At 70.0% G+C, this 112567-nt stretch carries 111 protein-coding genes, 1 pseudogene and 1 riboswitch (2 of these 113 cut by a window edge); of the genes and pseudogenes, 51 read left to right on the forward strand and 61 right to left on the reverse strand.

All coding sequences use genetic code 11. From position 1 onward, the window contains the following. Both dnaN and dnaA read right to left on the reverse strand, forming a co-directional pair. On the reverse strand, positions 1-770 hold the 5' portion of the coding sequence (gene dnaN / locus ACGFY5_RS37085; RefSeq protein WP_392728004.1) for a DNA polymerase III subunit beta. Its footprint begins 370 nt before the window's first position; the window shows 770 of its 1140 coding nt (coding positions 1-770); the start codon lies at positions 768-770; the stop codon falls past the left edge of the window. 700 nt (positions 771-1470) lie between these two features. Further along, the gene (dnaA, locus tag ACGFY5_RS37090) at positions 1471-3516 is read right to left on the reverse strand and encodes a chromosomal replication initiator protein DnaA (RefSeq protein WP_392729058.1); all 2046 of its coding nucleotides are present in this window, start codon (positions 3514-3516) and stop codon (positions 1471-1473) included. A gap of 537 nt (positions 3517-4053) precedes the next feature. Here dnaA and rpmH point away from each other — a divergent pair. The 9 genes and pseudogenes from rpmH (at position 4054) to ACGFY5_RS37135 (ending at position 10878) form a co-directional block, all read left to right on the forward strand. Further along, complete coding sequence (gene rpmH, locus ACGFY5_RS37095; protein ID WP_035859730.1) at positions 4054-4191, forward strand: 50S ribosomal protein L34; 138 nt, start codon at positions 4054-4056, stop codon at positions 4189-4191. A gap of 17 nt (positions 4192-4208) precedes the next feature. Continuing rightward, on the forward strand, positions 4209-4601 hold the full coding sequence (rnpA, locus tag ACGFY5_RS37100) for a ribonuclease P protein component (protein ID WP_392728007.1): 393 nt from the start codon (positions 4209-4211) through the stop codon (positions 4599-4601). 101 nt (positions 4602-4702) lie between these two features. After that, positions 4703-4972, forward strand: coding sequence for a membrane protein insertion efficiency factor YidD (gene yidD, locus ACGFY5_RS37105; RefSeq protein WP_392729060.1), 270 nt, complete (start codon positions 4703-4705; stop codon positions 4970-4972). Beyond that, positions 4969-5976: pseudogene (yidC, locus tag ACGFY5_RS37110) on the forward strand (membrane protein insertase YidC); the annotation flags it as partial. The gene yidD and the pseudogene yidC, both read left to right, overlap by 4 nt. 172 nt (positions 5977-6148) lie before the next feature. Further along, positions 6149-6670 (forward strand): protein jag, encoded by a 522-nt coding sequence (locus tag ACGFY5_RS37115; RefSeq protein ID WP_392728010.1) that lies wholly within the window; start codon positions 6149-6151, stop codon positions 6668-6670. After that, positions 6667-7458: a 16S rRNA (guanine(527)-N(7))-methyltransferase RsmG gene (rsmG, locus tag ACGFY5_RS37120; protein WP_392728013.1), complete on the forward strand. Its 792-nt coding sequence runs from the start codon at positions 6667-6669 to the stop codon at positions 7456-7458. The genes ACGFY5_RS37115 and rsmG overlap by 4 nt, the downstream gene beginning before the upstream one ends. Positions 7459-7679: 221 nt before the next feature. Continuing rightward, positions 7680-9065, forward strand: coding sequence for a ParA family protein (locus ACGFY5_RS37125; RefSeq protein WP_392728015.1), 1386 nt, complete (start codon positions 7680-7682; stop codon positions 9063-9065). Continuing rightward, positions 9062-10063, forward strand: a complete 1002-nt coding sequence (locus ACGFY5_RS37130; protein WP_392728018.1) for a ParB/RepB/Spo0J family partition protein — start codon at positions 9062-9064, stop codon at positions 10061-10063. Before ACGFY5_RS37125 ends, ACGFY5_RS37130 begins: the two co-directional genes overlap by 4 nt. Before the next feature lie 122 nt (positions 10064-10185). Next, positions 10186-10878: a GNAT family N-acetyltransferase gene (locus tag ACGFY5_RS37135; protein ID WP_392728020.1), complete on the forward strand. Its 693-nt coding sequence runs from the start codon at positions 10186-10188 to the stop codon at positions 10876-10878. Between the two features lie 168 nt (positions 10879-11046). Here ACGFY5_RS37135 and ACGFY5_RS37140 read toward each other — a convergent pair whose 3' ends face one another. After that, on the reverse strand, positions 11047-11988 hold the full coding sequence (locus ACGFY5_RS37140; RefSeq protein ID WP_392728023.1) for a D-alanine--D-alanine ligase: 942 nt from the start codon (positions 11986-11988) through the stop codon (positions 11047-11049). After that, complete coding sequence (locus tag ACGFY5_RS37145) at positions 11985-13298, reverse strand: PLP-dependent aminotransferase family protein (protein ID WP_392728026.1); 1314 nt, start codon at positions 13296-13298, stop codon at positions 11985-11987. Before ACGFY5_RS37145 ends, ACGFY5_RS37140 begins: the two co-directional genes overlap by 4 nt. A gap of 196 nt (positions 13299-13494) precedes the next feature. Here ACGFY5_RS37145 and ACGFY5_RS37150 point away from each other — a divergent pair, with 196 nt between their 5' ends. Further along, a complete protein-coding gene (locus ACGFY5_RS37150; protein ID WP_392728029.1) occupies positions 13495-14124 on the forward strand; it encodes a GNAT family N-acetyltransferase in 630 nt (209 codons plus the stop codon). On the opposite strand, the gene ACGFY5_RS37155 is transcribed toward ACGFY5_RS37150, so the two are convergent. From ACGFY5_RS37155 to ACGFY5_RS37195, 9 genes are all read right to left on the reverse strand, one after another. After that, positions 14117-15271: an N-acetylmuramoyl-L-alanine amidase gene (locus tag ACGFY5_RS37155; RefSeq protein WP_392728032.1), complete on the reverse strand. Its 1155-nt coding sequence runs from the start codon at positions 15269-15271 to the stop codon at positions 14117-14119. The genes ACGFY5_RS37150 and ACGFY5_RS37155 overlap by 8 nt on opposite strands. 292 nt (positions 15272-15563) lie before the next feature. Next, entirely contained in the window at positions 15564-15890 is a 327-nt protein-coding gene (trxA, locus tag ACGFY5_RS37160; RefSeq protein WP_392728035.1) for a thioredoxin, read from the reverse strand. A 28-nt stretch (positions 15891-15918) separates the two neighbouring features. Next, positions 15919-16857 carry a thioredoxin-disulfide reductase gene (gene trxB / locus ACGFY5_RS37165; protein WP_392728037.1) on the reverse strand — a complete coding sequence of 313 codons (939 nt, stop codon included), beginning with the start codon at positions 16855-16857 and terminating at the stop codon, positions 15919-15921. Positions 16858-16943: 86 nt separating this feature from the next. Beyond that, positions 16944-17816 carry a hypothetical protein gene (locus ACGFY5_RS37170; RefSeq protein ID WP_392728039.1) on the reverse strand — a complete coding sequence of 291 codons (873 nt, stop codon included), beginning with the start codon at positions 17814-17816 and terminating at the stop codon, positions 16944-16946. After that, positions 17813-18400 (reverse strand): RNA polymerase sigma factor SigM, encoded by a 588-nt coding sequence (gene sigM, locus ACGFY5_RS37175; RefSeq protein WP_392728042.1) that lies wholly within the window; start codon positions 18398-18400, stop codon positions 17813-17815. Before sigM ends, ACGFY5_RS37170 begins: the two co-directional genes overlap by 4 nt. Beyond that, positions 18400-19815, reverse strand: a complete 1416-nt coding sequence (locus ACGFY5_RS37180; protein WP_392728045.1) for a protein kinase family protein — start codon at positions 19813-19815, stop codon at positions 18400-18402. Before ACGFY5_RS37180 ends, sigM begins: the two co-directional genes overlap by 1 nt. Before the next feature lie 300 nt (positions 19816-20115). After that, complete coding sequence (locus ACGFY5_RS37185) at positions 20116-20859, reverse strand: C40 family peptidase (RefSeq protein ID WP_392728047.1); 744 nt, start codon at positions 20857-20859, stop codon at positions 20116-20118. 81 nt (positions 20860-20940) lie between these two features. Further along, positions 20941-21132, reverse strand: a riboswitch (cyclic di-AMP (ydaO/yuaA leader). A 361-nt stretch (positions 21133-21493) separates the two neighbouring features. Beyond that, positions 21494-23389 carry a murein biosynthesis integral membrane protein MurJ gene (gene murJ, locus ACGFY5_RS37190; RefSeq protein WP_392728050.1) on the reverse strand — a complete coding sequence of 632 codons (1896 nt, stop codon included), beginning with the start codon at positions 23387-23389 and terminating at the stop codon, positions 21494-21496. Next, positions 23386-24006, reverse strand: coding sequence for an NUDIX hydrolase (locus ACGFY5_RS37195; RefSeq protein WP_392728053.1), 621 nt, complete (start codon positions 24004-24006; stop codon positions 23386-23388). The genes murJ and ACGFY5_RS37195 overlap by 4 nt, the downstream gene beginning before the upstream one ends. A gap of 65 nt (positions 24007-24071) precedes the next feature. Here ACGFY5_RS37195 and ACGFY5_RS37200 point away from each other — a divergent pair, with 65 nt between their 5' ends. Continuing rightward, positions 24072-25532 carry a CCA tRNA nucleotidyltransferase gene (locus ACGFY5_RS37200; protein ID WP_392728055.1) on the forward strand — a complete coding sequence of 487 codons (1461 nt, stop codon included), beginning with the start codon at positions 24072-24074 and terminating at the stop codon, positions 25530-25532. Here the strand turns inward: ACGFY5_RS37200 and ACGFY5_RS37205 are convergent. Next, complete coding sequence (locus ACGFY5_RS37205; RefSeq protein ID WP_392728058.1) at positions 25445-26800, reverse strand: MFS transporter; 1356 nt, start codon at positions 26798-26800, stop codon at positions 25445-25447. The two genes, ACGFY5_RS37200 and ACGFY5_RS37205, sit on opposite strands and share 88 nt — an antisense overlap. Positions 26801-26873: 73 nt before the next feature. Here ACGFY5_RS37205 and ACGFY5_RS37210 point away from each other — a divergent pair, with 73 nt between their 5' ends. Both ACGFY5_RS37210 and ACGFY5_RS37215 read left to right on the forward strand, forming a co-directional pair. Continuing rightward, on the forward strand, positions 26874-27359 hold the full coding sequence (locus tag ACGFY5_RS37210) for an NUDIX hydrolase (RefSeq protein WP_392728061.1): 486 nt from the start codon (positions 26874-26876) through the stop codon (positions 27357-27359). Further along, on the forward strand, positions 27326-27895 hold the full coding sequence (locus ACGFY5_RS37215) for a GNAT family N-acetyltransferase (RefSeq protein WP_392728063.1): 570 nt from the start codon (positions 27326-27328) through the stop codon (positions 27893-27895). The genes ACGFY5_RS37210 and ACGFY5_RS37215 overlap by 34 nt, the downstream gene beginning before the upstream one ends. 61 nt (positions 27896-27956) lie before the next feature. On the opposite strand, the gene ACGFY5_RS37220 is transcribed toward ACGFY5_RS37215, so the two are convergent. Then, a complete protein-coding gene (locus ACGFY5_RS37220) occupies positions 27957-29030 on the reverse strand; it encodes an inositol-3-phosphate synthase (protein WP_392728066.1) in 1074 nt (357 codons plus the stop codon). A gap of 58 nt (positions 29031-29088) precedes the next feature. Next, a complete protein-coding gene (locus tag ACGFY5_RS37225) occupies positions 29089-29688 on the reverse strand; it encodes a PadR family transcriptional regulator (RefSeq protein WP_392728069.1) in 600 nt (199 codons plus the stop codon). A gap of 158 nt (positions 29689-29846) precedes the next feature. Between ACGFY5_RS37225 and ACGFY5_RS37230 the strand changes: the two genes are divergently transcribed. The 3 genes from ACGFY5_RS37230 (at position 29847) to ACGFY5_RS37240 (ending at position 34683) form a co-directional block, all read left to right on the forward strand. After that, positions 29847-30251, forward strand: coding sequence for a DUF5318 family protein (locus ACGFY5_RS37230; protein WP_392728072.1), 405 nt, complete (start codon positions 29847-29849; stop codon positions 30249-30251). A gap of 276 nt (positions 30252-30527) precedes the next feature. Beyond that, positions 30528-33110 carry a transglycosylase domain-containing protein gene (locus ACGFY5_RS37235; RefSeq protein WP_392728074.1) on the forward strand — a complete coding sequence of 861 codons (2583 nt, stop codon included), beginning with the start codon at positions 30528-30530 and terminating at the stop codon, positions 33108-33110. Between the two features lie 82 nt (positions 33111-33192). After that, positions 33193-34683: a glycosyltransferase family 87 protein gene (locus ACGFY5_RS37240; protein WP_392728076.1), complete on the forward strand. Its 1491-nt coding sequence runs from the start codon at positions 33193-33195 to the stop codon at positions 34681-34683. On the opposite strand, the gene ACGFY5_RS37245 is transcribed toward ACGFY5_RS37240, so the two are convergent. Together ACGFY5_RS37245 and ACGFY5_RS37250 are read right to left on the reverse strand one after the other, a co-directional pair. Next, positions 34639-36366: a hypothetical protein gene (locus ACGFY5_RS37245; protein WP_392728078.1), complete on the reverse strand. Its 1728-nt coding sequence runs from the start codon at positions 36364-36366 to the stop codon at positions 34639-34641. The genes ACGFY5_RS37240 and ACGFY5_RS37245 overlap by 45 nt on opposite strands. Continuing rightward, positions 36363-37157 carry a deoxyribonuclease IV gene (locus ACGFY5_RS37250; RefSeq protein WP_392728081.1) on the reverse strand — a complete coding sequence of 265 codons (795 nt, stop codon included), beginning with the start codon at positions 37155-37157 and terminating at the stop codon, positions 36363-36365. The genes ACGFY5_RS37245 and ACGFY5_RS37250 overlap by 4 nt, the downstream gene beginning before the upstream one ends. Positions 37158-37285: 128 nt before the next feature. Between ACGFY5_RS37250 and ACGFY5_RS37255 the strand changes: the two genes are divergently transcribed. From ACGFY5_RS37255 to dnaB, 8 genes are all read left to right on the forward strand, one after another. Beyond that, positions 37286-38170: a hypothetical protein gene (locus ACGFY5_RS37255; RefSeq protein ID WP_392728083.1), complete on the forward strand. Its 885-nt coding sequence runs from the start codon at positions 37286-37288 to the stop codon at positions 38168-38170. Positions 38171-38302: 132 nt separating this feature from the next. Beyond that, positions 38303-38593 carry a 30S ribosomal protein S6 gene (gene rpsF / locus ACGFY5_RS37260; protein WP_035859660.1) on the forward strand — a complete coding sequence of 97 codons (291 nt, stop codon included), beginning with the start codon at positions 38303-38305 and terminating at the stop codon, positions 38591-38593. 79 nt (positions 38594-38672) lie between these two features. Further along, the gene (locus tag ACGFY5_RS37265; RefSeq protein WP_392728086.1) at positions 38673-39206 is read left to right on the forward strand and encodes a single-stranded DNA-binding protein; all 534 of its coding nucleotides are present in this window, start codon (positions 38673-38675) and stop codon (positions 39204-39206) included. A gap of 61 nt (positions 39207-39267) precedes the next feature. After that, complete coding sequence (gene rpsR, locus ACGFY5_RS37270) at positions 39268-39504, forward strand: 30S ribosomal protein S18 (protein WP_035859653.1); 237 nt, start codon at positions 39268-39270, stop codon at positions 39502-39504. 15 nt (positions 39505-39519) lie between these two features. Continuing rightward, positions 39520-39969 carry a 50S ribosomal protein L9 gene (rplI, locus tag ACGFY5_RS37275; protein ID WP_392728089.1) on the forward strand — a complete coding sequence of 150 codons (450 nt, stop codon included), beginning with the start codon at positions 39520-39522 and terminating at the stop codon, positions 39967-39969. Positions 39970-40030: 61 nt separating this feature from the next. Beyond that, entirely contained in the window at positions 40031-40837 is an 807-nt protein-coding gene (locus ACGFY5_RS37280) for a CPBP family intramembrane glutamic endopeptidase (RefSeq protein ID WP_392728091.1), read from the forward strand. Between the two features lie 58 nt (positions 40838-40895). Further along, positions 40896-41621, forward strand: a complete 726-nt coding sequence (locus ACGFY5_RS37285) for an AAA family ATPase (protein ID WP_392728093.1) — start codon at positions 40896-40898, stop codon at positions 41619-41621. Between the two features lie 350 nt (positions 41622-41971). Then, a complete protein-coding gene (dnaB, locus tag ACGFY5_RS37290) occupies positions 41972-43348 on the forward strand; it encodes a replicative DNA helicase (protein WP_392728095.1) in 1377 nt (458 codons plus the stop codon). On the opposite strand, the gene ACGFY5_RS37295 is transcribed toward dnaB, so the two are convergent. Both ACGFY5_RS37295 and ACGFY5_RS37300 read right to left on the reverse strand, forming a co-directional pair. Beyond that, positions 43345-43704 carry a hypothetical protein gene (locus tag ACGFY5_RS37295; protein ID WP_392728097.1) on the reverse strand — a complete coding sequence of 120 codons (360 nt, stop codon included), beginning with the start codon at positions 43702-43704 and terminating at the stop codon, positions 43345-43347. The genes dnaB and ACGFY5_RS37295 overlap by 4 nt on opposite strands. A gap of 4 nt (positions 43705-43708) precedes the next feature. Then, a complete protein-coding gene (locus tag ACGFY5_RS37300) occupies positions 43709-44278 on the reverse strand; it encodes a VOC family protein (RefSeq protein WP_392728100.1) in 570 nt (189 codons plus the stop codon). Here ACGFY5_RS37300 and ACGFY5_RS37305 point away from each other — a divergent pair. Then, positions 44240-44881, forward strand: a complete 642-nt coding sequence (locus ACGFY5_RS37305) for a helix-turn-helix domain-containing protein (RefSeq protein WP_392729063.1) — start codon at positions 44240-44242, stop codon at positions 44879-44881. The two genes, ACGFY5_RS37300 and ACGFY5_RS37305, sit on opposite strands and share 39 nt — an antisense overlap. Before the next feature lie 45 nt (positions 44882-44926). Here ACGFY5_RS37305 and ACGFY5_RS37310 read toward each other — a convergent pair whose 3' ends face one another. Further along, complete coding sequence (locus ACGFY5_RS37310; RefSeq protein WP_392728103.1) at positions 44927-45559, reverse strand: DUF4383 domain-containing protein; 633 nt, start codon at positions 45557-45559, stop codon at positions 44927-44929. A gap of 285 nt (positions 45560-45844) precedes the next feature. Here ACGFY5_RS37310 and ACGFY5_RS37315 point away from each other — a divergent pair, with 285 nt between their 5' ends. Next, positions 45845-47893 (forward strand): hypothetical protein, encoded by a 2049-nt coding sequence (locus ACGFY5_RS37315; RefSeq protein WP_392728105.1) that lies wholly within the window; start codon positions 45845-45847, stop codon positions 47891-47893. Here the strand turns inward: ACGFY5_RS37315 and ACGFY5_RS37320 are convergent. Continuing rightward, complete coding sequence (locus ACGFY5_RS37320; RefSeq protein ID WP_392728108.1) at positions 47890-48783, reverse strand: putative PEP-binding protein; 894 nt, start codon at positions 48781-48783, stop codon at positions 47890-47892. The two genes, ACGFY5_RS37315 and ACGFY5_RS37320, sit on opposite strands and share 4 nt — an antisense overlap. A 66-nt stretch (positions 48784-48849) precedes the next feature. Here ACGFY5_RS37320 and moaC point away from each other — a divergent pair, with 66 nt between their 5' ends. The 5 genes from moaC to galE are packed head-to-tail and all read left to right on the forward strand — an operon-like array spanning position 48850 to position 52527. After that, positions 48850-49329, forward strand: coding sequence for a cyclic pyranopterin monophosphate synthase MoaC (gene moaC, locus ACGFY5_RS37325; RefSeq protein WP_392728110.1), 480 nt, complete (start codon positions 48850-48852; stop codon positions 49327-49329). Beyond that, complete coding sequence (locus ACGFY5_RS37330; protein ID WP_392728113.1) at positions 49326-49814, forward strand: molybdenum cofactor biosynthesis protein B; 489 nt, start codon at positions 49326-49328, stop codon at positions 49812-49814. The genes moaC and ACGFY5_RS37330 overlap by 4 nt, the downstream gene beginning before the upstream one ends. Beyond that, positions 49811-50983, forward strand: coding sequence for a molybdopterin molybdotransferase MoeA (locus ACGFY5_RS37335; protein ID WP_392728116.1), 1173 nt, complete (start codon positions 49811-49813; stop codon positions 50981-50983). The genes ACGFY5_RS37330 and ACGFY5_RS37335 overlap by 4 nt, the downstream gene beginning before the upstream one ends. 24 nt (positions 50984-51007) lie before the next feature. Further along, the gene (locus tag ACGFY5_RS37340) at positions 51008-51457 is read left to right on the forward strand and encodes a molybdenum cofactor biosynthesis protein MoaE (RefSeq protein WP_392728119.1); all 450 of its coding nucleotides are present in this window, start codon (positions 51008-51010) and stop codon (positions 51455-51457) included. 53 nt (positions 51458-51510) lie between these two features. After that, positions 51511-52527, forward strand: coding sequence for a UDP-glucose 4-epimerase GalE (gene galE, locus ACGFY5_RS37345; RefSeq protein ID WP_392728122.1), 1017 nt, complete (start codon positions 51511-51513; stop codon positions 52525-52527). A gap of 16 nt (positions 52528-52543) precedes the next feature. Here galE and ACGFY5_RS37350 read toward each other — a convergent pair whose 3' ends face one another. From ACGFY5_RS37350 to moaA, 6 genes are all read right to left on the reverse strand, one after another. Further along, positions 52544-53089 carry an anti-sigma factor gene (locus ACGFY5_RS37350; RefSeq protein WP_392728124.1) on the reverse strand — a complete coding sequence of 182 codons (546 nt, stop codon included), beginning with the start codon at positions 53087-53089 and terminating at the stop codon, positions 52544-52546. A 66-nt stretch (positions 53090-53155) separates the two neighbouring features. After that, positions 53156-54349: an AAA family ATPase gene (locus ACGFY5_RS37355; protein ID WP_392728126.1), complete on the reverse strand. Its 1194-nt coding sequence runs from the start codon at positions 54347-54349 to the stop codon at positions 53156-53158. A gap of 45 nt (positions 54350-54394) precedes the next feature. Continuing rightward, positions 54395-54688: a hypothetical protein gene (locus ACGFY5_RS37360; RefSeq protein ID WP_392728128.1), complete on the reverse strand. Its 294-nt coding sequence runs from the start codon at positions 54686-54688 to the stop codon at positions 54395-54397. Positions 54689-54902: 214 nt separating this feature from the next. Continuing rightward, complete coding sequence (locus ACGFY5_RS37365) at positions 54903-56123, reverse strand: metallophosphoesterase (RefSeq protein ID WP_392728131.1); 1221 nt, start codon at positions 56121-56123, stop codon at positions 54903-54905. A gap of 116 nt (positions 56124-56239) precedes the next feature. Next, on the reverse strand, positions 56240-56482 hold the full coding sequence (locus tag ACGFY5_RS37370; protein WP_392728133.1) for a MoaD/ThiS family protein: 243 nt from the start codon (positions 56480-56482) through the stop codon (positions 56240-56242). Beyond that, positions 56483-57550, reverse strand: coding sequence for a GTP 3',8-cyclase MoaA (gene moaA / locus ACGFY5_RS37375; protein WP_392728135.1), 1068 nt, complete (start codon positions 57548-57550; stop codon positions 56483-56485). A gap of 114 nt (positions 57551-57664) precedes the next feature. Between moaA and ACGFY5_RS37380 the strand changes: the two genes are divergently transcribed. Continuing rightward, a complete protein-coding gene (locus tag ACGFY5_RS37380) occupies positions 57665-59146 on the forward strand; it encodes a glycosyltransferase family 39 protein (protein ID WP_392728137.1) in 1482 nt (493 codons plus the stop codon). A 5-nt stretch (positions 59147-59151) separates the two neighbouring features. Here ACGFY5_RS37380 and ACGFY5_RS37385 read toward each other — a convergent pair whose 3' ends face one another. Both ACGFY5_RS37385 and ACGFY5_RS37390 read right to left on the reverse strand, forming a co-directional pair. After that, a complete protein-coding gene (locus ACGFY5_RS37385; protein ID WP_392728139.1) occupies positions 59152-59991 on the reverse strand; it encodes a patatin-like phospholipase family protein in 840 nt (279 codons plus the stop codon). A 78-nt stretch (positions 59992-60069) separates the two neighbouring features. Continuing rightward, entirely contained in the window at positions 60070-61155 is a 1086-nt protein-coding gene (locus tag ACGFY5_RS37390) for a DNA glycosylase AlkZ-like family protein (protein ID WP_392728141.1), read from the reverse strand. Positions 61156-61223: 68 nt separating this feature from the next. On the opposite strand from ACGFY5_RS37390, the gene ACGFY5_RS37395 reads away from it, so the two are divergent. The 4 genes from ACGFY5_RS37395 (at position 61224) to ACGFY5_RS37410 (ending at position 65615) form a co-directional block, all read left to right on the forward strand. Continuing rightward, positions 61224-61820: a phosphoribosyltransferase family protein gene (locus ACGFY5_RS37395; protein WP_392728143.1), complete on the forward strand. Its 597-nt coding sequence runs from the start codon at positions 61224-61226 to the stop codon at positions 61818-61820. Positions 61821-62022: 202 nt separating this feature from the next. Then, on the forward strand, positions 62023-63144 hold the full coding sequence (locus ACGFY5_RS37400) for a PP2C family protein-serine/threonine phosphatase (protein ID WP_392728146.1): 1122 nt from the start codon (positions 62023-62025) through the stop codon (positions 63142-63144). A gap of 232 nt (positions 63145-63376) precedes the next feature. Next, positions 63377-65206 carry an acyl-CoA dehydrogenase gene (locus ACGFY5_RS37405; RefSeq protein WP_392728149.1) on the forward strand — a complete coding sequence of 610 codons (1830 nt, stop codon included), beginning with the start codon at positions 63377-63379 and terminating at the stop codon, positions 65204-65206. Positions 65207-65381: 175 nt separating this feature from the next. After that, complete coding sequence (locus tag ACGFY5_RS37410; RefSeq protein WP_392728152.1) at positions 65382-65615, forward strand: DUF6458 family protein; 234 nt, start codon at positions 65382-65384, stop codon at positions 65613-65615. 44 nt (positions 65616-65659) lie between these two features. Here ACGFY5_RS37410 and ACGFY5_RS37415 read toward each other — a convergent pair whose 3' ends face one another. From ACGFY5_RS37415 to ACGFY5_RS37450, 8 genes are all read right to left on the reverse strand, one after another. Continuing rightward, positions 65660-67501, reverse strand: coding sequence for an NHL domain-containing thioredoxin family protein (locus ACGFY5_RS37415; RefSeq protein WP_392728155.1), 1842 nt, complete (start codon positions 67499-67501; stop codon positions 65660-65662). Positions 67502-67516: 15 nt separating this feature from the next. Further along, complete coding sequence (locus ACGFY5_RS37420; RefSeq protein WP_392728157.1) at positions 67517-67972, reverse strand: hypothetical protein; 456 nt, start codon at positions 67970-67972, stop codon at positions 67517-67519. Between the two features lie 1308 nt (positions 67973-69280). Beyond that, positions 69281-70960, reverse strand: a complete 1680-nt coding sequence (locus ACGFY5_RS37425; protein WP_392728159.1) for a 2-oxo acid dehydrogenase subunit E2 — start codon at positions 70958-70960, stop codon at positions 69281-69283. A 9-nt stretch (positions 70961-70969) separates the two neighbouring features. Continuing rightward, the gene (locus ACGFY5_RS37430) at positions 70970-71953 is read right to left on the reverse strand and encodes an alpha-ketoacid dehydrogenase subunit beta (RefSeq protein WP_392728162.1); all 984 of its coding nucleotides are present in this window, start codon (positions 71951-71953) and stop codon (positions 70970-70972) included. Further along, positions 71950-73131 carry a pyruvate dehydrogenase (acetyl-transferring) E1 component subunit alpha gene (gene pdhA / locus ACGFY5_RS37435; protein ID WP_392728165.1) on the reverse strand — a complete coding sequence of 394 codons (1182 nt, stop codon included), beginning with the start codon at positions 73129-73131 and terminating at the stop codon, positions 71950-71952. Before pdhA ends, ACGFY5_RS37430 begins: the two co-directional genes overlap by 4 nt. 1289 nt (positions 73132-74420) lie before the next feature. Next, positions 74421-74840, reverse strand: a complete 420-nt coding sequence (locus tag ACGFY5_RS37440) for a hypothetical protein (protein ID WP_392728168.1) — start codon at positions 74838-74840, stop codon at positions 74421-74423. Positions 74841-74920: 80 nt separating this feature from the next. Beyond that, complete coding sequence (locus tag ACGFY5_RS37445; RefSeq protein WP_392728171.1) at positions 74921-75556, reverse strand: DsbA family oxidoreductase; 636 nt, start codon at positions 75554-75556, stop codon at positions 74921-74923. Between the two features lie 5 nt (positions 75557-75561). After that, positions 75562-76401, reverse strand: coding sequence for a phosphoribosylaminoimidazolesuccinocarboxamide synthase (locus ACGFY5_RS37450; protein WP_392729066.1), 840 nt, complete (start codon positions 76399-76401; stop codon positions 75562-75564). A 60-nt stretch (positions 76402-76461) separates the two neighbouring features. Here ACGFY5_RS37450 and ACGFY5_RS37455 point away from each other — a divergent pair, with 60 nt between their 5' ends. Both ACGFY5_RS37455 and ACGFY5_RS37460 read left to right on the forward strand, forming a co-directional pair. After that, entirely contained in the window at positions 76462-77310 is an 849-nt protein-coding gene (locus tag ACGFY5_RS37455; protein WP_392728174.1) for a class I SAM-dependent methyltransferase, read from the forward strand. Continuing rightward, positions 77294-77842 (forward strand): TetR/AcrR family transcriptional regulator, encoded by a 549-nt coding sequence (locus ACGFY5_RS37460; RefSeq protein WP_392728177.1) that lies wholly within the window; start codon positions 77294-77296, stop codon positions 77840-77842. Before ACGFY5_RS37455 ends, ACGFY5_RS37460 begins: the two co-directional genes overlap by 17 nt. A 493-nt stretch (positions 77843-78335) precedes the next feature. Here ACGFY5_RS37460 and ACGFY5_RS37465 read toward each other — a convergent pair whose 3' ends face one another. From ACGFY5_RS37465 to ACGFY5_RS37480, 4 genes are all read right to left on the reverse strand, one after another. After that, positions 78336-81689, reverse strand: coding sequence for a hypothetical protein (locus tag ACGFY5_RS37465; protein ID WP_392728180.1), 3354 nt, complete (start codon positions 81687-81689; stop codon positions 78336-78338). Beyond that, the gene (locus ACGFY5_RS37470; protein WP_392728182.1) at positions 81689-83707 is read right to left on the reverse strand and encodes an ABC transporter; all 2019 of its coding nucleotides are present in this window, start codon (positions 83705-83707) and stop codon (positions 81689-81691) included. The genes ACGFY5_RS37465 and ACGFY5_RS37470 overlap by 1 nt, the downstream gene beginning before the upstream one ends. Before the next feature lie 122 nt (positions 83708-83829). Continuing rightward, positions 83830-84768 carry a hypothetical protein gene (locus ACGFY5_RS37475; protein WP_392728185.1) on the reverse strand — a complete coding sequence of 313 codons (939 nt, stop codon included), beginning with the start codon at positions 84766-84768 and terminating at the stop codon, positions 83830-83832. A gap of 100 nt (positions 84769-84868) precedes the next feature. Then, entirely contained in the window at positions 84869-86332 is a 1464-nt protein-coding gene (locus tag ACGFY5_RS37480; protein WP_392728187.1) for a hypothetical protein, read from the reverse strand. A 198-nt stretch (positions 86333-86530) separates the two neighbouring features. Between ACGFY5_RS37480 and ACGFY5_RS37485 the strand changes: the two genes are divergently transcribed. Then, positions 86531-87001, forward strand: a complete 471-nt coding sequence (locus ACGFY5_RS37485) for a hypothetical protein (protein WP_392728190.1) — start codon at positions 86531-86533, stop codon at positions 86999-87001. Here ACGFY5_RS37485 and ACGFY5_RS37490 read toward each other — a convergent pair. From ACGFY5_RS37490 to ACGFY5_RS37500, 3 genes are read right to left on the reverse strand one after another with little or no spacing between them, the layout of a single operon-like run. Continuing rightward, positions 86998-87294 carry an MTH1187 family thiamine-binding protein gene (locus tag ACGFY5_RS37490; RefSeq protein WP_392728192.1) on the reverse strand — a complete coding sequence of 99 codons (297 nt, stop codon included), beginning with the start codon at positions 87292-87294 and terminating at the stop codon, positions 86998-87000. The genes ACGFY5_RS37485 and ACGFY5_RS37490 overlap by 4 nt on opposite strands. Positions 87295-87297: 3 nt before the next feature. Beyond that, positions 87298-87555, reverse strand: coding sequence for a DUF6457 domain-containing protein (locus ACGFY5_RS37495; protein WP_392728195.1), 258 nt, complete (start codon positions 87553-87555; stop codon positions 87298-87300). After that, positions 87552-88115 (reverse strand): molybdenum cofactor guanylyltransferase, encoded by a 564-nt coding sequence (locus ACGFY5_RS37500; RefSeq protein ID WP_392729068.1) that lies wholly within the window; start codon positions 88113-88115, stop codon positions 87552-87554. The genes ACGFY5_RS37495 and ACGFY5_RS37500 overlap by 4 nt, the downstream gene beginning before the upstream one ends. Before the next feature lie 62 nt (positions 88116-88177). Here ACGFY5_RS37500 and fdhD point away from each other — a divergent pair, with 62 nt between their 5' ends. Continuing rightward, a complete protein-coding gene (fdhD, locus tag ACGFY5_RS37505) occupies positions 88178-89002 on the forward strand; it encodes a formate dehydrogenase accessory sulfurtransferase FdhD (RefSeq protein WP_392728197.1) in 825 nt (274 codons plus the stop codon). A 39-nt stretch (positions 89003-89041) separates the two neighbouring features. Here fdhD and ACGFY5_RS37510 read toward each other — a convergent pair whose 3' ends face one another. Both ACGFY5_RS37510 and ACGFY5_RS37515 read right to left on the reverse strand, forming a co-directional pair. Further along, on the reverse strand, positions 89042-89551 hold the full coding sequence (locus ACGFY5_RS37510) for a hypothetical protein (RefSeq protein WP_392728200.1): 510 nt from the start codon (positions 89549-89551) through the stop codon (positions 89042-89044). Between the two features lie 44 nt (positions 89552-89595). Beyond that, on the reverse strand, positions 89596-90612 hold the full coding sequence (locus tag ACGFY5_RS37515) for a P1 family peptidase (RefSeq protein ID WP_392728202.1): 1017 nt from the start codon (positions 90610-90612) through the stop codon (positions 89596-89598). Between the two features lie 17 nt (positions 90613-90629). Here ACGFY5_RS37515 and ACGFY5_RS37520 point away from each other — a divergent pair, with 17 nt between their 5' ends. Further along, the gene (locus ACGFY5_RS37520) at positions 90630-91499 is read left to right on the forward strand and encodes a fructosamine kinase family protein (protein WP_392728205.1); all 870 of its coding nucleotides are present in this window, start codon (positions 90630-90632) and stop codon (positions 91497-91499) included. Between the two features lie 50 nt (positions 91500-91549). On the opposite strand, the gene ACGFY5_RS37525 is transcribed toward ACGFY5_RS37520, so the two are convergent. Both ACGFY5_RS37525 and ACGFY5_RS37530 read right to left on the reverse strand, forming a co-directional pair. Continuing rightward, a complete protein-coding gene (locus ACGFY5_RS37525; protein ID WP_392728207.1) occupies positions 91550-92209 on the reverse strand; it encodes a response regulator in 660 nt (219 codons plus the stop codon). Then, entirely contained in the window at positions 92202-93380 is a 1179-nt protein-coding gene (locus tag ACGFY5_RS37530; protein WP_392728209.1) for a sensor histidine kinase, read from the reverse strand. The genes ACGFY5_RS37525 and ACGFY5_RS37530 overlap by 8 nt, the downstream gene beginning before the upstream one ends. Positions 93381-93503: 123 nt before the next feature. Between ACGFY5_RS37530 and ACGFY5_RS37535 the strand changes: the two genes are divergently transcribed. Then, positions 93504-94025 carry a hypothetical protein gene (locus ACGFY5_RS37535; protein WP_392728211.1) on the forward strand — a complete coding sequence of 174 codons (522 nt, stop codon included), beginning with the start codon at positions 93504-93506 and terminating at the stop codon, positions 94023-94025. On the opposite strand, the gene ACGFY5_RS37540 is transcribed toward ACGFY5_RS37535, so the two are convergent. The 3 genes from ACGFY5_RS37540 to ACGFY5_RS37550 are packed head-to-tail and all read right to left on the reverse strand — an operon-like array spanning position 93996 to position 96004. Further along, entirely contained in the window at positions 93996-94391 is a 396-nt protein-coding gene (locus ACGFY5_RS37540) for a DUF3037 domain-containing protein (protein WP_392728213.1), read from the reverse strand. The two genes, ACGFY5_RS37535 and ACGFY5_RS37540, sit on opposite strands and share 30 nt — an antisense overlap. Next, a complete protein-coding gene (locus tag ACGFY5_RS37545) occupies positions 94388-95236 on the reverse strand; it encodes a HipA family kinase (protein ID WP_392728216.1) in 849 nt (282 codons plus the stop codon). The genes ACGFY5_RS37540 and ACGFY5_RS37545 overlap by 4 nt, the downstream gene beginning before the upstream one ends. 24 nt (positions 95237-95260) lie before the next feature. Continuing rightward, a complete protein-coding gene (locus tag ACGFY5_RS37550) occupies positions 95261-96004 on the reverse strand; it encodes a metallophosphoesterase (RefSeq protein ID WP_392728218.1) in 744 nt (247 codons plus the stop codon). A 113-nt stretch (positions 96005-96117) separates the two neighbouring features. Between ACGFY5_RS37550 and ACGFY5_RS37555 the strand changes: the two genes are divergently transcribed. Next, entirely contained in the window at positions 96118-96786 is a 669-nt protein-coding gene (locus ACGFY5_RS37555; RefSeq protein ID WP_392728220.1) for a hemerythrin domain-containing protein, read from the forward strand. A gap of 87 nt (positions 96787-96873) precedes the next feature. Here the strand turns inward: ACGFY5_RS37555 and ACGFY5_RS37560 are convergent, their stop codons facing one another. The 5 genes from ACGFY5_RS37560 to ACGFY5_RS37580 form a co-directional block, all read right to left on the reverse strand. After that, on the reverse strand, positions 96874-100293 hold the full coding sequence (locus ACGFY5_RS37560) for a BTAD domain-containing putative transcriptional regulator (RefSeq protein ID WP_392728223.1): 3420 nt from the start codon (positions 100291-100293) through the stop codon (positions 96874-96876). Positions 100294-100361: 68 nt separating this feature from the next. Further along, entirely contained in the window at positions 100362-100634 is a 273-nt protein-coding gene (locus ACGFY5_RS37565; protein ID WP_392728226.1) for a DUF6510 family protein, read from the reverse strand. A gap of 13 nt (positions 100635-100647) precedes the next feature. Continuing rightward, complete coding sequence (locus tag ACGFY5_RS37570) at positions 100648-101700, reverse strand: AbrB family transcriptional regulator (protein WP_392728228.1); 1053 nt, start codon at positions 101698-101700, stop codon at positions 100648-100650. A gap of 232 nt (positions 101701-101932) precedes the next feature. After that, complete coding sequence (locus ACGFY5_RS37575) at positions 101933-102592, reverse strand: VOC family protein (RefSeq protein WP_392728231.1); 660 nt, start codon at positions 102590-102592, stop codon at positions 101933-101935. Positions 102593-102780: 188 nt separating this feature from the next. Next, positions 102781-103188, reverse strand: coding sequence for a protein phosphatase (locus tag ACGFY5_RS37580; protein WP_392728233.1), 408 nt, complete (start codon positions 103186-103188; stop codon positions 102781-102783). A gap of 25 nt (positions 103189-103213) precedes the next feature. Between ACGFY5_RS37580 and ACGFY5_RS37585 the strand changes: the two genes are divergently transcribed. Beyond that, a complete protein-coding gene (locus tag ACGFY5_RS37585; protein WP_392728236.1) occupies positions 103214-104107 on the forward strand; it encodes a nucleotidyltransferase domain-containing protein in 894 nt (297 codons plus the stop codon). Here the strand turns inward: ACGFY5_RS37585 and ACGFY5_RS37590 are convergent. Then, on the reverse strand, positions 104080-104481 hold the full coding sequence (locus ACGFY5_RS37590) for a VOC family protein (RefSeq protein ID WP_392729069.1): 402 nt from the start codon (positions 104479-104481) through the stop codon (positions 104080-104082). The two genes, ACGFY5_RS37585 and ACGFY5_RS37590, sit on opposite strands and share 28 nt — an antisense overlap. An 86-nt stretch (positions 104482-104567) precedes the next feature. Here ACGFY5_RS37590 and ACGFY5_RS37595 point away from each other — a divergent pair, with 86 nt between their 5' ends. Then, positions 104568-105512 (forward strand): helix-turn-helix transcriptional regulator, encoded by a 945-nt coding sequence (locus ACGFY5_RS37595; protein ID WP_392728239.1) that lies wholly within the window; start codon positions 104568-104570, stop codon positions 105510-105512. Here ACGFY5_RS37595 and ACGFY5_RS37600 read toward each other — a convergent pair. Together ACGFY5_RS37600 and ACGFY5_RS37605 are read right to left on the reverse strand one after the other, a co-directional pair. Next, a complete protein-coding gene (locus tag ACGFY5_RS37600; protein ID WP_392728242.1) occupies positions 105497-105928 on the reverse strand; it encodes an SRPBCC family protein in 432 nt (143 codons plus the stop codon). The genes ACGFY5_RS37595 and ACGFY5_RS37600 overlap by 16 nt on opposite strands. Before the next feature lie 12 nt (positions 105929-105940). Continuing rightward, entirely contained in the window at positions 105941-107398 is a 1458-nt protein-coding gene (locus tag ACGFY5_RS37605) for a PLP-dependent aminotransferase family protein (RefSeq protein ID WP_392728245.1), read from the reverse strand. A 51-nt stretch (positions 107399-107449) separates the two neighbouring features. Here ACGFY5_RS37605 and ACGFY5_RS37610 point away from each other — a divergent pair, with 51 nt between their 5' ends. Both ACGFY5_RS37610 and ACGFY5_RS37615 read left to right on the forward strand, forming a co-directional pair. Next, entirely contained in the window at positions 107450-108670 is a 1221-nt protein-coding gene (locus ACGFY5_RS37610; protein WP_392728248.1) for a Tm-1-like ATP-binding domain-containing protein, read from the forward strand. Next, positions 108667-109491, forward strand: coding sequence for a phosphoenolpyruvate hydrolase family protein (locus ACGFY5_RS37615; RefSeq protein WP_392728250.1), 825 nt, complete (start codon positions 108667-108669; stop codon positions 109489-109491). Before ACGFY5_RS37610 ends, ACGFY5_RS37615 begins: the two co-directional genes overlap by 4 nt. Here ACGFY5_RS37615 and ACGFY5_RS37620 read toward each other — a convergent pair. Continuing rightward, positions 109481-110314 carry an SDR family NAD(P)-dependent oxidoreductase gene (locus ACGFY5_RS37620; protein ID WP_392728252.1) on the reverse strand — a complete coding sequence of 278 codons (834 nt, stop codon included), beginning with the start codon at positions 110312-110314 and terminating at the stop codon, positions 109481-109483. The genes ACGFY5_RS37615 and ACGFY5_RS37620 overlap by 11 nt on opposite strands. A 73-nt stretch (positions 110315-110387) precedes the next feature. On the opposite strand from ACGFY5_RS37620, the gene ACGFY5_RS37625 reads away from it, so the two are divergent. The 4 genes from ACGFY5_RS37625 to ACGFY5_RS37640 all read left to right on the forward strand — a co-directional run. Beyond that, on the forward strand, positions 110388-110966 hold the full coding sequence (locus ACGFY5_RS37625) for a TetR/AcrR family transcriptional regulator (protein WP_392728255.1): 579 nt from the start codon (positions 110388-110390) through the stop codon (positions 110964-110966). 89 nt (positions 110967-111055) lie between these two features. After that, a complete protein-coding gene (locus tag ACGFY5_RS37630; protein WP_392728258.1) occupies positions 111056-111400 on the forward strand; it encodes a PadR family transcriptional regulator in 345 nt (114 codons plus the stop codon). Beyond that, the gene (locus ACGFY5_RS37635) at positions 111397-112419 is read left to right on the forward strand and encodes a hypothetical protein (RefSeq protein ID WP_392728261.1); all 1023 of its coding nucleotides are present in this window, start codon (positions 111397-111399) and stop codon (positions 112417-112419) included. Before ACGFY5_RS37630 ends, ACGFY5_RS37635 begins: the two co-directional genes overlap by 4 nt. A gap of 124 nt (positions 112420-112543) precedes the next feature. After that, positions 112544-112567, forward strand: the beginning of a protein-coding gene (locus tag ACGFY5_RS37640; protein WP_392728263.1) for a pyridoxamine 5'-phosphate oxidase. It continues 513 nt past the right edge of the window; 24 of the gene's 537 nt are visible here — the first part of the coding sequence; its start codon is at positions 112544-112546; its stop codon lies beyond the right edge, outside the window.

The raw sequence follows: 112567 nt of genomic DNA on the forward strand, positions 1-112567 counted from the left end.
ATCGCGTGGCTGTCGGGGAAGAGCGAGCGGACCGGCGGGAACTGGCCGTCGAGCAGGCGCGTGGTGGTGCGCCGCCCGGCTCCGGAGAATCCGATCAGGCCTTCGCCGGTAGCGCCCTGGCTCAGCGCGAGCGTGACCTCGTTGCCCGAGGACATCGCGCGGGCCGTGTCGGACAGCGTACGGGCCGGAACGAGCGCGTGCTGACTGACATCGGGAGCGCCGGGACGCCACGTCAGCTCGCGCACCGCCAGGCGGTAGCGGTCGGTGGCCAACAGGGTCAGCCGGTCGCCCTCGAGCTCGAGGCGCACGCCGGTGAGGACCGGCAGCGTGTCGTCCTTGCCCGCCGCGACGACGACCTGGGCGACAGCGGTGGCGAACTCGTTCGCCTCGACCGCACCGGCGACCGTCGGCATCTCGGGCAGCGTCGGGTAGTCCTCGACCGGCATCGTCGGAAGCGTGAAGCGAGCGGTGCCGCAGACGATCTCAGCGCGCGCCTCGTCGGCGTCGAGCTCGACCGGGTGGTTGGGGAGCGCCCGGGTGATCTCGGCGAGCAGGCGCCCGGAGACGAGGACGCGGCCGGGGGTATCGGTCTGCACGTCGACACCCATCTGGCTGGAGACCTCGTAGTCGAAGCCGGACACAGTGAGTCGGTCGTTGTCGGTGTCCAGCAGGACACCTGCCAGTACCGGCACCGGCGGACGTGCCGGCAGGCTCTTCGCCGTCCACGCGACAGCGTCGGCAAGCGCCTCGCGCTCGACCCGGAACTTCATTCCTTGCCTCCATCACTGCGGGCCTTTGTGCCTCCGACGTCGATGGTGGCAGCACCGTCGATGTGATGCCGTCCGTCGCCGCACTGGGGAGCCGACCGTACCCCGTAGGTACGACGAAACGGTGCGCCGGGCGCGAGCCGAGCGTTCCGAACCCCTCTTCTTCGGTGCGATCGTCCGAGGCTCGACCAACTCGGTTCAGAAGCGCTTTCCACACATTCCCCAGCACCGAAGAGCACTTGAGATCTCTCTAGATATACGTCTAGTAGTCGTAGTAGGGGTTGTGGGAACCGTGGAAAACCCTCGTTTACGCAGCGTGCGGCCCAATAGAACGTGTGGATGGCCGGTGGGAACTTTGGGGATGAAGCGAGGGGCGTTGTGGACGGGAAAAAGTTGTCCCCCGTTACCCACAGAGAACCCACACCTATGCGCACAGGTTTCCCACAATCCAAAGCCCTTTCCACAGAGTTATCCCCAGGCTGTGCATGAGTGCTGGTGAAACGGTGGACAGTCCTGGGGGTAGTGCGGTGGATGGGCGGTGGGATGAGCGTGCCAGCCAGCGGGTTCACTCGTACCCATCTGTTGATGAACATGTCCACACCATGTGGACACAGCTTGTTTAGGACGTGTGGACAGTGTTCGGGGGTCCGGACGCCAAGAAGCCCGCGCCGACCGTGTCGGCGCGGGCTTCGGACCCTCGGAACTACTGCTGCTGGGCGCGCTGCTTGATGCGGTTGGTGAGCTCCGCGATCTGGTTGTAGAGCGAACGACGCTCGGCCATCATCTGCCGGATCTTGCGGTCGGCGTGCATGACGGTCGTGTGGTCGCGGCCGCCGAAGGCCTGACCGATGCGGGGCAGCGAGAGGTCCGTGAGCTCCCGACAGAGGTACATCGCGACCTGGCGGGCGTTCACCAGCACCCGTGAGCGCGACGAGCCGCAGAGGTCGTCCATCGAGACGCTGAAGTACTCCGCGGTGGCGGCCATGATCGTCGCCGCGGTGATCTCCGGGCCGCCGCCCTCCGGGATGAGGTCCTTCAGGACGATCTCCGCCAGCCCGAGATCCACCGGCTGCCGGTTGAGGCTGGCGAACGCGGTGACGCGGATCAGAGCGCCCTCGAGCTCACGGATGTTCGACTGGATCTTGCTGGCGATGAACTCCAGCACCTCCGGCGGAGCGGCAAGGCGCTCCATCGCCGCTTTCTTCCGGAGGATCGCGATCCGCGTCTCGAGGTCGGGCGGCTGGATGTCGGTGAGCAGACCCCAGGTGAATCGGGTGCGCAGCCGCTCCTCCAGCGTCGACAGCTCCTTCGGCGACCGGTCGGAGCTGATGACGATCTGCTTGTTGGCGTTGTGGAGCGTGTTGAACGTGTGGAAGAACTCTTCCTGCGTCCGCTCCCGGCTCTCCAAGAACTGGATGTCGTCGACGAGCAGGATGTCGACGTCGCGGTAGCGGCGCTGGAACGCCTGGGTCTTGTCGTCCCGGAGCGAGTTGATGAAGTCGTTCGTGAACTCTTCGGTGGAGACGTAGCGCACGGCGCGGGCGTTGCCGAGCGACTGGGCGTAGTGCCCGATCGCGTGCAGCAGGTGCGTCTTGCCGAGCCCCGAGCCGCCGTACACGAACAGCGGGTTGTAGGCCTTTGCCGGCGCCTCGGCGACCGCGACCGCGGCGGCATGCGCGAAGCGGTTCGACGAGCCGATGACGAACGTGTCGAACGTGTACTTCGGGTTCAGCCGCGCCGGCTCGGTGGGGCGAGGCGTCTCGCCACGCCGGATGGTGCGGTTCGTCGGCTCGCCGGGGACCGGAGCGTCCGTTCCGAACGGCGGCGTGTGGTGCCGGCCCCGGTTGTCGAAGTTCTGGGGGTAGTTGCTGCCGTCGTAGGGCTCGAAGCCGCCGGGCCGGGCTCCGCCGTACGGACCCGGGGTGCGGTAGGACGGCTGCTCCGGAAATGCCGGCGGCGCGTAGCCCGGAATGCCCGCGGTGCCGACGACGCTCGCGCTCCCGGTGGTTCCGGTGCCCATCGGCGGGGCCTGGGCTTCGGCCTCCGTAGCGCTCGCCGCGTGCCGTCCGCGGCCACGCTCCGGCGTGCCCAGCGGCTCGGCGGGCTCCGCCGAACCCACCGGCGGCGCCTCGGCCTTCGGGCTCTCGTCGGGACGACCGGGCTGATCGGGCAGGTACGGGTCGGGCCGCGGGTCGTCGGCGCGCTCGTGTTCCTCGGGACGGGGCCGGTAGCGCTCGGTCGCGCTGCCGTACGTCGTCGGCGCGGGCGAGACCGGCACCGGCGACGGGGCGCTCTCGCCGTACGGGCGGAACGACTGCTGACGGTAGCCGCCGGCGGCCTGCGTCGGGAACTCGAGCTCGGGCCGGCCGCCGCCGTACTCCCCACCCCGGTCGGACTCGTACCGGCCGGCCGGGTAGCTGTCGGAGCGGTAGTTGTCGACCGGCGGGAGATCCAGGACGTGGAGTTCCATCGTCTGCTGCTCGACCGGGACCCGCACGGTGACGGCCACGTTGACCGTCCGGCCGAGCTGTCTCGAGATCGCGTCGGTAATCACACCGCGTAGCCGACTTTCGAAGGCGTCCTTCGCGAACTGGTTCGGCGCGGCCAGCAACGCGGTGTCTTCGACCAGCGCCAACGGCCGAGTGAGCCGAAGCCAGGCCCGCTGCTGGGGACTGAGGTCCTGGTCGGCCAGGCTTTCCGTGGCCGCAGACCAGATGCCTTCGAGATCAACGCTCTCGTCGGTCACCATTCCCCCTGGTAGATAGCGTCGCTCTCGGGCGACCGATGCACTGTCCACACCGGTTTCCACACCCTGTGTATAGTGCTCGGGCCCTGATCTGAACCGGACATTTCGTGCCCCGGCTTCGACGGCGTGTCGGGCGGCTGCCCGCCCGACGGACCTACCAGGCCGAACGCCCCCGGTTGCGCTCACGGAAATCCGACGAGATCAACCAGGACCGGCAAACGGGCAGGCTAACAGCGTCCTTGAGCACCCAACAAGGCGTTGTCCACAGGCTGAGGCGGCCTGTTGTCCCGTCCGAGCCCGTGGCCTGCGGGCATGCCTGATGTGCCAGGTTGATATCGGGACGGAAGAGCGATTCACACGTCGGCGCGGCACGGTACAGATCAGCTACCGAGAGTGACGAACCAGCTGCTCGGACTCCCGCATTTGCTGGCCCTGTGATGGCTCACGTACGCTGGAAGCATCTATGGCTATGCCTGTGACTCTGGGACGTAGCCGAGCCGACCGCAGTTCGACCTGTTAGTACGCATCGGAGACCGCGACGTGAGCAAGCGCACCTACCAGCCGAACAACCGCCGCCGCGCGAAGACCCACGGCTTCCGGCTGCGCATGCGCACGCGTGCGGGGCGGGCCATCATCGCCGCACGGCGCCTCAAGGGGCGCGCGCGCCTCTCCGCCTGATCCGGCGGGGGCGCGGCGTGCTGCCGGCGCACGCGCGGCTACGGCGGCGTGAAGACTTCACCAGGGTGCTGCGCTCGGGCAGTCGCGCGGGACGCAGCACGCTCGTGGTCCACGCGACGTTGGGCCGCCCGGTCGACGCCGCGCACGCCGGTACCAATTCTGACGAGACCGGCTCGACGGAGAACTCCGTCCGAGCCGGTTTCGTTGTCTCCAAGGCAGTGGGCAATGCCGTCACGCGACACCGGGTCGCGCGGCAGCTGCGCCACCTGGTCCGTGACCGGCTCCCGCAGCTACCCGCGGGTAGCACGGTGGTGGTCCGGGCTCTGCCCGCCGCGGCCGACCAATCTTCCGAGACGCTGGGCCACGACCTCGACAGCGCGTTCCGACGCATCCTGAAGGCTCGACGATGAGCGTTGCTCCGCACCGCGACCGGGACGTCTCCGCGGAGACGGTCCCGGAGACCGGTGTGTCGAGCACCCAGCCGAGCCGGATGTCCCGGGTACTGCTGGCGGTGCTGATCGCACCGATCCAGTTCTACCGCCGGTGGATCAGCCCGGCACTCCCGCCTCGCTGTCGTTTCCACCCCAGCTGCAGTGCCTACGCGCTGGAGGCGCTGCGGACCCACGGTCCGGTAGCGGGGATCCTGTTGGCAGGTTGGCGCATCATGCGTTGCCACCCGTTCCACCCCGGTGGGTACGACCCCGTCCCCACGGCGCGGCCCCGCTGGGCTCAGCGCCTCCGTCGTGCTCGCAACCGCCGTCCGTCTGGAGCTTCTCGGTGAACTTGAACTGGATCTACACGGGTATCTCGTGGATCCTGCTGCGCTGGCACGACCTGTGGGGCGGCCTGCTCAACATGCCGTCCGGCCCCGCGTGGGTGCTGTCCATCGTCTTCCTCGTGCTGACCGTCCGGGTCGTGCTCTTCCCGGTCTTCGTCAAGCAGATCAAGTCGCAGCGGGCCATGCAGACGCTGCAGCCGCAGATGAAGGAACTGCGCGAGAAGTACAAGAACGACCAGCAGAAGCTCCAGCAGGAAATGATGGAGCTCTACAAGCGGGAGAAGGCCAACCCGCTGATGGGCTGCCTTCCGATCTTCCTGCAAATCCCGGTCTTCATCGGTCTGTTTCACGTCCTGCGCCTGATCAATCCGAACTCGGACTCGGCCTTCAAGGCGATGACCACCGAGTACGGCTGGACCGCCGACCAGTTCAACAGCGCGTCCGAGGCGCGGATCTTCGGTGCCCCGATCGCCGCGGCGTTCCGCTCGACGACCGACCAGCTCGCGCAGCTCGACGCCAGCCGACTGGCCGTCACGCTGGTCGCCGGCATCCTGATCATCACGATGGTCGCGACGACCTACATCACCCAGCGCCAGATGATTGCGCGCAACGGTGTTGCGGCCGACCCGACGCAGGCGATGGTGCAGAAGCTGATGCTGTACGGCATCCCGGCTTCGCTGCTGATCTCCGGTGCGATCTTCCCGATCGGCGTCGTCGTCTACTGGGTGACGCAGAACTTCTTCTCGATGGGCCAGCAGTTCTGGGTGCTCAGCAAGATGCCGATCCCCAAGCCCGGCGACCCGAAGGTCGACCCGGAGAAGGCCGCTGCGATGGCGCCGAAGCCGGGCGTCAAGCCGGTCAATCCGAAGAAGGGCGGCCGTCCTGCGACCGCGCGGCAGTCGTCCACCGGCAGCTCGCTGAAGTTCGATACCGCCAAGGCGCGTGCCGATCGGGCAGCTGCCGACAAGGCCAAGGCAGAGGTGCCCGACACCAACAGCGATGGTTCCGACGGTGCCGAGACGCCACCGCCCGCGCGTCGGCCAACGCCACCGCGTGGCAGTGGCGGCCGACGTCCGCAGGACAACCGGAACCGGAAGCGGAAGGGCGGCCGGCGCTGAGCCGGCCTCCTACGGATCATTCGCGCCGCGTCGCGGCGGCGCGGCAAGCCAGGGAGCAACAATGACGGAGACCCGTCCCACCACGGCGCCGGCGGCCACGGACACTGTGGACGAAGACACCGATCTGCTGGTACGTGAGGGCGACATCGCCGGTGACTACATCGAGCGGCTGCTCGACATCCTCGACTTCGATGGCGACATCGACATGGACGTCGAGGGCGACCGTGCCGTGGTCGCGGTGATCGGTGAGGAGCTCGACGCGCTGATCGGTCCGCGCGGCACCACGCTGGACGCGCTCCAGGAGCTGACCCGGCTGGCGGTCGTGCAGCAGACCGGCGTCCGCAGTCGGCTGATGCTCGACGTGGGTGGTTACCGCGCCAAGCGTCGACAGGAGCTCGTCGCCATCGCGAAGAACGCGGTGGAGCAGGCCCGGTCGCTCGGCGAGCCGGTGAAGCTGAGCCCGATGAACCCGTTCGAGCGCAAGGTCGTGCACGACGCGATCAGTGCGATCGAGAACGTGCGGAGCGAGTCCGAGGGCGAAGAGCCGGAGCGTCGCGTGGTCGTCCATCTGCAGAGCGCATGACCGAGCGCGACAACTTCGCAGCGAGCCCCGCCGGTCCGCCGGCGGGGCTCGCTGCTGTTGCGGCCTCGGTGTTCGGTGACCGGCTCCCGGTCGCGGTCCGCTATGCGGAACTGCTCGCGACGGCGGGCGTCGAGCGTGGCCTGATCGGCCCTCGCGAGGCACCACGGCTGTGGGAGCGGCACCTGCTCAACTGCGCCGTCGTCGAAGAACTCTTTCCGACCGACGCCACGGTCGTGGACGTCGGGAGTGGCGCGGGGCTGCCCGGCCTCGTGCTGGGAGTCATGCGTCCGGATCTGCGGATCACGTTGCTGGAGCCCCTCGCCCGCCGGGTCGCGTTCCTGGAGGAGGCCGTCGACGCGCTCGGACTGTCGTCGATGACCGTGCGGCGCGGCCGGGCCGAAGAGGTCGTGGGGCAGGTGTCCGGGTCGATCGTGACCGCACGGGCCGTCGCGCCCCTGGACCGGCTCGCCGCATGGTGTCTGCCGCTCTGCGAGCCCGAAGGGCGCATGCTCGCACTGAAAGGTTCGTCTGCGGCGGAGGAGATCACCGAACACGCCGCAGCGGTAGCGAGGGTCGGAGGGGTCTCCCCTCGTATCGTCGAGTGCGGAGGCGGCGTCGTCGACCCCCCGACGACCGTGGTCGAGATTCTCCGTGGTGGTGCAGTAGCCACCGGCCCCCGGCGTTCCGGTACTCGAAGTGCCGGGAACGGCAGTGATCCGTCCCGTCGGCAGAGGCCTGGATCGGCCACTGCGAGCCGCCGTGGACGGAGAGGACGACACGGGCCATGACCGACAGCGCATCTCGGAAACCCACTGCCGTGGGATGGCCGGGCTCGAAGCCGGCCGACGAATTCGCGGTGATCAAGTTTCCGGGACGCGGTGATTCGGACCTGGGATGGCCCGACTTCACGGCTCACGAAGAGACTGCACTCCCTCCACCCGCTAGACGCTCCGACAAAACCCCTCTGCGGTTGGTGCGCCCCGAGGGGCTCACGGTGGAGAACGGGCACTTGGAGATCGTCACGGCGCCTTCCCTCGACGATCTGCTCGGCGTGACCGCCGCTGACCGCCGCGCAAGCGATCCGACGGCCGGAATCGGCAACTCTTTGCGTGATCTCATCGACAGAGTTGTCGGTCGGGCAGAGGTTGAACGCCCCGGGACGGTACCGTCGGAGAGTGCCGGCGGGACCCTCGCCGAAGTCCCCTTCTTCGAGCGGGGTGCAGTCTTCGAGCGCGGCGCAGCGATCGCAGCGTCGCCGGACACCACTGGCCCCTCGGCGCCAGCTTCCCCCGAGTCCGGTTTTGAACAGGTCCAGGAGATCGACGTGAGCGACCCCGCTCAGTCCGCCCCCCATAGCCTCACGAGCGGAGCGGATGAGAGCCAGCGACGGATCCGCGCCGTGTTGGACGACGCCACCGCCGTTCCACGTGAAACGGCCCCCGATCCCTTCGATGTTTCACGTGAAACAGATCCTCTCTCGATGGACGCCCGCGTCTTGCCGGGCGATGTTTCACGTGAAACTGACGACGATGATCTACCGATCGCGATCGAAGCCCGACGCGCGGTCCAGGTTCTGAATCCGGGTCACAACACGCTTCCCCGCCCGCTCGGCGGCCGACGCGTCATGTGCGTGGCCAATCAGAAGGGCGGGGTCGGCAAGACCACGACCACTGTCAATCTCGCGGTCGCGCTCGCCCTCCACGGCAACCGCGTGATGGTGATCGACCTCGACCCGCAGGGCAACGCGTCCACCGGGCTGAACGTCGACCACCGGGCCGGTGTGCCGAGCACCTACGACGTCCTCGTCGACGGAATCCCGCTCGCCGAGGCGACGGTGGCCGTCGACGGCGTGCCGAACCTCTACTGCGTCCCGGCGACGATCGACCTCGCCGGGGCCGAGATCGAACTCGTCTCGGTCGTCGCGCGCGAGAACCGGCTCCGCCGGGCCATCGACGCGTTCCCGGCAGACATCGACTACATCTTCATCGACTGCCCGCCCTCGCTGGGCCTGCTGACGGTTAACGCACTCGTCGCTGCCCGAGAGGTGCTGATCCCGATCCAGTGCGAGTACTACGCGCTCGAGGGTCTCGGTCAGCTACTCCGCAACGTCGAGTTGGTGAAGGCGCACCTGAACAACGACGTGCAGATCACCACGATCCTGCTGACGATGTACGACGGCCGCACCAAGCTGGCCGACCAGGTCGCCACGGAGGTCCGGGGCCACTTCGGCGACACCGTGCTGGAGGCGGTCATCCCCCGCAGCGTTCGCGTCTCGGAGGCGCCTGGATTCGGGCAGTCGGTGATCACCTACGATCCTGGTTCGCGCGGTTCGACGAGTTATCTTCAGGCTGCTCGGGAGATCGCGGAGCGCGGCGCTAGGGGAGGACACCTGTGAAGAACCGACGCGGACTGGGGCGAGGCCTCGGTGCGCTGATCCCGGCGGGGCCGTTGCCGGGTGAGGAGGAGGACGGTGCGCCCGTCGCCACCCAGCGGATGCCGTTCGCCACCGGCGCCACAGCGGTCTCCGCGGTACCGGACAGCGACGACGAGGCGTCCGGTCTGGCGCCGGTGCCTGGTGCGCGGTTCCGGGAGGTGCCGGTCGACGCGATCGCGCCGAACCCCAAGCAGCCGCGTAAGGGCGAATTCGACGAAGAGGCGATGGAGGAACTGAAGACCTCCATCACCGAGGTCGGGGTTCTCCAGCCCGTCGTGGTCCGGGAGAAGGCGCCCGGAAGCTACGAGCTCATCATGGGCGAGCGTCGCTGGCGCGCGTCGAAGGCGATCGGTCGGGAAACGATCCCGGCCATCATCCGGGACACCAGCGACGAGCACCTCCTGCGGGACGCCCTGCTGGAGAACATCCACCGGTCCGACCTCAATCCGCTCGAGGAGGCGGCCGCGTACCAGCAGCTGCTCGCGGAATTCGGCGTCACGCAGGAGGAGCTCAGCAAGCGCATCGGGCGTAGTCGGCCGCAGATCTCCAACACGATCCGTCTGCTGAACCTCCCCGCCGCGGTGCAGCGGCGGGTGGCCGCCGGGGTGCTCAGCGCGGGCCACGCGCGGGCGCTACTGTCCCTCGACGACAACGACGCCCAGGACCGGCTCGCGACGCGCATCGTCGCCGAAGGGCTCTCGGTGCGGGCCACCGAGGAGATCGTCGCGCTCGGCGGCGACCCCGAGCCCCCGCAGCGGGACGCGCCGGCCCGCCGGACGCGCATGCGGTCCCCCGGTCTGGAAGACCTCGCGGGCCGGCTCTCCGACCGGTTCGACACCCGGGTGAAGGTGGACCTCGGTAAGCGCAAGGGGCGCATCACTATCGAGTTCGCGACGATCGACGACCTGGAGCGCATCGCCGACGCGATGGGCGTGAAGTCCGAGGGCCAGCCCGAGTAACCCCACGTCCCCCGAATGCAGAGCGGCCCCACGGAACCCCGTGGGGCCGCGTTCTTGTCCAGAGTTCCCGCGGTGCACGCCACACCTAATGGGGTGGGCGGCGAGGGAACGCGTCCGGCAGGATGAAGGCATTCGAGCCTGGAGAGATCGTGCAACAACCTCGTGTCGTGGTGAACCCGCCGCTGACCGACGAACTCCGTGAGCACCTCGTCGACATGTGGGTGCGGGTCACCAATGAAGGTGGGTCGGTCGGGTTCGTTCCGCCGGTGACGGCGGCAATTATTCGGCCGACTGCCGACCGTTCCTTCGATCGGGTGCGTCAGGGGACCGACGTCTTGGTCTGTCTGACCGCACCGACGAATCCCGAAAAAATACGTGGATCACTCCGAAAAAATGGCCTTCTGGAATCGCCGGAGAAGGCCGAACACGGGTTGGTCGGTACTCGGGGTACCGATTCCGACAATCGCGCGTCTATGGGCCTCTCAGGGGCGCTAACGGGCGAGCGGGTTGTGGCGTGGTTGCTGCTCGCCGAAAGTGAGAGCCTTCTGCGTCGGCACTGGCGGACGGTGTACCGGGTGCAGGTCGATCCGGCGTTTCAGGGCGACGGGTTGGGCACGAAGCTGATGGCGTCGGCCGCCGACCATGCCCGGGACGAGCTCGGGCTCGAGGCGCTCACTTTGATGACGCGCAGCGGCACCGGGGCCGAGCGTTTCTACAAGCGTTGCGGCTACCGCGAAGTCGGCCGCATCCCCGGCGCCATCCGGATCGGCCCTCACGACAACCGCGACGAAGTCCACTTCTGGCTCGACCTTTAGTGGGCGGCCCGGTCAGAACGACGCTGCCGAGCGGGCGGCAGGACTTGAGTATTACCTATACGCGGCGTCCTGCCGCCCGATCGGCAGCGTCGCCCTGACCGGGCTCCAGGTTTCGAGCCAAAGCAAAATGCCTCCCCGCGCTTTGCGCGGGGAGGCATTTGCGCAAGCTCAGCGTTTGATGGATTGCTCTACTAGGTCGGCCAGGACGTCGCCGAAGTCCAGGCCGGCGGCCTGGACGGCGATCGGGAGGAGGCTGGTTTCGGTCATGCCCGGGGACACGTTGACCTCCAGGACCTGGATGCCCCCCGCCTCGTCGACCAGCAGGTCGACACGCGAGAGATCACGGAGCTCGAGCGCGTCGTGCGCCGCGACCGCGGTCTCGGCGACCCGCTCGGCGATCTCCGGGTCGAGCCGGGCCGGTGCGTGCCAGGTGGTCGTCCCAGCGGTGTACCGCGCCGTGTAGTCGTACACGCCGTCCGCCGGCACGATCTCCACCGCCGGCAGCGCCGTCGGCCCGTCCGGCGTCTCGATGACGCTCACCGCGATGTCGGCCCCGCTGGCGAATCGCTCGATCAGCGCGGTGTCGCAGTAGCCGAAGCACCCCACCATCGCACTGGGAAGCTCCTCGACCGTGCGCACGGCCTGCGCCCCGAGACCGGATCCACCCTCGGCGGGTTTGACCATCAGCGGCATCCCGAGCCGCTCGACGATCCGGTCGAGCAACGTCTGAGCGCCCAGCTCCCGAAATGTTTCGTGGGGCAGCGCAATCCACTCCGGCGTCGGCAGCCCGACCTTCTGCAGGGTCGCCTTCGCGGCCGCCTTGTCCCACGCGACGCGGGACGGGTCGGCACCGGCCCCCACGTACGGGATGCCGAGCAGGTCCAGGACTCCCCGCAAGGAGCCATCCTCCCCGCTCGCCCCGTGCAGCGCGATGAACACCGCGTCCGGCCGCTCGGTCTCCAGCGCGGTCAGCAGACCGGCGTCGACGTCACGAAGGGTGGCGTCGACGCCGCTGCGACGCAGTGCGTCGGCCACCCGGCGACCCGAGCGCAACGACACCTCGCGCTCGTACGACAGGCCGCCGGCCAGGACGAGGACGTGCCTACTCATGCGAGCTCCGGTCCGGGTGCGAACGAGGTACGGGACAGCGGGCCACCGTGGGGCCCGCGTCGCCGAGCGGTGGGGGTGTTGAAGACCTGACGCAGCTCGGTCTCCTCGTCGATCACCGTCGCCAACCGCCGGATGCCTTCCCGGATGCGGTCGGGCGCGGCGGACGAGAAGCAGAGCCGCATGTTCTGGCGCCCGTTGCCGTCGGCGTAGAAGCCGATTCCCGGCACGTAGGCGACCTTGTGCGTCAGCGCGCGGGGCTGCATGGCCTTGGTGTCGAGCTCGTCGCCGACGGTGGCCCAGACGAAGAATCCGCCTCGCGGATGCGTCCAGGTCACCCCGGCCGGCATGTGGGTGGACAGCGCGTCGAGCATGACGTCGCGCCGCTCCCGGTAGATCTCCCGGAACACCTTCAGCTGTTCCCGCCAGGGGTACTTACCGAGGTACTCCGACGCGATCATCTGCGTCAGCATCGCGGGGCTGAGCACCTGCGACTCGTTGACGAGGACGAGCTTCTCGCGAACCGCGGGCGGCGCGAGCACCCAGCCGGTGCGCAGACCGGCGCCGAACATCTTCGAGCACGACCCCAGGTAGATCACCCGGTCCGACGAGCGGGCACGCAGCGCCTGGCCCGGCCCGTCCTCGAAGCCCAGCAGCCCGTACGGGTTGTCCTCGATGATCAGCAGGTCGTACCGCTCGGCGAGCTCCACGATCGCGTCCCGGCGCGGCTCGGTGAGCGTCACGCCCGTGGGGTTCTGGAAGTTCGGCACCGTGTAGAGGAACTTGACCTTCCGCCCCTCGGCCGCCAGGCGACGAAGAGCAGCGTCCAGCTCGGACGGGATCAGACCCTCGCTGTCCATCGGGACGTGCACGACCTCGGCCTCCGCCGCGGCGAACGTACCGAGCGCGCCGACGTAGGACGGGCCCTCGGCCAGCACCACGTCGCCGGGATCGAGGAACAGGTGCGCGATCAGATCGAGGCCTTGCTGGGAGCCGACCGTGATGACGACGTCCTCGGCGGAGCCGATCACACCCTCCACGGCCATGACCTCGCACACCAGTTCACGCAGGCGCAGATCACCCTGGCCGGTGCCGTACTGCAGAGCTTCCGCGCCGCGGTCACGGATGAGCGCGGCGGTCATGTCGGCGATCTCGTCGAGCGGAAGTGCGGAGACGAACGGCGACCCACCTGCCAGCGAAACGATCTCCGGCCGGCTTGCCATCGCGAACAGTGCGCGGACCTCGGAAACGGTCATGCCACGCATGCGTTGCGCATAGCGATCGGTGTAGTCGTCCAGTGTCGTGCCGCTCATGTATTCGCCTTCCGCGATGGCCGTCGTACTGCATTGTCCGGCGGAAACGGGCCTCATCACCAAGCCAATTAGCGTCCCGGTGGCTCGAACCACGATACCGACCGGCGCGTCGAACCCTTTCGCGGCGCGAGATGCGCCCTTACCATGGTCATTCGGGTAGAAATCAGCAGCCCCTTGCTTGGAGGTCGATCCGCTGATGTCCCGTCGGCTGGTCAGCCTCACGCTCGACACCCTGGAAGATTTGCCCTCCCGGTGCCGATCGTGCGTGTTCTGGGAGCTCGATCCGGTCAGCCAGGACCGTGCGATCGAGTGCGGCGATCCCGCGCTGGAGAAGGAAGCCTGGATTTCCTCGACGCTGCTCGAGTGGGGCTCCTGCGGGAAGCTCGTGTACGTCGACGGGGTGCCGGCCGGCTACGTGCTGTTCGCGCCGCCCGCCTACGTGCCGCGGTCGGTCGCGTTCCCCACCAGCCCCGTCAGTCCCGACGCGGCGTTGCTCATGACGGCCTACATCGTGCCTGAGTTCGTCGGAGGCGGCCTGGGACGCATGCTCGTGCAGGGCGTGGCCAAAGACCTCACCAAACGCGGTGTGAAGGCGATCGAGGCGTTCGCGGACGCCCGGTGGGATCAGCCGCAGTGCATGGTGCCCGCGGACTACCTGCTCGCGGTGGGCTTCAAGACCGTCCGCCCGCACCCGCGGTGGCCGCGGCTGCGCCTCGATCTGCGGACGGCCCTCTCCTGGAAGTCCGACGTCGAATACGCGCTGGAGAAGCTGTTGGGCTCGATGAGCCCCTCACTGGCCCTGGGCCCGGCACACCGGTCTAGCTGAACTGCATCGCGTGCAGGGCCGTCAGGTCCAGCGAGCCGGTCTTCACGTCCGCCTCGGTGGGCAGGAAAACCCGCTGCACGGCGATCAGGATCGCCTCCGCGACGGTGTCGCGGAACGACGGGTCGATCAGCCGGGGGCGGTCCATCGGGGAGCTCAGGTAACCCAGCTCGACCTGGACGGCCGGCATCCGGGTGAGCCGCAGCATCTCCCACGTCTTCGCGTGCGTGTGGCAGTCGAGCATGCCGGTGCGGGCGACGATCTCCCGCTGCACCAGCCCGGCCAACCGCTCCCCCACCGTCGAGCTGACGCCCGATCCGGTGCCGAAGTGGTAGGTCGCGACGCCGTTCGCGAGCGGGTTCGGGTTGCTGTCGACGTGGAGGCTGATCAGCAGGTCGGCGTCGACGGTGTTCGCCAGCGCGGCGCGCTCGGAGGCGGTGCGCTCGTGGTCGCGGCCCCGGGTGAGGTCGGCGCGGACGCCGATCGCGGAGAACCGGCCCTCGAGGCGGCTGGCGAGGTCGTAGACGAGGTGCGACTCGGTCCAGGTGAGCATGCCGTCCTGGGCGGTGACACCGACGTCGGCGCCGCCGTGCCCCGGGTCGATGACGACGCGCTTGCCGGAGAGCGCAGGACCGGCGTGGTAGAGCATCGCGGACTCACGCAGCAGCTGCGGGCGCCCACCGACGACCTTGCGGCCGAGCTGACGCAGTGCGCGCATCGTGAGCGGCCCGACCGTGCCGTCGGCGGCGAGGCCGACCTCGCGCTGGAATGCCCGCAGCGCGGTCTCGGTGCGCTGACCGAAGATGCCGTCCGCGCGGCCGTTGTCGTAGCCCATCTCGAGCAACCGCTCCTGCAGCTCCCGGACGTCGTCGCCGAGCATCGGCTCGCTGACCGAGCGGTTCAGAACGCGGTCGCCCAAGCGCCAGCGCGCCGCCACGAGCGCGCGCCAGCTCTCCGGGCCGACGATGCCGTCGACCACCAAGCCGCGCGACTGCTGGAACTCACGCAGCGCGAGCTCGCACATGGCGTCGAAGACGACGTCCTCGGCGGGCTCGGTAACGGCGGTATCAGCGATCAACCCCAGGGTCACCAGCGTCGACTTGACCTCGGCAGCTGCAGGTCCGACAGTGCCACGCTTGATGAACTGCATGGGGTGAGCTCGCTCCTTCCATCCGCGGCCCTCGGTCGGGGGAACCGAGGGGGAAACCGGCCGGAAGATCTCCGGACCGGTATTGGGGCCGCGATCATCGACCGTAACGCGTCGCGGCCACGACAGCGCACCGTAGCGTTCTCTGGCGCGTCGCGTGTCGGGTTTGTGCCCCTTGATCGAAGCTCCGCACGACGAGAGCGAACCGTCTCATAGACAAGGCCCGGTGCGCGAATTCGCTAAACATCAAGGGAGCCCCGAGCCATCGGCCCGGGGCTCCACGCAGCGCATTTACTTAGAGCGCGCTCTCGATCATCTTCATGATCTGACCCTTCGGCTGAGCACCGAGGATCGAGTTGACCGGCTCGCCACCCTTGAAAACGGTGATCGTCGGGATCGACATCACACCGTAGTCGCGCGCGGTGTTCGGGTTCTCGTCGATGTTGAGCTTGACGATCTGGATCTTGTCGCCGAGCTCACCGGCGATCTCGTCCAGCACGGGCGCAACCTTGCGGCACGGCCCGCACCATTCCGCCCAGAAGTCGACGACGACCGGCTTGTCGCTCTGCAGGACGTCGTCGGTCCAGCTGGCGTCGGTGACGGCCTTGGTGTTGGCGCCCATGATGTCTCCTTACTCGGGGCGAAACTGATTACTCGGTGAGAGCGGCGACGTAGTGCTCGGCGTCGAGAGCCGCCACACAGCCCGTGCCGGCCGCGGTGATGGCCTGGCGGTAGGTGTGGTCGACGAGGTCGCCACAGGCGAACACACCGGGCACGTTGGTGCGGCTGCTCGGAGCCTCCACCTTCACGTAACCTTCGGCGTCCATCGCGACCTCGTCCTTGAACAGCGCGCTGCGCGGGTCGTGGCCGATCGCGATGAAGACACCCTCGGCGTCGAGCACCGACTCCTCACCGGTGACCGTGTCCTTGAGGCGGACGCCGACCACCTTGCCGCCCTCGCCGAGGATCTCGGTGGGGACGTTGTTGAGGCGGAAGTCGATCTTCTCGTTCGCCTTCGCCCGGTCGACCATGATCTGGCTGGCGCGGAACTCGTCACGCCGGTGCACGATCGTCACGGTGTCGCCGAAGCGGGTCAGGAAGGTGGCCTCCTCCATCGCGGAGTCGCCACCACCGATGACGGCGATCTTCTTGTTGCGGAAGAAGAACCCGTCACAGGTCGCACACGACGACACGCCATGGCCGAGCAGGTCGTTCTCGCCGGGAACACCGAGGCGACGCCAGGCCGAGCCGGTCGCGAGGATCACCGCGCGCGCCTTGTACTCGCGGTCGCCCACCTTGACGATCTTCACCGGACCGGAGAGGTCGACCTCGGTGACGTCGTCGGTCACCAGCTCCGCGCCGAAGGCCTCGGCCTGCTTGCGCATGTTGTCCATCAGATCCGGGCCGTCGATCCCGCCGGGGAAGCCGGGGAAGTTCTCCACCTCGGTGGTCGTCATCAACGCGCCACCGGACTGGACGCCCTCGAACACGAGCGGCTTGAGCGAAGCCCGGGCCGTGTAGACGGCTGCGGTGTAGCCCGCCGGACCGGACCCGATGATGATCACGTTCCGGATCTCTTCGCTACCCACGTCTTCCTCCAGGGCTATCTCCGCTGACAGTCACGCAAACGCCATGGTAGGTGCCGACATTCCCGCGGTGGTGAGGGTGCCCGAGGTCACCCTTCGCGGTTCACGCTGACGCGTGCGCGCTCGTCGGAGTTGCCGCCCGCTCCGCAGTTGGCTCCCGCGGCGACGACGTCGAGGCGGTCGGGGTCGGGCTCCGGCGCGACCACCACGATCGCGGGCGTCCCGTCCAGCGTGGCGTAGTCGACAGCCAGCGGCGCCCCGGCGACGCCGAGCGCGGTGAGGCAGTTCTGGAGCTCGGCCGGGATCGTGAGGCGCCGCAGGGCCGTCGGCACCGCGGCGACCTGGCGGTCGGCCGGCACCGAGGGGGCTCCGCTCGCAGCCGGTACCGGTGTACCGAGCAGCGCGCGGGCCTGCCGACCGAGCTCTGCGGTGGAGTAGATGACGCCGGAGACCCGTGTGCTCGGCGGAGCGGCCGGCGCGCTGAGCACCTCGCTCTCGGACTCCTTCGCCGAGGACGCCGCCGAATCGTCGCCGTTGTCGCCGCTCGAGGTGGCCAACTGGCCGACGCCGATGCAGAGCGCCCCGACCACCGCTGCGGCGGCGACCCATCCCCCGGCGACCCGCCAGCGACGCGCAGCACGATCCCTGGCGGCCTTCTCGACCCGCAGCCGGCTGAGCTCGTCCGGCTCCGGCGCCTTCCAGGACGTCGCAGGTTCTTCCTCCGCCGGGTCGGTGGCCACCAGAGCCCGGTCCAGCCGCGCCGCGACATGTACAGGCATCGGCACATCCGGGAGGGCCGCCAGATCGGCGGAGATGCCCGGCAGCACGGCGGTGAGCTGACGGTAGGCGTCGGACCACTCCTGATCGGTGGCGATCCGCGCGGCCACGGCCTCGCCGTCGGGCGTGCCGTCGAGGAGGCCTTCGGCGTAGTCCGCGAGCTGATCGAGTTCAGACGGTGTCACCGGGTACCTCCTTCCGTCGATTCGACGTCATTCCGGGCATCGGGGTTCCGAAGATGGCCGAGCATTACGGCCAGACGGGCCCTCCCCCGCGCACATCGGCTCTTCACCGTGCCTACCGCGACGTCGAGCATCTCTGCCACGTCCGCGACGGGATGCCCCTGGATGTCGACCAGAATCAGTGCGACGCGTTGCTCCACCGGGAGCTCGGCCAGCGCCGCCTGGACGTCCAGGGCGGTCTCCCGGGCCGCGATCGGGTCGCTGGGCGCCGCGGGAGCGCGACCGTCGTCCTCCGGCAGCGGCACCGTGGGCCGCGCCTGTCGGCGGCGAATCCGGTCGAGGCACGAGTTGACGACGATGCGGTGGAGCCAGGTGGTGACGGCCGCGTCACCGCGGTAGGACGCCGCCGAGCGGTACGCCGACAGCAGTGCGTCCTGCAGGGCGTCGGCGGCGTCCTCGCTGTTGCCGATCGTCCGGAGTGACACCGCCCACAGCCGGTCGCGGTGCCGGCGGACCAGCTCGGCGAACGCGTCGGGATCACCGCCGACGTGCGCCCGCAGGAGCGCACGGTCGTCAACCGGCTCCATCAGCCCTTGACGGTGATCTCGGAGATCGCGACCTGGTACTTCCCGTCCGAGTTCGTGCCGGTGTCGGTGATCCAGACGACGAGGAACGGCGTGCTGACCGCCTTGTCGAGCTTGATCGTCGTGCTCGCGGCCGAGGCCGTCTGCGACGGGCTGATCACCTTGTACGGACCGATGTCACTCGGCTGCGACGACGGCTGCTCGGTGCCGGCGCGCAGCTCGAACGTCGCTCCCGGGTGGTCGAACGCGATCGTGACGCTGGAGACGCTCTTCTCACCGCCGAGGTCGAGGATCAGACCGAGACCCGGTTTGAACTGGCCGAGCTTCGGGCTCTTGTACTGATCGGTCTTCCAGGCGGTGCCGGGGCTACCGTCGACCGCGTTGTCGACGTTCTTGTCCTCCGCGAAGTCGCCGCCGGGGCCGTCGATGAACGTCGCCCGGACCACCTTCACCGGTCCCCCGCCACCCTGCTGGGCCGACGCGGACGCGCTGGGCTTCCCAGACGGGCTCGCGTCGCCGCCGCCGCCGAAGTTGGGCAGGCCCAGCGCGGCGACACCGATGATGACGCCGAGAACGACGAGCACGCCGACGACGAGCACGCCGAGTCGCGTCCACCGCGGACCGCTGGTGGCCGGTTCGGGTGCGAGCACGGCCAGCGCGCTCAGCGCCGGATCCGCGACGTCGTAGCGACGCAGTTCGCTCGCCAGATCGGCGGCGGTGGGCGGCGGGACGGCCGGATCGAGCAGATCCATCGTCAGCGCGTCGAGGTAACCGGGGATGCCGGCCCTGATCTGCCTCGGGGAGCACATCCGCCCGTCGACGCGGGTTGCGTCGGGCAGGCCGGTGCGGTGCGGCGGCAGGACGTCTGGCCACTGGCCGGTGAGCCCGGCATAGAGCAGGCCACCCAGCGCGCGGATGTCGCCCGGCTGCTGACCGGGACCGCCCAGGTGCAGATCGACGAGGGTGACCTCGTCGTCGTTACCGATCAGGACGGTGGACGGCGTGAGGTTGCCGTGCGCGTGGCCGGTGGCGTGGATGCCCGCGAGTGCGTCCGCGGTGCTGCGCACCAGACCGGCGGCACGAGCGGGATGCAGAGGCCCGTTGGCGAGCGTGTCGTACAGCGTCTGTCCGTGCACCCACTCGCGGACGACGTAGGCGCGTGGCCCCTCGTCGACCGCGTCGTAGACGCCGATCACCGACGGATGGACGATGCGTCCGGCCGCGACCGCTTCGGCGATCATCTGCTCGGCGGCGGGCCCACCCGGGACCCGGAGCTCGATCGAGACCGTCCGGTTGAGCAGATTGTCCGTACCCCGCCAGAGCGCGTGCCCGCTGGCCGCATCGGCGTACAGCGCCTCTTCGAGCCGGTACCGGCCCGCCAGCACTTCACCCTGAACGGGCGCGCCGACCTGTGTCACAACCCGCCCTCCCGCAGTATCTACCGCTCCGCCCCTCAGGGTAGGCCGTGCGGCGGCTACTGGGGACAGGTCCATCCTGCCTGTTCCGGCGCGTCGGACGCCACCGGAAGCTTGGCAGTGAATGGTTCCGCGTCACAAAGTATCGCGGCGACGCACATCCTCCACCCGCGCGGCCCACGCTCGTCGAGTGAGTGTCGCGGCAGTTCACAGCAGTTTTTGTGGGACGGATGAGCGCCGGATGAGAAATAGTGAGGAAAGCCCGCGCCGGAGCGCGGGCTTTCCCTACTTGATGCTTGCGGATCAAACCAGGCGGCGAACCACGTAGGTGTTGCTCCAGATCTTCCGCTTCGCCACGGGCTGACCCGCGGTCGAGGCGTCCCACATGTAGTTCCCGCCGGCGTAGATCCCGGCGTGGGAGTAGTAGCTGCCGCTACCGAACAGGATCAGGTCGCCCGGCTTCTTGGCGCCCTTGCCGACCGACTTGCCGTAGCGCGCCTGCTGGGTCGCGCTGTGCGGCAGCGACTTGCCGAACTGCTTGTAGACGTACCGGGTCAGGCCCGAGCAGTCGAAGGAGTTCGGACCGGCCGCACCGAAGACGTACGGCTTGCCCGCCTGCCGGGCCGCGGCCTGGACGACCGCGTTCCCGTTGGACTTGGCGACGACGTGGTGGTTGGGCGACAGCGTCTTCTGCGTCCCGTTGACGAAGAGCAGCGCACGCCAGTTGGAGCTGCCGCCGATCGTCACCGTCCACTCGATCTGACCGGACGGGCGTGCCTTCTTCGTGCTGACGGTCCGCCAGCCCTGGCTGGACTGGTACTGCAGCGAGATGGACTTGTAGGCGGCTGGTGCGCCGTTCACCGTGGCGATCGCGTGGAGCGTGGTCTTCGCTCCGCTGGTGACGGATGTGGCGCCCGAGAGTTTCGCGGCGGCCGGCACGGCGGCTGCTGCCGGAGAGGCAGTGACGCCGACCAGTCCTACGCCGAGCGCGCCGGCAACGACACCGGCAATCGCGGTGGTTCGTAGCGTCGCTTTACGCGCACTCATCCCGCTTTGTGCAGTGAACGCGGAACGATCGTACTGTTTTGCGGGCAGGGCACGCCGATGGGAATGCACCGTATGCAAGGAAAGTCCTTCCGTGCACGCCTGCGGAGTTAGCTGTCGGGTTCGGGCGGGAAGGTGTAGTGCCCGGTCGCGCTCTGCGCGTCTTCACCCCAAGGGATCGCGCCGGAATTTTTTTCCGGCGACCCCACGTGCGTGTGGGTCCCCCGCTCCTGTCCATTCAGTTGGCTACTCGTCGGGACACCGCGGTTTCGTGGACAGGGCTCGGCGTGCGAATCCTGCGGTGTGCGCGGCTTGGCTGCCGCATCAGTTGCCGCGAAGAACTGAACCTGCGCCTCGTGGGAGTTGCCAGTGCTTTGCGACGTGCGTCACAGTCAATTTGCAAATTTAGTACTACTTCACACCGATTTCACGCACCGCGCGGGACAAGTGCGGCGCGTCGCGGGACAGTGACATAGAGGTGTGGAGCGTGTTGCGGGTTGGAAAAGTGAACCCGACTAATCGGTTGACTCGTCACTTGGCGTAGTGGCGGTTCTTCACGGTGAAACGACCGTACCTGCGGCGTGGGCTTCGTCACGTTAGACATTGAGGAATGTGGATAACCGTGCGTGTTTGAAACTCAGCGGCCGGGCAGGCGACGCTTGACGGTGTTCGCGACCTCGACCACCTCGGGGACGCGCAACCGGAGCGCCGCCACGGCGTAGACGCCGATGAGCACCAGACCGCCGACGGCGAGCGAGACGAGCGCGCCGAGCTTTCCGATGCCCAGCGCCGCCTGGAGGCCGTATGCGACGCCCCAGGCGACGAATCCAGCGATCGCCGCGGCGATTCCTAGCCGGGTGATCGTCCGGACCGAGGCGGCCGTGTCGAGGCTTCCCAGCCGACGCTTGAGGAAGTGGCCGGACACCAGCACCGCGACGATGTAGGACACGGTGTTGCCGCACTGCAGGCCGACGACGACCCAGTCGTTGTCCGCCCAGAAGAAGACGCCGAGGTCGAAGACGATCTTCGCGACGACGACCGGCAGGTTGATCAGCGCCGGCGTCTTTGTGTCGCGCAGCGCGTAGAACGCGAAGATCTGCATCTGGCTGATCGCGAACGGCACCAGGCCGATCGCGGCCGCCATCGTGGCGTAGCCGGTGGAGATCGCCTGCTCGTGAGTGAACTCACCCCACTGGAAGACCGTGACGGTGAGCGGGATGCCCAACACCAGGTATGCGGCCGTTGCCGGCACCAGCACCACCGACGAAAGCCGGGTGCCCAGCGAGAGGTTGCGGGTGACCTCGGGGAAATTGCGGTCGGCCGCGGCCGCGCTCATCCGGGGCAGCAGCGCGGTGAGGATGCTCACCGCGACGATGCCGTGGACCATCATGAACATCAGGAACGCGTTGTTGTGGATCAGCGGGCCGGGTCCGCCGCGGTCGCCGGCGTAGTTCGCGATCTTGATCACCGGCAGCAGGCCGAGCTGGCTGACGCCGACGTAGACGAACATCCACGCGCCCAGCCGTCCGGCCTCCCCCAGCCCCGCACCACGCAGGTCGAACCGCCACTTCCAGCGGAAGCCCACCTTGCGCAGCGCCGGCCACAGCGCGAACGACTGGAGCACGATGCCGAGCGTCGTTCCGATGCCGAGCACCGCGACCTGGGCGCCGGTGATCGTCTGGGGGGTGAGCGTCGCCGGGCCGGGGAGAAGGAAGAACACCGCGGCGGTGACGATCACCGTCACGTTGTTGAGGATCGGGGCCCACGCCGGAGCGGCGAACTGGTTCCGCGTGTTCAGGACGGCGCCCAGCAGCGCGGACAGGCCGTAGAAGAAGATCTCCGGCAGGAGGAGATAGGCCAGCGTCGTCGTGAGCTGCCGACTGGCCGACGTCGAGTTCGAGTTCGCGAAGAACGCGGTCAGCAGGGGAGCGGCGGCCAGCGCGACCACGGTTGCGGCGGCCAGCAGCAGCGCGGCCGCGGTGAGCAGCCGGTGGGTGAACGCTTCGCCGCCGTCGGCGTCGCGTTTGCGTGCGGTGACGAGCAGGGGGACGACGACGCTCGTCAGGATGCCGCCGAGCAGGAACTCGTACAGCATGTTCGGGAGCGTGTTCGAGACCTGGTAGGCGTTGCCGACCAGGCCGCCGCCGATCGCGGCCCCGATGACCGCGGTGCGCAGGAAGCCCGTGGCGCGCGACACCAGGCTGAACAGCGCCATGACGCCACTCGACCGAGCGACACTCTGCGGCGCTCCGGTTGAGTTCGGCGGGATCGGCGGCGTCAGTGGCACCGTGGGCTCGGTGGCGCCGGCGGGCAGCGGCCCGCCGGGCTGCGTGACCGTCGACTCGGCGATCGTCGGGAGGACCGCCGTTGGTTCGTCGCCGGGCGTCTGGGTGGGGAGCACGACTGTCGAGTCGGGGTCGTAGAGGTTCGAGCGCGGTCGACGCAGGTCGAAGTCGGCCGACTCCGGCCCGGTCCCAACCGTTCGCGGTCGCTGGCGACCCGGATCGCGGTCGGCCGGCTCCGATTCCCTCACGCCGGTCGCTCGAGCAGGTCGGGCACCCGGGCGATGAGCTTCCGCTCGTCCGGGTAAGCCAGCCTTTCCGGGATCTCGCGCAGCGGGACCCATGCCACCTCGGTCACCTCCACGTCGGCGTCGGAGAGCACTCCGGCCACCGCATCCAGGAGGAAATGATGCACGGTCTTGTGGATGCGACGGCCCTCGAACACGAACCAGTAGTCGACCGTACCGAGTGCCGCCAGTACGTCTCCGACGATGCCCGTCTCTTCGGCGACTTCACGGGCGGCGGTCTGCTCGAGCGTCTCGCCGGCCTCGACGTGCCCCTTGGGCAGCGACCAGAGCAGACGGCCCCGGCGGTCGAGCTTTCCGATCAGCGCACCCTCCAGGTGGGTGCCGTCACCTTGGACGACGAGACCACCTGCGGAGACCTCTTCGACCCGTCGCAGCCGCCCGGGACCCCCGGGCCGACGCGGGGAGCTTCGGCGGGCCATGAGGCGACGATAGCGCTCGTGCCGGGTAAACGCCGTGAGGCCGTCCAGGGACCGGCTCGTGACCAGCACCGCCGTCGCACGGGCCCCGCGCAGATGTGGTAAAGCGGTCTGCGCTCCGTAAAGAGATTGGCGTCGCGTCACCGACGGCCCCTAATAGATAAGGTTCAGCGCGAACCCCCGAACCTTCTTCCGATACTGGTCTTACTGTGTCTCCTATTGCACCTACTTCCCTGACCGCCGCTCAGAAGAGCGCCGTCGCCGAACTGCTCCGGGTCTCCCCGGTAGCCGACGACCTCGGTCGTCGCTTCCAGGCGGCGGGCCACGAGCTCTACCTCGTCGGCGGTTCGGTCCGGGACGCTCTGCTCGGCAGGCTCGGGGACGACCTCGACTTCTGCACCGACGCCCGCCCCGACCGGGTGCTCGAACTACTCGCCGGCTGGGCCGAAGCCACGTGGACCACGGGGATCGAGTTCGGCACCGTCGGCGCCGCGCGGCACGGTCTCCGGCTGGAGATCACCACCTATCGCGCCGAGGCCTACGACCGGCAGAGCCGGAACCCGGTCGTGCGGTACGGCGAGTCGCTCGCCGACGACCTGGTGCGGCGTGACTTCTCGGTCAACGCGATGGCCGTCGGCCTGCCGGACCACCGGTTCGTCGACCTGCACGGTGGTCTCGACGACCTGGCCGCCGGGCTCATCCGTACCCCTGGCGCTCCCGAGGACTCGTTCGCCGACGATCCGCTGCGCATGCTGCGTGCGGCTCGCTTCGCGTCGCAATTGAAGTTCGCAGTTGCTCCTGAGGTAGTGACGGCGATGACCGCGATGGCGGACCAGATCACCCGCATCACCGCGGAGCGGGTGCGGGACGAGCTGACCAAGCTGATCCTCGGAGCGGACCCGGTCACGGGCCTGCGGCTGCTGGTCGACACCGGCCTGGCCGCGCACGTGCTGCCCGAGCTGCCGAACATGCGCATGGAGATCGACGAGCACGCCCAGCACAAGGACGTCTACGAGCACACGCTCACCGTGCTGCAGCAGGCGATCGACCTGGAGCCGGACGGGCCGGACTTCGTGCTGCGGATGGCCGCGCTCCTGCACGACATCGGCAAGCCGGCCACCCGGGAGATCCAGTCGGAGGGCGGGGTCAGCTTCCACCACCACGAGGTGGTCGGGGCGAAGATGACGCGTCGCCGGATGAAGGCGCTGCGCTTCGCGAAGGACGTCACCGAGCAGGTCGCGACGCTGGTCTTCCTGCACCTGCGGTTCCACGGGTACGGGCGGGGCGAGTGGACCGACTCGGCCGTGCGCCGGTACGTCACCGACGCCGGTGACCTGCTGCCGCGGCTGCACCGCCTGGTCCGGTCCGACTGCACCACCAGGAACAAGCGGCGGGCCGCGGCGCTGGCCCGCTCCTACGACACGCTCGAGGAGCGCATCGAGCGGTTGGCGGCCGAGGAGGACCTGGCGCGGATCCGTCCCGACCTGGACGGCAACGCGATCATGGAGCTGCTCGACATTGCACCGGGTCCGCTCGTCGGCAAGGCGTGGAAGCACCTCAAGGAGGTGCGCCTCGACCGGGGTCAGCTCTCCCGCGAGGACGCCGAGGCCGAGCTCTTCCGCTGGGCCGCCGAGAACGGCGTTTCCACGGAGACCCGGAACCAGCCATAGCGGGTGGTCCAGCGGGCCACCCACATGGCCAGCAGCAGGTGCCCGACGGCCACGCCGAGGAACACCGGCCACGACCGGCCGGAGTCCGGCAGCCCGAACGCGCCGATCAACAGCCCACTGACGACGCAGACGTTGAAGAGCATGTCGTAGAGCGCGAAGACCCGGCCGCGGAACTCGTCTTCGACCTCGGACTGCACGCCGGCGTCGACGAGGATCTTGATGCCCTGGCCGGCCAGCCCGGTGACGACAGCGATCGCTACGACGGCGGGCGTCCGCGGCACCGCCACAATGACCGGCCAAGCCACCGCGGCGACGACGAGCAGCGCGACCATCCAGGTACGCCGCGAGACGCGCCGGACCGCACCGGGCGTCACCACCGCGGCCAGGAACGCGCCGAAGCCGGTCGCGAGCACGACCTGTCCGAGGCCGGTGTCGCCGTCGAGAAACGGGCCGGTGCTCTCGAGCGTGTTCCGGTAGAGCAGGAGCAGCGCCATCGTCGTGATGCCGAACGCCACTCGACCCAGGCCGACGGTGAGCAGGCCGTACCCGGCGGCCCGGCGCTCGCCGAGGTGCCGTGCCCCGGCGACCATCCCGGCGACGACCGACCCGATCGTGTCCAGCCGCGCGGTCGGGTCGTCGCGGTCCGGTCCCAGCGCGCGGTGGGGGAACCGGCCGGCGAGCACGCCGGAGAGTAGATAGGTGGCGGCGGCCACCAGGACGATCACCGCGTAGCCGATGTCACCGGAGTCGACCAGGCGGCGCAGGAGCACCGCGACGCCGACACCGATCGTCAGCACGACCGTGCCGGCGGTGGGCGTGAGCGCGTTCGCGGTGACCAGTTCACGGTCGTGGGCGACGTGGGGGAGGCCCGCCGACAGCCCGCCCAGAATGAACCGGTTGACCGCCACCGCGAGGAGCGCCAGCAGCAGGAACGGCCAGGTGCGGCCGCCAGCCCACAGCACACCCGCGACGCCGACCAGGACGCCGGCGCGGACCACGTTGGCCCACAGCAGCACGTTCCGCCGGGGGTACCGGTCGAGCAGGATGCCGGTGAACGGGCCCAGCGCGGAGTAGGGGAGTAGCAGCACCGCGAAGCCGAGCGCGATCGCGACGGGGTCGGTCTGCCGGTCGGGATTGAAGAGCACCGAGCCGGCCAGAGCCGCCTGGAACACGCCGTCGCCGAACTGTCCGGCGAGCCGGACGCCGAACAACCGTCGGAAGTCCTGCCGTCGCAGCAACCCTGCGAGTTCGCGCCACGCGCCATTCACGGCGCCCAGGGTACGGGCGTCTCTCGTGGAACTACCATGAACGGCACTGCTCCAAGGAGGCTTAGTGGCCGGTGTGTCACCCATTGCCCCGACCCGCACCACAGCTGGTGCCGCGGTCCTTGTTCTCCGTTCCGACCGACTACTGATGATCAGGCAGGAGCGTCGGACCGGGGTCCGCTGGGAAGTCCCCGGCGGCGGTCAGGAGGCAGGCGAGACGCTCGAGGCCGCGGCCGTGCGCGAGGCCCGCGAAGAAGCCGGCGTCGAGGTGGCGGTGGATCGGCTGATCAGTACCTATGCTTCCTACCGGCTGCACACGGGCACTGTCGTCCTCGGTGCCTTCTACCTGGGCACGCTCGTGAACCCGGACGTGGAGCCGGTGCCGCAGCTGGACGACGGGATCGTCGAGGTGAGGTGGATGGATCCCCGGTCGCTCGGCGAGGGCGAACTCGGCCCGCTCACCGAGCGGGTGCTCGACCGGTGGTGGCCGGTTCGGCACCAGGCGGATGCTCCGTTCCACGTGGAACTATGGCGAAGCCGCAGCGGTTACCTGCCGGACTGAGCGCGACCTACGCGCAGGTCACGGGCTCGCTGCCGGAGCGGACGGCGGCGAACCTGTATAGCGTCGTCGTCGGGGTGGTGGCCGCGGGCGGCGCGATCGGGTGGCCCGCCGTGCCGAGCCGCTTCGAGTTCGACGAATGGCTCACCGACGTCGTCGACGCCGTACGGGTGGGGGACGCGATCGGCGTGCTGGCCGGCGGAGCAGGTGGCTCCGTGCTCGGCTTCGGCTACTGGCGCCGTTACGCGCGGCCGACGCTGCGGGTGAACGCCGACATCGAGAAGGTGTTCGTCGCGCCGGGAGCCCGCGGTGCCGGGATCGGGCGGGGGTTGACCAGCCTGCTGACGGAGTCCGCCCGCCGGGCCGGGATCGAGACGCTGACCCTCGACGTCCGTGGTGACAACACCGGGGCGATCCGGCTCTACGAGCGGCTCGGCTTCACCGAGTACGGCCGGCGCCGGGGTTTCGTCGCGTTCGGGATGTTCCGATACGACCAGGTACTGATGTCTCTGAACACGGCCCGCCCAGAACAACGCTGACGGCTCCACGTCAGAACGGATCGAGCCCGCGCGCCCTTCGGCGCGCGGGCTCGATCGACAACTACAGGTCGCCCTTGATGAACGCTTCGACGGCGGCGTGCGCCTCGTCGTCGGAGTACTGCTCCGGCGGCGACTTCATCAGGTACGACGACACCGAGTTGATCGGGCCACCGATGCCGCGGTCCTTGGCGATCTTCGCCGCGCGGACGGCGTCGATGATGACGCCGGCCGAGTTCGGGGAGTCCCAGACCTCGAGCTTGTACTCCAGGTTCAGCGGAACGTCACCGAAGGCCTTGCCCTCGAGGCGGACGTAGGCCCACTTGCGGTCGTCGAGCCACGGCACGTAGTCGGACGGGCCGATGTGAACGTCGGCCTTCTCCATCTCGTGCGGGATCTGCGAGGTGACCGACTGGGTCTTGGAGATCTTCTTCGACTGGAGGCGCTTGCGCTCCAGCATGTTCATGAAGTCCATGTTGCCGCCGAAGTTGAGCTGGTACGTGCGCAGCAGCTCGACGCCGCGGTCCTCGAACAGCTTCGCCATCACGCGGTGGGTGATGGTGGCGCCGACCTGCGACTTGATGTCGTCGCCGACGATCGGCACGCCAGCGTCGGTGAACTTCTGCGCCCACTCCGGGTCGGAGGCGATGAACACCGGCAGCGCGTTGACGAACGCGACCTTGGCGTCGATCGCGGCCTGGGCGTAGAAGCGGTCGGCGTCCTCGGAGCCCACCGGCAGGTACGAGACCAGGACGTCGACCTTCGCGTCCTTCAGCGCCTGGACGACGTCGACCGGCTCGTCGTCGGACTCGGTGACCATCTCCTGGTAGTACTCGCCGAGGCCGTCGTAGGTGTGCCCACGCTGCACGGTGATGCCGGTCGGCGGCACGTCCGTGATCTTGATCGTGTTGTTCTCGCTGGCCACGATGGCCTCCGAGAGGTCACGTCCGACCTTCTTGGCGTCCACGTCGAACGCGGCCACGAACTCGACGTCGCGGACGTGGTAGTCGCCGAACTGGACGTGCATGAGCCCGGGCACCCGCGTCGTGGGGTCAGCGTCACGGTAGTAGTGAACGCCCTGGACGAGCGACGCGGCACAGTTGCCGACGCCGACGATGGCGACACGTACGGAGCCCATAGGGGCCTCCCTCTCTGTGTTTCAACTCACGGTGCAATGTTTTTCGGAGCTGGAGTGCTCACAGCTCCTCGTTAGGACTCGCCGCAGGGCGTTCCAAGCCGGCGCGTGGCGAGCGACCGGCCTGCTCTTTGGCGATCAGTTCGTTGATCCAGCGGACCTCGCGGTCAGCTGATTCCAAGCCATGGCGCTGCAGCTCCAGCGTGTAGGCGTCCAAGCGCTCGCCTGCCCTGGCGAGCATTTGGGACAAGCCGTCCCGACGTTCCTCCACCCGCCGCCGGCGTCCCTCGAGGATCCGGAGCCGGGTAGCCGCATCCGTGCGGCTGAAGAACGCGAAGTGGACGCCGAAGCCCTCGTCGTCGTAGGTCTCGGGGCCGGAGCCGGCGAGCAGAGCGGCGAACCGCTCTTTGCCCTCGGCGGTGAGTTTGTAGACGACTCTTCCCCGCCGGCCGGTGAGCGGCGGAGCGGTGACCACGTCGTCGGGGTCAGGTTCGACCTCGGTGATCCATCCCCCCGCTTGGAGCCGCCGGAGGGTCGGATAGAGCGACCCGTAGGAGATCGCCGCACGAAACGCCCCGAGCAGGGTCGTCAGCCGCTTGCGCAGCTCGTACCCGTGCATCGGGCTCTCGTGCAGGAGCCCCAAGACCGCGAACTCGAGCACCGCCGGGCCTCCTTTCGTCCACCAGGCGTTGGCTCGCACCGATGTATCGAGACGATACATCCAATCGATGCCTCGACGCACCGGGACACGGGGGAATTCCCTATCTGTGCTCTCGTCGACAGGCTGTGCTCGTTCGGTCACGGCGTACGCTTTCGCCTGTGCGGACCCAGAGACAGGTCGTCGACTACACGTTGAAGCGCCGTGCGCTGATACGTGACGTCCGCGCGGGCCGGGTGGGCACGATGGACGTCTGCGACGCGTCTCCGTACCTGATCAGGGCGTCGAAGTTCTTCGGCGACGCCACGGAGACGCCCTGTCCCATCTGCCGGCGCGAGCCCGTGTGGCAGGTCAACTACATCTACGGCGACGAGTTGCGCACGTCGGCGGGGCAGGCGCGTCCGCGCGCGGAGCTGGCGCTGCTCGCGATGGACTACCGGGCGTTCGACGTCTACGTGGTCGAGGTGTGCCGCGGCTGCGGCTGGAACCACTTGGTGGAGAAGTACACATTGGGGCGTGACGGCCTCGGCGATGACGCCGAAGAGCGACGCAGCGCGGCGGACTGATCACCCGTACGGCTCGAATTGCGGTCCCGGTTTCCGGTCGGTTGCCGGGGCGCGGTCTACTGACCAGTGATCAGCCGGCTGCAGTCTGTCGTTTGGATTAAAGCTGGTTAAGGATGTGACCGGGTTGGCCCGTGGTGCCCATGCCATAGGGGAGACTCGGTCAGCGAAAGCCCGTTTACGGCAAGGCGTGGGAAATGGTGATTGCTCTGTGAGCGGCATGTCACACGAGCGTGCGGCTGTTTTGATCGCTTGGTGCTTCCGGGGCATGGTGGACGCATGAGTTACGGCCAGACTCCCGAGGGTGGTGACAGTAACCCCGGAGCGCGCGAGCGCTCGAGCGGCACTGTCTACGGCGGCTCGGCATCCACCGGAGCAGCCAAAGTCGGCGGTGGCACCGTCTACGGCGGTTCGTCCGGCGGCACCACGTACGGCTCGAGCTCCGCTTCCGGCGGTACGACGTACGGCTCGAGTGCGGCGTCCGGAAATTCGTCGTCCGGCAGTTCGTCCGGCACCACGTACGGATCGCCCGCTGCCGGTCGCAGCGGTACCACCTATGGTTCGAGCGGCGGCACGACGTACGGATCCGGCGGCACCACCTACGGGTCGGGTGCGTCCGGCACGACGTACGGCAGCACCGCCGTCGGCGATCGCCCGGCAGGTGTCGGACCTCGTAGCCGCGCGGCAGCGCTCGAAGATGACCAATTGCTCCCAGAGTTCGGTGGCATGCCGCCGAACGACCCAAAGGTCAGAAAACCGGGGCGCCGCAAGAAGATCTTGATCGGCGTCGGTATCGGTACCGCCGTCTGCATGCTCCTCGGCATGGTCGGTGGAGGCGTTGCCTACGCGAGCACCGACCTGCCGCCGATCCCGAAGGTGAGCGGCACGACGCAGATCAAGTACAGCGACAACTCCACGTTCGCGACGTTCTCCGCGGAGAACCGCGTCGAGGTGCCGCTGAACAAGGTGCCGAAGCACGTCCAGCAGGCCGTCACGTCCGTCGAGGACCCGGATTTCGACACCAACAAGGGTGTCTCGTTCCGCGGTACCGCGCGCGCGGTCTGGGGTCTGGTCAAGGGTGACGACGGCGCCGGTGGTGGCTCCACGATCACCCAGCAGTACATCCGCAACGTGTTCAACATGACCAAGGAGCGGAGCTACACCCGCAAGGTCAAGGAGATCATCCTCGCCAGGAAGCTCTCCGACAGCGTGCCCAAGGAGGACATCCTCAAGGGCTACCTGAACACGATCTACTTCGGCCGTGGTGCGTCGGGCATCCAGCAGGCGTCGCAGGCGTACTTCGGCAAGGACGTCGACAAGCTCACCGTCGAAGAGGGCGCTGTCATCGCCGCGGTGATCAAGGACCCGACGAACTTCGACCCGGCCAACAAGCTCGAGAGCGCCAAGGGTCGGTGGGGTTACGTCCTCGACCAGATGGTCGCCAAGGGCTACATCGACCAGGCCGCACGGTCGGCGATGACGTATCCGAAGTACCTGGAAAAGCCGAAGCGCGCCGGTCAGTGGCGGGACGGTTCGACGGGAATCCTCGGCCAGAAGATCGAATCCGAGCTCAAGCAGATCGGCTTCAACGAGGAAGACATCAACACCGGTGGCCTGACCGTCTTCACGACGATCAGCAAGCCGGCGCAGGCCGCCGCGGCGAAGGCGTCGCAGGAAGCGCTCGACGGCCAGGACAAGGACATGGCCACGGCCACGGTCTCGATCGACCCGAAGTCCGGTGCGGTCCGCGCCTACTACGGCGGTGACCGCGGCTACGGCAACCTGGACCTCGCCTCGGCGGCGGCGCCGCACCCGGCCGGTTCGTCGTTCAAGCCCTACGTGCTGGCCAAGGGCGTCGAGGACGGGTACAGCATCGACTCGCTGTGGGACGGCACGTCCGGGCAGAAGTTCGAGGACCGTGCCGAACCGCTGACGAACTCGGGCAACGACAACAGCTGCGGCAAGCAGTGCTCGCTGACCAGCGCGACGGTCAAGTCGCTCAACACGGTCTACTGGGCCCTCACGCTCGAGGTCGGCGCGAAGAACGTCGCCAAGCTGGCCGAGAAGGCCGGCATCAAGACGCTCGACCGCAAGCCGATCGACGACATCATCAACGACGGCAAGCTCAACTCGGGTCTCGGTATCGGTCAGTTCTCGGTGTCGGTGCTCGACCAGGCGGCCGGGTACGCGACGTTCGCGAGCTACGGCACGTACCACCAGCCGTACTTCATCACGAAGGTCCTCGACGCCGACGGCAAGACCGTTCTCTGGGACCACGCGAACAACGTCGCCCAGCCGGTGCAGGCGTTCGACAAGTCCGTCGGTCGGGATGTCTCCTACGTGATGCAGCAGGTCTACGACTCCGCGACGAAGAACAAGATCGGACGCGACGCGGCGATCAAGACCGGCACGCAGCAGTACCAGAACACGGAGGACAACGCGCACGCCTGGATGTGCGGCTACACGCCGAACATGGCCACCGCGGTGTGGGTGGGTAGCGGTACCGACAAGGACATCCGGTTGAAGGACCGGAAACGCGGCGGCATCGTCTACGGCTCGGGTATCCCCGGCATCATCTGGAGCGACTACATGAAGTCGGCTCTCAAGAAGACAGAGGTCGAGGAGTTCCAGTCGGCGCTGCACGAGGGTGACAAGGCCGGCAACGCGCCGGAGGAGGAGCCGGACCCGACGCCGAGCGACACACCGGATCCGAACGACCCCGACGGCACGAACCCGGACGCCCCCTGGTACGACGGCGGCGAATCGCCGAGTCCCTCGGACGGCACCAACGGTGACGGCCAGCAGGGCGACAACGGCGACGGCCAGAATCAAGACGGTGGCGGGTTCTTCAACAACAACTAGCACCGCGTGAAACGAGAGCGCCCCGTCCGACACCCGTCGGGCGGGGCGCTTCCGTGTTTGCGTCGTACGGCAGGATCGTGGCGTGAGCGAGCGAACCGACGTCGACATCGTGCTCCCGAGCCACAACGATCGAGTCGTGGCCGGCCTGTCCCGGGCGGTGGGCGGCCCGCTGGGCAGGCACGCGACCCTGCGTCGGCGGTTCTGGACTCCGCTGCAGGTGATCCTGCTGCTGACCACGCTGGTGTTCGCGTTCAACTGGGTGCAGAAGTCTCCCTGCCGGGACGGCGCCTGGGAGAACTACGACCAGTACCGCAACGCCTGCTACACCGACGTCCTCGCGCTCTACTACGCCGAGGAGCTCAACAAGGGCTACATCCCCTACCTCGACCACGACGTCGAGTACCCGGTGCTCACGGGCATCATGATGGGCGTCATCGGGCTGCCGGTCCACGCGCTGATCTCCAGCGGGGCCGTCGACTCCCTGACGCCGGGCAACGTCAACGAGGGCACGGTCTTCTACGACCTGACGGCCCTGGCGCTGGCCGGCTTCGGGCTCGTCACGGCGTGGGCGGTGGTGCGTTCCCGGGAACGACGGCCCTGGGACGGCGCGATCGTCGCGCTGGCACCCGCCGTCTTCGTCACCGCGACCGTCAACTGGGACTACCTCGCGATCGCGCTGACGGCGCTGGCGATCCTGGCCTGGTCACGAAAACGGCCCGGCTGGGCAGGCATCCTGTTCGGCTTGGCGACGGCTGCGAAGTTCTACCCGCTGCTGATCCTCGGGCCGCTGGTACTGCTCTGCTTCCGGCGACGCACGGCGGAGGCGCGCTTCTCGGCGCTGGTCACCGTCAGCAGCGGCGTTTTCACCTGGCTGGTGATCAACGTGCCGTTCGCGATCATGGCGCCGTCGGGCTGGTCGAAGTTCTTCTCGCTGTCGTCGGAGCGGCCGATCGACTGGGGCACGTTCTGGTACATCGGCACTCACATCCCGGTCGGCCGCGACGCCGAGGGCAAGCCGGAGCTCGGGCTGCCCCCGTTCGTCTGGCTCGGTGAGCACATCCCGGCGTTGAACACGGTGGCGTGGGTGACGTTCACGCTGTGCTGCATCGGCATCGCCGCGCTGGTGCTGTTCGCCCGGCGGCGCCCGCGGCTCGGCCAGGTGGCGTTCCTGGTCGTTGCCGCGTTCCTGCTGACGAACAAGGTGTGGTCGCAGCAGTTCGTGCTCTGGCTGATCCCGCTGGCGGTGCTGGCCCGGCCGAAGTGGCGGGCGATCCTGCTCTGGCAGGCCGCCGAGCTCGCCTACTTCTTCAGCTTCTACCAGATCCTGATCCGGGTCTCCGGCGGCAAGACCACAGTGCTGCCGGAGGCGGCGTTCACGCTGGCCAGCATCGGCCGGTGGGTGAGCGTCGCCGTGCTGTGCGGACTGGTGGTCCGCGAGATCCTGCGTCCGGAGTTGGACGTCGTGCGGCGCGACGGTGTCGACGATCCGGAGGGCGGGGTGCTCGACGAGACGGCATCCCCGCCCGAATCACCGGAGGTCGAACGACACCCCGTCGCCGCGGTCGGTACGTAGGACGTCGAGCCCGCTGACGTCGTCGGTCAGCGCGTGCTCGTACGGCGTGCCGACCGCGCTGAGATCACCCCCGCGGAGAACGACCACTGTGTTGATGCCGAGGCGCCGGAAGTAGGCGATGCTGCGCTCGGTGGGGAACTCCTCCGCGGCGGCCCGGATCGTCTCCTGGGACTTCGGCGTGAAACCGGAGCCACCGTTGACGATCTTCGGGAACCCGTCGGTGGACCAGAGCATCACCCACTGGTCGCGGGCGTCGCTGGGGAGCACCAGCGCCGGCCCGGCGACGTGCGTGAACGCCTGCGGCTGGGTGGGCACTGTGGGGTGCGGTGTGGTGTTGAGGCCCTCGACGCCCACCAGCACGGCCGGAACGAGCGCGAGCGCGACGACGAACCGCGGCCAGGTTCCGTCCCGTGCGAAGCGGTTGCCGAACGCGGTGATCGCACCGGCCGCGAGCAGCGCGAGCAGCAGCGTGGTCCAGACGACCAGGCGGCCGGGGGTGCGGATCGCGTCCCAGCCCGGCAGGTAGCGGTAGAGCAGCAGGTAGCCGAGCTCGCCGGTGCCGAGGAACGTCGTGCCCATGCCGAGGACGACGCTGACGACGGTGGCGACCCACAGCAGGACGCGCTGACGCACGGTCCAGGTGCTGATGAACAGGCCGACCGTTGCCACGGCGGCGAGGAAGATGCCCGGAAGCATCGTCATCTCCGGCGCCCAGAGCAGTGTCTCGCGGGCGCGCGCCGACGACTCGCCCCACAGCCAGGACGTCTCCGGTGCGGTGAGGAAGCCGCGGAACGGCGGCGAGAACAGCCCGAGGTCGGCCTCGGTGCGCCGGGCATACGGGTGGGCCTCGACGACCCGCAGGTACGGCCGGGCCATCAGGCCTGTGATCGCCAGAAAAGCGAGCATGCCGACGCCGTCCGCGATCAGCAGTTTCTTCGGCAGGGTCGGCCGCTTGGCGATCAGCCAGCCGATCGCCGAGACCACGCAGATGCCGCCGAGCACGTAGCCGAACGGCAGGCCGACACCGAAGCCGATTGTGATCTGCCAGCAGGCCAGACCCCAGCCGACTGCGGCCCAGCCGGGCCGTACCTCGTCCTTCTGGAAGCCGCGGGTGAACGAGTAACCGTGTCCCTTGGCCAGCGCGGCCAGCGCCAGCGCGATGCCGCCGGTGGAGAGCACGTGCAGGTGCCCGGCCTGACCGAGCCGCCACGGGGCGTACCCGACGGCGAGGCCGGCCAGCACGGCGCCGGGCCAGGCGGAGCCGAGCCTCTTCGCGAGCGCGTAGCCGCCCACCGAGGCGAGGTAGAACGCCAGGACGTAGGCGATGTTGTAGCGGACGAGCGCGGCGGTGGGGCCTTCGCCGACGAATCCGAGGGGTGCGTAACCGAGCAGGCTGTCGGTGAACGCGAACGAGTCGGGCTCCGGGAAGAGCACGTTGGCCTGCCAGAGCGCACCGGGCTGGGTGAGCAGGGCGTGGCCGCCCCAGGCGATCTCCCAGGCGATGAGCAGCGGGTCGAACGTGTCCTGGGGGACGGTGGTGGCCGGGTGCTTCAGCGTCGGCCACGTGAGGATCACCGCGACGAGCGCGAGCCCGACGCCGACGAGCGTGAACTCGCTGGTGGTGATTCGGCGTAGCCGATCGTTGCGCGGCCGATCCGGGGCTTCTGGCGCCGCCACGCTCACTTGGCCAGCCGCTCCTTGAGACCGAGCTTGTCTCGAAGCAGGCGGATATCGGCGGTCTGGCCGTCGTCGCCGCCGGGCGTCTCGCAGATCGCCGGTGCGCCGGCTGCCTTCACGGTGGCGACGATCAGGTCGGCGTCGATCTGGCCGCTGCCGAGGTTCTCGTGCCGGTCCCGGCCGGAGTCGAACGGGTCCTTCGAGTCGTTCACGTGCACCAGGTCGATGCGACCGGTGATCGCCTTCACCCGGTCGACGATGTTCAGCAGGTCTTCGCCGCCGGCGTGCGCGTGGCACGTGTCGAGGCAGAAGCCGGGCTCGTACTCACCGATCGCGTCCCACAGCATCGCCAGCCGATCGAACCGGCGGGCCATCGCGTTGTCGCCACCGGCGGTGTTCTCGACCAGGATCGGCAGCGGGAAGCCGCCGGACTCCGCGGCCTGGGCGAACGCCTTGCGCCAGTTCTCGAACCCGACCTCGGCGTCGTCACCCGTGCCGACGTGGCCGCCGTGGACGATCAGGCCCTTCGCGCCGACGTTCGCGGCGGCCTCGGCGTGCTGGCCCAGGATCTTCCGCGACGGGATCCGGATGCGGTTGTTCGTACTGGCCAGGTTGATGACGTACGGCGCGTGGACGTAGATGTCGACCTCGCTGGCCCGTAGCGCCTCGACGTCGTCCCGCGGAACCGGTTTCTTCCAGCCTTGCGGATCACCGAGGAAGAACTGGACCACGTCGGCGCCGCGCACGGAGGCGGCGGCCAGCGGGTCGGCCGGGTCGACATGGGCACCGATTCGCATGGCGCGAGCCTAGTGGGCGCGGGCGACAGTTCCGGGGCGTGCCCGGAGGACGGGCGTCACCGTTGGGCCGGGTTCTCGTTGATCTCGAACAGAGCAATCACGGCCGGAAGACGGGCGCGGGAGGGCCGGTGCCGAGAAGGGTCTTACTCGTCTTTGCGTTCCTGCTTTGGTTGCTGCCGACGCCGGTGCGCGCGGTCGAGGCGACGATGACGTTCACCGGCGCGCTCGACGTCCTCGGACTGCTCAGCTCGATCTCGGTGCAGCCGGCCGCGGTGACGGTTCCAGCCGGGGGCGAAGTGGCCTTCGTCAACGCCACGACCGCGATGCTGACCGTGAGCGTCGGAGGCACGTCCACCCGCGTGGAGCCGGGCGGCTCGGCGTCGATGCGATTTCCGGGCGGGAACCGGGTCGAGACGTTCGCCGCGTCCGCGACGTCGGTGAAGCTGCCGGTGGTGGGAGCGCTGACGTCCTCGGTGGGGCGGGTGACGGTACGGCCGGCGTTCTCGGTGCGGGCCGCACCTGCGGAGTCGGCGACGCCCCCTTCTGCCGCGCCACGGCCGTCGAGCGGGGCTCCCGGCGCCCCCGGGGCGTCGACGTCGACATCGACGTCTGAAACACCGGAACCCGGGGACGCCGAGCCATTGGAGCCTTCGACGGAGGAGTCGCCGGAATCGTCACGGATGGCGGCGACAGCTGGAACCTCGGAGTCGCCGGACGATTCCGCCGCCTCCGACGACGAAACACCGAACGGCGGCCACGCGGCCCCCGCGCCCCACCGGGCCGACCCGAAGGCCGGCCCCGAGGCCGACGTCGAGCCCGTGCTCCCCCCGTTCCCGGGCTTCTCGAGCACCCACGACCAGCTCGGTCTCGTGTTCCTGCTCGGCGCCGTGGTGCTGACCGGGCTGGGAACCGTGCTCTTCCGCACCGTCCTCGCGTTCCGGCCGGTCGTGGAAGTCGGAGCGCACTCCCAGGCGGCGCGAAAAGCGCGAAAAGCGCGACGCCGTCGGAGCTGATCCACAGGGGGTCTCGTGGGGTCGGTAGCACTCCGTGAGCGCTGGTAAGGTGGACGGGATTGCATGACGCGATCGACCCTCCTGTCACGGACCGACCGTGACCGCCTGAGTCCAAAGGAGGTGGGTTCTACCTTGCGTCATTACGAAGTCATGGTGATCCTCGACCCTGATCTTGAGGAACGCACCGTTCAGCCCTCGCTCGACACCTTCCTCAACGTGATCCGCACTGCTGGCGGAAGCGTCGAGAAGGTCGACGTGTGGGGCCGACGTCGCCTCTCGTACGAGATCAACAAGAAGGTCGAAGGCATCTACGCCATCGTCGACCTGAACTCGGAGCCTCCGGCCGTCGCGGAGCTCGACCGTCAGCTCAACCTCAACGAGTCCGTTCTGCGGACGAAGGTCATCCGCCCCGACCAGCGCTGACGCGCTGAGATCAACCGAATTTCGTCGTACCCCTCGTGCATGGTGTTCGACGAAACCCGGTTGAGGAGGATCGCACCCCATGGCAGGCGAAACCGTCATCACCCTGGTCGGCAACCTGGTTGACGACCCCGAGCTGCGCTTCACCCCGAGTGGCGCGGCTGTAGCGAAGTTCCGGATCGCGTCGACGCCGCGGACCTACGACCGGCAGAGCGGGGAGTGGAAGGACGGCGAGAGCCTCTTCCTCACCTGCAACGTCTGGCGTCAGGCGGCGGAGAACGTGGCCGAGTCGCTGCAGCGCGGCATGCGCGTCATCATCCAGGGCCGGCTCCGGCAGCGGTCCTACGAGACGCGCGAGGGCGAAAAGCGCACCGTTTTCGAGGTCGAGGTCGACGAGGTCGGCCCGTCGCTGCGTAGCGCGACCGCGCGGGTCAACAAGACGACCCGCGGTAGCGGTGGCAACGGCGGGAGCAGCGGCGGCGGCTACGGCTCGTCCGGCTCCGGCGGCGGCGGTAACTCCGGCGGTGGGGCGCCCGCAGACGACCCGTGGGCCGTGGCCACCCCGGCCGGCGGGGGAGGCGGCGGCGGCGCGTTCGCCGACGAGCCCCCCTTCTAGAGCCGCGTCGGCCACAGCCGCGTAGAGCCACTGATAGCCAGAGCAGAGTAAAGGAAGACCCATGGCCAAGCCGCCCGTGCGGAAGCCCAAGAAGAAGATCAACCCGCTCGACAAAGACAAGATCACCTACATCGACTACAAGGACACGGCGCTGCTGCGGAAGTTCATTTCCGACCGCGGCAAGATCCGTGCCCGTCGAGTGACCGGCGTCTCGAGCCAGCAGCAGCGGCAGATCGCGCGCGCGATCAAGAACGCCCGCGAGATGGCGCTGCTGCCCTACACCAGCACCGCGCGCTGAGAGAGGCGAGGATAAATGAAGATCATCCTCACCTCCGAGGTCAGCGGCCTCGGTTCACCCGGCGACATCGTCGAGGTGAAGGACGGCTACGGCCGTAACTTCCTGCTGCCGCAGGGCAAGGCCATCGCGGCCACCCGCGGCCAGGAGAAGCAGGTCGCGCAGATCAAGCGTGCGCGCGACGCTCGTCAGGTGCGCGACCTCGGTCACGCGCAGGAGATCAAGGCCGAGGTCGAGAAGCTGAAGGTTCAGCTCTCGACCCGCGCCGGCGAGGGTGGCCGGCTGTTCGGCTCGGTCACCACTGCCGACGTCGTCGCCGCCGTGGTCCGGGCCGGTGGCCCGGAGCTCGACAAGCGTCGCCTCGAGCTGCCCGGTCACATCAAGACGACCGGGTCGCACAAGGTCGCGGTGCGCCTGCACCCCGACGTGTCGGCGAACATCTCCCTCGACGTGGTCGCGGAGAAGTAAGTCCCGCTCGTTCCGATGGCCGGTCCGCTCCGCGGGCCGGCCATCGGCGTAACCTGCGACGGTGAGCGTGCGCACCATCTTCGCGCCCGCTCGGCCGGCGGAGCCGATAGTGGTCACCGACCCCGCCGAGCGGCGCGCACTCGGGTTCGAAGTGTTCCTGGTCTTCGCCCTGACGCTGGGGCTCTCCGGCGTCCGCAGCCTGCTGTCGCTACTCGATTCGCTCCTCCAACCCGAGCCGCTCTCCGAGCAGACCGTCGCGCTCAACGTCTCCCGCGCCGCGGCCGACCTGGTCGACCTCGCCTACCAGTTGGTGTCCGCGGGGCAGCTGGGCGTCTGGGGTGGCCTCGGCCTGTACCTGCTGTGGCGGTCGGGGATCAGCCTGCGGACGATCGGGCTCGACCGCGACCGCATCCGCGGCGACCTGGCGGGCGGTGCCGGGCTCGCGGCGCTCATCGGGCTCCCCGGGCTCGCGTTCTACCTCGTCACCCGGGCGATCGGGATCAACCTCACAGTGGTGCCGGCGGCGCTGGACGACGTCTGGTGGCGGGCGCCGGTGCTGATCGTCGCGGCCTTCGCGAACGCCTGGGCGGAGGAGGTCCTCGTCGTCGGGTACTTCATCACCCGGCTGCGCCAGCTCGGTCTCGGCGAGAACGCCTCACTGCTGTCCGCCGCGGTCCTGCGCGGCTCGTACCACCTCTATCAGGGCTTCGGCGGCTTCCTCGGCAACCTGATCATGGGACTGGTCTACGGGCGCTTCTGGCAGCGCACCAACCGGCTCTGGCCATTGGTGCTCGGGCACTGGCTGATCGACGTCGTCGCGTTCGTCGGCTACACGCTCCTCAAGGACCACCTCTCGTGGCTCCCGTGACTGTCCGGGTAGCGACTCGCCTCAGCTAATTCTTGCCTGGCCGTGCGCACACTGAAGTATGAAGGTCGGGACCGCCGTTCTTTCATCCGCTCTGTTCTTCGCCCCTTCGACCCCCACGCCCGACCTGAACACGCTGCCGGAACCACTGCCGGCCGCCACCCGGGTCCCGCGTCGCGGCGCCGCGCCCCGCGGCGGTCCGGCGCGCCTCGACCCGGCTGAACCCGATCCCGGCGACACCCCGCGGCTGGAGCTGCCGTACCGGGCGTTCGTCGTCGTCGGTGGGGTGCCGGGGGCGGGCAAGAGCACGCTGCTGCACCGGCTGCGCGTGACGTCGCCGCGGGGCGTCTTCAGCGTCCGCGACCCGGAGGACATCCGGACGCGCTGGGAGCGGCTGCTCGGCGGTCGGCGCGGTTACCGGATCTGGCGTCCGCTGGTCTACCTCGAGCACTACGTCCGCCTGCTGCTCGCGTTAGCCGGCCGCAAGACGATCGTGCTGCACGACACCGCGACCCGCGGCTGGGCCCGCCGCCTGCTGGGCGTCCTCGCGCGCCTCTCACGGCGCCCGGCGATCCTGCTCTGGCTGAACGTCTCGTTGGCCGAGTCGCTCGACGGGCAGCGGATCCGCGGCCGGAAAGTGCCCGAGCGGACGCTGCGCAAGCACTGGCGGCGGTGGTCGCGCCTTCGGCCGATCGCCGAGGGCGAGCCGGGCTTCGGGGCCGTCCACACGATCACGCGCGACATCGCGCGCCGAATCGTGCTCGAACCGGCGGTCCGCCGCCGCTGAACCCGTGCTGTGGATAGAACGTGTACGCAGCGATGTGAAGCCCTACGCGCTGTAACCAAGAGCGACATCGATGGGACGACTAATTGCCGTCCACACCCGGTGGACCACCTTTGCGCTGGTCAACCCACCCCGAAACGGTGTTCAGCGAGCGTAGTTCACACCTTCCTGCACAGCTACCACACAGAGTTACCCCCTGTCTTCCACAGGTTTATCCACAGGGCTGTGCACAGGCCAGTTTGTCCACCCCATCCCCGGCTCCATATGGTCGTACCACCGAACTGTCGGACCCATCCGGTACGACTGAGGTGAACTGCTCCGAGGTGGGGCGCCGAAGGCCGGGAGGGACGCACGTGGCCGTCACCGACGAGGTCAAGGCATACTCCGCGCCGAGCGAGTTCGACCGCACGCCCCCACAGGATCTCGCCGCGGAACAGAGCGTCCTGGGCGGCATGCTCCTCTCGAAGGACGCGATCGCCGACGTCGTCGAGATCCTGCGGTCCAACGACTTCTACAAGCCCGCGCACGCGCTGGTCTTCGACACCGTCCTCGACCTGTACGGCCGTGGCGAGCCCGCCGACCCGGTCACGGTCGTGGCCGCGCTGGCCGACCGCGCGGAACTGGCCCGCGTCGGCGGCGCGCCCTACGTCCACACGCTGATCCAGCAGGTGCCGACGGCGGCGAACGCGGCGTACTACGCCCGCATCGTCGCCGAGCGCGCGATCCTCCGGCGCCTGGTCGAGGCGGGCACCCGCATCGTGCAACTGGGCTACGGGTCGGCTGCCGGCGCCGGGCGCGAGGTGGACGACGTCGTCGACATGGCGCAGCAGGCCATCTACGACGTCACGGAGAAGCGCACCAGCGACGACTACACGGTGCTGGAAGAGCTGCTCCAGCCGACGATGGACGAGATCGAAGCGATCGGTGCCACCGGCGGCATCATGAGCGGCGTCCCAACGGGGTTCGCCGACTTCGACCGGCTGACCAACGGCCTGCACCCGGGCCAGCTGATCATCGTCGCGGCCCGTCCCGGTCTCGGTAAGAGCACGTTCGGCCTCGACGTCGCGCGCTCGGCGTCAATCCGCAACCGGCTCACCGCGGCGGTCTTCAGCCTGGAGATGTCGAAGATCGAGATCACCATGCGTCTGCTCTCGGCCGAGGCCCGGGTGCCGCTGCACCACCTGCGCTCCGGCCAGCTCTCCGAGGACGACTGGACGAAGCTGGCCCGGCGCATCGGTGAGGTCAGCGAAGCGCCGCTGTTCATCGACGACTCGCCGAACATGACGATGATGGAGATCCGGGCTAAGGCGCGGCGGCTCAAGCAGCGCCACGACCTGCGGCTCATCGTCATCGACTACCTGCAGCTGATGACCGGCAACAAGAAGGTCGAGTCGCGCCAGCAGGAGGTCGCGGAACTGTCCCGTGGCCTCAAGCTGCTGGCGAAGGAACTCGAGGTGCCGGTGATCGCGGCATCCCAGCTCAACCGTGGCCCCGAGCAGCGCACCGACAAGCGTCCGCAGCTGTCCGACCTGCGTGAATCAGGGTCGATCGAGCAGGACGCCGACATGGTGCTCCTGCTGCACCGCGAGGACTACTACGAAAAGGAGTCGCCGCGTGCGGGTGAAGCCGACTTCATCCTGGCCAAGCACCGTAACGGCCCGACGGACACGGTGACGGTAGCCTTCCAAGGTCACTTCAGTCGATTTGTCGACATGAGTACCGGCGTCTAAGCGCCGTTCACGAACGCCGCCACCAGCTGGATCTCCGCCAGGCTCGCACCGTTCCGCCAGGCCGACGCGGCGCGGGCCACCTCGTCCAGGTCCGGTGTCCCGCCCCGCAGGCGCCGCCCGTCCACCGATCGCCCGTCGACGTTGAACACGCGCTCGACCGGCGCCGTGCGGATCCACAGCGGCCGACCGTCGGGCGCGGCGCTGGGAACGACCACCCACTCGAGCAGCACCATCGGATCGGCCGACTGCAACTCGCCCAGGTCGAGCCCCAGATCAGCGGCGACCTGCCCCAGCGCGACCGCGAGGCTGCCGGCCGCCGCTACATCCGGATAGAGCTCAGCGAACGAAGATTCCACCGGCTCATTCTGACGGCGGGGCGAAGGTGATGGTTCCGTCCGGTGAGAACGTCAGGCCCGGGTTGTGAGCGACCTCCCAGCGGAAGCCGTCCGGGTCGGCGAAGTAGCCGGAGACACCACCCCAGTCCCGACGGGTGGCCGGAACGAGGATTGAGCCTCCCGCTGCGGTGGCACGATCGAGTACGGCGGTCACTTCCTCGTCGGAGTCGACGTTGTGCGCCAGCGTGATCGGCAGCGCGTCGCCACCGCGGTGGAATTCACCGACCTCGGCCGCCATCGCCTCGCGATCCCACAGCGAGAGGAGGAAGCCGTGACCGACCTGGAGGAAGATCACTTCACCGGGCACGTCGAGGTGCGGCTTCCAGCCGAGGCCGTCGACGAAGAACCGGCGGCTGGCGTCCAGATCGCGGACGCCGAGCGTGAGCACGTTCAGCTTCTGTTCCATGACGACCACTCTGCCGCTGCGCCGCCGTCCGGTCTTGAACGAACCGGCCACGGTTCGTACCGGGAGTTCGACGTACCGGGGCTCGAACACCTGGTCCGGTGCGCGTGGGAGCAGGAGAGCACCGGCCACGTCCAGCGGGTCCTCCCGGACAACTGTGCGGACATCCTCGTGACGGCGGACGGCCGGGCCGTTCTGGTCGGGCCGCCCACACAGGTCGAACTGCCCCGGCTGGCCACCGGCGTCCGGATCCACGGCCTCCGGATCGAGCCCTACGCGATCCGGACGGTCTTCGGCCTCGACGCCGACGAGTTGACCGACCGAACGCTCCCGCTGGAAGCAGTCCTCGGTGACGGTGTCGCCCGGCGAGTGGCCGAAGCGGTCTGGGAGGGCACGGACCTCCCGTGGCAGGACGTCCGACCGGACGAGCCGACCGTCGGCATCGTGCGAGCCCTGACTGGACCCGGTGCCCCGTCCGTGGACGCGGTCGCCGACCGCGCCGGCTATTCACCCCGGCATCTCCGCCGTCTCGTGCGTACCGAGACCGGCCTGAGCCCGAAGACGCTGCAGCGGGTCGCCCGGCTGCACGAGTTCCTCGGCCGGGCCGAGTTCGCCCCGGTCGGAGCCGCCGCGGTCGCCGCCGGGTACGCCGATCAGCCGCACGCCACCCGCGAGATCCGCGCGCTGACCGGCCTGACACCGCGCCAACTCATCGCCGAGCGCGCCGAGACATGAAGAAGCCCCGCTCCTCCGTCGGGAAGCGGGGCTTCTGAACGGGCGCTACTGCTGCTTGGGTGCTCCACCGAGGATCGGCCCACCGGAGAGCACCGGCGCGGGCGCACTCTTTTCGGTCGGCGCAGCGATCTGCGCCATGTTGCGCGGGTCGCTGCCCCGGTCGCCGTCGGTGGCTCCGCCGAGCAGCGCCTCCATCTCCAGGTCTTCGCCTTCCTGGACCTCCGGAGGCAGTCCGTGGCGCTCGCGCCAGTAGGGGTTGTCCGGCGGAAGCGCTCCGCTCACCCGGCCGTACATACCGAACGTGATCAGTGCGGTGCCGACCACGAACGAGAAGATGACGTTGCTCATCCGGAACGCGAGGAAGTTCAGGTCGGTCCGCATGATCGTCAGGTTCACCAGGCCGCTCAGGATGAACGCCCACCCGAAGACCGTGTTGGCCCAGGAAGCGGTGTTGCCCCCGACCGCAGCGCAGCCGAGCAGGCACACCCCGACGACGACGGAGATCAGCGACAGCGCTCCGTTCGACGACAGGCCGGCGATCTCCTTCCCCTCCGTGGAGAAGAAGTCCAGCTTGTCGACGAAGCCGAGGACGCCGAACGTCAGCAGTGCCGTGCCGGTGAGGCCACCGCCGTAGCGGTACACCTTCCCCAGCTTGTGGTTCTTCGGAAGCCCGGACATCCCTCACTCCTGCCGTGAAGAAGCACTGTGACCCGTCAAAGGGAGCTTTTCCCGCCCTGAACAGGTCAAACGTGAGGGTGTTGACACGACCTTGTCACGGTCTCGTGCAGGCATGCTGTACGACTGCGGTAGATAAACCTTAATTGCGCCTAATGGTTGCCAGACTTACGGCAATGTTTAACAGATACCTCTCCCGCAACGCCGGTACAAACGCTACCGTGAAGCGCTCGCTAGACACGCTCAGCGAGCGTGAAGTACAGGGTCGAGGCAACCCGAAGAGGTTCCATGACAGACACCGCTCCGGTCGAGCCCGCGCTGATCGCCTGTCCGGCGTGCGACGGTCTCGGTTTCAGGATCGCTCCGTGCGCATGTCGGCACAACGGCACCGAGTTCCTGGTGAGCGGCCGTCTCCTCCTCTCCGACTCCGACCCGTACCCGGACTGTGAGATCTGCCGGGGCTCCGGCGAGACCACCGTCATGTGCTTCCCGTGTCGTCAGGGTGGGTCGCTGCTGGCCCAGGGCGTGGTGACCGTCGTCAACGCGGTGACCGGCCAGACCGGCTCCGTCCAGGTCGTGCCCGGCGCGTTCGAGCCGGTGCCGTGGGAGGCCCGTCCGGGCCGCTGGATCATCGACCTGTCGGCGATCGTGAGCGAGCTGGCCGCGCGCGTCGGCGTCGACACGCTCTACGACATGCTCGACCGGCCGCTCTCGACGCACGACCTTGCCACGCCGATCTACCTCCCCGACACGTGGTCGCCCGCGTCGCCGGAGGACGAGAAGGCCGCCGCGGAGCAGGCAGCGATCGCCGAGTGGGCCGGGCGCCGCCGCTGGCACCTCTACGTCGGCTACCCGGCGGGTGTCCGCACCGAGACCGATCCCGAGCAGCGGCTGGTGGAGCTGCGCCGGGCGGCCGACGCGGGCCGGCTCGACCTCGTCGTGCGCTTCCTGGACGGGTTCTGGTCGGTCGCCTTCGAGGTCCCCAACGCGCATCCGCGGCAGGGCCAGGCCTGGTACCCGGGCACGGCCACGCTGGTCGAGTCCTTACTCGCGCACACCCCGTCCGACCTGGTCGAGCAGAGCAAGGGCGCGACGACCGCCTCCGGTCACTGGGTGGTGGCCTCGCCGCCGCCGGCCGGTGACGGCACGTCGGCCTGGACGGTGGAGGACCTCGTCGCTGCCGTCTCGATCACGGCCGGTGGCGCGGCCGGTGGCAGCGCCACCTGGCGCGACGGTCGTTGGCAGCTTTCCGCGCTGAAGGTCGTGGAGGAGCGCGAGTTACTCGCCGCGCAGCAGACCGGCCAGGTCCGGTCGACCGTCGAGCGCGTGGTCGGCCGCGTGGACGACCTGAAGACCCCGCCATGGCTGGGGCCGTCGATTCCCACGCAGCGCTGCGCGCGCTGCGTGTCGGGCGTCGCGTGGCGCGAATGCTCCTGTACCTATCTGGACGACGTGGCGACGCCGGACTGCCCGCGCTGCGCCGGCGTCGGGCGGGCGCCGGACCCCTACTGCTCCGGCTGCGACGACACGCGCCTGGTCCACCTCGGCGCGGTCGTGACGCTGATCGGACCGGACGGGCGCGGCCAGACCACGAACCTGCGGATCGGCAAGACGCCGGACGTCGAGTTCTTCGTCAACGATCAGGGCGTGCGGTGCGCGCGGGTGCCGCGGGAACTCACAGCGGTCGCGTGGGCCGAGGCGTTCGGCGTCGACGTGGATTGGCTGTGCAGCCATGGGATCCGGTCGATCGGCGCGCTGGCGCGCGACGGCGTCCTGGCGACGGACCTCACCGATCCGCGCGAGGCCGTGGCCGAGTACCTGGCGCGGCTGACCGCCGGTCGGCCCGGTGGGCGCCTGGTCTACTTCGTCCGCCCGCCGGGGGACGTCCCGATCGAGTCGTTGCTGCGGCCGGTGCTGGGCGTCGATGCGCGGGCGGAGTTCGCGATCGCCGTCGATCCGCGTGGGCGCCTGCGTTGGGGCCTTGCGGTGACACATCGGGGTGCACAGAGCCGGTATGCGCCGCCGGAGATCGACCTGACGCTCGGCGACGCGGTGGGGCGCGTCCTCGCGGCGTTACCCCAGCGCCTCGGCGGTATCGAGCACGACGTCGCCCGCACCGAGCCGCTCAGCCCCGCACAGCAGGGGCGCGCCGTACAGATCGAGACCGGGATCCAGACGCTGCTGCAAGAGGTCGCGCAGCGCTACGGCCGCGTGCTCGCCGCGGTCACCCGCGACGGCTGGACGCTGCACGCCTGGACCCAGCGCCGCTGGCAACGAATCGGCACCGGTACCAGCCTCCGCGAGCTGGTCACCCAGTCGAGGACCACGGGCCTCTAACGGTCCACGGCCGCGACGACGCGGCGTTTGGCGTCGGCGGCGGAGTTTGCGCGGGTGGCCAGTTCGGCGTAGCGCAGGCAGTCGCTGAACTTGTGCTGGGCCAGCGCGGCACGCACCGGTTCGAGCCGGTCGACCGGCAGCACCAGGCTGGTGATGCCCAGACCGATCAGGACACACGCCAGCAGCGGGTCCGCGGCGGCGGCACCGCGGGCGCTGATCTCCTTGCCCGCCAACGATCCCGACGCCCCGACCAGCTCGGCGAGGCGGAGGCCGGCAGGCTGCCACGGGTCGTACCAGTGGCCGCTCCCGGCGGACGGGTCCGCGGCCACCGCGTAACGCGTCAGGCTGTCGAGGTCGATCGTCGCGAACGACGCCGTGCGCAGGATCGTGCCCGCGAGCAGTGCGGCCGCCGGCAGGTCGACGAGCACACCGGCCGTGGCGACACTGCCGTAGCGCGCCTCCTCCAGGAACCAGGCCGCCTCGTCCGGTTCGCTGACCATCGACGTGACGACCCCGACGTCGACTGCGTGCGCACCGGTCTCCCGGATGGCGCCGGCGATGGCGTCGAGTTGAGAAGACAGGACGTCCGGACGGGCCTGCAGCGCGCGCACGCCGCGAATCCCGAACGCACCCTGGCGTTCGCCGGGATCGAGGGCTTCGACCGTCACCCGGGCACCGGGAAAGGCCTGCAGCACGTGCCGGTAGCCGGCCTGCTGACCGTCGGTCGGCAGCGGCGAGCCGTCGGGCCGGACGGCGAACCGACTTCGCAGCAACCCGACGCCTTCAGCGCCGGCCGCGACCGCGGACTCGGCCTCGGCGGGATCGACGAGCTCGGCGAGCAGGGTGACCGGCTGACCATCGGCCAGCCTCCCGCGGAGGGGTGCACTCACGACTGGACACTATCGAACCAGGCCGATGACCGATGTGGCCCGGGACGGACAGTAAGCTCTCCAGGCATGCCGGAGCTCAGTCACGTCGATGCGGCGGGGTCGGCTCGAATGGTCGACGTCTCCGCCAAGTCGGAGTCCGTCCGAACCGCCGTGGCCACCGGCCTGTTGCGGACGACAGCCGAGGTCATCGGCCTGCTGCGCCGCGACGGACTGCCGAAGGGCGACGCGCTGGCTGTCGCCCGCGTCGCCGGGATCATGGGCGCTAAGCGCACACCCGACCTGGTGCCGCTGTGCCATCCGATCGCGTTGCACGGTGTGACCGTCGACTTCGAGATCCGTGACACCGAAATCGCGATCACGGTGACCACCCGCACGGCCGACCGCACCGGCGTCGAAATGGAAGCGTTGACCGCGGTGGCCGCCGCCGGCCTGACGTTGATCGACATGGTCAAGGCCGTCGACCCCGCGGCGTCGCTGGACGCCGTGCGCTGCGAGGCCAAGGACGGCGGCAAAACCGGCTCCTGGCGTCGGCCGGTCGACCGGTGAGCCGCACCGCGCGGGTGATCGTCGCGTCCAACCGGGCGTCGGCCGGTGTCTACGAGGACACCAGCGGTCCGTTGCTGGCCGACGGTCTGCGGGCACTCGGGTTCGAGGTCGGCGATCCCGTCGTCGTTCCCGACGGAGATCCGGTGGGCGACGCTCTGCGCGCGGCCGTGGCGGACGGCGTCGACGCCGTACTGACCAGCGGCGGCACCGGCATCAACCCGACGGACCGCACGCCGGACGTCACCGCGGCGGTGCTGGACTACCAGATCCCGGGCATCGCCGAAGCGATCCGCGCCTACGGGGTGCCGCGGATCCCGGCAGCCATGCTCTCGCGCGGCATCGCCGGCGTCGCGGGTCGGACGCTGATCGTCAACCTTCCCGGCTCCCGCGGTGGTGCCAAAGACGGGTTGGCCGTACTCGGTCCGGTGCTGTCACACGCGATCGATCAGCTAAACGGTGGAGACCACCCCGGAGGGCACGCGTGACCCACCCGATCAGTTGGGACGACGCCAGGGCGGCCGTCCACTCGGCCGCTACCCCGCTTCCGGGTCGGCCGGTGCCGCTCGCCGAAGCGGACGGCGCCGTCCTGGCCACCCCGCTGGTGACGCTCACCGCGCTGCCCGCGTTCGACACGTCCAGCGTGGACGGTTACGCGGTCGCCGGGCCGGCGCCGTGGCGGCTGGTCGGCCAGGTGCTGGCCGGCGACGCCAGCGAGATCACCGTGGTGTCGGGCACCGCGGTGGAGATCGCCACCGGCGCCATGGTGCCGGTCGGCACCGAGCACGTCATCCGCCTGGAGAGTTCCGAGGTCGAGAACGGCTCCTGGGTCACCGCGCCGCTGCCCGACAAGCAGGAGTGGCGTCCGACCGGCGAGGAGGCGGCGGCCGGTGAGGTGCTGCTGCCGCCGGGCGTCCGGGTGACGCCGGGCGTGCTGGCGCTCGCGGCCGCGTGCGGCCACGACGTGCTCGCGGTCCGCCGCCGGCCCCGGGTCGCGGTCGTCGTGTTCGGGGACGAGCTGCTCGACAGCGGTCCGCCCGGAGCCGGCCGGGTACGCGACGCCCTCGGGCCGTCGCTGCCGGCCTGGATGCGCCGGCTCGGTGCCGAGGTCGTGTCGGTGACGCGTGCCGCGGACACGCTGGAGGCGCACGAGAACGGAGTGCGTGCCGCCGCCGCCCAGGCCGACGTCGTCGTCACGACCGGCGGCACCATGCACGGACCGGTCGACCACCTGCACCCCACGCTGGCGACGCTGGGCGCGTCCTACGTCGTCGACACGGTGGCGGTGCGTCCCGGATTCCCGATGCTCACGGCGCGGTTGCCGGGACCGGGCGCCGGATGGCTGGTCGGGCTGCCCGGCAACCCGCAGTCGGCGGTGATCGGACTGGTGACGCTCGCCGCGCCGCTCATCGCCGGGTTGGCCGGAGCGCCGTTGCCGCCGCTGGCCTCCGTGGTCGTCGCGAACGACGTCCCGGGGCGGGGCACGTTCACGCACCTGGCGTTGGCGCGCCTGACGCCGGAGGGCGCGGTCACGCTGCCGCACGCCGGGTCCGCGATGCTCCGCGGGGTCGCCGGAGCGGACGGTTTCGTCATCGTCCGTCCGGACACCACTGCACCGAGTGGCACCCGCGCGGACTTCGTTCCCATGCCCAGTTGAAGATCCGGTGGTTGGATGGGCGGTATGAGCAGCGAGACCATCCGTAGGGCCGGACACCGCGTCGTCGTGGCCCAGGTCACTGAATCACCTATTTCGGTCGCCGAGCACGAGCAGGCCGTCGCGGATCTGGCTGCCGGTGCGGTGGTGGGCTTCGCCGGTGTGGTGCGCGATCACGACCACGGCCGGTCGGTGGCCGAACTGGAGTACACCGGCCACCCGTCCGCGGGCGAGGTGATCGAGCAGATCGCCGCCGAATTCGCCGAGCGCGACGGTGTGGAGGCGATCGCTGTCAGTCACCGCATCGGCCCGCTGCGCCTGGGCGACACCGCCCTGGCCTGCGCGGTCAGCACCGCTCACCGTGCAGAGGCGTTCGCGCTCTGCGCCGAGCTGGTGGATGCCGTCAAGGCGCGGATTCCGATCTGGAAGCGCCAGGTGTTCGATGACGGATCCGACGAATGGGTTGCCTGTCCGTAGTCGTTCCGAACGCACCAGCGGGCGGTGTAGTCGCTAGCCGATACGATCCCCGTGTGAAGGTCTTGATCACCGGCGGTGCCGGCTTCATCGGGAGCACGATCGGTTCGGCCTGCCTCGACGGCGGGATCCAGCCGGTTGTTCTCGACAGCCTGGTCACCGGAAGGCGCGAGTTCGCCGAAGGCCGCCCGTTCTACGAGGGCGACATCGCCGACGGCGCGCTGATCGACCAGATCTTCGCCGACCACCCCGACATCGAGGCGGTGGTCCACTGCGCCGCGCTGATCGTCGTGCCCGACTCGATGGCCGACCCGCTGCGGTACTACCGCGAGAACGTCGCGAAGTCGATCGAGCTGATCGGCCACCTGCAGCGCAACGGGTGCGAACGCCTGATCTTCAGCTCGTCGGCGTCGATGTACGGCACCGAGGACGACTTCTCGGTCGACGAGAACTCCGTCATCGACCCGCAGAGCCCGTACGCCACCACCAAGGTGATGGTGGAGAACGTCCTGCACGACGTGGCCAAGGCCAGTTCGCTGCGGACGCTCTCGCTGCGCTACTTCAACCCGATCGGCGCCGACCCGCAGCTGCGCACCGGCCTGCAGGTGGCCCGGCCCTCACACGCGCTCGGCAAGCTCGTCCAGTCCTACGAAGACCGGGTGACGTTCAACATCACCGGCATCGACTGGCCCACGCGTGACGGTACGGGCATCCGTGACTATGTGCACGTGTGGGATCTGGCGCGCGCGCACGTCGAGGGCCTGCGCCGCTTCGACGCCATCGTGAACGACTACCGCGTCGTCTGCCTGGGCAGCGGCACCGGCACCACCGTTCGTGAGCTGGTCACCGCATTCGAAGCCGTGATCGGCGAGCCGCTGCCGCACCAGGACGCACCCGCCCGCCCCGGTGACGTCGTGGGCGCCTACGCCCGCAACGGCCTCGCCCGCCAGATCCTGGGGTGGGAACCGAAGTTCGGCGTCGAGGACGGCATCCGCGACTCCCTCGAATGGGCGAAGATCCGCCCACAGCGGCTAGGGCGTGTATCAAAGCCCAGCGCGGCTACGTCGGCCTGAGACTTTGATACACGCCCTAGTTCAGCCGTAGGGCGACGACGATGTCGCCGGTGGGCTGACCCGAGCCGCCTTCGGGCTCGACGGTGAACGAGATCGCGTCGCCGTCCGCCAGGTCCAGCACCAGCGCGGTGCCCTCCCGGGCGTCCGCGGCCAGTACCCGCATCGACCGGGGCTGCTCGTTGCGTACGCGCCAGATCTGGTAGGTCTGCTTGGGGTCGATGTCGGGCAGGTCCGAGTACGTCACCATCGCCGCGTGGTGCTCCGCGGAGAACACCGTCGAGACCCGGGCTCCGTCCTCGGTGGTGGTGGACCGGCTGACCGCGTCGTCGGCGGTGAGCACCGTCTCGATGCGCTGCAGGCGCTCCTGCTCGGCGACGATCAGACTGCGCTGATCGCGGTCGCGCTGCTCTTCGACCTCGAGCGTCAGAGCGGCGGCGCCGATCACCAGTCCGCACGCCACCGCGAACGTCGTCAGGCGGCGGCTCCACGGGCGCGGCGGCCGGTCGGTGACGGGCGGAGAGACCTCGTCGAGGTCCTCGTCATCCGTGAGCTCACCGGTCATCAACGCGCTCCCAAGCGGTCAGGTTTCCCCGCCCACTCTGCCCGGTCCCCGCCACTTTTACGAAAGTCAGGCCGGCTGGGTGCGGAGGTACCGGGCGAAATGTGGCACCGTGAACGCGACGGTGCCCCGCTCGGCGGAGTAGATCAGTCCCTTCTTGATCAGACTGTCGCGAGCGGGGGAGAGGCTGGAGGGTTTCCGGCCCAATGAGACCGCTATTTCCGACGTCGAGACGGCTTCGCTCGCGTCGCCTTCGAGGGACGCCATCGCGCGCATGTACTCGCGTTCCGCCGGGGTCGCCCGCTCGTAGCGGGAGCCGAAGAATCCGACGGCGAGCTCCGCTTCCGCTTCCGGCGCGGCCACTTTGACGTCGGCCGCGGTGATCGGGGACCGGGGTGCCACGTCCCAGGTCACCTTGCCGTAGGCCTGGACGAAGTAGGGGTAACCGTCCGCGGCCTCGTACAGCGCGGCCAACGCGTCGGCGTCGAACGTGGCCTCTTCGCGTTGCGCCGGCGCGAGCAGCGCGAGGTCGGCCGCGGAACGTTCGAGCCGGTCGATGCGGACGTACCGGAACAGCCGCTCGGAGTAGGACTTGCTGGCCGACAGCAGTGCCGGCAGGTGCGGCAGGCCGGCCCCGACGACGATCAGCGGGGCACCGGTCTGGGACAGCTCGTGGCAGGCGGCGCAGAGCGCGGAGATGTCCTCGGGGCCCAGGTCCTGCATCTCGTCGATGAACACCGCGATGCCGGTGCCGACCGCGCTGGCCAGGTCGGCGGCGTCCGAGAGCAGCTCGACGAGGTCGATCTCGATGTCACCGGAGTCGGCCCGGCCGCTGATCGCGGGCCCGTCGATGCCAGGCTGCCAGCGGTCGCGGATCTTGCCGCCGGTCGGGTTGGAGCGCAGGGCGAACGCTTTCAGCGTGCCGAGGAAGTCGTCGATCTTGTCGAGGGCACGGTGCTGGGACGACAGTTCGCGAACCGCCATGTGCAGCGCTCCGGAGAGCGGGCGGCGCAGCGGCTGATCGGGGCGGGCCTCGATCTTGCCGGTGCCCCACTGGCGTCCGATGGCCTGGGAGCGCAGCGCGTTGAGCAGGACGGTCTTGCCGACCCCGCGCAGGCCGGTGAGGATCATCGACCGCTCGGGACGCCCGCGGGCGACCCGCTCGAGGACGACGTCGAACTGATCGAGCTCGCGGTCGCGGCCGGCCAGTTCGGGCGGCCGCTGCCCGGCGCCGGGGGCATACGGATTACGCACCGGGTCCATACGATCGGACCGTATCGGGCTTTCTAGCGTAAGCGGTAGATCTCGCTAGAGGTTTGTCGACGTGTCGGGCTCGACGTTCGCGCGGAACCAGCGGTCCGAGGCCGGCGCAGCGCCGTTCGCGTCGCGCTTGACCTGGATGATGCTGTTCCGGTGGACGTCGTCCAGAGCCGCTCCGGGCTGTCGCTTCGGGAGCGGCGGCTGCCGGTCGAGCGGGATGCGGTCGGGCGCGGCGAGCGAGCGACGGTCAGCAGCGCCGGTGACGCGAACCGGCGTGACCGGGTGTCGCGTGGCACTGGGGCGCGCCTGGGTCTTGCGGGGACGAGGAACAGCATGAGTCATGAATCAGTGCCCTCTCGCAATAGGAGCTGCCCCGGTCACGCGAGGAAACACCCAAGGGTTCAGTGATAGATGGTGTTGTTTTATGTCATCGAGTCAAGTGCCCGCTCGGACATCGTTTGAGGTGAATGGTAGACCCCCGCCCGGAGGTCAACGTGACCGCATCGAGGCGTTTCTACGGCTTTCTTCGTCAATTCCTAGAATCACTTAGAGAGAGTCAGAGCGACCGCAGCTCGATCAGGCTGATCTCCGGCGGCGCGCCCACGCGCACCGGCGGTCCCCAGTAGCCGACGCCCCGGCTGACGTAGATCTGGCTGTCACCGTCGGTGGCGTGCCCGGCGACGACCGGCTGCTGCAGGCGGACGCCATACGTGAACGGCCACATCTGGCCGCCGTGGGTGTGGCCCGACAGTTGCAGGTCGACGCCGCGGTCGACCGCCTCGGGCCACTGCACCGGCTGGTGGGCGAGCAGGACGACCGGCCGGTCGCGGTCACGGCCGTCGAGGGCCCTGGACAGGTTCGCGCCGTGCCCGGGTACACCGGAGTTGGCCGCGGTGACGTCGTCGACGCCGGCCAGGTCGAGCCCGGAGCCGCCGGGGATCTCGATCCGACGGTTGCGGAGCACCTGCACACCGATCGTCGGGAGGTACTCGACCCACTCCTCGGCGCCCGAGTAGTACTCGTGGTTGCCGGTGACGAAGTACGTGCCGTGGGTCGAGTGGAGCGCGCTCAGCGCCTGGGCGTCCTCACCGAGCTCGTCGACGGTGCCGTCGACCAGGTCGCCGACGATCGCGACCGCGTCGACGTCGAGCTCGTTGACGCGGTTCACGACCCGCTCGACGAACGGGCGGTGCAGCGTCGCGGAGATGTGGATGTCGGTGAGCAGGGCGACGCGGAAGCCGCTCAGGGACGGGTCGAGACGCGGGAGCGTGATCGGGACGCGCTTCACGCGGACGTTGCGGGCCTCGGTGGTGCCGTACCCGACGGTGCCGAGCGCGCCGACGCCCGCCGTGACCGCGAGCGCCCGGGCCAGGAACACCCGCCGGTTGTGGCCCCAGTTCTCGGCCTGAGCGGCCTGGTCCTCACTCGGAGGGCCGCCCACGGGCACCTTCTCGCGCGCGCGGGCCCGACGGGTGATCAGGATGCGCCCGATCAGACGCACCGGCTCCAGCACCAGCAGGAGCAGCAGCAGGTAGAACATCACCGCGATCCAGAGCGGACCGCCCCAGCTCACGACCGTGGCCAACGGGCCCGGCAGCGACTCCGGCGATCCACGCAGACCGAACATCGCGAACGCGACGATCAGCACGGTGACGCCGAACCCGATCCACCGGGCGCGTTTCGAGGCGAACGGGCTCGCGACCAGCCGCCACCACAGGTAGCCGTGGATCCCGCCGATGACCGCAACAGCCATCACCACGACGACGACGATCTGCATGCGCCCGCTCCTGTAGGTGTCTCTAGCGCTCTCTACTTTCAGCGCTAGAAATGCCTAGCGAGCATCAGAAAGCGTTGCAGAGCCTAGGGGCCACAGCCTGATGAGATGCTGAGGGGCTACCCGCCCGCGAAGGGCGGCAGTACGTCGACGGTACCGCCGGCCGGCAGCGGGACGGTCTCTTCCTTCGCCGCCACTCCGTTGACGAGGAACGAGCAGGCCGTGAGCACCCGCTCCAGCCGCTCGCCGTGCGTCGCCACGAGCTGGGTGCGCAGCTCGCCGAGCGTGCCCGCGTCGGCGGGTTCCTCCTCGATACCGGCCGCGGCACGCGCCCCGGCGAAGTACCGCACAGTGACGTTCACTCAGCCTCCAATGGCTGACATGGGACGATCCGGCTGCAGGAACGACGGGTCGTCGATTCCGTGCCCTGCCAGCTTGCCCCACATCGCGATCCGCCACAGGTCCGCGATCTCCGCATCGGTGGCCCCGGCGCGCAGCGCGCCACGCAGATCGGTCTCGCCGGTCGCGAACAGGCAGTTGCGCACCTGCCCGTCGGCGGTCAGCCGAGTACGGTCGCAGGCACCGCAGAACGGCCTGGTGACCGACCCGATCACGCCGATGCGTGCCGGACCGCCGTCGACCAGCCACGTCTCGGCCGGTGCCGCTCCGCGGTGGGCCGGGTCCGGCGTCAGCGTCCAGCGCGCCTGCAGCGCGGCCAGGATCTCTTCCGCGGTGACCATCGACGTGCGCTCCCAGGAGTGCTGGGCGTCCAGCGGCATCTGCTCGATGAACCGCAGCTCGTGGCCGTGCTGCAGCGCGAACTCGGCCAGCGCCGTCGCCTCGTGCTCGTTGACGCCACGGAGCAGCACGCTGTTGATCTTCACCGGCGTCAGCCCGGCGTCGCTCGCGGCTTTCAGACCGTCCAGCGTGTCGGCCAGCCGGTCGCGGTGGGCGATCCGGCGGAACGTCTCCCGGTCGAGCGTGTCGAGCGAGATGTTCACCCGGTCGAGTCCGGCAGCGGCCAGCGCGGGGGCCTGGCGGGCCAGCCCGATGCCGTTCGTCGTCAGCATCGTCTCCGGCCGGGGCCGCAGCGCGGTGGTGGCGTGCAGGATGTCGACCAGCCCGCGACGCAGGAGCGGCTCACCGCCGGTGAAGCGCACCTCGGTCACCCCGAGCCGCTCCACCGCGATCGTGATCAGCCGGATCACCTCGTCGTCGCTGAGCAGCCGGTCGGACGGCAGCCAGGGCAGCCCTTCCGGTGGCATGCAGTAGCTGCACCGGAGGTTGCACTTGTCGATGAGCGAGACGCGGAGATCGGTGGCGGTACGACCGAACCGGTCGACCAGCCCGCGCTCGGCGACGGGTCGATCGGCCGCCGTGCCCGGGCGCTGGGCCGGCACGGCAGGCAGTCCGAGCGGAACCACAGCCATGTTCCCGAGCGTAACCGCAGTAACGCGAGGTTGCCTTCGTCAATCCACGGCTGAATCGCGTCACTGTCTGCGAATCCGATGTACCGGCCTGCGCGCGCGCACCATCCTGAGGTCATGGCGCAGGTCACTGCTCAGCCCGAGACCGATCGACTGCCTCGACTCGACGAACTCGACCGACTCGTCTGGGTGATCGCCGGTGCGGTCACCGTCGTCCTGCTGGCATTTGCCGGCCGCTACGGCTACCACCGCGACGAGCTGTACTTCCTGCTCTGCGCTCATCACCTCGACTGGGGCTTCGTCGACCAGCCGCCGCTGACGCCGGCGATCGCGTGGCTGACCGACACGATCGCGCCCGGCAACCTGACGGTGTTCCGGACGCCGTCCGCGCTGCTCGCCGGGCTGTGCGTCGTACTCACCGCGCTGATCGCGCGTGAAGTGGGCGGCGGGCGGGCCGCGCAACTGCTCGCCGCCGTGCTGGCCGCGACGTCCGGCGGACTGCTCGCGACCGGCCACCTGCTCAGCACCACGACGATCGACTTCGCGATCTGGATGACGATCCTCTGGCTGACCGTCCGTGTGCTGCGTACCGGCGACACCCGCTGGGTCCTGCTGATCGGGGCGGTCGCGGGCGTCGGGCTGCTGAACAAGTACCTGGTCGGCTTGCTGGCCGTCGGGTTGATCGGCGGCATTCTCATCGCCGGGCCGCGCCGGCTGTTACGCGACCGGTGGGTGCTCGCCGGAGCCGGGCTCGCGGTGCTGATCGTCGCGCCCAACCTCGCCTGGCAGATCGCGAACGGATTCCCGCAGCTCGACGTCGCGAGTGAGATCGCGTCCGGCGACAGCTCGTACGCCGGTCGTTCGGTCGCGCTGGCTCTGCAGCCGGTGATCATCTCGCTGGTCGCGACCGCCGTGTGGGTCACCGCGCTGGTCGTGCTGTTCCGCCGCGCCGAGTGGCGTCCGTACCGCGCGCTGGCGTGGGCCTGGCTGGTGATCTTCGCCGCGATGGTGATCGGCGGCGGCAAGGGTTACTACGACGCCCCGATACTGCTGGCACTGACCGGCGTCGGCGCTGTTCCGGTCGCGGGGTGGCTCAGCCGTGGTCGGGTGGTGCTGCGCCGGGTGCTGCTCACGTTCGCTGTGGTGTTCTGCGCTGTGGGCGACGCCGTGCTGATGGTGCCGATCCTGCCGGCATCGTCGGCCAACGCCGTGATCCCGATCAACTACGACGCCGGGGAGACGATCGGGTGGCCGGCGCTCGTGGCCTCGATCGAGCGGGTGACACCGCCCGGAGCGGTGGTGCTGGCGAGCAATTACGGCGAGGCGGGGGCTGTGTCGCGGTACGGCAGCGTGCCGGTGTACTCGGGGCACATGAGCGTCGCCGACTTCGGTCGGCCGCCCGAGTCGGTCGACACCGTCGTCGCGGTGGGGTTCGAGGATCCCGCTTACCTGCGGCGGTTCTTCGGTTCGGTCGAGCGGGCGGGGTCGGTGGATGTCGGGGTCGACGTCGACAACGACGAGAACGACGCCCCGATCTGGCTCTGCCGGAACCCTCGAGAGCCCTGGTCCACCCTCTGGCCGAAATTACGCCGAATCTGACGCGGTCAGGCGTCGGACCAGACGGAGTGGATGGCCATCGCGGCGTCGACGGCCTGGGCGCGGCCGGCGCGAGCCGAGGGAGGTCGGCGGGTCGGGTCGAGCACGTTGCGGCCGAAGGCTGCCCTGGCCGCCTCGTTCGGTGTCACCACGGCGACGCGCGCCGAGTCGCCGAGGCGGGCGACCTGCCTCGACACCCCCGGCATCGGTCCGCCGCCCTTGGGTAGCGGCGCCAGCACCACGATGCGATCGCACCCGGACGCGAGGTCGACGTTCGCGGTCGACCGGACGCCGCCGTCGATGTACTGCCGGCCGTTCACGGTCACCGGCGGCCAGACCCCCGGCACCGCACAGCTCGCCGACACGGCGTCCACCAGCGGAACGCCGCTGTGCCGGTCGAACGGCGCGAGCTCACCGGTGACCGCGTCCACGGCGGTCAGGACGAGACGCCGATCCGGCCAGTCGTGCACCGGGAGGCGTGAGGCGATCACCTCGCGGCGCTCTTCCTCCGGCACGGTGCGGGTGCGCCGCGCGAGCGCCCCGACGCGTGCCCGGAACCGCTCCGGGCTCCGGCTGGTCACCGCTGCGAATCCCCAGCGCAGCAGTGTGGTCGTGCCCATCCGGGCCGGAATCTCGCTGCCGCTGGGCTCGAGCTGGTTCTGATAGAGGTCCTCGATGTCGGCACCGGTCGCGACGACCGTTCCGACCACCGAGCCGGCCGAGGTGCCGATGATCAGATCTGCCGTGGTCAGGTCGACTCCGGCGTCGAGCAGTCCGGCCAGCAGCCCGATTTCCCAAGCTATGCCGGTGACTCCGCCCCCGCCGAGTACTAATGCACTCCCCGTCATTCTGTGAATTCTGGTCACATCCGCCGCCCAATGGGCGCAGATTGCCGCTCCCGCGCCTCGCGGGTCGGCGCCCGCGGTCTACGCGATGCGCACTTCTGCCGCGCCTCGCGCGGAGGCGACGCGCTCCACCTCCGCCGCTAGCGCGGTGCGCACGGGCGGCGGTAGAGGGCGGAACGCCTCCAGCGTGATCGTGAGGCGCTTGCCCGCGAGCTTCGGGCGCCAGGCGCCGGCGATCTCGCCGTCGACGAGGATCGCGCCGGGATTGCCGATCGGCCGCCAGAGCGCCTTCTGCTCCGTTTTCTCCGGCACGAGCAGGTTCCGGTTCCGCGTCTGCAGGTACGGGTCACTCGGCGGCAGCAGCCGCACGGGGTCGGGCGGCGAAGGCTTCCGCAGCGCCGCCTCGGCCTCGGCCGGGATCCAGAACCCGGCCTTCCCGTCCACCCGCACCTCGACCAGATCCCCGGGCCACGACGAGGCCACCGCCGACTTGCCGGCGGCGAAGTAAGCCGCCACCTCCGCCTGTGTACCCGGCCCCTGCAGCCGCAGATAAGCCCGTGCCGCCCCACCCAGCCCTTCCGCTCCAGCGGGTGGCACCCAGCCTTCGATGGGGGAGAGGACCAGCGGGGTGGTGCCGGGTTCGACGCGGACACCGGCGGCCAGACCGGCGATGCGCATCAACTGGTCACTCAGGTGGTCGACCTTGCACCCGGGGCAGTAGAAGGCCAGTTCCGGGAGCCGCGCGGTCAGCGCCGTGCTCACCGCACCCTTGCCCAGCGGCGCCGTGACGATCTCGTGCAACGCCGATACGGTCGCCCGCACGGCGTCCAGGTCCTCCCCGGGGATGCGCGCCGACGACGCACCGACCCGCGCCTTCGCGTCCGCCTCGTCACGCGGGAACAGCGCACCGGCCAACCCCGGCAGATCCGCGACGCGATGCACGAACGGCGCCCCGCGCGCCCCCCACACGGTCACCAGCGCATCGTCGTCCTCGAGAGAAGGCAGCCGGGCCGCGAACGCCACCCGGGCCGAACCCGGCGGCGAATCGGCCACTCCGAGATCCAGCACGGCGAGTCGACCGATCTCCGCCTCGGACCGGTCGAGCTGCTGCGCCCCCACCCGGTAGGCGAGAACCTGGTGCCGCTCGACGTCGATCGCTGCTCCCATACCGCCCAGGTTCCCCCATCCGTGCGCGTGGCGTTGACGCGCTTCGAGCGGATACCTACGGTGTCCCCGTGTCGAGTGCCCCGCTCTCGGTCGACCCCTCGGAGAGCCCTGTTACGCCCACCGATCCTGACCTGCGCGTACGCCTCCTCGAGACCTTCCGCTGGATCGACCCCGGCGAATGGAGCGACCACCTGCTCACCGACCGGTCGGGCTGGTGGCGCGACCCGGTGATCCTCGACCGGCTCGGTCCGGCGCTCGCCGCGCTCTCATCCTCGCTGCCGACCGTGGTCGTGGCGCCGGCCACCAGCGGATTCCTGCTGGGGCCGCTGGTCGCCCGGTCGATCGGCGTCGGGTTCGTCGAGGCCTACCGCGACCTGAGCGGCGCCGAGCTCGCCGACGACCTGATCACCCGCACCGGCGGTCCGGGCCACGACGGCCGCCCGGTGGTGCTCGGCGTCCGCGCCCGGCACCTCGGTCAGGACGACACGGTCTTGGTCGTCGACGATTGGGTCGAGACCGGTGCGCAGCTCTCGGCGCTCGCCGAGATCGTGGTGGCGGCCGGCGCGCTGTATCTCGGCGCGGCGGTCATCGTGGACGGTGCGCAGCCGGACGTCCGCGATCGGCTGCGGATCCGCGGTCTGGTCCGCGAGAGCGAGCTGCCCTAACTGCACCGAGCTGTCTACCTCACCGAGCCGCCTACCAATAAAGCCACCAAACGGACAGCTCCGCCTCGGACGAACGGGCGAGACCGTTGAGCACATGGCCCGTTCTCGTCGTGGCGACGCGTCGGGCGGCAACCGAACGGGCATCCTATGGAAGGTCCGTGCGCAGACGCGCCACGCTGTGCTGTCAGGGGTGGGCCCGTCGATGCCAACGAACCCGCACCTCGGGGATCCGGTGGTGTCACCACGCACCGGAATCGTCGGCGCATGCCTGTTGGCGCTCGCCATCGCCGCGTTCGACGTCGCCATGCCGGGTTTGCAGTTCGTGGGTCTGCTGGTCGCGCCGCCGTTCCTGGCGGCCGCGCTGGCGTCCTACCGGGCCACGTTCGCTGTTGGAGCGCTCTGTTTCGCGCTGGGTGCGGCACTGGGCATGTTGGACGGCGAGGCGTTCGCGCCGCAGCAGGTCCTGCGCCTGGCCGCGATCCTCGTGTTCACCGCGCTGGCGGCGTGGCTGTCCATGCTCGGCGACCGCACGTCCAAACGGGTGGCGACGCTCAGCAAGCTGGCCGCGGTGGCCCAGCAGGCCGTCCTGCGGCCGATCGGGCCGAGGATCGGGACGATGTCGGTCGCGGTGCGGTACGTGTCGGCGAACGCCGAAGCAGACATCGGCGGTGACCTCTACGAGGCGATGAGCACGCCGTACGGCACCCGCGTGCTGATCGGGGACGTTCGGGGCAAGGGCCTAGAGGCGGTTCGCCTCGCGAGCACCGTGCTGGGGTCCTATCGGCACGTCGCCCACGAGCGGGTCGATCTGCGAGCGATCGTCGCCGACCTGGACCGGGCCGTGGCGCGGTCGGTCGGCTACGAGGACTTCGTCACGGCGTGCCTGGTGGAGGAGCGCGGCGGCACGCTGACCGTGCTCAACTGCGGGCACCCGGCGCCGCTGCTGCTGCGGCGTGGCACCGTGATCCCGCTGGAGCCGCCGTCGCCGGCGCCGCCACTGGGGTTCCTGCCGGTGGTTCGGCCGCGGGTCGAGCGATTGGAGCCCGGGGACCGGCTGCTGCTGTTCACCGACGGCCTGGCCGAGGCCCGGCAGAACGGCGAGTTCTTCCCGATCCGGGAACGCGCCTGGCGCATCGCCGGGCACGGCACCGTCGAGGACGGTCTGACGTCGTTGGTCAACGCGCTGCGCGGATGGGTGCACGGCGTCCTCGACGACGACATCGCGCTGATCCTGCTCGAGTACACCGGCGCCGAGCGCAAGCCCGAGACCTCGAACGCGGCGGCCCGGCCCGCCTGGGACTGGGACCCCATTTCCGGGGATTAGTTGCTGCGGCGGTGCGCTTGGCGTCGTCGCCTAAAAAGCATTTTTCGGACGCCGATGAGTCGGCGACCCTCACCTCTCGCACTTTCGTTGACGGCTCACAGATGTGAGCCCGCTCATACTCATGCGCGCGAGCGTACTGACCGGTAACATTGGATTTGTTACTGGCCGGTATACCGATGGGTAAAGCGGGCTCGTCACGGTGGCGGGCCAGTCTTTCCGGGGAGGACCCGCGATGAGCCACTACAAAGCCAACTTGCGCGATCTCGAGTTCAACCTTTTCGAGGTCTTCGGCGCGGGCGATCGCCTGGGCAACGGTCCGTTCGAGGCCATCGACGAGGAGACCGCGCGCGCGTTCCTCGCCCAGATGGTCGAGCTCGCGGAGGGGCCGCTGTCGGAGTCCTTCGCCGACGCCGACCGCAACCCGCCGGTGTTCGACCCGGCGACGAACTCGGTGACGATGCCCGAGTCGTTCAAGAAGTCGTACCGGGCGCTGCAGGACTCCGAGGCCTGGCAGCTCGACGTGCTGCCGGAGATCGGCGGTATCCGCAGCCCGCGTCAGCTGGTGTGGGCGGTCTCCGAACTCGTCCTCGGCGCCAACCCGGCCCTGCACATGTACGCCAGCGGCTACGCGTTCGCCGGGGTGTTCTACAAGCTCGGCACCGAGCAGCAGAAGGCCTGGGCCAAGCTGTTCGTCGAGAAGCACTGGGGCTCCACGATGGTGCTCACCGAGCCGGACGCCGGTTCGGACGTCGGTGCCGGCCGCACCAGGGCGATTCCGCAGGCCGACGGCACGTGGCACCTCGAGGGCGTCAAGCGCTTCATCACCTCGGCCGAGCACGACATGGCCGAGAACATCGTCCACTACGTGCTGGCTCGCCCGGTCGGCGTCGAGGGCGCCGGCGGCCCCGGCACCAAGGGCCTGAGCTTGTTCATGGTGCCCAAATACCTGTTCGACGACGAAGGCAACCTGGGCGAGCGCAACGGCGCCTACGTGACGAACGTCGAGAAGAAGATGGGCCTGAAGGTCTCCACGACCTGCGAGCTGACGTTCGGCGACAAGCACCCGGCCGTGGGTTACCTGGTCGGTGACGTGCACGACGGTATCCGGCAGATGTTCAACATCATCGAGGCCGCCCGGATGATGGTTGGCACGAAGGCGATCGCGACGCTGTCCACCGGCTACCTCAACGCGCTGGACTACGCGAAGAACCGCGTGCAGGGCGCCGACCTGACCCGGCAGACGGACAAGACCGCGCCGCGGGTCACGATCATCCACCACCCCGACGTCCGGCGGAGCCTGCTGCGGCAGAAGTCCTACGCGGAGGGTCTGCGCGCGCTGGTGCACTACACCGCGTCGGTGCAGGACCGGGTGATCGTCGCTACCGACGCCGACGAGCGGGAGGCGGCCGAGCGACTCAACGACCTGCTGCTGCCGATGGTGAAGGGCGGTGGTTCGGAGCGGTCGTACGAGCTGCTCGGCGCCGAGTCCCTGCAGACGTTCGGCGGGTCGGGCTTCCTGCAGGACTACCCGATCGAGCAGTACATCCGGGACTCCAAGATCGACACCCTCTACGAGGGCACCACCGCGATCCAAGGCCAGGACTTCTTCTTCCGGAAGATCGTCAAGGACGGCGGCAAGGCGCTGGGTGCGCTGGCCGGCGAGATCGCGGCGTTCATCGAGTCGGAGAGCGGCAACGGCCGGCTGAAGAACGAGCGTGCACTGCTCAAGACCGCTCTGGACGACGTGCAGGCGATGGTCGGGTGGAGCGTCACGCAGCTGATGTCGATGGCCGAGGACCCGACGACCGTCTACAAGGTCGGTCTCAACACGAGTCGGGTGCTGCTGTCGACGACCGACCTGGTCGTGGGGTGGCTGCTGCTGCGCCAGGCCGAGGTGGCCATCCGGGCACTGGACGCCGGATCCACCGACGACTTCTACGTGGGCAAGATCGGTGCGGCTCGTTTCTTCGCCGCGCAGGTGCTGCCGGAGCTGTCGGCGCGGCGCGCGGTGCTCGAAGGAACCACGCTGGACGCGATGGAGCTTCCGGAGAGCGCTTTTTGACACGTGGCGGGCCGTCGTCGTTTCGGCATCACGCCGTACCCTGGGTGGAGTAGCGTCGGGCCCGTTCACACGGGTGTGTGATTCGCGTGTCGGGTGGACCTCTGCCGGGTACGAGGCCCGTGGCGACGCAACCGGGGTGCCACCGGCACCTGGCGAACACGACCGGGAGGTCGACATGGGTATCGGCGCGGGGCTCTTCCTCATCGCCCTCGGCGCAATATTTGCCTTTGCCATCACGGTCGACCTGCAGGGGATCAACCTTCAGGCGGTCGGTTGGATCCTGATGTTCGTCGGCGTCGTGGGCATCCTGATCAGTGTCTTCTACTGGGGTCCGCGCAAGCGGGCCACCACGGCGAACCGGGAGCGGATCTACACCGACGATCCGACTCAGCCGCCGCCTCCGCTGTAACTGCTTTTCCTGGGCCCCGACCGCATGCGGTCGGGGCCCTTTCGTTATGCGTTGACGCCGCGCAGCATCAGGACCAGTTCGGACGGTGCTCCCGGCACCAGGCGGATCGGGATGCCCCAGTCCTGGCGGCTCAGGTGGCACGCCGGATTCGGACCCTCCACATCGCAGCTCGCCGCGTGGGCGATCACCTGGAGCACGCCGTCGCCCTCCTCGGTGGGCTCGGCCTCGTCTTCTTCCTTCGTGAGGACGATGGTCCGCTGCAGCTCGGTGGTGACACCTTCGCCGGTGATCAGCAGCGCCGACGGGTTCGCGGAAATCTCCAGGCGGGTCGACGGGCCGTAGCGGTCGTCGAGCTTCTGGCCCGCGGGTGGCTCGAACACGATCTCGACGGTGATCTGGCCCGGGCTCAGCTCCACCGGCGGGCGCTTGGTGCGGTGTCGCTGCTGGGTGATTTCCTGAGCGGCGCCGGGTGGCACCGGCCGGGTTATCCGGTGGGCCGCGGATTCGACGACCACGAGCGTGCCGTCGGCTACTACGGCCCCGGACGGTTCGGGCACGTTGGTAGCCAGCGTGGTCACCTCATCGGTCGCCGGGTCGTAGCGTCGGATCGCGTTGTTGTAGGTGTCGCACACCGCGATCGAGCCGTCCGGCAGCACTGCGACGCCGAGCGGGTGCTGGAAGAGCGCGTCCTCGGCCGTGCCGTCCATCGCGCCGAAGTCGAACAGACCCTTGCCGACGGCGGTGTGGACCTCGCCGTTCTCGATCCACCGCAGCGCGGAGCTCTCGGAGTCGGCGATCCAGAGCTTGGACTTGTCGGCGGCCAGGCCGGAGGGCTGGGCGAACCAGGCCTGGTCCTTGGGGCCGTCTTTCAGGGACTCCACTGTCGTACCGGCGTAGACCGCGAGGTGGTTCTTCGCCGGGTCGTAGGACCAGAGCTGGTGGGTGCCGGCCATCGCGATGACGATGTGATCCTCGTACCAGGCGAGGTCCCACGGGGAGGAGAGCTTGGCCTCCAGTGGGTCGTCCGGCACGTCGACGGGATCGCCGGGTGCTCCCCGCCAGACCTCGCCGGTTCCCGCGAGCGTCGTGACGGTGCCGGTGTCGAGCTCGAGTGCCCGCAGCTTGTGGTTCACGGTGTCGGCGATGACGACGTCGTAGCCCAGGGTGTTGTCCGCCGGGAGGACGCAGATGCCCTGGGGTTCGGAGAACTGCGGGTTCGTGCCGTCCCGGGAGCCGCGGGTGCCGTCGCCGAAGCGGCGCAGGACGGTCTCACCGTCGGCCGCGAGTTCGACGATCGAGTGGTGTGCGGAGTCGCTGACCAGGAAGTTGCCGCTCGGGAGGAGCGCGATCTTGCCGGGGAAGCGGAGCTCGGTGTCTTCCCGTTCGTCGCGTTCGGGGAGGGTGCCATCGGTGCTCAGCGTGCCCTTGGCGGTGTGCTGCTCGATCAGCTCGGTGATCAGGCGGCGGAGCCCCTCGGCGTGGCCTTCGCCCGACATGCTTGCGACCAGATAGCCCTCGGGGTCGATGACGGCCAGCGTCGGCCACGCGCGGGCAGCGTACTGCTGCCAGGTGAGCAGCTCGGGGTCGTCGAGGACGGCGTGCGGAACGTCGTAGCGCTCGATGGCGGCCTTGAGCGCTTCGGGATCGCGTTCGTGCTCGAACTTGGGGGAGTGGACGCCGACCACGACCAGCTTGTCGCCGAACTCCTCTTCCAAGGGGCGGAGCTCGTCGATCACGTGCAGGCAGTTGATGCAGCAGAACGTCCAGAAGTCGAGCAGGACGACGCGGCCGCGCAAGTCGGCCAGGGAGAGGTCGCGGCCGGCGGTGTTCAGCCAGCCGCGGCCCTGGAGCTGCGGGGCCCGAACGCGAAATTTTTGTGCGGTCACGGCCCCTAGTGTGCGCTAGTCCTCTTTGCGCAGGCAGAGGACGTACTCGTCCTTGAAGTTGACGAAGGCGTCGGTGGTGTCGGGCGGGCAGGAGCCGTCCTCGACGGTCGTCGTGTCGTTGGCGCGGTCGATGATCTTGTAGGAGCCGTCGGTGCCGCAGTCGACAGGGATCGCGCGGTCCTTGTCGCCCGAGGCTTCGCGCTTAATGCACTTGCCGGTGGAGTAGTCGCTGCTGACGAAGGCGCTGGCGCCCCAGAGCGCGCCGCCGACGCAGAGGAACAGCACGACCACGGCGCCGACGACGGCCGCGATGATCGGACCGCGCTGGTACCAGGGCTTCTTGGGTCCGGCCGGGGCGGCGGGGCCGGGCACGGGCGGGGCACCCGGCGGACGCGCGCCGGGAGGAGCGGCGTACTGCTGCGGCGGCGGGCCGTAGGCGGTGCTCGGGGGTGGCGTGCCGGGAGGGGCCATGGGCGCCCATCCAGGCTGGCCCCCGTAGACCGTGCCGCTGGTCTGCTGATGCGTGCCGGGTTGCTGGTGTGTTCCCGGCTGCTGGTGGGTTCCCGGCGTCGGCTGCGGCGGCGCCGACGTGGGGCGGCCCCCTGCAGGCGGCGCTGACGTCGGGCGAGCGGCCGCTGGCGGCGCTGACGTCGGTCGTGGGCTCGCCGGCGGCGCGGAAGTCGGGTGGACCGCGGGTGGCGCGGATGTGGGGCGCGCTCCCGCGGGCGGCGCCGACGTCGGGTGGGCTGCCGGCGGCGCTGATGTGGGGCGCGTTGCGGCTGGCGGTGCGGAAGTCGGGTGGGCCGCGGGGGGCGCGGAGGTTGGGGTTTCGGGGGCTGGGACGTCGGAGGTGGCGGGTGGCGGGGCCGGGTGTGGGGCGGCTGGCGTGCCGCTGGGCTGGGCGTCCGAGGCAGAGGTGGGCGGCCCGGCCGATGGCGGCGCGGTCGGGGACGCGGGGGAAGGCGTCGATAGCTGCACGGTCTCCCGCCCCGCAGGGGGCGGGATCACCTGGGTCGCCTCGGAGTCGTCCGGGACCGAAGCGGCGGGCGCCGCCTTCGGCGGAATGATCTGCGTCGCCTCCGGATCATCCGGCTCAGGCGCACGAGCGGCGGGCGTCGGAGCGCCGGACGGCGGCTCGGGCGCGTCCGAACCCCCAGCTCCGGGCACCGACGGCACCTTCGGATCCGGGGACTGCGGCTCAGGCGGGCGAGTGCCCTCGGTCATCGCGACGACTCCTCCACCGGTACGGATACGGTCCGAGATTTGGGACGCTATCGGGTCAACCGGTGACAGGGTACGAACAAGGCAACTCCTATTACACGTCGGCGTCAAAAACGCCGAAACCCGGTGCCCCCGAGGGGCACCGGGCTCAGGGTCGTGGCGTACTCCCACGACCGGTCGAGACTCGCGTCGGCGGGGTCAAGGCCCGCCGCGCCGGCTTAGCTCTGCCGGCTCGCGATCTCGAGGATCTCGTCGCGCATCGTGCCGTCCGGCACCCGTGCCAGAACCCTCTCCAGGGCTCGAGCACGACGGTGCGCAGTGCGTCGCTCACGGAGCCTCTGGGCAAACGTGGACACGGTCACTACCTTCTTTCCTTCGTCGTATTGAGCTCTACGCCTTCAATAATGCGGCAGTAAGCTCGAATATTCCATTGAAATTACGGTGAGACGCCCCACCCTGGCGACGATCACATCGGCCACGAAGCCAACATCTGAACGTTTGTGGCGCACACGACAACGGCCTCCTCCGCCGAAGCGGAAGAGGCCGTTGCCGGACGGGTCAGGACCAGGCGAGCGCGGTTCCCTCGGGGTCATCGAGGAACCGGCCGACGTCGGCGAGGAACTTCGACCCTCCCTCACCGTCGACGATCCGGTGATCGAACGACAGCGCGAGCTGACAGATCGACCGCGGCTTCACGACACCCTTGTGCACCCACGGGCGCTCGGCGATCTGCCCGACGCAGAGGATCGCCGCCTCGCCCGGGTTGAGGATCGGTGTTCCGGCGTCCACGCCGAAGACCCCGACGTTCGTGATCGTGATGGTGCCGCCGGTGAGGTCGGCGGGCGGTGTGCGCCCGGCTTTGGCGACGCTCACCAGTGCGTCGAGTGCGGCTGCGAGCTCGGGGAGCGGGAGTCGTCCCGCGTCCTTGATGTTCGGCACCAGCAGGCCGCGCGGGGTGGCCGCGGCGATGCCCAGGTTCACGTAGTCCTTGAGCACGATCTCGGCGCCGTCGGGTCCGTCGACCCAGCTCGAGTTGAGCTCGGGGTGGCGCCTGGTCGCCAGGGTCACTGCCTTGGCGATCAGCAGCATGGGGTTGACCCGGACGTCCGCGAACGCCTTGTTCCCGCGGAGGCGATCCACGGCGCGGAGCGTGCGGGTCACGTCGACCGTGAGCCACTCCGTGACGTGCGGAGCCGTGGCCACGCTGTTGACCATCGCCTCGGCGGTCAGCTTCCGCACCCCCCGCACGGCCACCCGCCGCTCCCGCACCCCACCCGAGACCACCCCGGCAACCGCCGGCAACTCCTCCACCGGCTCGAGCTCCGCGGACGATACGGCGTCGGGTTGGGGGGAGGCGGCGGCCTGGTGGACGTCTTGGCGGGTGATCGTGCCGTCGGGGCCGGTTGGTGCGACGGTGGCCAGGTCGACGCCCAGATCGCGGGCGAGTTTGCGCACGGGGGGCTTCGCGCGGGGGCGGGGGGTGACCGCCGGGTGCGCGCGGGGGATGCCGGCGGTCGGCAGCGCGGTGACGGTGCCGGCGGCGGTGGCCGCACGTTCGGCAGCCCGGCCCATTTCGAGGCCGCCGTGCCGCACGGGTTTCACCCCGGACGCGAGAGCGTCCGGGATCGTCGGGAGCAGAGGGAGGGTGGTGTCGGGGGCGGGTTGTGCCTCGTCCCCGACGAGGCCTGCGCCGCCGATGGCAGGGGTGTCGTTCGGCTCCGGTGCGGCGTGCCGCCGCGCCCGCCTCCGTGCCGGCCCTCCGCTGCGGGGGCCGTACCCCACGAGCACAGGCGTCCGCCCACCCGGCACCTCACCCCCCGAATCGGCGCCAGCTCCCGGCTCCGCGCCCGCGCCCTCCGAACCGGCGCCAGCTTCCTGGGACGCGCCCCCCGAACCGGCGCCAGCTTCCTGGGACGCAGTTTGGGGCACTTCCGGGGCTTGATTGGCGTCGATCGGAGCGTTGGGAGCGTGCGACGGCGGGGAGGTCGCGCCCGGGGCGGTGTCGATCGCGATGAGGGGCGCACCGACCTCGACGGTGGTGCCCTCCTCGTGGTGGAGCACGGTCACCACCCCGGCGAACGGTGACGGGATCTCAACCGCGGCTTTCGCGGTCTCCACCTCGACGATCGGCTGGTTGAGCGTCACCGTGTCACCGGCCGCCACCAACCAGCGCAGGATCTCCCCTTCGGTGAGCCCCTCGCCGAGATCGGGCAGGTCGAACGTGCGGATGTCCGCCATACCGTCTCCTCAGTAGCTGAAAGACCGGTCGACCGCGTCGAGAACCCGGTCGAGGTCGGGCAGGTAGTCGTCCTCCAGCCGAGCCGGCGGGTACGGCGTGTCGTACCCCGTCACCCGCAACACTGGCGCTTCCAGCGCATAGAAACACCGCTCGGTGACCCGAGCCGCGATCTCCGACCCGAGCCCGAGCGTGAACGGCGCCTCGTGCACGACGATCAGCCGTCCGGTGCGCTCCACCGACGCGTACACCGGCTCCAGGTCCAGCGGCGACAGCGTCCGCAGGTCGATGACCTCCAGGTCACGCCCGTCCTCCACAGCTGCCTCCGCACTCTCCAACAGCGTGCGCACCATCGGCCCGTAGCCGACAAGCGTCGCATCGGTGCCCGGCCGCACCACCCGCGTGGAGTGCAACGGGTACCAGTCGGAGGCCGGAACGTCGTCCGGAACCTCCCCCTTCTCCCAGTACCGCCGCTTCGGCTCGAAGAAGATGACCGGGTCGTCGGACGCGACCGCCTGCTGGATCATCGTGTAGCCGTCAGCCGGGTTCGAGCAGGTCACGACCTTCAGCCCAGCGGTGTGCGCGAAATACGCCTCGGGCGACTCACTGTGGTGCTCTACCGCCCCGATCCCACCCCCGAACGGGATCCGGACGACGACCGGCATCTTCACCTGACCCTGCGACCGGTAGTGGATCTTCGCCAACTGGCTCACGATCTGGTCGTACGCCGGGTAGACGAACCCGTCGAACTGGATCTCGCAGATCGGCCGGTAACCACGCATCGCCAACCCGATAGCGGTGCCGATAATGCCCGATTCAGCCAGCGGTGTATCGATTACCCGATGCTCTCCGAAGTCTTTCTGAAGACCGTCGGTTACTCGGAAGACCCCTCCGAGACGCCCGACGTCTTCCCCCATGATCAGCGTTTTCGAATCGGTGTCCAGTGCGCTGCGTAGGCCGGCGTTCAAAGCCTTGGCCAGCGTCATCGACGTCATCGACGGCTCCCTTCCCGGCCGGGGACGGTACTCCGCTCGATTTCGTCGCCAGAAGGTAGGAATTCCGAGTGATATTCCGTGAACGCTTCCCGTTGCTTTCGCAATACGGGCTGTTCACCTGCGTAAACGTGGTCGAAAATGCTTACCGGTTCCGGATCGGGCATTTCGAGGCAGCCAGCGCGCACCCGTGCCGCGAGGGCGTCGGCCTCGGCGTCGACCTCGTCGAAGAACGACTGATCAGCCACCTGCTGACGAACGAGGAACGAGCGCAGCCGCTCGATCGGATCGCGCAACCGCCATTCCTCGAGCTCCGCGGCGATGCGGTAGCGGGACGGATCGTCGGACGTCGTGTGAGCACCCATCCGGTAGGTGAACGCCTCGATGAACGCCGGTCCCTGCCCGTTCCGGGCGTCGTCCAACGCGCGCCGGGTCACCGCGTACGTGGCCAGCACGTCGTTGCCGTCGACACGGACCCCGGGAAACCCGAACCCTGCGGCCCGGCGGTAGAGCGGCACCCGCGTCTGCCGGTCGGTCGGCGCGGAAATCGCGTACTGGTTGTTCTGGCAGAAGAAAACGACCGGCGCGGCGAACGCCGCTGCCCACACGAATGCCTCATTTACGTCGCCTTGGCTGGTGGCGCCGTCGCCGAGGTAGGCGATGACCGCCTCGCCGTCGCTGCCGCCGACCTTTCCATCCTTTTGGACGCCCATCGCGTAGCCGGTGGCGTGCAGGCACTGGGCGCCGATGACGATCGCGTACATCGCGAAGTTGTGGGCGTGCGGATCGGTGGCGCCGAGATCCACACCGCGGAACATCCGCAGCGCGTGCAGCGGGTCCACGCCACGGCACCAGGCGACGCCGTGCTCGCGGTAGGTGGGAAAGGCCATGTCCTGCGGGCGGAGCGCACGACCGGAGCCGATCTGTGCGGCTTCCTGGCCCAGCAGGGACGCCCACAGGCCCAACTGGCCCTGGCGTTGGAGTGCGGTGGCTTCGGCGTCGACGCGCCGGACGAGAACCAGATCGCGGAAGAAACCGCGGTATTCGGCGTCAGTGAGGTGGACGTCGTAGTCGCTGTCGTGAACGCGTTCGCCCTCTGGGGTGAGCAGCTGGACGAAGCCTCGTTCGGCCACGGCGGCCTCGCCGAGTGGTCGAGAGGTTTCTGGGGCGGACTCGGACATGCCGATCTCCTCGCTCGTGCCCTCCGGCGCGGGGTCACCGCACGGAGGTGATCGATACCGATGCCGATCGCAGGGGTGGCGCGGTAGGCAACGGGCGTTTGATACGTCGAAGGCGTTGATGGCCCTCGTCGTCAGCATCTCAGACCGTTGCCCGAAATTGCTGGGCATCGCGTTCGTGAACAGTGCCGTCCACCGATCGGGCAGTGGAGGCTGGGCGAACGCCGGGGGTGCCAGGCTCGCCCGGCGGTGGGCGGGCGGCGGACGATGGTGTGGTCAGCAGCCGGTGGGGAGGAGGGGTGATGCGGGCCCTGTACCGCCCTTCTCCTCGCCGTCGTCGCGCCCAGTGGGGTGGGGCGGTCGCGCTCTGCGCGCTGGCGACCGGGTCGACTGCCGCGTTGCTGATCGTGGCGAACGCCGGGGCGGATCTGGTGCGTATCTCGCCGATGGAGTCGGGTGCGGCGCCTGCGCGTGCCGATCGGTTGCCGGCTGGGCGCGCGGGGTCGGTGACACCCTCGCGGGAGCCGGCGTTCGGCTGGTCCGAGCCGCGCCACCCATACGCGCCGTCCCCGCCGCCCCGACCCACCCCGACCCCCACGGCATCGCCGCGAGCCGAGCCGACCCCCACCGCGTCTTCGCAGGTATCGGTGGATTCGCGGACGGCGGATTCGGCGGCCTCGGGGGAGTGGCGGACCCCGGAAGAGTGGGGGGCTTGGGATAGCCCGCCCGCTTCAACCGATTGGCGCGCCCCCGACGACCCGCGAGCCTCGGAGGAGCCGCGCGCCTCGGAAGAGTCGCGGACGTCGGAAGAGTCGCGGACGTCGGAAGAGTCGCGGACGTCGGAAGAGTCGCGGACGTCGGGGGAGCCGCGCGCCTCGGAAGAGTCGCGGACCTGGGGGGAGTGGCGGGCTCCGGAAGAGTCGCGCGCTCGGGCGGAGCGGCCGAGCCCCGAGAAGTCGCGAACGTCGGCTGCGGAGGGGACGGCCGGGCCTGAGAAGACGTGGAGCACGGAAGGCAAGACACCGAGACCCGGCGAGTCGGGCGCGGTGATGCCGGAGGCCGAGCCGGCGTCCCCTGGGGAGGGGTCGGTACGGCCTACCGACACCGCGCCTGACTCCGCCGGCACGGCGGCCACCGCCGACGGACGGCGACCGGCCGTAGGACGGGTCCGGGTTCGCCCCGAGCCAAAGCCAGTCACCCCGCCCGCTTCCCCCAACCAATCGCCCACCCCGACCACGTCGCCCACGCCGCCCACGCCGCCCGCGCCGGCCGCGCCGACCGCGGCGCGATGATCACGCCCATGGCGCCCCGAGAATGCGGGGCCGCAGCACCGGCGGGCGATTGCTCGGCGGAGGCTCGGACTCCGGCTCAGCGTCCTCGTCCGGCGGCGGATCCAGCTCGGTGATCAGCTTCTCCAGATCGTCGGACACCGACGGATCCACGAGCATCGCCTGCAGCAGCAACTGCTGCGCCCGACTCCGCTGATCGTGGGTGATCTGGTCGACGAGCCCGGCGGGTGCGTGCCCGATCGCCTGGTTCGTCTCCTCGAGCAGCTCGGCCTGGACCTCCTCACGGCCACTATGGCCGTGCCCGAGCACCTTCACGAACCGATTCTTGACCGCCGCCCAGCGCTCGGTGCCCGCCGCAGCCACGATCACGGGGCCACCGGCCGCGGCGACGCGATGGAGCGACGCCATGAGATGCGGGTCCATGAGTCAACCTTGACCCCGACCGACGAGCCGGGGCAAGGGGACACTCACAGCAGTTCGGATATCACTCCCGGTAACAGGGGTCAGGCATCCCCGTGTGCCTGCGCCAGCGCCTGTGCGAACACCTCGGTGGGCTGGGCACCGGAAACGCCGTACCGCATGTCCAACACGTAGAACGGCACACCCGAGATGCCCAATTCGCGCGCCTGATTTTCGTCAGCGCGTACGTCGTCGGCATACGCATTTTTGTCGTTGAGTATTTTGCGCGCCTCGTCCGGGTCGAGCCCGGCGTCGGCGGCGAGGTCGACCAGCGCGTCGACGGTGTGCACGGACTTCGCCTCACCGAAGTGCACGGCGTAGGCGTGGTCGAGCAGGTTCTGCTGTTTGCCCTGATCAGCGGCCCAGTGAGCGAGTCGGTGGAAGTCGAACGTGTTGCCGGCGTGACGGTTGTGGTCGTAGGCGAGGCCTTCGGCCGCCGCGGTGTCCTCGAGGCGCTTCTCGGCCTGCTCGACCTGCGCCTTCGGCATCCCGAACTTGCCCATCAACAGCTCGGTGACCGGCACGGTCTTGTCCGTGGGGCTGCTCGGGTCGAGCTCGAACGAGTGGTAGACCACCTCGACGTCGTCGCGGTGCTCGAACGCGGCGAGCGCGTTCTCGAACCGACGCTTGCCGACATAGCACCAGGGGCAGCCGATGTCCGACCAGATGTCTACTCGCATAGCACTTATAGTTGCCCGTTCAACCAGGTATTCCCGGTGAGACGCTCGTAGCCCTCGATGTAGCGGGCCTGCGTGGCCTTCACGATCTCGTCGGGGATCTCGGGCGCGGGCGCCTGCTTGTCCCACCCGGTGCTGGTCGCCCAGTCGCGAACGAACTGCTTGTCGTACGAGCGCTGCGAACGACCCGGCTCCCACTCGTCAGCGGGCCAGAACCGCGACGAGTCCGACGTCAGGACCTCGTCGGCGAGGACGAGCGTGCCGTCTGGAGCCCAGCCGAACTCGACCTTCGTGTCGGCGACGATGATGCCCCGCTCGGCGGCCAGGTCGGCGCCGCGGCGGTAGATCTCCAGCGTCAGGTCTTTGAGGGTTTTGGCCTGGTCGGCGCCGACGATCTCTTCGACCTGAGTGAACGAGATCGGCTCGTCGTGGCCCTCGGTCGCCTTCGTGGACGGCGTGAAGATCGGCTCGGGCAGTTTGTCGCCGTCCACCAGGCCGGGTGGCAGTGCGATGCCGGACACCGACTGGGTCTGCCGGTACTCGCTGAGCCCGCCGCCGGTGAGGTAACCACGGGCGACGCACTCGACCGGCGCCATCCTCAGCCGCTGGCAGCGGATCGCGCGCCCGGCCCACTCCGCCGGCACATCGGTGCTGATGACGTGGTTCGGGACGACGTCTTTCAGCTGGTCGAACCACCAGAGCGAGAGCTGGGTGAGGACCGCGCCCTTGCCCGGGATCGGTGTGGGGAGCACGACGTCGTAGACCGAGACACGGTCGGACGCCACCAGGATCAGGTCGTTCCCATCCAGGTAGACGTCCCGCACCTTGCCCGAATGAAGTAGCTCCACCATGACCCTCACCCTAATGGACCTCTAGAAAAATGGACGTTCATTCATTATTCTGCGACGGTGCTTTCGTCGGGCAGTAAGACAGCGGTCCATGTCGCGCTGTTCCGGGCGTTGGAGTCGGTCCGGGACGATCGCCTGTTCTCCGACTCCTACGCCCGCCTGTTCCTTCCGCGCGGCTACCGCGTGGCGGCGGGGGTGGCTCGGTTCCGTCCGGTCGGACGTCGGTTGGAGCAGTACATCGACGCGCGGTGGGGTGGCCCGCGCGGGTCCGCGGTGGCTCGTACGCGATTGATCGACGACTGGGTCGACGACGCGGTGAGTCGGGGCGCCCGGCAGTTGCTCGTGCTGGGCGCCGGGTTCGACAGCCGTGCCCACCGGCTCCCCGCCCTTTCCTCGGTGGACGTGTTCGAGGTGGACCACCCGGCGACCCAGGCGTCGAAGCAGCGGATCCTCGCTGGGCGCACGCGTTCCGACGTGCGGTTCGTGCCCGTCGACTTCCTGTACGACGACCTGGGATCCGCGTTGGCTTCCGCAGGCTTCTCGCCGACCGTTCAGACCGTGGTGGTCTGGGAAGGCGTCACGAACTACCTCACTGCCGCCGCAGTCGACGTCACGCTGAGGTATCTCGGCGGGATCCGCGGCGAGGTGATCTTCACGTACGTCGACAAGGCAGTACTGGACGGCGGGGTGGCCGACGCCTGGCGCGGCGCCGTCACCGCGGTGGGTGAGCCGTGGACCTTCGGATTCGATCCGGCTTCGCTGGCCGACTACCTGCGGGAACGAGGGCTGACCCTGGTCGAGGACGTCTCGACGCGGGACGCCGCTCAGCGCTATCAGCGGCCGCAGACGGCGGCGGAGTTCTATCGGGTCGCGCGGGCGAGGGTGGGTGTCGATGCCGAAGGTGAGTGAGGCTCATCTGCAGGCCCGTCGCCAGCAGATCCTCGACGCGGCGGCCGTGTGCTTCGCGCGGGATGGCTTTCATCGCACGTCGATGCAGGACATCGTGCGGGAGTGCGGGGTCAGTGCCGGGCTCGTGTACCGGTATTTCTCGGGTAAGGACGAGATGATCGCGGAGATCGTGCGGGATTGGCATGCTCACCGCGCCTCGGCGCTGACGTCGTCGGCTCCTGGGGCGGCGTACCTCGATCTGTTGCGTGAGATCGGTACGTCGGACGCACCCGATGCGCGTCTGGCGCTGCAGGTGTGGGCGGAGTCGGTCCGGTCGGACGAGTTGCGGGCGTTGGCGCGGGACGGGATTTCGCAGGCGCTGGAGGCAACCCGGGAGCAGGCGCCGGCCGGGGTGGATCCGGAGGCGCTGATTCGGGTGCTGATTGCTGTGTATCAGGGGTTGTTGGTGCAGACGGCGTGGGATTCCGAGCTCGACAACGCGGCGTTCGTCGACGTCGTCGAGGAAGTCCTCCGCCGGCTCACAGCCGAGTGAGGCCGGGGGCCCGCGTTCCGGCTTGTTTCGCGGCGTGGCGCGGCTGGGTGGGAATGCCGCGAGGCGGGCGCCCGCTGTGCGGGGCCGGCCTCAGAGCTCCCGGCTCCGGAGGCCCGGCTCCGGAGGCCCGGCTCCGGAGGCCCGGCTCCGGAGGCCCGGCTCCGGAGGCCCGGCTCCGGAGGCCCGGCTCCGGAGGCCCGGCGCCAGAGGCCCGGCGCCAGAGGCCCGGCGCCGGGGGCACCGGCCGTCGGCCCCACGGGGCGTCCGGTCCGCAGGGCTCGGCGGCGGATGGATGGCGCCCTGCCCGTGCTGGTGGTTGTGACGTTCTCCGTGCGATGACAGGGGGAGCGTGACAACCATGCCGCCGGGTAGGCGGGCAGCCTGACAACCATGCCGGGCGGCCGCGCCGGAACGCCGGTGCCTGGACGGTGACGCCCGGGTGGGTGGCGAGCTTGGCAGCCGTGTCGGCGACTGGCGCAGTGGGACGCGGTGGTCAGCGTTGGCCGGGGACTCGGGGGCGGGAGTCGTCGTCGGACGCGGGCGGGCGGCCGAACGGGTCGTCGCCGTCGTCGGTGGTGGCCCACCACCGGTCGACGACGTCAGCCGACTCTTTGCGCCGGTTGAACAGTCCGCGCAGGCCCTTGCGTTGCGGCTGGCCTCCGAGGTCGTCGGGAGCCTCTTCGGGTGCGTTGGCCGATTCGCGTCGGCGGGTGCTTGCGTCCGGGGCGGCATCTCCTGCGGGCGACGTGGGGCGCGGCGCCGGGCGAGTGCGCGCCCAGACCACCTCCGGGTCGGCCTCGACCTCTGGCCGCGGCGGGGGCGCGGGCGGGAGCTTCGGCGCACCGCGGCGGGAGCGCGCCGGAGCGCCGTCATCCGTCGTCGCGCCCGGCCGCCTCGTCGCCGCACCCTCGCCATCGCGCGCGAATCCCGCGCCAGCGTTCGCGGAGCCTGCGCTGAAGTGCGTGGAGCCTGCGCCGGGGTGCGTGGGGCTCGCGCCGGGGTGCGTGGGGCTCGCGCCGGGGTGCGTGGAGTTCGCGTCGGCGTACGGTGCGGAGGGCGAGGCTGACCCCGCGCCGGGGTGGTGTGCCGAAGGGTCGGCGGGGGGCGCGTTGCCGGGCTGGTAGCCCGGGTGACCGGGGGTGCGGCCAGGCTGGGTGGACCTCGTGGAGATCGGGGTGCCGGGGCGTGGGAGGCCCGGGGCTTGCGGCGGGGCGTCCGGAGCGGGTGGCAGTTGCGGGGGGCCGAAGCCGGTGGGGGGTGGGGTGTTCGCGCCGAGGTAGGGGCGCACACCCGGTGCGACTGGCGGGGTTGCTGGTGCCGGCGGGATCGCTCCGCGTCGTACTGCGTCGGGCCGCGGCGGTGGGGGAACGCTCCCGGCCCGTCCGCCCCCCTCCGGCCACCAATCCCCGCCCTGCCCCGCGCCACCCTGCCGGCCGGGCTGCCCCGCGCTGGGCTGCCCCGCGCCGGGGTGGCTCGCGTCGGGGTGGGAGGGGTCGCGGCGCCAGGGGCGGGGTGGACCGGGGCGGTCGTGGTTCGTGGGTGGGTCGACCGGGTGGTCGGGGGTGCCGGGCGGGGTCGAGTGGGTCATCGTTTGTCCCGTCTCCGGCTCGACGGTGCCGGAAGGTGTCGGGGCGCTCGTTGAGGCCGCCTCGGAGAACATCGTGCTCGGCCGTACCGGCCTCGGGCCGACCAGGCCTGGTCGCTCGCTCGCTGAGTCCGTTCCGCCCTGGTCGGCTGGCGCCGTTGGTGACGGCGGGGAGGACTGCTGGAACGGATCCGGGTAGTTGGAGGCCGATGGCAGCGGCCCGAGGCCACTCAGCGCGCCCGCGCCTTCCCGCTCCGCCTCGGAAGCGGCGGGCGTGCCCTCTTCGGCTGGGCCGCCGAACGCGTCAGTTCCCCGACGCGTCGACCCTGCCGAGCCCCCGAACAACGCGCCACCCGCAGATGCCCCACGCTGAACGCCCTCGAGCGCGGAGGAGTGGTGAGAGGCCTCGAAGTCGAAGGATCCGCGCTGAGCCGCCGCCTCGGAAGGCTCGGGTGCGGCCTCGTGCGCGGAGGTGCCGCGCTGGGCTGGCGTCGCGGATGGCTCGCGCTGAGTTGCCGCCGCAGAGGGCCCGCGTTCGGGCTCGGGGGCGGACGGCTCGGGCCCGTCCGTGGCTGTGGACGGCCCGTGTCGGGGCTCGGGGAGGTGGGGGGATAAGTCGGTGGACGGTGGGTGGGGCAGCGGCGGGATGCCGAAGTCGATCAAGGCGTCGCGTACCTGGGCGTAGGCGCTGAGTTCGGCACGAACCGGCGCGAGGACCCGCTCGCGGGCGACAGTGGTCACCGCGTCGAGCACGGACTGCTCGGCACGGAGCCGCGCTGCCCGCGCGCCGCGCCGGGCCACGATCATGCCCACCACGTGCAGCACCGGACCGAGCACCAGGCCACCGAACAGCAGGGTCAGCGGCAGCACGAGGTCACCGACTTCGAGGGCGCTGTCGTCGCCCCCGACCGCGGCGGCGATGGCCAGCCCGAGCGTCCAGGCCAAGCCCCCCAGCAGTGCCAACACCAGCAGGTACTGAAGGACCCGGTAGCCCCACCACCACAGCGGCCGACGTGCGAGCCCCAGGTCGGCGGTGGCGACGGCTCGATCGAGCGCGTCGGGCAACTGGTCGATCTCCGAGCGGGCAGCGCGGTGCACGAGACGCGGCCAGGGGGCGGGCAGCCCTTGCGCGACGTCGTCGGCGAGGAAGCGCAGTGACTCTTCGACGGCGGGAAGCTGCACCGGGTGCAGCACCGCCGGCCGGGCGGTGGTTCGACGCCGCGTGCCGGTGTTCTCGCGCAGCGGTGCCAGCGGGTCGGCCTTCGCTCGGCCGAACCAGTGGATCAGCGGCCACCCGAGGCTGCGGCTCGCCGTGAACTTGTATCCGCGCTCGACCGCTTCGCCGACGGCGGTGGCCCCGGCGGACTCGGCCAGCGTCGTGTAGAGGCGCTTGGCCGAGCTGCGGTCGACGCCTTCGCGCACCTCCGGGCCGGCCAGCGGAGCGAGCTCGTCGGCGACGGTGTCGAGGTCGGCGGTCAGCCGACGCACGGCGGCCTGGCGGGACGAGACGGTCGCGGTGATGCGGTCCTTCAGCTCGGGCATGCCGTCGCCGCGCAGCGCGGACAGCGGCACCAGCGGCACGCCACGCAGCCCGTCGGCGTCGAGCAGCCTGCGGACGTCGGCCAGGCACGCCTCGGTGTCGGCGCCACTGAGCATGTCGACCTGGTTGAGCACCACGACCGTCACGCCGGCGTGCCGGGACAGCCGCCGCAGATAGCGCGCGTGTATGGCCTCGTCCGCGTACTTCTGCGGGTCGAGCACCCAGACCAGCAGATCGACGAGTTCGACCAGCCGGTCGACCTCCAGGCGGTGCGCCAGCTGGGTGGAGTCGTGGTCGGGCAGGTCGAGCAGGACCAGGCCGCGGAGTTCGGCCTGCGAATCGGCGTCGAGCGCGCTCTCGCGGCCGGTGCGGTTGTCGTACGGGATGCTCAGCCAGTCGAGCAGCGGGCCGGCACCGTCGCGGCCCCAGACGCACGCGTGCGGGGCGTTCGTGACCGGGCGGCGGACGCCGACCTCGGACAGGTCGAGACCGGCGAGCGCGTTGTAGATCGACGACTTGCCGCTGCCAGTGGCGCCGGCGAGCGCGACGACCGTGTGGGCCGGGGAAAGGGACAGCCGTTCGGTGATTTGGCGGGTGACGTCGCGGGCGGACCTTAAGTCGTTGTCGTCCACGCGGCTGTCGACCACGCCCATCACACGCTCGAGCGACGTCAGGCGCGCGGCGATCGACGGGGGATCGTCGGCTGCTGACGGTCGGCTCATCACGTTCCCTTCCGGGGGGCGTCGGTCTCCGGTGAGTCGGGCTCGGAGTCGACGGTAGCCCCCGGCGGCACGGTCGGTGCCCCGTCCACAGGCTCGGTTGGTTTTTCGGTCATTTCGGCTGATGCTTCGCTACCCGCAGCAGCCGTCGAGTCGCTCTCAGCGCTCGTCGGGCCGGGTCGCAGATCGAGTGTGGTGGAGGGGCGCAGTGCGGCGGCGACCGCGCGCAACGTGGCCACCGACGGCAGCTCCGGCGCCTCCCGCGCGGGCGGTTCCTCGCTCGCTGCCGGGCGGGTGCTCGTCGCCGGGTCGGGGAAGAGCTGATCGACGACGGTGATGTTGCGGTCGATGGCTCGGGCGGCATCGCGGAGCCGGTCGGCGAGGCTGACCGGCGGGTCGAGTTCGTCGAGCCTCGCGGCGAACCGGTGCTGTTCCGACGCGAGCGCGCCGGCCAGCCGATCGAGCAGGTCGGCGCGCGCCGCTCGCCCCGACGTCCGTACGTCGTCGTCCTCGAAGACTTCGGCCAGCAGCTCGGCGGAGAGCGTCACGGTGCCACCGGCCACGTCCACTTCCCGGCCGACCGGCAGCGTGCCGTCCTCCAGCGCCGCCGACACGACGACCGGCATCACACCGGCACGCATGCTCCCGTCGGCGCGGGCGATCGACGCGTCGACGGCGTCCAGCCACGCTCGGGTGGCGTCCTCGGCCTTCTTCGCTGCCTCGGTGGACGCCCGCTCGGTGACCTCCTCCGCGGCGGCAGCCCCGCCGGGGTTCGTCCGCCAGGCGGCGACCAGGTCGGCGGCCGCGTCGTCGGCGACCGACGTGAACAGCCGGACGACCCCGCCGACCAGCCCCGCCCTGACCCGGGCGGCCCGGATCGAGGCCTGCCCGCTCAGCACCCCGCTCTTGCTGCCCGAACGCGCCTCGAGAATCGCCGTCAGACCACCGTTGCCGGCGTACTCCTGCCAGCGGCCGACGACGTCACCCCGGAACAGCACGCCCTCCTCCACCGACGCCCGGAGCCGCGCCTCGGCGGCGGCGTAGGTCTGCCCGATCTGGCCGCGCAACGTCGTGACGGCGCCCTGCTGGGCCTTGGTGGCGTCCGACACGGTGTCGACCCGGTCGCGGATCACCGCGAGCGCCCCGCTGAGCGTCTGCCGCACGATCGCCGTGCGCTGCGTCGGTGACGCGCTGATGCGGCCGGTCCACATCCGCAGCGACCGGACGGCCTGCTCCGGCAGCAGGCCGTGCTCCTCCAAAGCCACCTGCTCGACGACGAAGAGCGGCGCCGCGCCGAGGCCCTCGGTACGCAGCATCTCGCGCAGGTGCGTGCTGACCGTCGCGTGCGCCAGGTGGTTCACGCGGGAGAGCACGATCGCGACCGAGGTGCCCCTGGCCACCGCGGCGCGCAGGAGCTCCCACGGCACCGCGTCGGCGTAGCGGGCGGCGGTCGTGACGAAGATCCACAGGTCGGCGGCGTCGAGCAGCCGGACGGCCAGCTGTCGGTTCTCCGCCACCACCGAGTCGACGTCGGGCGCGTCGACGAGTGCGAGGCCGGAGGGCACCGCGTCGGTCTCCAGGATCCGCACCGTGCCGGGGGCGCCGTCCGAGGTGCGCGGCAGCGTCGGGACCGGGCCGCCGGCGAGGAACGTGCCGTAGTCGTCGGGATGGCAGACGAGCACGGCTGAGCGCGTGGTGGGGCGCAGCACCCCCGCGGGGCTGATCGGTGCGCCCACCAGCGTGTTGAGGAGCGTCGACTTGCCGCCGCCGGTGGAGCCGCCGATCACCAGCAGCGGTGGCGTCTCCGGGTGGAAGAGCCGAGGCAGCAGGTAATCGTCGATCTGGTTGGCGAGGTTGGACGCCACAGTGGCGGCGTCCTCTCCACCGCGCAGCGGCAGCCCGAAGCGAACCTCGTCGAGGCCGGCGCGGAGAGCTCGTAACGGCGAGATCAGCCGATCCGCGCCCCCCGCGGTGGGTACTTCCGGCCACGAGGTGGCACGTACACCCTCGTCGGTCGTCACCCGGAGCTCCGCCCTTCACTGTCCGGAACGCTGCCGCCGTCACTCGGCGTGTCCGCCACGGAGATTACCGTCGTCAGGCAGGGCGAACGTGACGAAGTTCCGGCCGACCGGCCGAGGAGGGCCTACTCCTCCGGGTCAGTCAGATCGGCCAGTGCCGCTTCGACCTCGGCCAGTTGCTGCCGGAGGCGTTCTGCCTGCTCCTCGGCTTCGGCGCGGGCAGCGGACACGATCTCGTCGACGGCGTCGGCGACTGCGGGGGATTCCAGCAGAGCGACCATCTTCAGCGCGTCGGCCGCGCGGACGGAGGTGGGCTTGACCAGGACCCGTGCGCCGCGAGCCGCGGACACGGTCCAGGCGCCCTCGTGGTGGGCGAGCGTGACCGTGAGGTCCGGGGCACGCTTCGCGGCGCCCTTGCGCGCCGGACGGCTCTTCGGGGCCGCCTTTGCCGCACCGGCGGCCTCGGCCGGAGTGGACGCAGCCGGAGCAGATGCAGCTGGAGCAGATGCCGCCGGGGCGGATGCGGCCGGACGGCCAGCGCCGGCCGACTTCGCTGCCGTGCCGGCGGCGTCGACCGAGGACGAAGCCGCACGCGCAGCACCGGCCTTCGCGGCGGGCTTCGCCGAGGCGGCGGCTTCGGCCGGAGTCGCCGCCGCGGTCACCGAGCGGGTTGCGGTGGACGTCGCAGCCGCGACCGCAGCGGGCGAGCCGGCACTTCCGGCGCGGTCAGCCTGACGCGGCGCAGCGCCGGTCGGGGACACAGCGGTGGCAGACGCGGTGTCGTCGGACGGCATGGTGGCTTTGGGGGCGGATTTTTGGCGGGGAGGTGCCTTGGGGGCTAGCTGGAGGTCGGTGGGGGCGAAGGGGAGTTCGTCTCGCCCGAACCGCACCACGACCCACTCGTCGGACGACGGGTCGTCGAAGCGGACGATCTGGCCGATCTGGCCGGCGATCTGGCCGGCTGAGGACGTGAACTGGACCTTGGGCTTCCGTCCGGCCTCGACCGCCGTGCGGAGCGTGTCGAGGTCGGCAGTGGACAGCCCTCGGCTGCGGATGGTCGGCATCCTGCCTCCTCCAATGCGCGCCGGCCCCGGTAGCGAGCGGCGTCTTGGGGGAGTTCCTACCAGAGCCCACCGACGAAACCCGGCAGCGGCTGCCCGGAACTCACAGGTACATACCCGTGCGCTCGCCGTGCGGACCCGGTTCGCGGCGCTCGGGAAGTGCCTCGCCGAAGAAGACCTTGCCGCCGAAGTCGCCCTGGAGACGGTCGTCGAGCACGTCCGCCAGCCCGGTCATGACCCGGATCGCTGTCGACAGGTGCGTCGGCTGGAAGTCGGTGCCGAACACCCCCACCGATGCCCAAACCGTGTCGTCCTCCAGGTACAACCGGCCCACCGGCAGCGTCTTGGTCAGCGCCGAGAGCCGCTCGTAGAGCCGCTGCGTCGCCCGCACCTCGGTCAGGACCGGCGACGACACCTCCACCAGCGGCGGATCGTCGGTGATCCGGACGAACACCATCGCCGAGCCGCTGCGGATCGCGATGTCGCCGTCGGCGTCGAGCGGCAGTTCGTCGACCGGACGGGCGAGCAGCTCGGAGACCACCGCCCGCACCCGGTCGGGAAGCGGAGCCGACGGGTCGTGCGCCGCCGGAGCCGAAGCGCCACCGGTACCGGGCACGCGGCGCGCGGCGCCCAGCGAGAGCACCTCGACCTCACCCTCCAGCGCGGTGGCGGAGTACGTGAGGAACGCGGGGTGCGGCGTGCCGTAGACCTCGCGGAGCGTCCGCACGGCGATCGCGGCCAGGCGGCCGGCGTCGGACGTCGGCATCTGGATGCCGAAGTTGTCGGTGGTGCCGTCGACGACACCGGGCGGCGACCAGCCCAGCGCCACCAGGTCGGCGATCGCGTGCCGGTCCAGCCGGTGGCCGGGTGGGAGTGCGGCGTTGCCCACGGCCTCGGCGTGCAGCAGGTTCTCGTCGAACATCACGAATTCGACGGTGTACGTGGCGTCGCCGGTGCCGCCGGCCGTGGGGTCGAGCGTCAGCGTGAGCTGAGCGCCGAGCTCCAACTGGGCGAGCACGCCGGCGAGCGCTGACCGCAACTCGCTCCAGGCGGCTTCGACCTTGGCGCCGAGATCCACGGTCGACGGGTCCTCGGACAACGGAAGAGGGGAGCCCTCCACCGGCCCTGTCGGGCGCCGCCGGGAGTGGGCGCCACGTTTCGGCTTCGGCACGGGCCCCCTGTCGTCGCTCGGTGCATCGATCTCGTGGAGGTCATCTTCACCCAGTTCCACGAACCGGTCGAGCACGAGTTGGCGCAGCCGTCGGTTGTTCCGGCAAGAGCGCAGGTAGGAGAGTTGCGCTTCGGCGCCACGCGGAGCCGCTTCGTGGTCGCCGAGCCCGGCCGCGCGCAATCCGGCGACGACGTCCGATCGGGCGTCGCTGTCGGAGACCAGCCATCCGTCACGCAGGATCGGCCACGCAATACGCACGAAATCGACGCGGGGCACCGGACCGAACGTGGCACGCAGCGCGGCCGCCGGGCCACCCGCCACCTCTTCCAGCGCGAGTTCACGCGCCAGTTCGGCGGCCAGCCTGGTGGGCACACTGGACCAGTCGAATCCCGGCATGGCGCCTCCTGTGATGCGTTCGCGGCCTCGGACGCGCTCCAGCCACCCTAGTGCTGCCCCGCTGTGCGCCCATCAGACCACCGCCGCGACGGGCGATATGACGGGTGGCCGACTCAACGATCCTTCCGTCGCCGCTTCCCTCCCACACTCGCTGTGGGATCGGACACCACGTCCGGATGTGAAGGAGAAATGAGAACCATGCGGTTAGGTGGTGCCCTCCTGGCGGTGGCCGCTGCGGCGACGCTGCTGACGGGCTGTTCGTCGTCGAACGAGGACAAGGTGCGAACCGCGCTGTCGGAATACCTCGACGAGGTCGGCGAGCAGGACTACAAGGAAGCCTGCGACTACGTCGACGCCGGTGCCAAGCGGAAGCTGGGTGGGGACTGCGCCTCCGCTCTGAGCAAGCGCTACGCCGACCTGTCGTCGGGCGTGCGGGACGACCTGGACGAGATCGACGTCGGCACCGTCTCGGTCAAGGGCTCGACAGCCACGGTCCGCGACGGTGACATCGACGTCGAGGAGACGACGAAGACCACCAAGAAGGGCAAGGACGGCAAGAAAAAGACCACGACGCGGACGTCGCACCACGCCGCGCCCGACGTCAGCAGCGGCAGTGGCTTCACGCTGGTGAAGAGCGGCGACAACTGGCTCGTCCGCGACGGGATCTAGCTCTCCGCCAGGAACCGTTCCACGGTGGCGACCTTGCTGGTCAGGCCGTCGGTGATGCCTGGTCGGATGTCGGCCTTGAGTACCAGGCTGACGCGGCCCGCGCCGGCACCGGCGGCCTCGACGGCGCGCTTGACGACGTCCATGACCTCGTCCCACTCACCCTCGATCGACGTGAACATCGCGTCGGTGTGATTGGGCAGGCCGCTCTCCCGGACGACGCGGACGGCGGCGGCGACGGCCTCACCGACCGACTCGCCGGTGCCCATCGGGCTGACCGAGAAGGCAACTATCAATGTTCAGTCCTCCAGCGTCGTCTCGGAGACCCGGTCGGGGTCCCAACCCTCGGCCAGCGCGGCGATCTTGGCCGCTGTCTCCCGCGGGTCGGCTCCGGCGCCGACGGCCAGGCCGAGCAGGAACGTGGTCAGCGGCGCGGCCGGCCGGGCGACGCCGTGTGCGACGTCGCGGGCCAGGTCGAGCACCAGCGAGCGGTCGACCTGCTGTTCCAGGCCCAGGTCCACGGTGACAGCCGCTACCCAGTCGTCCAGCGTGCTCATTCGCCTGCCTCCCAAGATTCCGCAATCCGAATGTCCTCGGCATCGTCGCAGTCGAGCCACGGGGGCGCGCCGTCGGGCGATACCCGCACGCGCGCCAGGTCCAACGCGGCCACCACCCGCCGCAGCGCTACGCCGGCCGGGGGCCCCACGGACTCCAGAGCCCTGGACAGAGCGCCAACTCCATACACCCCGGCCAAAAACTGGTCCCTCCCCGACGCATCGACGAGCACCGCCCCATCCCGCCCAACGGCCCCCTGACGCAACAAATCCAGCACCCCCACCGTCAGAAACGGCAGATCCCCAGCCAACAAAGCCACCCACGAAACGTCGACAACGGCTGGAAGACCCGCCGCGAGCGCCGCCACCGGTCCACCACCCACGGGGTTCTCCCGCACCACCAGTACGTCCGCGGGAACCGGCTGCGGCGGCCCCACGACGACGCGGGGACTCGCATCGGGCACCGCGGCCAGCACCCGTTCCAACAACGAGATCCCCCCGACCAGCAGTCCGGGCTTGTGCACACCACCCAGCCGCTCGGCGCGGCCGCCCGCGAGAACCAGAGCCCCGTACGAATCCACGATTCGAAAGTACGCTGAATACTGTCGACCGCGAGGAGAACACCATGGGCAGGGTGACCGGACGCCGACCGGTGATTCGAGTGAACGGTTCCGAACAAACTCGCCGACCCGACACCCTCGTGGCCGAGGAACCGCTCGAGATCCGCGTCAACGGCGATCCGTTCGCGGTGACGATGCGAACGCCCGGCGACGACGTCGACCTCGTGCACGGCTTCCTGCTCAGCGAGGGCGTGATCACCGCACCCACACAGGTGGCGGGCGCACGGTACTGCCTGGGCACCGGCCCCGACGGGCAGAACACCTACAACGTCATGGACGTCGTGCTGGCGGCCGGTGTGGCGCCGCCGACCCCCGACATCACCCGGAACGTCTACACGACGAGCTCGTGCGGGATTTGCGGCAAGGCATCGATCGACGCGGTGCGGACCCAGAGCTCGTTCCGCGTCGACGAGGACCCGCTCCGGATCGGCGTCGACGTGTTGGCGAAGCTGCCCGATCGGCTGCGTGCCGCCCAGCGCGTGTTCGACCGCACGGGCGGGCTCCACGCTGCCGCGCTGGCCGGCCCGGACGGTGAGCTCCAGATCGTCCGCGAGGACGTCGGTCGCCACAACGCCGTCGACAAGGTCTTCGGCGCGGCCCTCAAAGCCGACGCCGTCCCGGCGAAGAGCCAGGTGCTGATGGTGAGCGGCCGGGCGTCGTTCGAGCTGGTGCAGAAGGCAGTGATGGCGGGCGTGCCGTTACTGGCCGCGGTGTCCGCGCCGTCCACGTTGGCGGTCGACCTCGCCGCGGAGGCGGGGATGACGCTGGTCGGGTTCCTGCGCGGCGAGACGATGAACCTCTACGCGGGCGCGGAGCGCATCGAGATCTGAACGCTGTGGGGGCCCATACGCCACCACAGCGTTCACGCCTCAGCGGCCGAATTCCAAGATGTCCGGTTCCGCCGATTCCGGCGCCGGCTGCTTGTGGTGGCGTCCACCGGTCGGTGCGGCAGAAGACGCCCGCCTCACCCGCAACTCGACGGTCTTCAGCGACGTCAGCACCGACACCGGCGCCGCCGCCCGGTGGACGTTCGGCAGCACCAACCCCAGCCACCCACCGACCGCCGTGCACGCGCCGCCGCCGAGCGCGGCCGGGAACGCTCCCAGCGCCGGACGCAACAACTCGGCGTCGCGCCCCCAGCCGATGAGCACGGCGCCCACCACCGCGACCACCACGACGGCCGGCCAGGCCCGCTGTGGCTTACCCGTCAGCGACACCGCCGCGTGCCCGGTGGCGGTGCCGATCCCCACGAAGGACAGCAGCAGGAAGAGCGGGGTCAGCAGGTGCGGCCCCATCATCGATGCCCAGCCACGCGCGCTCTCGTACAACAGGAACGCGAAGAGCGAAGCGGTCGCGCCGACGGCCCAAGCCCGTGCCATGGACGGTCACGGTAGCGCTGCGCACCTCCGCGGGAGACCGGAATCTAGCGAATCGCGCTCGGGAATAGCGCCCGGTAGGACCGCGCATCCGGCCGATCGGACGCGGCGAGCACACCGTGCGCGATCGCGCGGCTCAAGCAGTCCGCCGCCGCGGCTTGAACACCCCGCTGATCAGCGCCGGTGAGCGGAGCGCCGTCACCAGTGGACAGCGCGAACACCGTGTCGCCATCGGTGATCATGTGCGCCGGACGCAACGCGCGCGCCAGCCCGTCGTGCGCCGCGGATGCGAGCCCGCCGCAGCCGGCCTTGCTCAGGGGTGCGTCGGTCGCGACGACGGCGAGGGTCGTGTTGAAGGCGAGGTGGCCGGGCTCGGTCGGACCGGCCCACCGCTGTACCTCGTCCGGGGTCGGCGCGGCCAGGTCGAACTCGCCCGGGACCCCGAACTGGGCGCCGTAGAGCACACCGGTGCGCGGGTCGATCGCGCTGCCCGCGGCGTTCACGACGGCCAGCGCCGCTACCGTGTAGCCGTCGCTCAGGACCGCGCTGGCGGTGCCCACGCCTCCCGCCAGACCGCCGGCGACCGCTCCCGTTCCGGCACCCACACTGCCCGTGTCGACGCTGCTCCCGGCCGCGCCGTACGCCTCGGCGCCGAGTTCCGGGCCGGGCGTCGCGCGGAAGTTGCCGCCGCGGCCGAGGTCGAAAATCACTGCGCCGGGGACGATCGGCACCACACCGTCGCCGATCGGAAAACCGATTCCCGCGTCGGCCAGGGAGGTGACGACGCCGTCGATCGATGCCAGCCCGAACGCGGAACCGCCGGTGAGCACGACGGCGTGGACCTTTTCGACCAGCTTCCGCGGGTCCAGCAGATCGGTTTCCCGTGTGCCTGGTCCGCCTCCACGCACATCGACGCCACCCACGGCGCCGTCCGGAGGCGGCAGCACCACCGTGACCCCGGAGAGCCACCCGTCGCCGCGGCGCTGGGACTGGCCGACCCGGATCCCCGGAACGTCCACCAGGCTGTTCGTTTTTCCCGCGCTGACGACCGTCGCTATCTCCATGCTGTTACAAAACACCAGTGGACCTCGACTACCTGCGCGCGCACCCGGAGACGATTCCGCGGCTGGTCGAGCACCAGCGGATCCGCATCACACCGCTCGGCGGCGCGAAGGGCGGCCGGGTCGAGCGCTGGACGCTCGACGACGGCACCAGCCTGTTCGCCAAGGTCACCGAGGAACCGAACGCCGCGCTCCCGGCCGAGGGCCGCTCGCTGCGGCACCTCGCCGAGCCCGGAGTAGCCCGGGTACCCGAGGTCCTCACCGCGATCCCCGAGATGCTGGTGACCGCCTGGGTCGACCGGACCGCGCCCACCGAGGCGGGCGCTGAGGAGTTCGGACGCCAACTCGCGGCGCTGCACGCGAGCGGCGAGCCGACGTTCGGTGCCGAGACCGACGGCGTGCTGGCCACGCTGCCCCTGCCGAACACCCCCGGGCCGGACTGGCCGACGTTCTACGTCGAGCAGCGCTGCGAGCCGCTGCTGCGCCGCGCACGCGACGCCGGGGCGCTCACCGCCGAGCAAGCGTCCACGATCGAGTCGGCGCTGGCCCGCGTGGCCGCAGCCGCCGGCCCGGCAGAGCCACCCGCGCGCCTCCACGGTGACCTCTGGTCCGGCAACGTGCTCCCCGGCCGTATCGGGACCGTCGACGGCTGGTGGCTGATCGACCCGGCTAGCTACGGCGGCCACCGCGAGACCGACCTGGCGATGCTCGCGCTGTTCGGCCTGCCGTTCCTGGAGACCGTGCTCGCCGCCTACGACGAGGTCTCGCCGCTGGCCACCGGCTGGCACGAGCGCGTCGGCCTGCACCAGCTGTTCCCGCTGCTGGTGCACTGCGTCCTGTTCGGCGCCGGCTACACCGCTCGCACGGTGGCGGCCGCGGAGAGCTTCTAGGCGATCGGTTGGTCGATGGTCCACCCCCGCCTGCTCACCGACTTCGTGGCTCAGCTGCCCGGAACGACCAGCCCCGACTCGTAGGCCAGCACCACCAACTGCGCCCGGTCGCGCGCCGACAACTTCATCAGCAGCCTGCTGACGTGCGTCTTCACGGTGTTGAGGCTGACCACGAAGTGCTCGGCGATCTCGGTGTTCGACATGCCCGCCGCCACCTGGACGAGCACCTCGCGCTCCCGGTCGGTGAGGCCGGTGAGCCCGGTCGTGTGCACCACCGGGGCCCGCCGCACGAACTCCGCGATCAACCGGGTCGTCACCTGCGGCGTCAGCAGCGACTCGCCGGACGCGACGACCCGGATCGCCGCCACCAGATCCTCGGGCGGGGTGTCCTTCAGCACGAACCCGCTGGCTCCGGCGCGCAGCGCGGCGAACACGTGCTCGTCCTCGCCGAACGTCGTCACGACCAGCACTCGCGCGTCCAGGGACTCGTCGCTCACCACGTGCCGCGTCGCCTCCAGGCCGTCCATTCCCGGCATCCGGATGTCCATCAGCAGCACGTCGGGCTTCAGTGCGCGGCACTGGCGCACGGCGGACGCCCCGTCGGCCGCTTCGCCGACGACGGTGAGGCCCGGCGACGCGTCGACCAGCACGCGGAAGCCCGCGCGGATCAGTGCCTCGTCGTCGACCACGAGGACGCGGATGTCAGTCATCGTGGGTTCCTAGCGGGAAGCTTGCTACGACCGCGAATCCGCCCTCCACGAGGGGACCGGCGTCGAAGGTGCCGTTGAGCAGCGCGACGCGTTCGCGCATCCCGATCAGGCCGAAGCCGTCGCCGGACGGGGAGCTCGGCCGCCCTACGGTGTTCACTATGCGTACGGACAGGGCGCCGTCGTCGCGGGTGACCGACACCCGCACGGGAACCGGGCCAGCGTGCTTGACGACGTTGGTCAGCGCCTCCTGGACGATGCGGTACGCCGACTCCTCCACCAGCGGTGGTGCGCTGACCCGCGGTGGTACCGAGAGCGTCACGTCTGCGTCGACGCCTGCCACCAGCGCCGGGAGGTCCGCGAGCGTCGGCGCCGAGGGCGCTGCCACGTCGTCGCGCAGCGCGTGCAGTACCGCGCGCAGTTCGTCCAGCGCGGTCCGGCTCGCCGACTCGATCGTGCTCAGCGCCACGCGCGCCTCGTCGGGCTGCTGTTCGAGAACCACCCGGGCGACGCCGGAGCGCACCGCGATCATGCTCAGCGTCGACGACACGATGTCGTGCACGTCGGCGGAGACGCGGAGCCGCTCCTCCGCGCGGATGCGCCGCTCCTGCTCCTGGGCGCGCTGCTCCTCACGCTCGCGCAGCTGCTCCTCGTAGCGGCGCCGCACCGCGACCGCGTATCCGAGGAACGCTGCCGGGACAGCGGTGACCAGCTGGATCGCGTCCTGCGTGACGCCAGGGTGCCATCCGATCGCCGCCACCTCGGTCGCGGTGAGTGCGGTGATCGCGGTCGCGACGGCGATCGCCGCGGTCCGCCGCGGCATCCGCTCGGCGGCGGTGAAGGCCGCGACGGCCAGTGCCGGTCCGGCGTTGCTCACGAACAACGTGAAGCGGACGCCACTCAGCGCGGCAACGACGAGCGCGGCCGACACCACGACGAGCACGGTGATCGGCGCGCGGCGCCGCACGGCCAACGGCGCCGCGGCCAGCACTCCGAGCGTCGCGATCGCCCACGTCGGGCCGATTCCGTCCGCCACGCCGACCACGATCGGTCCGGTGAAGAACACGAACGACGCCGTGGCGATCCCAGCATCGACGAGCAGATCGCGGGCTGCCCGCCCGAGGACGCCGCTCATCGGCGGCGGTCCGGGCGCGGTGGCGCCGGCCGGCCGCATGCCTTCGTCATGATGTCGACGCTAGTGACGCGCACCAGGGCGGCGCGTCACTCCTCAGCATGACGAGCCGGATCACTACCTGGTGCGACGCGGTGCGGGTCCATCCGCGACACCGTTGGCGGTATGAAATTCTCCCGGATCGCCCTCGCACTGGCCGCCGTCTTCACCGGCCTCGGTATCGCCAGCGGTGTCGCCTGGTATCTGGATCATCGCGACGACGCGATCGAACGCCAGGTGCCCGGTACCGAGGCGTGGGTACCGCACCTCGTCATCACCGCTGTCGTGCTGGTGTGGTGGGTGATCGCTGCGCGGCGTAGCCCGCTCGGTGCGAGGGTCGTGTTCTCGCCGTTGCTGCGGCCGATCGCCTCGCGTATCGGTGCGACGTTCCGGACCTCGCGCAACCCGCTGCGCTGGGTCGCCGTCGCGTTCCTGGTGTTCCTGCAGCTGTACGGGTGCTGGCGCACGGGTGAGCAGGTGTTCGCCGGACTCGACGAGAACTTCACCCGCAACGCGTGGGGCGGACCGTCGTACCTCGGCGCGATGTACTGCCACTATCTCGATGGCGCGTTGATCTTCGCGATCTGTCACGTCGGGTTGCGGGGGGCGACGGTGCGGTCAGTCGACCGGCAGCACCAGCGTGCGTAGGAGCCGGTCGGCGTCACCGTCGGGGTCGGTGGTGAGGCCGGTGTGTACCGGGCCGGGTTGGATCACGGTGCTGCGCGGCGCGGTGAGCCACCGGAAGCGGCGGCCGATGTCCTCGTCGCCGGCCGGGCCGACGGCGTCGGGGGAGCAGGTGCGCGCCGCCGCGTGCAGCGCCTGGGTGATCGCGTCCGCGTCCGCTCGCGGGTCCAGCGCCCGCAACCGGTCGACATCCAGGTGCACGCGTGAGCCCAGGTAGTTCAGCGGCCGGCAGTAGAGCAGCACGCCCGCGTTGATCGCCTCCCCCCGCTCCACCCGAGGCACGACCCGCAAAACCGCATACTCGAACGCCTGCCACTCTGCCGCGGTCACTTGGTGCCCTCGAGCCAGGCGGGGCGGTTGGAAGCGACGCTTCGCCTGCTGCCGCGAGCCGTCCGGGCGGTCTCTTTCAACGGCGGTAGCCACGCTGGGCGGGCGTTCAGGCGGGCCAGGAGGCGGCCCACGTAGGCGTGGCGCACGTCGGACGGGGAGTCGAAGCCGGGCTCGTCAGTGAGCCAGACGTCCGGCACGGCGGCCACCGCCTCGCCCAGCGACTCGGCAGTGACCAGCGGAGCCATCGCCGCGTCGGCGGCATCCAACGCAGGCAGCTCCCCACCGGCCGGTGCGCACGCGATCAGCGCGTGCTGCGTCGCATCGAACGGACGGTCGACTGACTTCGCCGCCCCCGGCCAGTTGTGATGGAAGGTCAGCGTGGCCCCGTGGTCGATCAACTGGAGATCGCCGTGCCAGTACAGCATGTTCGGGTTCCGCCACGACCGGTCGACGTTCCCCACCAGCGCATCGAACCAGAGCACCCGTCCGGCCAGCTCGGCGTCCACGCTGAACGCTGTCGCGTCGAAGTCGAGCGCCCGCGGCAGGTAGTCCATGCCGAGGTTCAGCCCGGCACTGGCCCGCAGCAGATCCTGCACCTCCTGGTCGGGCTCACCCGCCGCCAGCGCCGGAGCGACGTCGACAGTGACCAGATCGGGAATCGGCAGCCCGAGCATCTGGCCGAGCGCACCGCAGATGATCTCCGCGATCAGCGTCTTACGACCCTGGCCGGCGCCGACGAACTTCACGACGTACGTACCGAGGTCGTCGGCTTCCATCAGACCGGGCAGCGAGCCGCCCTCACGGAGGGGCGTCACGTAACGGACGGCAGTGACATGGGGCAGCACGACTACCGAGCCTAGGCGGCGCCTCTAACCGATTGCGCGGTAGTGGGTGGTGAGCCGGTGATCCTCGTCCAGCACGTGGAAGGCCAGGGCGGGCGGCGCGTCCAGGTCGACGAACTGCTCGCTCTCCCACGGCAGGAGCAGAGTCGACACGACGCCGGGCGCGACCAGCAGCGGCCGCCCGGCGAACGTGGATACCGCGGCCGTGTGGGCGTGCCCCGTGAGGACGGCCACGACTTGGGGAAAGTCGCCCAGCACCGAAGCCAGGCGCTGTTCGCCAGCCAAGCGAATCTCGTCGATCAAAGGCTGGTGCAGCACGACGGGGGGATGGTGAAAGCAGACGAAGGCCGGGACGTCGTGCGGAAGGGTAGTGAGGGTCGTCCGGATCCAGGCGAGCGTTTCGTCGGCGAGGAGGCCGTCGGGGCGGCCGGGGATCGAGGAGTCGCAGAGCAGGAACGCGGGACCGTCCGCGCCGAGCCGGTGCAGGCGATTGATCGGCTCGTTTCCGCCGGTCGGATCGCCGAGAAGGACGGTTCGGTAGGGCTGGCGGCGGTCGTGGTTGCCGGGGCAGGGGAAGAGGTTGTCGCGGCCGGCGAACAGTTTGGCGGCCTCCTCGTACTCGGTCGGTTCGCCGTGGTCGGCAATGTCGCCGGTGACGAGGATGGCGTCGACGTCGCAGCGGTCGAGGTACTCGAAAACGGCGCCAGCTCTCCGCGACGCGCGAGGGCCACCGTCGAGGTGCAGGTCGCTCACCTGTGCGATCACGGTCATGCGGCGCAGCGTTTCACATGAAACGGGGAGCCTTGCCAGGTTGATCGCAAGAGCTTTACAAGAGGGTCCGGTCAGAGTCCGAGACGTCGAAACACGACTCGAAAGGAACTCCGATGGACGTCCGTCCTCGCACCGCTGGGGACCCGGTCCCCGACATCCTCGGCATGAAGCTGGCCCACCGCGTGATGCTCAAGGACGCGGCGCGGCTCGTCGCGCTCGCGGAGGATCTCGCCGCTGGTCGCACGCCGTGTGACCTGGCCCGGGCGAAGGCGGTCGCCGCGTACGTCGCGGACTTCGCCGACTCCGTGCACCACCACCACACCGCTGAGGACGACGTTCTGTGGCCGGTGATCGAGGCGTCGGCCGGACCGCACATCGACCTCACCGCGCTCACCGACGACCACAGTGCGCTCGACCCGCGCCTCGACCAGCTGCGGGCGGCGGCGGCCCGGTTCGCCGCGGCGCCGGGCGAGGACACGGCGACCGTGCTGGCGGTCGGCCTCGCCGAGCTGCGTGACCTGCTGAACGAGCACATCGCCGACGAAGAGGTCTCGGTGTTCCCGGTGATCGAGGAGTACGTGTCGGTGGCGAATTGGCAGGACGTCGAGTCGCGCATCCAGAAGCGCGCGTCGCTGACGTTCGAGATCCCGCGCGTGGTGGCGGCGACGACACCGCAGGAGTATGCCGCTCTGCGGGCCGAGGCGCCGCTGCCGGTGCGGATCATGATCGCGCTGCTCGTCCCCCGCTTCCGCAAGCGCGAACGCACGGTCTTCGGCGCGTGACGCCGGACTCGTGCGTGGCGCGCGCTCGGATGTGACGCGCGGGGTGCGCCCGTCCACCCGCTCGGGGCGGGCCCGGCGCCACATCGGTCAGAGCCCGAGCGCGCGGAGCTCGCTGGTGATCCGCTCGCGGACTCGTGCGGCGCCCGCGCGGTGGGCTGCCGCGGCTTCCGCGTCGCCCAGCAGCTCGGCCACCGCCGCCAGCGCGTCGTCGACCGGACCCACCGGCATCGTGCCGGAATCCAACCCGGCCACCCGCCCCGCATACGGCAGCAACGCGTCACGCGCGGCGACCGCCTCCGCCACGTCCCCCAACCGAGCCGCCGCATGGGCACGCATCGCTGTCGTCATGAGCCAGTAGTAGTCCCGGGCCACCGGCACCCTCGCCGCCCACGCCGCGCGGGCATCCTCCTCGCGCCCGGCGTCGAGCCGACACAGCGCAACCACCTCGGACATCGCGCCGGGCAGGGCGTCGGCCAACCAGTCGGCGTCCCCGACCACCGGCGACAGATCACCCCGGTCGAACCCCACGACCACGCGACCGACCAGCGCCATCAACCCACCGTTCGTCGCGCCTGCCTCGGCCAGCCGCGCGGCGACCACCTCGTACTGCGTCAACCCCTCGTCCTGCCGTCCGGCCAGCACCAGCAGCGCGCCGGAGAAGATGCCGATGACACCGAGCAGATGCCCGAGCTGCCCACTGCTCGACAGCGCCACGGCCTGGTCGACGTGTTTTCTCGCCTCCACCAACTCGGTGCGGGCCGCAGACGCGAGGAACAGCAGCCAGTGCGCCACCGCCTGGTACTCCACCAGACCGGCCCCGGTGGCGACCTCCAACAGCTCGGCGGCGAGCGCGTTCCGCTGGTCCGCGAGGTCCGGCCCGAGAGCGGCGTACGTGCGCACGTTGAGCGCCTCGCACAGCAGCCGCGGGTTCCCCTCGGCCCGGGCCAGGTCGAGTGCTTCCGCACTCGCCCGCAGCGCCTCGTCGTCGTCCTCGCCTTCGATCTCCCGAAACAAGGCACTCAACAGCATGATCCGGACGCTCTGAGGCACCGAACGTTCGGCGAGCAGCCGGCGCAGCGGGGTGAGGAGCTCGGCGCTGACCGTGCCCTGCTCGCGGACCCGCCAGACCAGCGGCGCGTCCCAGGCCGCCAGTGCTCTGACCAGCTGGTCGTGGTCGTCGAGCTCGGTCGCGAGGCGCACCGCCGTGTGCTGCTGCGCCCGCGCGGTCATCGCGTCGCCGGAGCGGGCGTGCGCGGGGATCGAGCCGAGCAGGAGTTCGAGCTGCTCCTCGTCGCTCCGGGCCAGGCTCACCGCGGTGGCCCACTGTCGGGCGGCCTCACCGAGTGCACCCAGCTTCTCGGCGGCGCGGGCCGCGGCGACCACGTACCCGATCGCCAGCTCGTTGTTGGCCGAGGCCACCGCGTGGTGGGCGAGCGTGGCGGCGTCGGCGTTCTGCCCGGCCAGGGTCTGGAGCGCGGCGGCGTGCAACCGGGTGCGGCGCAGTACCGGCGTGTCGGCGTAGAGCGTGTCGCGGATCAACGCGTGGGCGAACCGGACGCGGCCCGGTGCGGGTTCGTCGAGGAGGCCGGCCAGTACGGCGGTTTCCAGTGCGTCAATCATTTCGTCGGGGTCGCGGTGGGCGACTTCGGCGAGCAGGTCGACGTCGACCTCCCGACCCAGCACCGCGGCCTGCCGCAGCACGGTCACCGACGGACCTGGTAGCCGTGCGATCCGCCGTCGGAGCACGTCGCCCACGCCGGTCGGGACGGTGTTCCGGGCAGCCGCGGTGCCCTCGGCCGCCATCAGCCGGGCCAGCTCGCGGACGAACAGCGGGTTGCCGCCGGTGCGTTCGCGCAGCAGGGCGATGACTTCTCGATCGACGAGCGGCAGGCCCGCGTCCTGCGCGAGACGTTCGATGCCGTCGTCGTCGAGGCCCGTCAGTGTCTCGCGGTGAGTGCTGGCAACCGCGAGGGCCGCGCGGGTCGCCGCGAGCTGGTCGCCGTCTTCCGAGGCGCGGTAGGTGGCGAGAACGACGACAGGCAACAGCGCCACCTGATCGACGATCTGGCGCAGGAGTTGCAGGGTGAGGCCGTCGGCTCGGTGGACGTCGTCGAGCACGATCAGCAGCGGGGCGTGTTTGCCGACGAAGTCCGCGACTGCCCTGGCCAGCCAGAACGCGTCGCTGGGTGCGCCTTCGGTCGGGCGGTCGGCGGTGAGGGGGGCGAGGGCCTGGTCGTCGGTGTCGCCGGGGAGTGCCCGGACGACCTCGCTCCAGGCCCAGGCGGGCGGCGCGCCGTCGACCTCGGGGCAGCGTCCCCAGGCGACCTGCCAGCCTTGCTGGCGCAACTGCTCGGTGACGGCTTCCGCCAGCGTGGTCTTCCCCGCTCCGGCCTCACCCGCGATCCACACGACCCCGGCCCCAGCACGCCCGCTGACCGCCCGAACGACCCGCCCGACCTCCGGCCCGGGCCGCCCCGCACCACCCCCGCGACAAGCGGCCGCAACGGCCCACGCGCCCCCTGCCGCGGACCCGCCCACCGGGTGGCCGCCCACCGGGTGGCTGCCTGACGCGGGGCCGCCTGCCGCGAGGCCGCCTGCTGGGTAGCCGTCCGCCGGGTGGCCGCCTGACGCGGGGCCGTCTGCCGCGGGGCCGTCTGCCGCGGGGCCGTCTGCCGCGCGGCCGGCTGTTGGGGGGCCAGCCGCCGCCCGGTCGGTCGGGGCGTGGATGGGTGGCTGGGTGGGGGCGTTGAGGGTGGGGGACTGGGTGAGCATCGCTGACTCGAGTTCGCGCAAGGCCGGGCTGGGATCGATGCCCAACTCGTCGGCCAGAAGAAGGCGAGCCCGACGCAGGACGGCAAGTGCTTCCGCCTGTCGCCCGCTGCGGTAGAGCGCCAGGCCCAGCAGCCGGACCGCGTCCTCGCGGGTTGGGTGATCGTGCAGGTGTCGTTGCAGGTCGGGCACGAGCAGCGCGGCCCGCCCCAGCGCCAGTTCAGCGTCGGCCCGACTTTCGACGGCAACCAGGCGCAGACCGTCCAGCCGGGCGATCTCGGGCACCGCCCAGGACGCATCCGCGGCCTCCGCGTAAGCGGGGCCGGACCAACAGTCGAGCGCGCGGGTCAGCAGCGCACTGCGGGTCGCCGGATCGGCGGCTGCCTGCGCCTGCTCGAGCAGCGCTTCGAAGTGCCAGGCGTCGACCGCATCGGTCGGCAATACGAGCGCGTACCCGGGCGCGGCGCTGATCAGCACGGTGGCCGCGGTCCGCCGGGCCCGCTCGGGCTCTAACGCGCGGCGCAGGTGCGACACGTGCACCTGGAGCGTGGCCAAAGCTTTCGGCGGTGGTTCGCCGTCCCAGAGATCGTCGATCATTCGATCGGTGGAGACGACGTGCTTCCTGGCAAGAACGAGCCGGGCGACGACGGAACGCTGCCGTGGACCGCCGAGGTCGATCGGCGCACCGAGCCGAGTAGCTCGCACCGGCCCGAGCACCGACAGCGAGAGGGGGCCCATGACTTCGGAAGATAACCGTCTCGGGTTTCAAAACCGGTGGGTGTCCGGTTCTGTACACCGAAGTGGGGTCAGGTTTCGAGCGGGAAGGTCAGGCAGGTCAGGCCGCTGACGTCCAGCCGGGTCGACGTCGGTGTGGTGACGACGCTCAGCAGCTCCGAGCCGCACCCGCGACAGCGCATCACGAGGCCGGGGCCGCCGAAGTACACGCGGGTGTCGGCGAGCACCGACGTGCGTCCGCACGTGGTGCACTGCCCCTGCACGGTGGTGGGCTCCACCGCCAGCAGTTCTTGTAACGGACCTGCGGCGGCGTTGCCGTCGACGTACGCGTACTCGGTGTCCACGGATTGCTGCCTCTCACCTGGGTGGGTTCATTCTCTTGCTCAGCAGCATCGCGATCAACGGCGCGAGTAGCAGCATGACGAGCAACCGCAGGATCTGCACGGTGAGGATGAGCGTCGTGTCGGCGCCGGTGCTGGTCGCGGTGGCCAGCACGGCGTAGAGACCGCCGGGGGTGGTGGCCAGGTAACCGTCGAGCGGGGAGGCGCCGGCGAGGCTCAGCAGTGGGATGCCGACCGCGGCAGTGGCCACGATCAGGGCGACCACGAGCGTGATCGCGAGCGGGAGCAGTCGGCGGACCGAGCGGAGGCTCTCGCGGGTGAACGACAGCCCCACCTGCAGTCCGATGATCGCGTAGGCGACCTGCTCGACGGCTACCGGAGCGGTGGCGCCGTGCGAGACGCCGGTGACGGCCAGGACGGCGGCGAGCACCATCGGGCCCAGGAGCGAGAGCGCCGGCACCTTCGGGAGGTAGCGGGCCAAGATGACGCCAACGGTGGCGCAGGCCGCGGTGAACAGGTAGTTCCCGTGGCTCGCGGCGAGCTGCGAGTCGGCGCCGTTCCCGGCGGGGAGCGCGCCGGCCACGACCGGCATCGAGACCACGATGACCAGTACCCGCAGGTACTGCACGACGGCGACGACACGCTGGTCGGCGCCAAGGTCCTGGCTGATCGCGGTGAGCCCGGACGCCCCACCGGCGACCAGGGCGAACGAGCCGGTGACCGGGTCGACGTCGCGGTGCAGGCCGAGTAGTGCGCCGGCGACGAGGCTGACCAGGAGCGTGGCGATGGTTGCGGCTAGGACGACTAGCCAGTCGCCGGCGAGGGAACCGAGGGCGCTCGGCTGCACGAGCGCGCCGATCAGCACGCCGACGCATGCCTGCGCGATCCGGTTGGCCCACTCCGGCAATCTGACCGGCCCGGCCCCGCTCGGCCGGGTCCGCTCAGGCCGCGCGGAGGAGACGACTACGCCGACTAGTAGGGCGGCGAACAAGGTCGCGGATGGGAGCCCGAGAGCCGTGAGTGCGAACGCGAGAAGCGCGACTGCTGCGGCGATCGGGATCCAGACCATCGGTGCCAGCCTATGCAGCCGTTATGGGCGACCTCGGCACCGGACGTGCGAGAAAGATCTCGTGGGGTGGGAATGATCCGGTGGGCGGGTACCTTTTACTCTGTGCCGGTCCGGTCCATGCCCCCGGGCCTCAACATTCGCCGCTACGAGCGGCCACTCGCCGAGAGGCGGCTGCCGGACCGGCACAGCATCGACGGGCGCGATCTCAGTACTGAGATCGCGCCCGTTGCTGTTATGTCAGGCTGAACGCGTTGCCGTCCGGGTCGGTGAGGTCCGGGGTGGCGCCGAGGGAGACCAAGCGCTCGAGCTCGGCCTGGCGATCTCCTTGCGGCTCCAACTCGAACCGGACCCGATCGGAACCGACCCTCGGCATCAACGGCGGACCGCCCCACGTGATCTTCGGACCCCCGTGCGGCGAGCGGATCGCGGTCTCCTCGTTCTGGTCCCACATCAGCGGCCAGCCCAGAGCCGCACTCCAGAAGTACCCGACCTCCTGCGACCCGTCGCAAGCCAACGCCCCGATGACCCCGCAGTCGGCCAGGAACTTGTTCCCGGGCTCGATGACGCAGAACTCGTTGCCTTCGGGGTCGGCGAGCACCACGTGCGGCTCGTCGGGGCGCTGGCCCACGTCGACGTGCCGGGCGCCGAGGTCCAGCGCTCGGGCGACCGTGTGTTGCTGGTCTTCGAGTGAGGTGCTGGTCAGGTCGAAGTGCGCTCGGTTCTGTGCGCGTTTTGGCTCTTCGGTGGGCACGAACCCGAGCCCGAAGCCGGTGTCGTCGACCGGTAACAGGGTGAGGCCGTCGGGCTCCCACCTCAGGAACTCACCCCAGAACCGCACCAGCCGCTCCGGCTCCAGCGCAGCAAAGCTCACAGCAACAAGACGAGAAGCCACGGCAACCCCTTGACTGAGGATATAGGTTCGTTGGAATGAGCACTCCAGTAGTTCACCAGGGCGCCTACACTCGACGACCCGCCACCGGAATCCCTCGGGATGGGCCACTCAGGCTTGGGTGACCTGGCCGAGAACGCCGAGGCCTACCTCGACGAGTGGGGCTTCGAGAAGTGATCGTCGTGGACACGTCAGGCCCGCGGGGGCGCAACGGAGCGCACCCAGCGAGCCTGCCACGGCGTCTCCACCGCCTTGCGGTGATAAGCGCCCCGCACCCACCCCACCGCCTCACCCGGCGGCATCCCGTCCAGCACCGCGAGCGCGGCCAGCGCGGTACCGGTGCGACCCCGCCCACCCATGCACGCCACCTCGACGAACGCCCCGTCGTGCGCCTTCGCGAGCGCCTCTCGCAGTGCGTCGAGGGCATCCTCTCGATCGCGCGGGATCCAGAAGTCCGGCCACACGATCCGGCGATGCGGCCACGATGGCAACGGCCCCGCTACCAGCGCGACCAGGAAGTCCGCCGGAGTGTCTGGCGCGTCCCGCATTCGGCGTCCGCGCACCCGGACCCCCGACGGCAACTCCACGACGCCAGCCATCACCCAACCTTGTCACGATGACCGGATGGACAGCGTTGTTCGCTCTTATCTCGACGATCTCGTCGCCGCGGCCCGGGGGGTTCTTCGACCCAACCTGATCGGTGCCTACGCGGCCGGGTCGATCGGGCTCGACGCGTTCCAGCCCGGACGCAGCGACGTCGACCTGGCCCTCGTCGTCGCCGACACGGTGCCCGACGGCCGGAAACGTGCACTCGTGGCCGCTCTTCGGCACGAGAACCTGCCGTGCCCGGCACGGGGACTCGAGCTGGTCGTCTACCGGAGTGCGGTGGCGCGATCGAGTACGGCGGAACCCGGCTTCGAGGTCGAGTTGAACAGCGGTCCTCGGATGGATTTTCGTCAGACCTACTCACCCGACGATCGGCCCGTCGCCGACGGTCACTTCTGGTACGCGCTGGACCGCAGCATCCTGCACCAGTCCGGCGTCGCTCTGTTCGGTCCGCCGGCGGCTGAAGCGTTCGCCGATGTCACCCCCGCCGAACTGCACAAGCTTCTGATCGACGCTTTGAGCTGGTGGATCGCGTTGCCCACACCGCCCGGCGACGAACCGGCCCCCGGGGCCGAAGACGCGGTACTGGGCGCCTGCCGTTCCCTGGCCAAACACCGCCACGGCCACTGGCTGTCCAAATCCGCAGCCGGCCACCGAATCGCCTCGGACCTCTCCGCGCCCCCCGCGGCCACGCCCGCAGCGCCCGCGCCCGCGGCCGCGCCCGCGGCCGCGGCGCCCGCGTCCGTGGCGGTGGCGCCCGCGTCCGTGGCGGCCGCTCGCGCGGTGGGGGTGATCCGGAAGGCGATTGCTGCGCGGGGCGGGGGCGTGCCGCCCTTCGGGGGCGAGGCGCGGAGGTTCCAGCGCTGGGTCCTCGCCGAAATTCGTCACCGAGCCGCGAGCACGTCCAGATAGTGCTGGTTGAACATCACGCCGAGGATGTTTCCGAACGGGTCGACGACCGAGGCGGTGACGAACCCCGGACCCCGCTCGGTCGGCTTGTCGTGCTCGGTCGCGCCGAGTTCGAGCAGCCGCGCGTACGCGGCCTCGACGTCGTCCACGGCCCAGTACGCCACCACCCCGGCGCCCGCCGCGGTCGGCGGAGCGAAACGCCGGTCCAGCAGGCCGAGTTCGTGCTGGTAGTCACCGATCCGGAACTCCACATACGCCGGCGGTCCGTCCACCGGCCTCGCGAAGTACGGCTCCGCGCCGAGCACCGTCGTGTACCAGTCCGCGGCTGCCGGCACGTCGTCGGCGAAGTACGTGATGGTGGTGAGTCCTCGCAGCATTTCCAAGCTCCTCTCGGTGGTCATTGAACTCATCCTCTGCCCCAAAGTGCTCACCAACTGAGCACTTTTCGCGCGAGACTCGATGAATGCGCGCCGACCGCCTCGTAGCCACCCTGCTCCTGCTGCAGGCACGCGGCCGAGTCACCGCCGCGGACCTCGCCGACGAACTCGAGGTCAGCATCGCTACGGCCCGCCGCGACCTGGAGGCGCTCTCCGCCGCGGGCATCCCCGTCTACCCCCAGCCCGGCCGCGGTGGCGGCTGGTCGCTCGTCGGCGGTGCCCGCACCGACCTCAGCGGGTTGTCCGCGCCCGAGGCCCAGGCCCTGTTCCTGCTGGTAGGGCCCGCCGCAGCGGTGTCCGACGAGGCGAAGACCGCGCTCCGCAAACTCGTCCAGGCGCTCCCGAAGACGTTCCGCGCGGACGCCGAAACAGCTGCCAGCGCCACGATGATCGACTCCACGCGCTGGGGTGAGCGGGAGAGACACCGCCCGGCCCGGATCGACGAACTCCAGACCGCGATCGTGCGGCAGCGCAAGGTCCGCCTCGTCTACGCGAACAGCAAGAGCCAACGCAGCGAGCGGCTCGTCGACCCGTGGGGTCTCGTCGACAAGGACGAGGTCTGGTACCTCGTCGCCGGCACCGCCAACGGTCAGCGCACTTTTCGCGTCGACCGAATGCTGGAAGCGGAACAGACCGACGAACCGAGCACCCGACCGGACGACTTCACCCTGGCCGAGGCCTGGAAGCAGGTGGTCGGTGAGGTGGAGGAGCGCAGGTCACGGACGTGGGCGACGCTTACGATCGAGACGCGGTTCGTGCCGATCCTGCGTAACCACTTCGGCCGTCATTGCCACGTCGAACACGACGAAAATGGGAGGTCGAGAGTTCGTGTCGGTGCCCCGACCCCCCTCGACATCGCCCGGAACCTCGCCGGCTGGGGCAGTCAGGTCGAGGTGCTCGACCCCGAACCGGTCCGGACGCGGCTGGCCCGGATCGGCTCGGAACTCGCGACCGTCTACCGGGAGAGGTGAGCGGCCAGCGAATTCAGCGCGGGCTCGAACACTTCCGCCGGGAAGAACGCCGTCCAGCGTTCGTTCTCGTCCGACTCGAAGGAAGCGGTGTACTCGAGGAACGATCGCCCGTCCGAGACCGGCGTGACGCGGAGCGTCGCGATGTAGTCGGTCACCGGGAACGGCGGAGTACCCACGAACTCGTAGCTGTAGAAACGCTCGAGGTCGGAGAGGGCCAGCAGCCGCTCGCGGATCGTGCCTCCGCCGAGGACGAACGACCGCACGGCTCCGACCTGGTCGGCGGACTTCCCGTCCTCGATGTGACTCTCGCTGCACGCTTCCGACCACCACGTGGCCAGACCGTTGAAATCGCGTGCCACCGCCCAGACGGCGGCGGCGTCGTGCTCGAACACGGTGCTGTAGTACGACCTGGCCATGGAACATCCTCCCTAGGAGTTCAGTGCGGTCAGTCCGGCCCGCAGCATGGTCGGCTCGTGCCAGACCGGTAGCCGCAGGAACGTGCGTTGTCCGTCGTACGTGGAGAAACTCGGGCCTGCGGCCACGCGGACGCCGGCCCGCTTGCCGCGTTCGGCGAGGGCGACGGCGTCCTGGCCGGTGTCGACCCAGAGGCCGGAGCCGCCGTCGATGGGGTTCCAGTGCCACTCGGGGTACGCGCACCTCAACTCCGCCTCGGTGGCGGCGAGCGCCTCGGTCAGCATGGTCCGGCGCTGGTGGCGGGCCTGCTCGGTGCGGCCGATCAGCTCGACGGCCACCAGCTGGTCGGCGACCGAGGACGCCAGATCGACGGCTTTCCGCAGCTCGACGAGGCCGTGGACGCGTGCCTCGCTCGCCCGGATCCAGCCGATCCGGATGCCACCCCAGAACAGTTTCGACGTGCTGCCGACGGTCACCAGTAGCTCGGGGTCGAGGAGTCCCGCCAGCGTGCGGGCCACGGGAGCGCCGGTGAGCGTCAGGTCGGCCGAGCAGGTGTCCTCGATCGTGGTGAGCCCGGCCTCGTTGATGAGCTCCGCCAACTCGTGGCGGGTCGAGTCCCGCATGCTCCGGCCGGTGGGATTGTGGATGGCGGTCTGGCAGAACAGCGCCTGGGGCTTCCGTCCCAGCGCGTGCCGCACCTGCTCGACGTCTAGCCCACCGCCGGCGAGCGGGATGCCCTCGGCCCGCGCATCGGTCGACCGGAGGACCTCCAACGCACCTCGATAGGTCGGCTCCTCCGTCAGGACGAGGTCGCCGCTGCCGGCCAGGCTGGTCACCGCGAGCCAGGTGGCCTGTTGCGCACCGGACGTGACGAGGATCTGCTGCGGCCTGGTCGGCAGGCCGTCGCGCGTGTACTGATCGGCGATCGCCTGCCGCAGTACCGGCAGCCCGGCGGGAAAGTAACCGTCGGTGGCCAGGTAGGCCGCGAGGTCGCTCCGGGGGCGGCCGAGGACGTCGGCTGCGATCGGCGACGCGGGCAGCGCACCGGTCGACAGGTCGATGACGTCGGCGGGGGCGCTGGTGAAAGAGAACAACCGGCCGCTCGGGCGCCCGTGCAGCTGACTGCGCGCCGACCGCACCCGCGATCCGGAACCGCGGTTCGTGGCCAGATAGCCGCGCGCTTCGAGAGCCTCGTAGGCGGACGTGACAGTGCCACGCGAGACCAGGAGCGCGGTGGCCAGGCGGCGCTGCGGCGGCAACAGGGCACCGGCGGGCATCAGCCCGGCGTCGATCAGTTCGACGAGCGCGGTGACCAGGTCGTCGGTGAGAGTGGCCGAGCCGGTCGTCCAGCGGCCGAGCAGACGGCAGACCTCACTCGCGTCCAGTGCCGTCATCGCCACCCGTGCACTGTCCCACTGCTGCACACCCCCGGCGTGGGCCAATGCCCGGGAATTGGTCCAGATCTCGAGCACTCGATCCCCCTAGCCTCGACGTGACCGTCCACACGGCGAGGGGAACGGGCAATGGCGACCGTGGCGCTTCTCGGTACGTTCGACACCAAGGGTGACGAGTACGCCTGGCTCCAGGACCGGCTCATCGACGCCGGCGTCGACGTCGTCGCCATTGATGTTGGTTCCTTCTCGAGCAGCACGCTCGCGGACGTGCACTCCGACGACGTGCTGCGCGCCGCGGGCGTGGACCCCGACGATCTGCGGGAACGTCGCGACCGCGGCGAGATGATGTCCGCGATGGGCGCCGGCGCGGCGGTGGTCGCCCGTCGGCTGTTCGACGAGGGTCGCCTGCACGGGTTGCTCGCCGTCGCCGGCTCCGGTGGGTCGTCGGTTGCGGCGCCCGCCATGCAGGCGCTGCCGATCGGCGTCCCCAAACTGCTTGTTTCGACGATGGCCAGCGGCGACGTGCAGCCATACGTGGGCGAGGTCGACGCGACGTTGATGTACTCGGTCGTGGACGTGGCCGGGATCAACTCGGTGTCCGAGGCCGTCTTCGGCAACGCGGCGGCGGGCATCGCGGGCATGGCTCGTGCGTACGCCGATCGGGTGCCGGCCACGGACCAGAAGCCGCTCGTCGGGCTGACGATGTTCGGCGTCACTACGCCGGCCGCCGACGAGGCACGCGAGCGCCTCACCGACCTCGGCTACGAGGTGCTGGTCTTCCACGCGACTGGCACGGGCGGCCGGGCGATGGAGAAGCTCGTGGAGTCGGGGCTGCTCGCCGGTGTCTGCGACCTGACGACGACCGAACTGTGCGACGACCTGGTCGGCGGGGTGCTCAGCGCCGGGCCGTCGCGGCTGGAGATCGCCGGGCAACTCGGCCTACCGCAGGTGGTGAGCGTCGGGGCGCTCGACATGGTCAACTTCGGGCCTCGGGAGACCGTTCCGCCGCAGTTCGAGGACCGCAACCTGTTCGTGCACAACCCCACGGTGACGCTCATGCGCACGACGCCGTCGGAGATGGCGGAGCTGGGTCGCCGGATCGCGGGCAAACTCGCCGCCGCGACCGGACCCACCGCGCTGTTCCTGCCGCTCCGTGGCGTGAGCGCGATCGACGTCGACGGCGCGCCGTTCCGGGACGCGGCAGCCGACGAAGCGCTGTTCGACGCATTGCGAGCGGGGTTGGCCGGCTCCGACGTGTCGATCTCCGAACTGGACGTGGCGATCAACGACGCCGGGTTCGGGGCCGCGGCGGCGGAGGCTCTGCACTCGTACATCAAGGGGGCGCCGTGAGGCAGGCTGTGCTGGAAGGCTTTCGCGCGGCGGTCGCCGCGGGACGGCCGATCATCGGCGGTGGTGCGGGCACCGGAATCACCGCGAAGTCGGCCGAGGCCGGCGGGATCGACCTGCTGATCATCTACAACTCGGGGCGGTTCCGGATGGCCGGCCGCGGGTCGCTGTCGGGCCTGCTGCCCTACGGCGACGCGAACGCGATAGTCATGGAGATGGCGTCCGAGGTGCTTCCGGTCGTTTCACGGACGCCGGTGCTGGCCGGGGTGTGCGGCACGGATCCGTTCCGCATGATGCCGCACTTCCTGCGGCAGGTTCGCGACATCGGGTTCGCCGGTGTGCAGAACTTCCCGACGGTCGGGCTGATCGACGGGGTGTTCCGGGCGAACCTCGAGGAGACCGGGATGGGGTTCGGGCTCGAAGTCGACATGATTCGCGCGGCGCACGAGTTGGATCTGCTCACTGCGCCGTACGTGTTCGACGAGGAGCAGGCCGCGGAGATGGCGCGGGCCGGTGCGGACATCCTGGTGCCGCACATGGGGCTGACGACGTCGGGGTCGATCGGAGCGCAGACGGCTCTGTCGTTGCCGGAGGCCGCGGCGCGCGTTCAGGCGTTGGCGGACGCGGCCAAGCGCGTGAATCCGGAGATCCTGGTGTTGTGCCACGGCGGTCCGATCGCCGAGCCGGCGGATGCGCAGTACGTGCTCGATCACACCGAGGGTGTGGTGGGGTTCTTCGGTGCGTCGTCGATCGAGCGTCTTCCCACCGAGGTGGGCATCCGTCGCCAAACCGAAGACTTCAAAGCCCTGACGTTCAACCGGTGATCGTTGCGGAGCTGGTCCAGACCCATTCCTGCAGCGCGCGGTCGTAGGAGATCTCCGGCGACCGGGCCTCGGTCTCCCGGTCGAAGTAGCGGCCGGTGACGCCCTCCAGGTCCGGGTCGGTCGCGACGCGCAGGATCGCGTCCGCGCCCTGCTCCGGCGTCAGCATCGAACGCTTCACCATGGCGCCGAACGGCTTCATGAACGCCGGCATCATGTCGTCGACGATCTTCGTGCCCGCCACGCCGGGGTTCACCGCGTTGACCGTGACGCCGGTCGTCGTCTCCGCCAGTCGGTAACCGGCCATCAACGTCAGTAACTTCGCCCGCGCGTACGCGGTGAACGGCTCGAACCCCGCCTCGCCGTTGAGGTCCGTCAACGGCGTCGGCTCCAACGTCACCGGACGCGGGTGGCGGCCGATCTTCATCTGGCGCGTGTCGGTCATCGCGGCCGAAACGACGTTGACGACCCGGGCGGGTGCACCGGCCAACAACGTGGGCAGCAGCAGGTTCGTCAGCGCGAAACCGCCGAGGTGGTTGACCGCGATGTGCATCTCGACGCCGTCGGCGTTCACGACCCGGTCGCGGAAGTGCGCACCAGCGTTGTTGACCAGCAGGTGCAGGGCGCCGTGCCGGGCCGTGATCTGCGCGGCGAGCCGACGGACGTCGTCGAGCGACGACAGGTCGGCGGTCATGACCTCGACGTTCTCGTGCTCGAACTGCGCGACGCTCCGGGTCACGGCCACCACCGTGTCCCCGCGCCGGGCCAACTCCCGGACGATGATCCGGCCCATCCCGCCGGCCGCTCCGGTCACCACGCTGATCATGTGCACCTCCATTTGTGAAACGTTATGTCTCGCAGATTAGCCTGCGAGTCAAGTTGTCTCATAAGATGACGACGTGAGGCAGACGGATCCCCGCGCTGAACGCAGCCGCCACGCGATGCTCTGGGCCGCTCGTGAGCTGCTGCTTCGCCATGGACCGGCTGCGGTGACGCACCAACGTGTCGCGGAACAGGCGGGAGTCGGCCGGGCGACGGTCTACCGGCACTGGCCGCGGGTCGAGGATCTTCTGCTGGCCACGATGTCCGGCTCCGACCTGCCGTACTTCCGCGATCCGCAGCCGCCGATCCGGCCGTGGCTGTTCGGCGAGCTGCGCCGCCTGGCCGACGAGATGGCGCAACCGGAGGTCGCTGCGGTGACGCTCACGCTCATGCACGGCGCGCTCTGGGACGCCGACATCGCGCAGCAACGGGACGCGTCGGTCGCGAACATCAACGAGCGGATCGGTGCCGCACTGGCGCTTGCCCGAGCGTCGGGCGAAGCCGTCGTTGCCGTGAACGACGCGGACGCCGCGACGTTGCTGATCGGTCCGCTGGTCTACCGCACGGCGATGCAGGCCGGCACCGTGCCGGACGAGGTGATCTCGCGTGCCCTGGACAGCGTCCTAGCCGACGTTCCAAGGGCAACCACCCGCTGAGCGGCACCGACCGCACCGTCGGGTCCAGGGCTCGGCCCGGGTGGAATACTTGCTAGCGTTATATCTTCGTGGCCGATATATTGGCCGGCATGACGACGCCGTTGCGGGAGCCGACGTTCCTGATTCTGACCGCGCTGGCCAGAGAGCCGTTGCACGGATACGGGCTGATCACCGAGGTGGCTGAGCTGTCCGAAGGGCGGATCACGCTGCGGCCGGGCACTCTCTACGGCGCGCTCGACCGGCTCTCCGACGACGGGCTGGTGGCGCGCGATCACGAGGAGGTCGTGGACGGGCGTCTGCGTCGCTACTACCGGCTCACCGACGAGGGCTTGAGCGTGCTCGGCGCCGAGACCGAGCGGATGCGCCGCAACCTCGAAGCCGCGACGGTTCGGCTCAAAGCGTCCGGCTGGGCGCCGGCGGGAGGTGTCGCATGAACGAGCTGGAACGGCGGTACCGCCGGCTGCTGCTCGTCTACCCGGCGGACTATCGCGCCGAGCGGGGCGACGAACTCGTCGACACCTACCTGGACACGGTCGAACCCGGGCGGACGCGGCCCAGCGCCGGGGATGCCGTCGACCTGCTGGCCGGGGGCGCACGGCAGCACTTACGAGCGTGCGGGGCGTCCGGATTCCCCGGTGGGGTGTCGATCGCGGCGGTGCTGGCGCTGGTGACCGGGTCGTTCCTAGCGACGATTTGGCTGTTCGCGGTCGAGTTCACGCCGCTGATCGACGGCTACCCGTCCGTCGGCCCGTCGCGGTATTTCCAGTCGGTGGCGGGGCTCGCCTGGATCGCCTGGTTGGCTGCCGCGGTCGCGTTCGCAGTCGTCCCCGGCCGGTGGTGCCGCCGGTTGATCGCGGCATCGCTCGTGCTGATGGTCGTGGCCAAACCGGTGGCGCTGGTGGCCGCCGCACTCCCGATTCGAGGCGGTGGCTGGTTCAGCAACGGGGCGGCGTCGTTCATCGCGCTCCTTCCGCACGCGGCGCTCGGCGTCCTCGCGTTGGCGGTGCCGTCCCGTCCGGGCCGGGTGACGCGGTGGGTGCCGATACTCGTCGCCGCCGTACCGATCGTGCCGGTGCTGCGCCTCGACCTCGCGTACTACTGGTCGTACAGCTGGGTGGCGCCGACCGCCTTAGCGGTGGTGGCGCCGTCGTTCCTGTTCATCGCGAACGCGGTGGCCGCGTGGCTGCTGCTCCGCCGGGACCTGCGCGGGCTGTGGGTCGGCGTGGTGACGCTGCCCGCGGCGGCGCTGCTCGCGGCCGAACCGCTCATCCACCTCGCGACCCGCTCCTCCTGGACGCTGGTCCCGCTGGAACTTCCGTTCTGGTTGGAGCGGTCGACGGTCAGCGCGCTGCTGACCGTCGTCACGCTCGGGATCCTCGGGTTGGCGTTCGCGGTCAGTAAGCCCCGGCGAACTGGCCCGGCCGGTAGCTCCCGGCCGGCTGGCGAACGATGACGCGGCCAGTCCCGGCCAAGGCGAGGCGTCCGGCTGGAAGAAGGCGGCCCAGGCGATCGGCGTCCCGGAACTACTCCGGCGCGGACGAGGGTCGGGTTGTGCGGGGACGGGGAACTGAGGGGGCATGAGTGCACCCCAGGCATCGATG

Source organism: Cryptosporangium sp. NPDC048952 (assembly GCF_043197895.1).
Taxonomy (GTDB): domain Bacteria; phylum Actinomycetota; class Actinomycetes; order Mycobacteriales; family Cryptosporangiaceae; genus Cryptosporangium.

Coding starts and splice junctions, on each gene's coding strand:
- ACGFY5_RS37595 (WP_392728239.1), top strand. CDS start 104,568: ATGCGCGCCGACCGCCTCGTAGCCACCCTGCTCCTGCTGCAGGCACGC.
- ACGFY5_RS37475 (WP_392728185.1), bottom strand. CDS start 84,768: ATGCCGACCATCCGCAGCCGAGGGCTGTCCACTGCCGACCTCGACACG.
- ACGFY5_RS37425 (WP_392728159.1), bottom strand. CDS start 70,960: ATGGCGGACATCCGCACGTTCGACCTGCCCGATCTCGGCGAGGGGCTC.
- ACGFY5_RS37145 (WP_392728026.1), bottom strand. CDS start 13,298: ATGAGCGGCACGACACTGGACGACTACACCGATCGCTATGCGCAACGC.
- ACGFY5_RS37185 (WP_392728047.1), bottom strand. CDS start 20,859: ATGAGTGCGCGTAAAGCGACGCTACGAACCACCGCGATTGCCGGTGTC.
- ACGFY5_RS37515 (WP_392728202.1), bottom strand. CDS start 90,612: ATGGAGATAGCGACGGTCGTCAGCGCGGGAAAAACGAACAGCCTGGTG.
- sigM (WP_392728042.1), bottom strand. CDS start 18,400: ATGGAGCCGGTTGACGACCGTGCGCTCCTGCGGGCGCACGTCGGCGGT.
- ACGFY5_RS37555 (WP_392728220.1), top strand. CDS start 96,118: ATGGACGTCCGTCCTCGCACCGCTGGGGACCCGGTCCCCGACATCCTC.
- ACGFY5_RS37535 (WP_392728211.1), top strand. CDS start 93,504: ATGAAATTCTCCCGGATCGCCCTCGCACTGGCCGCCGTCTTCACCGGC.
- ACGFY5_RS37590 (WP_392729069.1), bottom strand. CDS start 104,481: ATGCTGCGAGGACTCACCACCATCACGTACTTCGCCGACGACGTGCCG.
- ACGFY5_RS37400 (WP_392728146.1), top strand. CDS start 62,023: ATGCCAACGAACCCGCACCTCGGGGATCCGGTGGTGTCACCACGCACC.
- moaA (WP_392728135.1), bottom strand. CDS start 57,550: ATGGCTGTGGTTCCGCTCGGACTGCCTGCCGTGCCGGCCCAGCGCCCG.
- ACGFY5_RS37410 (WP_392728152.1), top strand. CDS start 65,382: ATGGGTATCGGCGCGGGGCTCTTCCTCATCGCCCTCGGCGCAATATTT.
- ACGFY5_RS37155 (WP_392728032.1), bottom strand. CDS start 15,271: ATGCAGTTCATCAAGCGTGGCACTGTCGGACCTGCAGCTGCCGAGGTC.
- fdhD (WP_392728197.1), top strand. CDS start 88,178: ATGGGCAGGGTGACCGGACGCCGACCGGTGATTCGAGTGAACGGTTCC.
- pdhA (WP_392728165.1), bottom strand. CDS start 73,131: ATGTCCGAGTCCGCCCCAGAAACCTCTCGACCACTCGGCGAGGCCGCC.
- dnaA (WP_392729058.1), bottom strand. CDS start 3,516: ATGGTGACCGACGAGAGCGTTGATCTCGAAGGCATCTGGTCTGCGGCC.
- ACGFY5_RS37360 (WP_392728128.1), bottom strand. CDS start 54,688: ATGACTCATGCTGTTCCTCGTCCCCGCAAGACCCAGGCGCGCCCCAGT.
- ACGFY5_RS37235 (WP_392728074.1), top strand. CDS start 30,528: ATGAGTTACGGCCAGACTCCCGAGGGTGGTGACAGTAACCCCGGAGCG.
- trxA (WP_392728035.1), bottom strand. CDS start 15,890: ATGGGCGCCAACACCAAGGCCGTCACCGACGCCAGCTGGACCGACGAC.
- ACGFY5_RS37630 (WP_392728258.1), top strand. CDS start 111,056: ATGACGACGCCGTTGCGGGAGCCGACGTTCCTGATTCTGACCGCGCTG.
- ACGFY5_RS37485 (WP_392728190.1), top strand. CDS start 86,531: ATGCGGTTAGGTGGTGCCCTCCTGGCGGTGGCCGCTGCGGCGACGCTG.
- ACGFY5_RS37135 (WP_392728020.1), top strand. CDS start 10,186: ATGAAGGCATTCGAGCCTGGAGAGATCGTGCAACAACCTCGTGTCGTG.
- ACGFY5_RS37380 (WP_392728137.1), top strand. CDS start 57,665: ATGGCGCAGGTCACTGCTCAGCCCGAGACCGATCGACTGCCTCGACTC.
- ACGFY5_RS37385 (WP_392728139.1), bottom strand. CDS start 59,991: ATGACGGGGAGTGCATTAGTACTCGGCGGGGGCGGAGTCACCGGCATA.
- ACGFY5_RS37560 (WP_392728223.1), bottom strand. CDS start 100,293: ATGGGCCCCCTCTCGCTGTCGGTGCTCGGGCCGGTGCGAGCTACTCGG.
- ACGFY5_RS37115 (WP_392728010.1), top strand. CDS start 6,149: ATGACGGAGACCCGTCCCACCACGGCGCCGGCGGCCACGGACACTGTG.
- ACGFY5_RS37440 (WP_392728168.1), bottom strand. CDS start 74,840: ATGGACCCGCATCTCATGGCGTCGCTCCATCGCGTCGCCGCGGCCGGT.
- ACGFY5_RS37350 (WP_392728124.1), bottom strand. CDS start 53,089: ATGACCGGTGAGCTCACGGATGACGAGGACCTCGACGAGGTCTCTCCG.
- ACGFY5_RS37570 (WP_392728228.1), bottom strand. CDS start 101,700: ATGGTCTGGATCCCGATCGCCGCAGCAGTCGCGCTTCTCGCGTTCGCA.
- ACGFY5_RS37585 (WP_392728236.1), top strand. CDS start 103,214: ATGGACAGCGTTGTTCGCTCTTATCTCGACGATCTCGTCGCCGCGGCC.
- ACGFY5_RS37220 (WP_392728066.1), bottom strand. CDS start 29,030: ATGGGCTCCGTACGTGTCGCCATCGTCGGCGTCGGCAACTGTGCCGCG.
- ACGFY5_RS37525 (WP_392728207.1), bottom strand. CDS start 92,209: ATGACTGACATCCGCGTCCTCGTGGTCGACGACGAGGCACTGATCCGC.
- ACGFY5_RS37530 (WP_392728209.1), bottom strand. CDS start 93,380: ATGCGGCCGGCCGGCGCCACCGCGCCCGGACCGCCGCCGATGAGCGGC.
- ACGFY5_RS37510 (WP_392728200.1), bottom strand. CDS start 89,551: ATGGCACGGGCTTGGGCCGTCGGCGCGACCGCTTCGCTCTTCGCGTTC.
- ACGFY5_RS37430 (WP_392728162.1), bottom strand. CDS start 71,953: ATGACGTCGATGACGCTGGCCAAGGCTTTGAACGCCGGCCTACGCAGC.
- ACGFY5_RS37580 (WP_392728233.1), bottom strand. CDS start 103,188: ATGGCTGGCGTCGTGGAGTTGCCGTCGGGGGTCCGGGTGCGCGGACGC.
- ACGFY5_RS37420 (WP_392728157.1), bottom strand. CDS start 67,972: ATGGCCCCTCCCGGCACGCCACCCCCGAGCACCGCCTACGGCCCGCCG.
- ACGFY5_RS37460 (WP_392728177.1), top strand. CDS start 77,294: ATGCCGAAGGTGAGTGAGGCTCATCTGCAGGCCCGTCGCCAGCAGATC.
- rsmG (WP_392728013.1), top strand. CDS start 6,667: ATGACCGAGCGCGACAACTTCGCAGCGAGCCCCGCCGGTCCGCCGGCG.
- ACGFY5_RS37340 (WP_392728119.1), top strand. CDS start 51,008: ATGAGCAGCGAGACCATCCGTAGGGCCGGACACCGCGTCGTCGTGGCC.
- ACGFY5_RS37405 (WP_392728149.1), top strand. CDS start 63,377: ATGAGCCACTACAAAGCCAACTTGCGCGATCTCGAGTTCAACCTTTTC.
- ACGFY5_RS37310 (WP_392728103.1), bottom strand. CDS start 45,559: ATGTCCGGGCTTCCGAAGAACCACAAGCTGGGGAAGGTGTACCGCTAC.
- ACGFY5_RS37635 (WP_392728261.1), top strand. CDS start 111,397: ATGAACGAGCTGGAACGGCGGTACCGCCGGCTGCTGCTCGTCTACCCG.
- ACGFY5_RS37285 (WP_392728093.1), top strand. CDS start 40,896: ATGAAGGTCGGGACCGCCGTTCTTTCATCCGCTCTGTTCTTCGCCCCT.
- ACGFY5_RS37480 (WP_392728187.1), bottom strand. CDS start 86,332: ATGCCGGGATTCGACTGGTCCAGTGTGCCCACCAGGCTGGCCGCCGAA.
- ACGFY5_RS37445 (WP_392728171.1), bottom strand. CDS start 75,556: ATGCGAGTAGACATCTGGTCGGACATCGGCTGCCCCTGGTGCTATGTC.
- moaC (WP_392728110.1), top strand. CDS start 48,850: ATGCCGGAGCTCAGTCACGTCGATGCGGCGGGGTCGGCTCGAATGGTC.
- ACGFY5_RS37495 (WP_392728195.1), bottom strand. CDS start 87,555: ATGAGCACGCTGGACGACTGGGTAGCGGCTGTCACCGTGGACCTGGGC.
- ACGFY5_RS37550 (WP_392728218.1), bottom strand. CDS start 96,004: ATGACCGTGATCGCACAGGTGAGCGACCTGCACCTCGACGGTGGCCCT.
- ACGFY5_RS37265 (WP_392728086.1), top strand. CDS start 38,673: ATGGCAGGCGAAACCGTCATCACCCTGGTCGGCAACCTGGTTGACGAC.
- ACGFY5_RS37390 (WP_392728141.1), bottom strand. CDS start 61,155: ATGGGAGCAGCGATCGACGTCGAGCGGCACCAGGTTCTCGCCTACCGG.
- ACGFY5_RS37620 (WP_392728252.1), bottom strand. CDS start 110,314: ATGATCAGCGTGGTGACCGGAGCGGCCGGCGGGATGGGCCGGATCATC.
- ACGFY5_RS37465 (WP_392728180.1), bottom strand. CDS start 81,689: ATGAGCCGACCGTCAGCAGCCGACGATCCCCCGTCGATCGCCGCGCGC.
- ACGFY5_RS37610 (WP_392728248.1), top strand. CDS start 107,450: ATGGCGACCGTGGCGCTTCTCGGTACGTTCGACACCAAGGGTGACGAG.
- ACGFY5_RS37600 (WP_392728242.1), bottom strand. CDS start 105,928: ATGGCCAGGTCGTACTACAGCACCGTGTTCGAGCACGACGCCGCCGCC.
- ACGFY5_RS37355 (WP_392728126.1), bottom strand. CDS start 54,349: ATGGACCCGGTGCGTAATCCGTATGCCCCCGGCGCCGGGCAGCGGCCG.
- ACGFY5_RS37250 (WP_392728081.1), bottom strand. CDS start 37,157: ATGCGAATCGGTGCCCATGTCGACCCGGCCGACCCGCTGGCCGCCGCC.
- ACGFY5_RS37315 (WP_392728105.1), top strand. CDS start 45,845: ATGACAGACACCGCTCCGGTCGAGCCCGCGCTGATCGCCTGTCCGGCG.
- ACGFY5_RS37150 (WP_392728029.1), top strand. CDS start 13,495: ATGTCCCGTCGGCTGGTCAGCCTCACGCTCGACACCCTGGAAGATTTG.
- ACGFY5_RS37215 (WP_392728063.1), top strand. CDS start 27,326: ATGGCGAAGCCGCAGCGGTTACCTGCCGGACTGAGCGCGACCTACGCG.
- rplI (WP_392728089.1), top strand. CDS start 39,520: ATGAAGATCATCCTCACCTCCGAGGTCAGCGGCCTCGGTTCACCCGGC.
- ACGFY5_RS37140 (WP_392728023.1), bottom strand. CDS start 11,988: ATGAGTAGGCACGTCCTCGTCCTGGCCGGCGGCCTGTCGTACGAGCGC.
- ACGFY5_RS37365 (WP_392728131.1), bottom strand. CDS start 56,123: ATGCAGATCGTCGTCGTCGTGGTGATGGCTGTTGCGGTCATCGGCGGG.
- rpsR (WP_035859653.1), top strand. CDS start 39,268: ATGGCCAAGCCGCCCGTGCGGAAGCCCAAGAAGAAGATCAACCCGCTC.